We start from the raw sequence: 115343 nt of genomic DNA, 5'->3' as shown, positions 1-115343 counted from the left end.
CAGAATTTAACTATCTTTTTCACACAATCTACCAATTTGCACAAATTGACAAAATAAATGATAACAATTATCAAATGGCTTATAACTTCCCTAATAATGCCAGAAAATTTCTTGAAATATATTTGTATTATAAGTATCCAGATGGTTCTGATGATAAAAACGCCAATGATAGAAGGCTTCGTAGTTTTTTAAATGATGATATAGTTTATGATTGTATTAACCGTATTACAAACGAATATTCTCACTTGTGCGGATGTTTAGAAAGAGGAACATTCCCTATTGAAGTGCCAGAAATGAATGCAGTTGCAAAAAAGATCATTGATAAACTAAAAGTTGACAAAGAACAGTATGAGGCGTTTTGTAATAGTGTAAATGTTACTCCATAGATTTTATTTCTTTACTAAGAGCTACCCATAAGGAGTATAAATGCCTTGGACTAAAAAGCATTTAAAGTGGCTTACCGACACTGGTACACACATAACCACCGCCGATGGCAAAACTGCTGCCGTTTGGGAGTTTAATTATCAAACGGACGAGGTTACTCTTTCAGCATGGGCTAAACATTTTCGCAATCACTACTGCCCAGATACAGACATTGATGATCTCAAACCATCAAAGCAGTCTCGTAAAGATTACTTAACGGATATGAAATTTCCCAACAAGACCAGCACGCTAGGACCAGCAATTCGTGCCGGTGATTTTGGTGAAATTCTTGTAGCAGATTACCTAGAGTATGTTCTCAAATTTTGGGTACCCAGAGTTCGCTGGAATTCAAAGGTTGTACGTGATGAATCTACCAAAGGGAGTGATGTCATTGGCTTCAAATTCCACCAGAGTTCCAGGAACCCCTCGCACAAGGATATACTCTTTATTTTTGAAGCTAAAACCAAATTTTCAAAATCCTCTGAAAACCGCTTGCAAGAAGCAATAAATCATTCTGCAAAAGACTATTTACGAATTGGAGAATCATTAAATTTTATCAAACAAAAATATGTAAATAATGGAGATAATGCCGAAGCTAAGGGTATAGGGCGATTTCAAAACCCAACAGATATCCCGTATAAACAAACATTTGGGGCAGCGGCATTAATTTCTGATGAATGCTATGATGTAAGCGAATTATCTATGGCCAATTGCTCTAAAATTCCTCAATCCAAAAAAGCTAAAAACACATTCTACGCCCCCCATCCTTACAAGGACGACTTAGTATTACTAATAATCAAAGGGCCAGATATGATGGATCTTGTTCATAAACTTTATCGGAGAGCTGCGGATGAAGCCTGAAATTGAATCCCAAAGGTTACTCGGCGTTGCACGCTCGAAAGCCAAGATGCTCGAATATCATGTACCAGAAAAAGATCATATTGTGATGCCACAAGATCCCTCAGAGTTGTTCATTCTTTCAATTGGCTTATTGGGGGAGCAGGCTGCACGAATTAGCCGTGGAGAAATTAACCCAAACGAACAAGAACTATTAAAAAACAATCTAATCTTTTCCGCACGTTTTTTCGACTCGTACCTGCAAACAAAACTGAACGAAGATCTTGACCCTTATTTGACGCTTTTAGGAGCATCTTCTTACTACTTATGCGACCTCCCAGGCAGTGCTTCTGTTTTAGCAATAAGACTAAGTGATGATTGCCCTGATTTAGGTGGTGAGGGTTTAGAGGACTTATTACTCTGGTTACTGCAGGCCAATCTTTCTACTTATTTTGAGGAGAACTGTTCTGAAAATTTTGGCGTGTTGATGAATAAGATATCACAAGCTGTACTGAATTTTTTTGAAGAGGGTTCAGACAAAGAACTCCTATTAAGTCTTGCTATAGAACTAAGAAACAGAACATACGAAATAGGCTCTCCTCGACAGCTTCTATTGGCAGACATCATTACCGCAATATTAAATAAAAAAATTAAAAACTCGTGTTGGAATGCCCTTCCAGAATATTCAGGGCTATCTCTTGACAAGTGGTCTTCGGCTATTAAAAAGGATTCTTTTATAAAAGAATTATGGCCAGCCCAACACCTTTTGGGACAAAAAGAAGTATTAAAAGGTAAATCTGCCGTTGTCCAAATGCCAACAAGCGCAGGCAAGACCAAGGCTATTGAACTCATTCTCAGAAGTGCATTTCTTGCGGATAGAGCACATTTGGCCGTTATTGTTGCTCCTTTCAGAGCCCTTTGCCACGAAATTAAGAACAACCTCACCGAGGCTTTTCGTAACGAATCCGTGAAAGTAGATGAGTTTTCAGATGTCATGCAAATGGATGTCACCTCAAGTAATCAAAAAAATATTCCTGATATTCCAACCAATATGCTTGAAGCGCTATTTGCTAATATTGACATTTCTCAAGTTGAGTACCCTAAACAGGTTATTGTTGTTACCCCTGAAAAGTTGTTGTATGTCCTTCGCCACGTGCCCACTCTAGCATCCGACATTGGGCTTCTAGTTTTTGATGAGGGGCATCAGTTTGATAGTGGAACGCGTGGAATTACTTATGAATTACTTTTGACGTCGCTACGCTCCATGATCCAACCAGAAGCACAAAAAGTTTTAATCTCAGCAGTAATCAATAATGCTGAAGCAGTTGGTGAGTGGCTAAATGGTGATCCTAATGTTGTCGAGGGTAGTAATCTTAATCCAACATTTAGGTCAGTCGGGTTTACTAGTTGGCTGGATCGGTTAGGCCGCATAGAGTATGTTGACAGCCAACATATTGAACAGAATGATTTTTTTGTGCCAAGAATTATCGAAAGTCTGCCTATATGTAGAAAGTTAAAAGAGCGGAAAAATAAATTTTTTCCAATTAAAACAGACAGTAAAGAGATCGCTCTTTATCTAAGTCTCAAATTAGTTGCAAATGGAAGCGTTGCAATATTTTGCGGTACAAAAGCGACAGCTACTAGTATATGTAATAAAGCCGTAGATATCTTTGAGCGACAAGTCTCGCTCTCTCCACCACATCTATTCTCCAGTCAGGAAGAAATAGAGTGCCTAACTCGCTTACATGCAGAAAATTTGGGGCATGATTCCCCGTCCTCAAAAAGTGCAGCTCTTGGAATTTTTGGACACCATGGGAATACTCCACATGGTATTAGGTTAGCCGTAGAGTATGCTATGCACGAGAATCTTATTCATTTTGTTGTCTGCACTTCAACTCTGGCACAAGGAGTTAACCTCCCTCTGCGTTATCTTATAATAACAAATTTTTACCAAGGGATGGAAAGGATAAAGGTTCGAGACTTCCATAATTTGATTGGGCGTGCTGGCCGGGCTGGAATGCACACGGAAGGAAGCATATTATTTTCTGACCACGAGATTTATGACAATCGAAAAGTTCGGAGAGAAAATTTTCTATGGAAACAAGCAAAAACACTTCTTGATCCTAGCAATTCAGAACCTTGTATCAGCAACTTACTATCACTTTTTGAGCCTATCAAAAATGATCAAGAAAGCCACCATCTTAAAATGGAGGCACTATCTTTTGTTAAGTTATATATAAAGGAACCTGATGCTATACTTCGCCATGCAAAAAAGTTGGCTGACAAGCATGCTAACGTCGGTTTTTCACAATTGGGGATTGAGAAGCAAATGCTGTGGAAGATTGGCTTAATCTGTGCTGTTGAAAGTTTCCTGCTTGCCCACTGGGATGAAAACGATGATAGATTTTACGACAAAACAATTGTTAACCTTGCAGAGAGTACACTTGGATATTTTTTGGCAGATGAGCAGCAAAAAGAAAACATTAAAGCCCTTTTTAAATTACTTGCTGAAAACATTGTCGCCACTGTTACAGAATCTGAAAAAAGACATACTTATGGACGTACTCTATATGGTTTACATAAGTCGATGGAGATTGAATCTTGGCTTTCGCAAAATTTTGAAAAACTCGCCAACCTTAAAGACCCTCTAGAATTCATTGAATGTATTTGGACAATATTTTCTAAAAATATTAACAACTCTATGTTCAAGAAATATGATTCGTCTGATACGCTGAAAAAAATAGTCAAAATGTGGATATCTGGTGAACCGTTTGTTGCTTTACTAGATGAAACTCATAGAAATAAAGCAAGAATGATTTATGGTAACGGTAACAGACGTAGAGAATTCAGCATCGAACACATGGTAGAGATTTGCGAAGGTGGTCTAGCATTTGATGGAAGTCTCTTCATTGGAGCTATGTGTGAGCTAATTGACATGCTTGAATTTGAAAATGCCACAGACTTAATTAAGCGGTTGCAAACCCTCCAGAAACGGATGCAGTATGGTCTTCCATCAGAAGAGGCTATTGGGGTTTATGAACTTGGCTTCGCAGATCGGGTGATTGCACAGAAAATGGCAGACGAGTTGGGAATCGAGGGCGATAATAAGAAAAAGGTTATTAAATGGATAAAAAAATATGAGAAAAAGGCTAGGGAAATTATTAGCCAATATCCAAAGTATTTTCAACAAAGGTTAGATGATATCATAAAAAATAGTTAGTAATCACATAAAATAGCTGAAAAATATTGAACTAGCGTTGAAAACTTTGATTACATCATAAAAATCATGTATTTTCGTCATAGCAAAAGGAATTTTAAATGAACTAGTACAGGTATGGAATATGTTATTAATGATACCACTCACTTTGGTTTAGAGCCATTTATTCTAAGTTTCAAAAGTGGTACAAAAAAGTGGTACAAATTTTTATAATAAATGGTACAAATTTTCATTAAAACGCTTTTGCATTACTTCCAATTTGTACCAAATTTGTACCACTAATGCCCATTTAATATCTTTAAATACAAGAAAAGGGTTTACGATTTCTCGTAAACCCTTGATTTTCTTGGTTGCGGGAGCAGGATTTGAACCTACGACCTTCGGGTTATGAGCCCGACGAGCTACCAAACTGCTCCATCCCGCGATATTATAATGACGATGTAAAAGATATAAAACTATACTAAATTACAAGAAATTTAAGATGATTTTGAAAATCGTTTTAATTCCTCTCCGTCAAGAAAACATATCTATATATTATTGAGAAGTTTGTCAACACATTTTTTAAATTTTCTTTAAAAATATATTATATATACTTTTAAATTGGATTTTATTATAAAGAAGTAAATCTTAGTTTATAATAAAAGAGCTAAGTCGTTTACAATTATACATAAAATCTCATAACAGTTTAAAATTTTGGGATAATAACAATCAACTTTTAAGGAGTGAGTATGGGGTTATTTGACTTTTTTAAAAGCAAGAAAAAAGAAAAAAATGAAATTGATCTGATTTATAAAGCGATAATAGCTGCAAATCTTAACCCGTCGTTAGAGGACGATTGTTATAACTTGGTATTAGAATCAGAAGTTCTTGTTCGTACAGGTAGAGGTAAAGAATATATGACTTTTAGCGATGGAACTCTTCCTGTCTTTTCTTCTTTGGAACATCTTTTAAAAGATAAATCTATTGACGGCTTTCCGTCATATGATCAAGTAAAGCTCAAAGAGTTTATTACAAAAACTGATTATAACAGCTCAAAGATAATAGTTAATCCTTTCTCAGAATATCATATAACATTTGAAATAGACAAGATAGAAGATGATCCTCTCTATAAACTTATGAAAAATGTTTATCTGGCTGTTAAAGCAAACGCAACGGACTCGGAAATTGATTTGTTATCAAAAGATTTTTATATTGGTCTAATCAACTCTGAAGTGTTTTTCTGTGTAACGGAAGAGGGCGAGTTTATGGCTTTGAATGATGATACTATACCGATTTTTTCTAGCCTTGAACATATACCTGCTGATAAACGTGGTTCTGCTAAAAAGATGAAAGCACAGGGGCGTGAACTTTTTATAGATCACCCGAACTGTACATTTATGCTTAATCCATTTTCTAAGTATAATAAGTTAATTAAGCCAGGCCTAATAGCTTGGATTAATTCTGCGTCAGAACAGGATTCTGAGCCTGGACGCATAATGCGGGTAGCAATACCAAAGGATGCTCTTGTAACTATTCCAGAAGAAATTCCTGAAAAGATGCTCGCTTATTTATGCGAAGCTTTTCGCAAGTACCCTCAAATTATCGCAGGGTGCATAAGCCTTATCTTATTTGAAGGAGAAGGAGAAACAACTCACTACCTTATTTCATTTGTGCAGGAAACAGGAACTCCCGATATTGATATGGAGGAAATGTTATCATCAGGTGGAGGAATGACACAATTTATAGAGCCGTGTAGCTATGTAGATTTCAAACGTGTTTCTCTTGAGGAAATAGAAAGAGAAAAAGAATCTTGCCTGTTGTTTTATAGTCTCAATATGTAAATTAAAAACAAGATAATTTTAAACAAAAAATAGCGACTATTGCAAAATAGTCACTATTTTCGTAAATCTTATTGGATAGCGTTAATAATTTATCATATAATATTTAAAACGGAACGTCGTCCATATTGCTAGCTTCAGATGGGAAAGCCGGACCAAGATCTTCGTCTTGAGGGTAGGGCTTTTGAGCTGATTTTGCCGTTTGGGCTTTTGGTTTTGGCTGTTTGCCCTGAGCTGCATAAGGATCGCCCATATCGTCATTATATGGTTGTCCTTGTCCGCCACCTTTACGCTCTAAAAATTGAATTCTCGAAGCTCTAATATCGGTGGTGTAGCGAGTTTGTCCTTGTTGGTCTTGCCACTGTCTGGTTTGTAAAGAACCTTCGACATAAATGAGACTACCTTTTGTTAGATAATTTGCACAGTTTTCCGCTTGACGTTGAAAGGCAACCACACTATGCCACTCCGTACGATCGACTTTGTTTCCGTCTTTGTCGGTATATCCCTCGTTAGTGGCTATTCTTAAGGTTACAACAGGTGTTCCGTTTGCTCCGTAACGTAGTTCTGGGTCTTGTCCCAAGCGACCTATCAATGTAACTCTGTTTAACATAATATACTCCCGATATTGTTATTAAATTAATAAAGTAACTATAATATTTTATTAAGATAATCTCTTCATTAAAACTTCAAGTTGATCCAAAATACTTTCCAGTTCATCAGAGGCTCTGTTTGCCGCCTTTGCGTCCCAGTTGGCAAGATATTCATCAAGTTCTTTTGCTTTTTTTTCTGCTTCTTTTATTCCCGGCTCCAACGCTTGTTTTTTGGCTGAAACCCATTCGTTGTGTACTAAAGCTGTTTTTAAATCTTTGACTAAATTTAAAACGCCTCTGTTTTGATCAGAGTTGGCAAAAGCACTCATCGCTTGAAAGGTAAAGGCTTTTTCATCGCCCCAAACACTATTATATAATGCCGGCCATGCTTTCAGTACATCATCAAGATTATAAGTTGATGCTGATAGTCGTATTTGTAATATTTTTCCCATTTTATTCTCCCTCTTGCCACTCGGTTTGAATGCGTAAAACAACGTCTTCTATATCGGCAACCTGAGAGGGAGGGCAAACCCCAATAAGTGGTTGTCCGGCTTCTATGTTTTGGTTGTTAGTAAAGTAAACGGCGTAAATAACTCCATCTGGACCATTGTAACAAAGAGGCATTTCTCTTTTCATTCTGGAAACAATAAAAATTTCCATTCCATTTTGAATCATAACATTTTTTGAGTCGGAAACTTTAACTTTAATATCAACGCTTGGAACAAAATAATATTTGGCATTTTCAGGAGCATAAAACAAATGTAGTGCTTTTTTTAAGATAAGTGAAACGACTTCGTCTTTTGATAAAAAGTGTCTGATTCGCATCAGTTCAGTTCCGGCTTCTACGTATGTTCCTTCAAGTTCTTTGTTTATGCTTAAAATAGAACCTTTTTCTTGAGAATAGATATTTTTGTCGTTATGTTCTCTATTTATAGAGGCAAGAATAGTGCCTTTTTTTTCCTTCCATGCACCGTGAGGACCGGTTACTTTAGAGTCTATATCCAAGTCTTTTGAAAACGATACAACGCCACAGTGTGGGGCTTTAATGGTTATTTCTTTATAGGGTGAAGCTTTAACTTCTTCTAATAATTGTTTAATGTCTAACACTGTATATTTTTCTCCTTAATGGGGAATTTATTGATTTTTTTATAATGAAGTCGTAAAGTTTTTATTCAAGCCCTGTGTTTTTGTTTACTTGTACTTTACTTATATTTTCTACGTTTTCTTTACAACAGAGTTTAAAACTTGCCAAGCATACTTTTGCAGTTTACAACTCATTTGATAAAAAATATAGTCTTTTTTTCAAAATTCAAAAATAGAAAAATACAAATCTAATATTTATAGTGAGAGTGCCATGCAATTTTTTCTTCCAATAGGAACAAGCGTTAATGCGATTGCGATTATTTTAGGTTGTTTAATTGGTATGCTGATTGGAGGAAGACTTAAAGATGAAATGCGTAAAATTGTTTTTCAAGCTTTGGGTTTATCTGTTTTTATTATTGGATTAAAAATGGCATTAAAGTCTAATAATATGCTGATTATGGTTTTTAGTATGTTGCTTGGTGGAATTTTAGGGCAACTATTGAATATAGAAGGATTATTTAATAAAGGCGGAAATAAGCTTAAAAACGTATTAAAATCTAATAACTCTAAATTTACCGAGGGTTTTGTTTCTTCAACGATATTGTTTGCTGTTGGGTCTATGGCTATTTTGGGGTCTTTTAACGAGGGAATAGACAGAGATCCGAGTCTTTTATATACAAAAGCTACTTTAGACTTTTTTGCCGCTGTTGCCTTAGGTTCAACAATGGGGATAGGGGTTGCGTTTTCTGCTTTGCCTGTTTTTATTTATCAAGGTATTCTAACTCTTTGTGCCGCACAAATTAAAAGTTTGTTAACGGCTGATATGCAAAATGAAATGATTGCCACAGGCGGTATTTTAATTTTAGGTATTGGATTTAACCTTTTGAATTTACTAAAAATACCTTTATCTAATTTTTTACCGTCGATAATATTTGCAGTAGTTTTGACATATTATTTTATTTAACTTGTCTTTATAATTATTTAATGGTGCTATTTTAAAAGATATGCTATAATTTATTCAATGTGTTGTTCTTTGATAAATTAACATCAAACCAAATAATAGAAGGACATTACTATGAAAATTGTGATAATGGGTGGAAGTGGTTTTATTGGTTCTGCTCTTTGTGCCGCTTTAATAGAACGTAATGATTATGTTATTGTTCCTACCAGAAAGGTAAAGGCTCAAAGTTTAACTCAGTTGGAATTTGCACTCTGGGACGGTAAAAACGCCGAACAGCTTTCAGAGCTTTTAAAAAATACTGATGCGGTAATTAACCTTATAGGACACAATATTGCCGAAGCTCGTTGGAGCGATATAGAAAAAGAACGTATTTTAAACAGTCGCCTAAATGCAACGAATGCACTCATGGAAGCTTTAGAAAAATTAAGCTCAAGCGAACGACCAAAAATTTTAATACAAGGCTCGGCAGTAGGGTTTTACGGAGCTTTTGATGATTATGAAAAAACAGCTTTTTCAACAGAGGATACTCCGCCACCAAAAGGATTAGAGCGTGGCTTTTTGGCTCATGTGGCTTCTGAGTGGGAAAAGGCAAGTGAAAAAGCCGAAAGTTTAGGGGTAAAAAGAGTTGTCGTTAGAACATCAACCGTTTTAGATTACACAGGCGGAGCTTTACCGCGTTTATTATTGGCGTTTAAATTATTTTTAGGCGGGGCATTAGGTAGCGGGAAACAGCCATTTGCATGGATTCACAAAGCTGATGAAGTTGGTGCAATTTTATACTTGCTTGATCATAAACTTGAAGGTACTTTTAATTTGTGTGGTCAAGAGCCTGTTACAATGCACACTTTTGCCAAAACACTGGGCGAGGTAATGGGGCGACCTTCTTTTTTTAACGTTCCGGCTTTTATTTTAAAAATGGCTTTTGGTCAGATGGCGGAAGAAATATTGCTTTCTGGTCAAAAAGTAAAACCTGACAAATTAGTTGAAGCAGGATATCAACTTAAATATCCTCGCTTAAAAGATGCGTTACATGAAATTATTCAAAGGGAAAAAGAAGACTAATGGCTTGGAAAATCTTAATTATTGATGATGAAAGCGATATTCGTAGCTCTTTATCCGGTATCCTTGAAGATGAAGGCTATATAACCTTAGAAGCCGAAGATGGCGAAAAGGGCTTGGGCCTTTTAAAAGAAGAACAGGTAGATCTTGTTTTTTTGGATATTTGGATGCCGAAAATAGACGGTTTGGAAGTCTTAAGGCAAATACGTTTAAGTCAAAATTCTGTGCCTGTTGTGATGATTTCAGGGCATGGAAACATTGAAACCGCCGTTAAAGCTATTAAAGAAGGGGCGACTGATTTTATTGAAAAACCGCTTTCTTTGGATAAGGTTTTGAGTGTTAGTTCAAAGATTTTTGAGTTGAATAATTTAAAACGTGAAAATCAAATTTTACGTTCAAGATTAAATAGCCAAACCGTGCAAGAAATTACCGGGGAATCCCTTGTAATGCAAGAACTTAAGGCACAAATTGCCAGAGTTGCTCCTACTGATGCTTGGGTTTTAATTACGGGAGAAAACGGAACAGGAAAAGAAATAGTTGCTCAAAGTATTCACGCCCAAAGTAAAAGAGCGGGAAATACGCTTGTTGCTCTTAATTGTGCGGCTATTCCCGAAGAATTGATAGAGAGCGAACTTTTTGGACATGAAAAAGGTGCCTTTACCGGTGCGGACAGTGCAAAAATAGGAAAATTTGAATTGGCACATCAAGGCACTTTATTTTTAGACGAAATTGGTGATATGAGTCTTAAAACTCAAGCAAAAATTTTACGTATTTTACAAGAAAAAAGTTTTGAAAGAGTAGGGGGTAATAAAAGTTTTAAAGTTGATGTAAGAGTTATTGCCGCTACGAATAAAAATCTTGAAGAAGCCATAGAAAAAGGTAGTTTTCGCCAAGATTTATATTATCGTTTGCGAGTTTTTCCGTTGACTTTACCTCCGTTAAGAAAACGTAGTGGTGATATTCCGCTTTTGATTGATGAATTTATTTATCAATTAAGTCAGGAACATGGCTTTACTCCTTTGTCTTTTACTCCTGAAACATTAGAAATGCTTGAGGCTTATCCGTGGTTTGGTAATGTTAGAGAATTAAAAAACTTTGTTGAACGCATGTTGATTTTATATCCCGGACAATTAGTCGATATAAATAAAATTCCGTCTGAATACCTTATAGGTAATAGTAATTTAAAATCGACAGAACTAAACAACCCTATAAAAAGTGAATATGGTCTGAACAAATTCGAAGAGCTACAAATTAGTGAAGGAACAGAAGAAGATTTTAAATCGGCTCGCAATGCTTTTGAAATTCGCTTTTTGACCAGAAAACTTAAAGAATATAACGGAAACGTTGCAAAATTGGCGGAAGCAATAGGTTTAGAACGCAGTTATTTATATAGAAAGTTACGCTCTCATAATATTCAGGTAGACTAATAAAATTTCAAGAACGTTTTTTACTCTTGAGATATATTGTCGTTTATTAAGAGTTTTTTCTTGTATTTATTATAAAGATAAACGCCCAAACCCGAAGACATTAAAAACAAAACAAGACTGACGGAGGTTCTTAATATTGGGTTTACTCTCATTCCGCTTCCTAAAATAGCAAAAATTAAAGTTTGGGGTAAATATCCTAAAGCGGACGCACTAAAAAAAATACGTGGTTTTATTTTGATTACTCCACCCAATAAGTTGGTTAAAACATTCATTGTCATTGGCATACAGCGGATAATAAAAATCATTAGAAAAGGGGCTTGAGAAATTACTTTATTAAGTTTATCGAGCCTTTTACCAAAACGTATATTTAAAGCTTCCCTTGCAAAAAAACGAGCGAAAAAAAATCCTAACATTGACCCCAAAATTGAACCTGTTAACGCCCAAACGGTTCCTAAAGTTGCTCCAAACGCATAGCCAGCCAAAGAGCTTAAAATTTGTCTGGGAATTCCTATTCCCGTAGTAAAAGCACATAAAACCAAAAAAATTAAAATCCCCTGAATACCGTGTTCTCTGATATTTGTATCAACCCAACTTAGCTCAAGCCAAGAATCGGAATTACCAAAGTGGAGATAAAGCACAACAACAGCAATCGTAAAAAATAAGACTCCACCGTTGAGCCATAATTTTAATTTTAGTTTCATAAGAATATAATTAGGTTAATTATTTCGATATATTAGTATAAAAGCACAACAGGCAAAAAATATTTGGCTAAAAAATAAAGTTGGGTCGCTGTCATAAACGGCGATACCCAAGATAAAGAAAAGACCTAAACAAAATATACAAATTAAGCAAGCACTATAACGAGTAAAAAATTTCTTATTGTTTTTTGTTGTTTTATTGTAATATATCAAAAGAAATAAAGAAATAAGTTCAGCTATTGCGGAACTGATCATAATAAAAAATATTACATTTTCCATTTGTGATAAACCATGGGTCTTATTCTTTTGGCTCAGTAGTTTTGTAGAGAATTAAGATACTTTAAGCCTGTATTGTGATAACGTTTTAATTATCAAAACTGCTTTCTTTTACTTTATAATTGAAATGGCGTTTTTTCATCCAGCGTACAGCTAAGAGATCAAAAAAAGCTGTTTTGGCTCTTCCCCATGTAGAATATTTTGAGGTTCCGGAATGGCGATGGCGGTGGTTAACTTTTACTTCCGCCACTTTTGCACCTTGCATTTTCATTAAAGTAGGTAAAAAACGGTGCATACCTGTAAACATAGGTAGCTTTTTGGCCATTTCGCTACGCATTAATTTTAAGGAACAGCCGGTATCTTTAACCGTTTCTTGAGAAATGGCATTACGGATTTTATTAGCCAAGCGAGAGGCAAGGCGTTTGGCAAAAGTATCTTGCCTTTTTGCTCGCCAACCAATTACCATATCATAGCCTTTAAGATATTCTTCAATCATTTTAGGGATATCAGCCGGATCATTTTGTAGGTCAGAATCCATGGTAATAATTATTTCGCCTGAGGCATAATCAAAACCTGCCGTGAAAGCTGCCGATTGTCCGCAATTATTTAGAAAAGAAATAAAGTGAATGTTAGAACAGGCGTTACCCAGTTTTTTTATACATTCAAGGCTGTTATCCGTGCTACCATCATCAACGAAAATTAGTTCCCATTCATAAGGCAAATTTTGCATCACAGCCATAATCTGTTCAAATAAAAGAGGCAAGTTGTTTTCTTCGTTAAAAACGGGCAAGACAAAAGAAAGTTTTTTTACTTCTTTGAGCGGACAATTTGAAGGTGATGAAGGTGTCATTTGGTAGCCTTGTCGGTAACCTTGAGAGTAAGCTTTGGTGGTAAAGACTTAGTTGAAAAAATAACGGAACTTTTTGTTTATACTCTAACTCTAGATTATATCAAGTAAAAATTCGGCATTGAGGTTTATTATCGTTTAATACTATTTTTTTTAACAAACAGTTTTTTTGTTTGAAAGGTTAATTAAAATAAATATGCTATATAAATAGTTACTTAATAAGTTTTGTTGAATAAGTATAAATAAAGACGTTAAAATTCTATCCCTTAAAATTCTATCCCTTGTTGTGCCTTGATTCCTTTTTGATATGGGTGTTTAAGCTCTTCAATAGAACTCACTAGGTCGGCTTTTTCGATTAACCAATCGGGAGTATTTCGTCCCGATAAAACCAAATGTACTTGCTTTGCTGTGCAAAGTTCAATTATTTCTTCCAGTTCGGCTTTTGAGATTAAGTTTGCCCCAAGTGCGTAAATAGCTTCATCTAAAATTAGCATATTTATCGTTTCGAGGTGTTGCTTTGCCCAGTTTAAAACGTCTTTTGCCGCATCATGATGTTTATTTTTTGTGTCTTGAGAGATCTTTTTGTTTGTATAAAAAAAACCCATTCCACCGGCGATAAAGTTATCTTTAAGTAGTTCTTTTAAAAACATTTGTTCACCGGCGTCGACCGAACGCTTCATAAATTGGGCAAAAGCTACTTTAAAGCCGTGTCCGTAAGCCCTGATTGCTTGCCCGACACAAGCAGAAGTTTTTCCTTTTCCGTTTCCGGTATAAATAATAAGCATAATAAATATGATAAAATATCTTAGATTTTTTTAATGGTTAATCTTATTCTTCTGTTAACATGGCAATAACTTCTTCTTTGATGACTTTTGCGGCCGCGGCGGCGGCACTACGCTCTAAGTCTTCAGCCAAGGCGTCTTTTACTGAGTTTGTAATTTGAATAACATTAAGGTTTTGTTCTTCTTTGAGGGCAAGTATTTTTTCTTCTATCAAGTTAGTTATTTTATTTTCTAAGTCTTGAGAAATTTCATTTTTTAATTCAATATTGATTTTGTTTTCAATTTTTTCTAGTAATTCATTGAAAGTATTAGAATTTTCAGCTGATAATTTTTCACTGAACTCTGAAAACTTCTTGTCAAGTTCTTGAGATTTAAGAGTTTCTTCCAATTTACTTATTCTTGCTTCCAATTTTTCCGATAAGTGTTGAAAGTTTTCTATTTCAAGTTTAGTGAGCATATTTTCTTTGTTGATTGAAGTAGGCAGAATTGAAGGAGCAGACGCTATTACGTCTTCTAACAGAGCGTCGAGTTCGTCTGTGTTTGTATCTTGCGCTTCTGTATCTTCATTATCTTCCGGCGAATCATTTTGTTCTATTGACTCGGCAATATTTGGTGTTATTAGTTCCTCTGAAGTTGCGTGAATTGATTCAACTTCTTCATTTTTGTCAGTATCTAATAGATTAGAGAATAGCTCGCTATCATCAAAGCTTTTTTCTGTTTCTTGATGTGGTGTTGCCGGTAACTCTTCAACTTTATCCAAGGTAAGAATTTCATCAACCTCGGCATTAAGTTCCGCTTGTGTGGCTTCTATATTTTCTTCTAAAAGAATAATTTCCTCTGTAAGATTTTCTAATTGTGTGGGGTTTTCTATTATATTTTCCGAAAGGTCTGTTGACAAGTTATCAAGGTCTAAATCATTTATTTCTTCAAGGTTAAGAATATCATTCTCTGTATCTTGTTTTTTTACTTCAGGAATATCAAGCAGGTCATCAAGTTCAAGAGCCGCTGATTTAACTTTTTTAGGCTGTTTTTTATCATCTTCAAGCAAAGAGTTTAAAAGATCATCATCTGAGAGCATATTTTGTTTATTTTGGGTTGCCTTAATGTTTATTTCTTCCAATAGATCAGGGGCAACATTTTTAGGACTTGCGTGTTTTTGTTCCGCTTTTTGTTCCACCGGAAAATCATTTAATAAATCATCAAGGTCAATAGGTTGATTGGCTGTAGCTTTTTTAGGTGGTGTAGGTTCGTCAAGTAATTCAAGATCTGCAAACAAATCGTCTTCAATATTTGTTTTTGAGGTTTTGCTTTGATTATTTTTAGGCAACTGCATAATATCTTCTTCGATAATTTCAGTTAATTCAATAATATCGTTTTTGTTTGGATCTTTATTTGGGTTTGACATAGTTTACCTTAACCTTAAAATATAAATTTTATAAAAAATACAAGTCGTTATAAGAATAATCATAATAATTGAGCAAAGATTATAAATAGAAGCTATCTTAATATCACAAGATTATATTTATATAAACATGATTTACATCATAAAGCAAGAGGTTACCTTTAAAAAAGGCAACCTCTAAAACTCTAAAAATTAAACGTATGATAAAATATCATTTATCTGCGTTATTCAACGTGACAGTTAGAACCCTTACAGGCTAACATCTTTTTCTTAAGATCTTTATCGTCGCCAACTTTTTCTTTATGACAAGAAATACAGCTGTTGTGTTTAGGATCTTTAGCTTTGTGAATAGCTTGGTAGTATGAATTAACAGACTTGTCTTTTTGGTCTAAGTTGTCATGACAACCGGAAGCTGAACACTTTTTGAAGCTTTCTTTACCATCAACAGGGTGGTGGCAATCGGCACATTTAAGGTCTTTATGGCTACTATGGTTAAAAGTAACAACTTTTTTGGTAGCTGCCATTTTTAAACCATCAGCTGGGGTAGCAGGCTGCTCGGCAAAAGCAGTAACTGCGAATGCAGCGATAGCTAATAAAGCCAAAATAAAAATAGATTTCCTCATGATTTCCTCCTTCATAAGGCTTGTTTATAAAAACTTCTATGATATTAATATTTTTTTAGTATAGTTGTCAATATAATTTAAAATAAGCAACTAACTGTTTTATTTGAAATTGCTTTTTGCGAGGTTGACAAAATGTTCCGCCCATTGAATATTTGCAAAACTATGTATTTGGGTTGAGTTAAGCTGAGTATTATTAATAAAAAGCCCATCTATAACTAAACTGTTGTCGTTTTTATATAGTCCACTTCCTTTAGAAAGTTCAAATGCATGATTAACCAAAGTTTGTTTGTTTAAAGTCCAGTTCGTGTAATTAAATTCATGTCCTAAAACTTTAGTATTGTTATCAAAAAAAGGGCTTTGTTTTGTTGTTGCCACTACATATCCAAGCCCTCGTTTTTTGTGGTTATGATGTGCTGTAAGTGGAAAAACGCCTGACATGGCATATGTTTTATCTTTGATAATAAGTTTTTCGGCTAAAAGCCAACCGGCAATGCCTTCTGTGTAGATTGGAATGTTTTTATTGCTTAAATCTTTTAAAACATTCATTATTTCATTCCAAAAATTTATACCGTTTGGAGTTTGTAGTAAATTATTAAGACTGTCTATAAACGCTTCAACGCTACCGCTTGGAATATATAGTCCGTTGATATTATTCCAATTGTTTGTATTATTTAGAGTCAGCTTACTTAGCTTTGCTCCGGTTTCTTTTAAGGCTTCCAAATTTTCAGGATAAAGGTGTCCTAAAAAATTGTCCTGAATATATCCAATATTGATTGATGGAGAAAAAGGTTTAATATGGTTTTTTAGCTGATTGGTTAAAATTTTTGTAGTTATTTGTTCTGATTCATCATTTTCAACGGAGGCGAGTTCTAAAATTTGATCGAGGTTGAGATGTGCTTCAACAAAATCTGCTAATTCATCTAAAGTTTTGTCTATCTTTTCCATTTCAGCCAATTCAATTAAACCTGTGTCTCTTTCTAAAATAGGATTTGCCACAAGTCTTGGTAAAAAACCTAAGAACTCTGTTTTGCAATATTTTTTGACGCAATCGTTTAAAAGTTTGCCATGTCTTTGGCTACCTGTCTTATTGGCAATAATTCCGACAATATTGAGTTCGGGGTCAAATGTTTCGCAACCATTAACAATAGCGGCAATTGTACGAGTCATTTTGGTGACGTTTATCAGTAAAATAACGGGGGCTTGTAATGTTTTGGCAAGATAGGCGGTAGAACAACTACCTTCTGTATCTAATCCGTCAAACAAACCTCGATTACCTTCTATTATTGCTAAATCACAAGGTTTTTCAAAATCTTCTTCTCCGCTATAGTTAAAGAGCATACGTTTTATAAAAAGCTCTTTAATTTGTTGAGGAGACATAAAAAAAGGGTCAAGATTACAAGCTGTTAACCTTGTTGCAAGACTATGCCAAGCTGTATCAATATAATCAGGACCTTTTTTAAAAGCACGTACTTTAAGTCCACGACGTGTAAAAGCACGCATTAAGCCGAGTGTAACAAATGTTTTTCCGGTGCTTCCGGATAATGCAGAGATAACTATTTTTTTCATTTTTTTGATAATATTTTATAGAATTTTTTAACGAAATAAGGTTTGTAAAAAGTATTTTTTCTACAAACCTTATTCTTTAATTTATCTTACCATTTCTTTTTGCGTTGTTCAGCCAAGGCTCTTGCTTGTTCTTCAAACGATTTAAAACCGGCTTGAGAAAGGGCATCTTCAACTGTTTTCTTCCAGTCCCACGCCGCATAAATAACAGGTTTATGGAAGATTCTTCTAAACTGTTCCAACTCTTGCCTGTAAAAGCGTTCTTTTGGAGTTTCTAAGCTTTCTCGTAAAAATCCTTGCAAGCGAGAGAGTTCGCCTTCATACCATTCAACGAGTTCTTCCGGTTGGTTATATTTTTTTAGAATATGTTCATAATTATGTTTAATTAAAAGCTGTTTTGCGTTTTCAAGATGTTGAGCTTGTATCCACTCTCCTAGTTTGTCAACGCTTATATTTTCAGCTTCGATTGCGGCTAAATCTATTTTAGTTTGATGATAAGTATCAGGTACAACAGATGCAGAACAAATTCCGACAATTGCCACAATTCCCCTGATAATTTTACTGTTTGAAACACCTTGTCCGCAGAAGCCGACTTTTTTACCAAATTTTTGACCTGAGAAGATTGTAACTAAAATCGCCCAAATAACAGCCGGATCTTCTTCATCGTAAATATGTGATAATCTAGCATTATCTCTGTCTGTTGCCAGAACCATTTGAGTCATATCATTAGAACCGATAGAAAATCCGTCAAATTCTTTGAGATACTCTTTGGCTAAGATAGCGTTACTTGGAATTTCAGACATCAAGATAATTTTTAAGCCGTCTTCGCCACTTTTGAGTTTATGAACTTGTTCGAGATAGGCACGCATACTTCTTGCTTGCTCGAGAGTTCTGACGAAAGGAAGCATAATTTGCAAGTTTTTTCCACCATATACACCACGAGCCAGTTTAAAGGCTTCAAGCTCCCAATCGTGGAGGTTACGAGAAACGCCTCGCCAACCAAGCATTGGGTTGTCTTCTTGATGTTCAAACAATAAACCGCCAAGCAAGTTGCAATATTCGTTGGATTTAAAGTCTGTTGTACGATAAATTATGTCTTTTCCGTAAAATGCCATGGCGAAGAGAGCCAAACCTTGAGAAAGAGTTTGGACATAGTGTTCTTTGCCTGAACGATAACCTTTAGAGCGAATAAGCTCTTTAATTTTATCAGGAATAGTTCTAACAGAGTCTAATTGTTTTTGTAGTCCGCTACGCATAGCGACTTCGGCTCTTAGGTCTCCGATTTCGTTTAAGGCTTCTAATACAAGTTCTTTTTGTCTTGCATATTCAGCCATTTCACTGACTTGTTGTTCTATTTCGCTACGTCTGCGTATGGTTTCAGAATCTGTTCCAAATAATAGGGCAAGTTCATCATCAAAACCCATAACATAGCGGATATGTGCTTCTAAGTCCGTAGTGGTTTTTAATAAATCTAAGCGGTGGCTAGCTTTTTCAACATAATCATCAAGCTTTGATTCAAGCTCTCTTAACTTACGGTGAGCCGCCATTGATTCATTAGGCGTAGTATTTTCAACAGATAACTCATGGTGTGTTTTGGCAATATCATCAGATAAGCCGGTAATAGCACCAACATATTCGCGTAATTTAATATTGATATTGATTAAACCCGAGTTGAGCTGTTCCCTTAATGTTTTTGTTAATTGATTATTGAGAACTTTTAATTGGTCTTGAACAACGGCTTGTAATTCACCGTTATCATAAGCTTCAAGAGCTAAAGGGTGTATACCTATGTTGCCAAGCATAAATTCGGCACGCAATAAACCAACTTCAAAGTCGTCAATATTGCGTAGTCGAGAAAGGAACATTGCCTGACTAACATCTGCGAGAACGAGACCGACTTTTGTTTTAGTAGGGGGTATTGTGCTTAAATCAAGCTCGCCACCGACTTCTTTTAAAGGTAAAAGCCCTCTATATGCTCGTCCTGTTGTTCCATCAACAGTAACTTCTTGTCCGTCTAAAGCTCTTAACAATTCAACTTTTTGTATGCCGATTACCGCCGGAATTCCAAGTTCACGAGAGGTAATAGCCGCATGAGAAGTATCTCCGCCAACGTCTGCTAAAATAGCCGAAGCAACTCGCATTCCCGGAACCATATCTGGGTCTGTGCGTTCTGCGGCTAAAATATCGCCTTTGTTTATGCGGTTAAGTTCAAGGGCAGAGCGTAAAAAACGTACAGTTCCTTGACCTGCTCCTCGGGAAGCTCCGTTGCCCTCTAATAATAGTTCGGCATTGGCAACAGCTTTCGGGTCAACTTCGTGGCGACGCATGAATATTGTGTTTGGATGTTGTTCAAATTCTTCATTCCAACGAGTTTCCGGACGAGCTTGAACGAACCATAATTCTTCATTTGCATCTATGCAAAATTCAGAATCCATAATCATGCTGTCATAAGCTTTACTGATGGCTCTAACGCCTTTTGCGATACGTTCCGCAAGAGACATGGATAAAGACCAACGAAAGACTTCATTTTCAGGCACTTTTACTTTTTTTGTTCCGCCGGCTTCATCATAAACAATCTTCATTGTTTTAGAACCCATTTGGCGAATAACGACTTCGGCTCCGTCTTCTCTTTGAAATACATAATATTTATCGGGAGTAACCATTCCGCCAACGATAGATTCGCCAAGACCATAAGAGGAATCAATAGAAACAAGGTCTTTTCTATCCGTTCCGCGACAACCCGTTGCGGTATCAGCCGAGAACGCTGTTCCTGCGATTACCGGGTTAATCATACGCATCATACAAACAGAGAGAGAGGTGTTTTCTATTGCCCATTCTTGCTTTGCTTGAATGGCGATATTTTCGTCTCCCGTTTCTTCTGCAAGGGCAAGGGCGTCTAAAATTGCTTCACGTCTATAAGTCATACTGCGTAAGTTATAAGCAGAGGAACAGTCCCAGTGATAGGCTAAAACAACGTTGTCTCCTCCGACCATATTGAGATAGGTATCTTGAAGACCCGCAAAAGCTTTTTTGCGAGAATCTTCACCGGCAGCAGAAGAACGCACGGCAACGGGAACATCTTCTTCGCCTGCTTCGTTACATATATCTTGGTAAGCTTGGCGTACCGCTTGGTCTACTTCTTGGGGAAGATCAATAGACAAGATGGCTGCTTGTACTAAAATAGAGCGTTTTCTAAGCTGGTCGATTCCTTCGGGAGAGGTTGCAAAACCCTCAACAACGTTATTGATAAATGAGCGTGTTTTGGTTTGTTGTTCGGTTTGTTTGGCAAGGCGATCTTCTCTGATCATATTCCCGAGGCTACGAACAAATTTTTGTAAAAATTCAGGATCACTGCTAATTTCAGGGTCAAGCCAGTCTATTCTTTTATATTCACGATCAACAATAGCTCTTACTTGTCCGCCGTTTAATTTTGTTTCGTCTAAAACTTTTTCAAAGGCTTTAGCGGAAACAGCCCTAAACTGTGGGGCTTTAATTTCTTTAACTTGGCTGATTATAGCGGTATTATAGTTTTTTCCGCCAACTAAAAGTTCAGCCTCTTCTCCAATACTCTCAATATCTGCACCAGTTAAGACCAACTTTTGTGCTATCATCTCAACATTAGCCCCTTTAGCGTTTTTTTGTTTGTTGTCTTTTAACTCGGAATCTTGAGCTGTTGAATTAGTCTTATCCTTTTTAGACATTCGATCCTCCCTAGTGGATTGGAGAAAAAATCATTTTAAATAAAATTAACATTAACAGTAAGTATATACATATTTTATCTTGTTTCAAATAAAATATGTATATACTTTTTTTATAATACTTTGTGTTTCTAAACTCGTCAATCTTTTATCTTAAGCAAGTTTTTAATGTTTACTTTTTGGTTGATTTTTTTGTGTCTTGTGTGGTTGTGTTGTTTGGCAATTTATATCCGCAATAAGGGCAAAAATCTATTCCTTCGATAGAGATAGGTTTATGACAAGCTTTATTCGGACAAATAGCAGGCACAGGGGCAAGTTCTACTAACAACTCACCTTCTTTAACCGGAATCATCTGTTTGCTTTCCTTATAATCTGCCGTTTTTAAAACTCGTTTAACTAATCCGGAAACAGGTGATACAACCGCTTTTTCTTGTTTCATAATAGAAATATTACATATTTCTTCGCCGGCTTTTACTATATCACCGGGGCTTACATACATAACCCACATATCTCCGTTACTTGGTGCGGCGATATGATATTCATTATTGGGGTCTGCTTTTACCAAACCTTTTTCGTTGGTAGAAGTAGCCTTTGCTACCTGTACATCAACGGACATTATTTCAGAATCAAGGAAATAACGCACGACAGAAATACCGTTATTATCCGGTGGTTGAATGCTTAAAATGCTTAAATGGTGAGGCTTTCCTTTAGTATCAGTAAAGTTTAATTCTTCACCGACCGAAAGCCCTTCAAACCAAATATCAAGAGGCAATCTGTTTGGGTCGCCGTAGGTTTGTTGAAACTCTATTGTTTTAATGGCGTCAGCCGGGTGGTTAAGATACATAACCAACTCTTCTTTATTCGCTTTGCGATGTAGAATTTCGTTTAAGTGTTTGTTTTCTGCTTCTATATCAATATCATTTAGTGATTCAAGAGGAGATTTTTCAACTCTCTTTTTAATTGCTTTTTCCCACTCGTTGCCAAAGGCACTTTGATATACCCAGTCAGCAGGAAAACCTAAAGGCAGTTTTCCAAACTTACCTAACAATAAGTCTTTAAACGCATCATTACAATCACGGTAAATGATCAGTCTTTCTTCCTTCATTTGCGGGGTGAGTTGTTTTTCGGGCGTATTACAAGTTTCTTCCATTACCTTTAAAAGATAAGCAACTTCTTCTTCTCCGCCACGTTTAAAGGCACTAGTTACAGCTAAAAACGCCGTATTCCATGTTATTTGAGACCCCGGAGTAACGTCATGATAGCGTACAATCTTTCTGGTAGAAGTCAAAAAGTGAAGCATATGAGGCAATAAGCGAATATAACCTTGCTTCATTGCTCCTTCTTGAGAAGAAGAGGTTGCACCGCCCGGCATACCGTGTTCCACTACGTCATAGTCGACTCCTTGGAAATAAGGAGCTGTATATTTATCGTAGTATGGCATAATTTGTTTTAATACATAATTACAATCTCGAATTACATTTTTATCGATCATTGTTTTAAGACCCAGTTCATTTTCAAGGTAAGCCGCTGTTGATAACACATCGCCTTGACCATACCAACGAACGGAAGCACCTATACCGGTATCTACAATATTAGCTCCGGCTTTTGCCGCAGCACCGACAGCAGGTACAAAAAGACCATCTGTACAATGTCTATGATAATGTAGAACCAAATCAGGATATTTCTTTCTTAACGCCGTAATCAAATTGGTCATATAGGTAGGAGAGGCAATCCCTGCCATATCTTTTACACCCAATATCACTTCAGAGCTGATTTTATCTTTAGAAATACCGCTGACACTTGCACACATTTTTAACATTTCATCGGCAACATCAAGATAATGTTCAACGCTAAAGCCGTTTCCGGGCGAAAGAGATATAGCCGGTTCAAATATACGGTCTTTGCGGTTTAATGCGATTTCGGCGAAAGGACGCATATTGTCAACATGGTTTAAAAAATCGAAACAGCGAATTACATGATAATGTTCACAAACCATTTCCGCAGTCATTTGCATTAAGTTTTTGGGTTGTGGTTTATACCCTAAAACGTTTGTAGAGCGAATCAGAATTTGCTTTAAAGTTTTTGGTGCAAACTTATTCCATTCCTCAGCTTCTGTGAACGGATAAGTCATATTAGCGAGCATAGCCACGTGGAAATGGGCTCCGCCACCGTTTTCTAAAGAAAAGAAGTTTGAGTTGTCAAGGTATGGACCAACAAGTCTGTCTTCTGCTTCTCTAAAACGGTTTCCGCTGTTTGATTGGGTAGTATCACGACCTGTGCAATCAGTAAAATGCACGACGCCTGAATCTCTGATAAAGCTTATTAAGGCTTTACGATCATCTTTTGGATATGGAGATTGGCGTTTTTGAATTTCTGAACGAATAGGTGGCAATACCGGTTCAAAGCGTGCCATTTTAGGACAATAAAGGTTGCGATATTCACCTAATTGAACAAAGGGGTTATAACCTCTTGCAGAAATCTCGGCCGTTAACTTGGCTAAACGTTCCGATTCCGGTGCAAGGTCAAGGTAACGCATTAGTGAAGGTGTATTGGCGATAAAGTTTGTATCATAAGTACCTTCGCGGAACTTAGGATTTTTTAATAGTTGACGATAGAATGGAATTGTTGTTTTTACTCCACCAATAGTATATTCTCCGAGAGCACGTTCCATTATCCCTAAAACCTTACTCCAGCCTTGACCGTAGGTAATAAGTAGGGCAGCCGCAGAGTCATAGTTAGAAGGAAACTCATAACCGGCACAAATATTTGAATCTAAGCGAACGCCGGGGCCACCGGGAGAAACATAACGCACAACCAAGCCTGAGTTTGGTGCAAATTGTTTTTGTGGATTTTCACAGTTTATTCTAACTTGCATAGCGTTATGAACAGGGCGAGTATTAGCCTCGTTAAAACGTAATCTTCCACCAAAAGCAACGGAAATTTGTTCTTCTACAAGGTCTATTCCGTAGCGAGCTTCTGTGATACCGTGTTCTACTTGAAGACGAGTATTAACTTCGATTAAATACGGAGTTCCGTCTTCGGTAACTAAAAATTCAACAGTACAAAGAGAATAATAACCAACTTTGCGTACTAAAGTGCGTGCGTAATCTTTTAATCTTTCTCTTAAACCTTCGCTAAAATTAGCCCAAGGAGAAGGGGTTATTTCGATGAGTTTTTGGTTGTTACGTTGAATAGTACAATCACGCTCATCAAAGGCAAATACGTTTCCATATTGGTCGGCAATAATTTGTATTTCTATGTGGCGAATATTGGTTAATAATTTTTCAACATAGACTCTGGGGTTTCCGAAAGAGGCTTGTGCCATTGTAGAAGCTTTAAAAAAGGCTTCGTCCAATTCTTCTTTTGAATGAACGGCAAAAATACCACGTCCGCCACCGCCACCTTCGGCTTTTAACATAATCGGAAAGCCAATTTCAGAGGCGACTTTTTTCGCAATCGGTACGTCAACAGCACCGTCAGAACCGGGAACAACGGGAATACCCAGTTGTTTTGCAAGTTTACGCACTTCAACTTTATTTCCTAAAAGTTTCATAGATTCAGCCGCAGAACCAATAAATAAAATTCCGGCTTCCTTACACTTAATCGGAAACGCTTCGTCTTCTGATGCAAAGCCCCAACCCGGGTGGATAGCGATAACGCCACGACGTTTTGCTTTTGCTATAATATAATCAATATCAAGATAAGCACGAGGGTCTGAGCCTAAAAGCATCAATTCTTGTGCCGCTGAGGCTGCCGGAGAGGTTTTATCCGTGTCTGTGGCGGTTAAAATGGCTATGGCATCAAAACGTTCTTTGATGGAACGACAAATACGTCTACCCGGAATACCGCGGTTAGCTACTAAAATAGCTTTTCCCTTAACTTCTGCCAATACGTCATCGAAACTTTTAATAGACATAAAGAACCTCTTCTTAAATAAATTATATAATGCTGTTACCTTGATATTATTAAAATATCTAAAAAATACATTAAAATAAGTATGTTACCCTTATTACAACTTAACAACAAAGCTTTTGAAAAAATTTAATAATAAGCTTAGGTGTTAATCAGCCTTAAGTTATAGTCTAAATGCTGAAATGTAAATAAAATTTAAGAGCTTTTTTGTATAAAAGGTAAAAGACTGCCATAATTAACTTTATGCTGTTTACCGTTATTGTCTTTTAGCAATAAAGAACCATCAAGATCAAGACCATTGATAACTCCTTGTAAGGCTTCATTGTTGTTTGTATCATGCGGTAAAATAACAACGCTTTGATTTTTAAAAGCTAAAAATTTTTCAGCTATCTTAAAAATATTGTGAAGATTACCGTCTTTAATCTGTTGATTATAGAGATTGGTTACTCCTTGGATAAGGGGTAGCCAAAGTTTTAAAAGTTCTTTTTGAGAGAAACAATATTGTTTTTCTGTGGCTAATGAACTCGCTATAAGAGCATGGTCTTTTCTTAATTGTTCTTTATCGGGAAAACTGTTAATATTTATACCTATTCCGACTAAAAGGTGTCCGTTTTTTTCTTCTAATAAAATACCACCGATTTTTTTATTGTTTAAAACAAGGTCATTGATCCATTTTAGTTGAATATTATAACCCAGCGTTTGAAAGGCTGAGCAAAACAAAGACCCTATAATCACCGCAGCCCCTTGTGATTTGGTCATATTATCCAAAGGAAGATGCCATGCGGCATAAATATTTCCTTTTGGAGAAACCCAGTTTCGTCTTAATTGTCCTCTGCCTGAACTTTGGTTTAAAGTAAGAACAGAACCGAAAAATGGAAGAGCATTATTTTTTATTAAATGCCAGCCAAGATCAAGGCTTGAACTTGATTCTCCGGCAAGAATTATGTTTTGTTCCGTTGTGATTTCTTCATTTTCCAGCCCCCAGTCTTTTAAGGTTGTGGCTTGAGTTAAGTTTTCAATATCTTTTGTTAAAACAGTAATCATTTTTCTTCCTAAAACGTTAAATATAATTGTTGAAAATAGTTTTTTATTTTATGATTGTAGATATTCAGTGCTTTTTGAGGTGTATGTGTATGAAATATTATTTAGTCGGTGGTGCCGTGCGTGATTTGCTTCTTGGTAAAAAGCCGAGGGAGTATGATTATAGCCTTGATCAGGAAGCTTTTGAATATATAATGTTAAAAGAAAATTCTCGCAAGGTGGGAAAAAGCTATGAGATTTGTATAGAGAACGGAATAGAATATAGCCGCCTTCGAGGGAACGATATTTATGTTGATCTTTTAGAAAGAGATTTAACAATCAACGCTTTGGCATTAGACGGAGAAGGGCGTATTTATGCCCACCCACAGGCGTTAAATGATTTAAAAAATAAAATATTAGCCCCTTGTTCAGAGCTTTCTTTTAAACAAGACCCAGTTAGGGTTTATAGAGCAGCAAGATTTCACGCCACATTTCCTGATTTTTCTTTGTCAAAAACAGCTTGTCTTTTAATGGCACAAGAAAGATTTTGCGGTTCGTTGGAATATATTGCTGCGGAACAACTTTGCAACGAAACCATTAAGGCGTTAAACAGTAAAAAACCCGGAAATTTTTTAAGAGGTATGTTGAAAGGACAAGTTCTTACTCCTTGGTTTAAAGAGCTTGAAGGGGCAGACGATATACCGGCAGGTCCGGTGAAATATCATAATTCTTCTGTGCTGGAACATACAGCCACAGTAATGGATAGTATTTCAAAAGATATAGAAAACAATATGTTATTGTTTAAAACTATTGAAGAAAAGTTTGAAGTAAAAACTTTGGCGGTTTGGATGGGGTTATGTCATGACCTTGGAAAAACAACAACAGATAAAGAGCTTTTGCCTCGCCATTTTGGACATGAATTACGAGGTATAAACTTAGCCATCGCACTTGGAACTCGTTTAAAAATGCCGACTAAATTTATTAAGGCCGGTGAAATCGCAGTAAAACTACATACTAAAGCCGCACTTTATTCTCAATTAAGGTCGGGAACAAAAGTTAAGCTTTTAACAGAGCTTCATTATCATAACTTGCTGAGACCTTTTTTGTACTTACTTCATGCGGATTCCGGGCTTGATTTAAGCGAAGAAATACAAAGAGATTTGCATGAAATATTGGCTGTTAAATTGCCGGACCAATATCAAAATCAAGGTAAAAAATCAGGCGAAATGTTACAACAATTGCGTATCTTAGCTTTAAACAAAAGTAATTAAAGACACTAAAATATATTATTTATCTAGTAATATCAAGATTTTACCTAATTAAATTGTGTGTCTGTTATTTTTTTGTGCTGTCTCAATAAAAAAGATATTGACTTTCATTATCATAATGGTTAAAAGACAAAACATAGCGTTTGTACTTTCATCTAATAAGGCAAATGAGTTAATTATTGCCAATAACATCTTGTAATAGCAAATGATAAAGGAGGAGTCATGTCTATAGTCTTAATTGGAGGAATAGAAAACCAAAAAAGTAATTATATAAAAAATGCACAAAAAATAGGTATTAATCTTAAGGTTTTTACAGGACATGAAAGAAACGTAGGGAGTAGAATAGGTAAACCTGATGCTGTTATTATTCTTACCAAAGTTATCTCTCATGTAGCGAAACAAGAAGTTTCTCAAAAAGCAAAAACAATAGGTGTTGGTGTGGTTTATCAAAAACTTACGGGGCTAAACCACTTACAGGCATGTTTTCAATCATTAATAAAAGATTATAAAAAGAGATAAAGGATAAAATCATGTGTGCTATGCGACAATTAAGCGAATTAAATAAACAAGGAATGAGAGCTTGTGCGGAAAAAGATTGGAATAATGCAGAGTTTTTGCTGACTCAGGCTTTAAATCAAGGTATTGCAATTGGTTCTAACGTGTTAGAAGCAAAACTCAGGAATAATATTGGCATTATGTATACGCTTTCAGGACGCCACCAAGAAGCTCATGTTCATTTTAGTTCAGCTTTGGATAAATTAACAACGAAAATAGGTAAAAAAGGGAAGTTTTATCATGTGTTATGTGATAATATCCAAAAAAACACCTTAAGGATCAACACAAAATAGAGAGGTTGATCCTTGATAGTTAAAGTAACACTTTATGTTTTTATTGTTTCATTTTATATCAAAAAACACGCTTTTCCATTAAGGTTAAAGCGTGTTTTTTGATTATATTTTTTAAGTTATTTATTTCTAACTGTTTGATATTTAATGGCTAGTTTGGCTAATTCGCTTAAACGATGGTCTACTAAGCGATATAGAGAATTTAAGCTAAAAGTTCCATCTTTACGCATTTTTCCGGCAGGTAAACCGGTCAATAGTTCTATCGCCTCATCTATGTGTTTTACGGGGTAGATAAAAAACTGTTGGTTTTTAATAGCGTCTAAAACTCCGTTATCAAGCATAACTTGATCAAGGTTGTCATAAGGAATAATTACACCTTGGCTTCCTGTGAGTCCGCGTCTGCGACAGAGCTCGAAAAAACCTTCTATTTTAGGGTTTACTCCACCAACCGCCATTATTTGACCCGATTGATTAACCGCCCCCGTAAAAGCCAAAGACAAGTTTACGGGTACATCGGAAAGAGCGGAAAGCAAGGCAACAAGCTCGGCACCTGAGGCTGAGTCTCCTTCAATTCCGGCATAGCTTTGTTCAAAGCAAATACTTCCCGTAAGAATTATAGGTTTTTTCCGTGCAAAAAGAGCTAAAAGATAAGTTTTTATAATGAGCATGGCTTTTGTATGAATAGGTCCGCTAAGAGCTGCTTCTCTTTCAAGATCAATAATGCCGTCATGTCCAACGCCGATAGTACAGGCAATTTGATGTGGAAGACCAAACTCAAAATCGCCAAAAGCGGTAACCGACAATCCGTTAACCCGCCCGACCGCTTCACCGCTAGTATGGACTTTAATCACTTTTCTTTCATAATCTTCGAGGTACAATTCTTCATAAAGATTGTTGCGATATTTATGATCTTTGCCGGCTTGTTCTATATATTCATAGCTTACAATATCTTTTTTGTTTATTTTTGCTAAAGTAGACGCTTCAATCATTACTTCTCTTAACAATGGAAATTTTAACGAAAGTTTTTTGCGATCTTCTCTAAGTTTAGAGCCAAAATCAATTAAAGCCGCTAAGGCTGTTTTGTCAAAATGTAATAATTTGTTTTCATCTATAATTTTTCTGACAGAGGTTAAATACATTTTTACGCCGTCTGCGTTGCATTCGGTATCAGGGTTTAAATGGGCTTTGATTTTAAACAATTTACTAAAACGATCGTCATGTTCCAAAAGGTGTTCATATAAATCTTCGGTTCCTATAAGAATTACTTTTAAAGACAGCTTTAATGGTTCAGGTTCAAGCCCCTTGGTTTTAGTTACTTCTTGAGCATCACCCGCATCTTCTATATGGGCAAAGCCTGAACGCAAAGCTCTTAATAAACCTTCAAACGCAAGCGGATTGGGAATAAGGTCATTAAGATGTATAACTAAAAAACCGCCGTTGGCACGGTGGAGAGATCCGGCTTTAATTAAGCTAAAGTCTGTAATTAATGCCCCCATTTCACTTTCACGTTCAATACAGCCAAGCAAATTGGAAAGCGTTGGGTGATCGTCGTGGATAATAGGAGCACCTTGTAACTTTGAGTTATCTACAATTAAATTAGCCTCATAGCGATGATCTATTTGTTCAAGTTGTTCTTGATTGGGAAGGTGGCTTGGGGCTTGAGAAACTCCTTGTTGAAAGCTTGCTTGAATGGGCAACTCTTTTAACAAAAAGGCTTCTAAGTTTTCCAAAATATCTTTTTGTAACATCTCAATATAGCTTTCTAAATTCTTTTTACTTGAGTCTGATACGGCAGTAGGCTGAATTTTTTTTGTAAGCACTTCAAATTTCTTTTTCAAGATAACTTGAGCCAATTCTTTTTCCAACTTTTTTTCACTTTCAACAAAGTGTTGTTCTAATTTTGATAAATCTCTAAGTTGAGGGCTAAACGACTTGGTCAATTTTGCCCCTCTTGAGCGTATTTCTTTTCTTAAATTTACATCAAGAGTATCAAAGTCTTGAGGGTTTAATCTTTTTCCTTCAAAAAGAGGATACAAAGTAATTCCGCCTTGATCATCAAGGTCAAGGTGAAAACCATGTTTTTCTGCGGTGGTATTCATTTGATTGATAAGCTTGTCTCTTTTAGATTGAAAGCTATCATAAATTGTGTTGCGTTGTTTTTCAAAACTATCTTTTTCAAATTCGGCAACAACCTCTTTTCTGATATTGAGTAATATTTCTTTTAAAGTTGCTTGAAATTTTTTGCCAGTTCCATGAGTTAAGCTGATTAAAAGAGGTTTGTCGGTATCAACAAAATTATGCAGATATAATAAGTCAGGCGGAGTTGGATATTTTTTGGCTTTTGGTTTTAAAAACTCATTCACAAGATAAAACCTGCCATAATCGGCTTCGCCTGAAAGATAAATATTATATCCGCTATGTTCTATATTTAATGCAAGTTCCAGAGCTTGAATAGCTCTTTTGTGAGGAGAACGCCAAAGTCTGGGAACGGGAATTTTTTGGCTGTTGTCAAAAGGAATTTTTTCCTGTGGGAATTTTGCTGTAAGTTTTTCAAAAGAAAGGGGCTGAATTTTTGTCATGATGATATTACTTTATATGTTGTTTTTATTTATCTGTAAATTTTAGGTTGATTATGTTACGTAGAACCTAGTATTATATTATATAATCATAAAAAAGACTAGAACTTATTTAATTATTAAAATCAAGCTCTTATTCAGGTTTGCTTCTTGGATGATGCATTTTGTGAATTTCTGTTAAACGTTCGGTCTGTACATGGGTATAAATTTCAGTTGCACTAACATCAGAATGTCCCAACAACATTTGAACGCTTCTTAAATCAGCACCGCCATCTAAAAGATGAGTTGCAAAAGAATGGCGAAAAGTATGGGGAGAAATATCTTTTTTTATTCCGGCCTCCAAAGCTCTTTTTTGTACCATTTTCCAAACAGCTACTCGTGATAAGGAGGCTCCGTTACGATTAAGAAAAATGTTTTTACACTTTGGCAAAAACAAAGGACGCCAGTTTTGAATGTAATTGTTTAAGAAAGTGGCGGCGGTGTTGTGAATTGGTGTATAGCGTTCTTTAGAGCCTTTTCCAAAGATTTTTAACAAGCCTGTTTGTGCATCAAAATTTAACGGGCTTAAAGAACATAATTCAGAAACTCTTAAGCCGGCCGCATAAAGTAATTCTAAAATAGTTCGATCTCTGTATCCAAACTTATCGTTTAAATCTAGGCTGTTAAATAAAGAGGTCATCTCTTCTTTCGTTAAAACATCAGGAATTGTGCGTGGTAGTTTGGGGTTTTCTAAAAACTGCGAGGGGTCGTGGTTAAAGACTCCTTCTTCGAGGGCAAAAGAAAAAAGCCCTCTTAACGCCGCTAAATGGCGAGCTAGGCTACGCCCCGATAAGCCTCTTCGTCTAATATAAACGATATAAAGATATAATATTTCTTGATCAACATCTTCAAGTTGAATATCTTTTTCTTTTAAAAAAACAGAAAAATCACTTAAATCATAAGAATATGAACTTAAAGTGTTTTCAGACAAACCCTTTTCCACCAGTAATTTTTCTAAAAAACCGTCAATCAAAGGGTGGAGCTTTAAGATTTCTTTTTTTTGTATTGTCATAGATTCGGAATATTTATTGGTTGTAAAAAATGAATAGCTATTTTAATATACTAAAGTTTTACCGACACATATTTTAAAATCAGTGCAACTTTATTTAATGCGTTTATATTCTATTATTACATCTGAACAATATTAGCAAATATTTGTATTCAGCTCGGTAAGACACTAAGGAGTTTATTAATGAGCTTAAAAAACATACAACTTGAACATTTAAAAAAACATCTGGCTTATATTTCGCTTGGATCAAATATTGGCGATTCTCGGAAACATTTAAAATCAGCTCGAGAGGCTCTTTCCGCTTTACCAGGAATAAGCATAAGCTCTTTATCTCGAGTTTATAAGACAGAACCTCAAGAGATAAAAGAACAACCTTGGTTTTATAACCAAGTTCTTTGTCTTTCTTGTCATCATGCTGTTACCCCCGAGGGGCTTTTAGAGTCTTTGTTAGATATAGAAAAAAGTCTTGGCAGAAAAAGAGAAGGTGTAAAACCTAAAGGTCCAAGAACTATTGACCTTGATTTATTATTTTTTGATCAGGAACAATGCAATACAAAAGAGCTTGTTTTGCCCCACCCAAGGTTGCATGAACGAGCCTTTGTTTTAGTTCCTTTATTAGAAATTAACCCCGACCTTTGCTTGCCAAATTCTTTAAGTTTAAATACTTTATTAAAATCCTTGCCATATCGACTGGAAAATGACAAAATACTTCAGTCGTAATTATTAATTATTAGGAGAAAAAGCATGTTGTGGAAGTTTCTTATCTTTGGACTGCTTGGTTTTCTTTTATACAAGATGTTTGTTTTGGATAAAAAGAAAAAGGGTGAAAATAAAGAGAATGTTAACGAAAAAATGTATGCACAAGGGAAAATGGCAAAAGACCCGATTTGCGGAGCATATGTTTCTGTGTCTGAAAGTAGCATAAAAGTTAAAGACGGCAACACAATACACAGATTTTGCAGCTATGATTGCAGAGATGCTTTTTTAGAAAAATTAAGAGCAGAAGGGCGACAAATTCCGGAATCAAAAAACAATGACGATGATGAATAACTAACAGGTTGAAAATAATAATTAACTTGTGATCTTGTTAAAATGATTAAGAGTAAGTTTTTTCGCTTACTCTTTTTTATTTTGTAAATTATTCTCTAAATAGAATTTAGTTGAATTTCTGCTAATATTTCAAGTTCTTCCGCCAACGCTAAAGCTTCACTTAAAGTTTTTCCCCAAGTACAAAGCCCATGTTTTTGCATAAAAATCGCTTGGTAAGTTAAAGAAAGTTTAGCAACTTCAGACGCTAATTTTTGAGAACCGGCAGGAAACGCAGAACATATTCCCAATTTTTTCTTAAAAGTATCAGCTTCAAAAAGGTCAAGCTTAATAAAATTATCAGCCCCGACTTTGTTCATAAGTGCAAGCATTTTCGGCGGGTGTACATGCACAATCGCAAAAGCTTCCGCTTGGGTTTTATAAATTTCAAGGTGCATTTTAGTTTCAGATGAAGGGGTTGCCCCTGTTAGCAATTCAGCGTTTTTTATATTGACTAAAGCCAGTTTTGATTTATCAAGCTCTTTTTTTACAGAGCCAGAGGCAGTAATCAGGCAAGTTGAGTCCGTTGTTTTTATGCTCATATTACCGTTAAAACCGCTTAAAAGTTTTCTTTCCCATGCGTAGCGACAATAAAGTTTTAACTCTTCCGTTTCTTTGGTGGGTATAAGTCCATCTTGCTTGTTTTGTATAAGTTTTTTTCTTTGTTCCGCATTGGTTTTTATATCTATGATTGGTGTTTCGTCCAAGCAGTCTAAGGTCTTTCCTTCGACAGGAATCACTTTTAATTCATAATAACCGTTATCCAATGCCTTTATTTTTTTTATGATAACATCGTGTAAACCTATGGGGTTAGGGCGAATTGGACTTCTGGTATTAAAAACCCCACGTTTTTGTTGTTCTTTATTGTTGTGGGGGTATACCTGTAAAACATCTCGTTTGGCTTTATGTAGCCAAGAAAGTATAGTTATTTCCTGTTCCACTTCTAATGACATCAAACCATAAACATAATCAGGATAAATTATAACAATTGCAATATCTTTATCTTCTTTTTCGAAGATACTTTGTTCGTCCGATTTCGCAACAATAATTTCACCAATGCTTTTGAGTGAGTAGTCCATAGTTCAGCTCCCACGATGTATATATAAATATCTATATAAGACCATTGCAAAACTCCGTTTTGCGTGCTTTTGTCATCGTTTTATGCTCTGTATACACATAAAACGTTTTAAGATACAAAAACCACTCATTTTGCAGGAATATTAAAATTTCCCCTTGTTTCGGGGAATACACCCGAAACCCCCAAGTCCATGGCAGGCAAAGCCAGCCTAGTGTCCTTATTCGTGGTTTTTGGAGTGTCTTTCTGGCGAAAGCCACTTAGAGGCTATTATACAATAATCTTTATATACTATTTTTATTGAAAATGGTCAAAGCCTTTAAGGTGTAATTTTTGTTTATTCAAGATTATTTCGTTGTGTGTTGTAACTCTTCCCAGTTCTTGTATTTGAGGTAGGCAGAGCTTTAGTTTGTCCCAGTGGGGTTCGTCGCAGGTTCCGAATAAAACATAGTCTTCTCCGCCATAAACACTTTGAAGTAATTTATGGTTTTTTGTTTGTTGTTTAATTGGAATAAACCCGCCATCTTCCCATAAATCAAGCTCTTTGTCTAAAGTGGTCTCATTTATGTTAAGCTCGGCTCCAAGTTCTTTTTCTTTACTGTTTAACAACCTTGGTAAATCGGATAATATTCCGTCGGAAAGATCCATTAAACCTAAGCGACAATTTGGGTGTTGGAAGTTAAACTCGGTTAATATACAAGACTCTTTAAGTTGAGGCGTGGGGGTTAAATGAGCCTGCATGGCTTTTGGAATTTGTTCTTTTAATTGTTTACGCAAATCAAAAAAATATTGATTGAGTTCATCTTTTTTAAGTTTTTTTTGTTTTTTTAATTCATATTCCAACTTACAAAGAGCTAATCTCGCTAAACCAAAAGATCCGGTAACAAAGATAATATCACCTTCTTTCGCTTGGCTACGCCTTAAAAAATATGGTTTATTCGGGTGTTGTTCCTTTGTTTGTTTTGTTTCTCCCCAAATCGCAATACCAAAACCCAGTTTTTTGTCTAAAGACAAATCTCCGCCACAAAGCGGAAGTTTATATTGGTTAGCTAAATTGCTTATTCCTTGAAATATTTGTTCAATATCAAGAGTTTTTATTTTTTTAGGCAAGCTGAGGTTTAGGGCAAAACCGAGCGGAGTTGCACCACTTGCGGCTAAGTCGCTTAGGTTGATCGCCAAGGCTTTATGTCCAATTTCTTCCGGTGTAAAATAAATTCTTCTAAAATGAATATCTTCTAAAAATAAATCAGTTGATAAAGCCAGATATGGCGTTTTAATTTTTAACTCGGCACAATCGTCGCCACGCCCTAAAACAAGATGGTCGTTTTGATTAATAAAATATTTATCAATCAACCTTAAAACTTCTTTTTCTGATTTTATATACATTTTAACAACTTATATTCTATAAAATTAATCGTCAATTTTTAAGTAATCAGACAAAATTACCTTTACACCTATTCCGGGAAAATTGACTTTATATTTATCAGGCGGAAGCTCTTCTATTATTTTTCCACGTCCAAAAATACGGTGTGTGCAAAGCCCTAAACTGCGAGGGTCTTTGGCTTGAGTTGTGTTTGTATTTTGTTCAACTGTTGAGGGTATCGGGGGATTATTTGCCGGAGTTATTGTGATTGTCGGGTCAATATCATATTCGGAATTCCATTTCGTTTGCGAAAGTCTTTCCGGCTTATATGTTTGTGTTTGGTTGACTCCAGCACTTTTTTGAGTAAGCCCGCCAATATAATTTTCTTGCCATTCTTCATAAAGTTCTGTTTTTAATTCTTTAATAAACGGACTTGGCTGAACTTGATTGGTTCCGCCTGTTGCCCTATCATAAAGTGAAAGAGGAGAAAATAAATATAACTCGTCTTTTGCTCTGGTACAGGCAACATACATTAACCTTCTTTCTTCTTCAAAATCTTCTATTTTTAACAAAGATTTTTTAGAGGGAAAACGGTCTTCCGCCAAGTCAATAATTAAGACAGCCGACCACTCTAAACCTTTTGCCGAATGTATAGTAGAAAGAGTAATCTTTTCCGTGTCTTCTTGTTGATTTGAGTTAAACGGGTCTTCTAAACAAAGGTCAGCGATAAATAAATCAAGTTCCGTATATGTTGCGGCGATGTGTCCGAGTTCTTCAAGCCCTTGTAAACGTCTGGGGTGGTCATCTGGAAAGTTGCTTGTCAAATATGGTTTATAATGTTCCGTTAGTTCGTCTATGATATAAGACGGACTCGGATTTGAAATGCGTAATTTTTCTATGATTTTTAAATCAGCGGCGAGAGTAGGAGCTTTTTTGCAAATTTTACTTACTTCTTGGTCATCATGGTTTTGCATTGCATTGTAAAGCTTTAAACAAGTTTTAGGACCTATACCTTTACTTAAACTTGTAACTCTTTGAAAAGCGTTAAAATCAAGTGGGTTAACGAGCAGGCGAGCATAACTCATAACATCTTTTATATGTTGTGCTTCTATATAGCGAATTCCGCCATATTTGCGGAAGCGAACACCTCGTTTGTTGAGTTCAAGTTCAAGGTGATAAGAATGATAACCCGAACGAAACAAAACGGCAATTTCGTTAGGTTCATAACGCCCCATAAGTTCAACTATGCGAGATGCAACCAATTTGGCTTGGGTTAAATCGGAAAAAGGCCTGATAACTTGTGGTTTTTGTTTGTTTTCTCTTTTGGTAAAGAGATGTTTTTTATAGCTTTCGACCGCATGATCCAAAACAGAGTTGCATAGATTTAAAATAGACTGGGTAGAGCGATAGTTTTCTTCTAACTTAATAATTTTTGCTTGCGGAAAATGTTCTGTAAATGCCAATATATTTTTTACATTCGCACCTCGGAAAGCATAAATTGATTGTGCATCATCGCCAACCGCCATGATATTGCCTTTTTCTCCGGCTAAAAGGCGTACAAGTCTACACTGTACAAGATTTGTATCTTGATATTCGTCAACCATAATATATTGAAACCTATTTTGATAAGATGTCAATAAATCAGGACGTTCCGTAAACAATCTTTCAAGCTCAAAAAGTAGATCATCATAATCCATTACTGCGTGTTGGCGTTTAAAACTTTTATAGGCTTGATATAATTGCTCTAAGTCGTCGGAATAGGGGAGTAAATGATAAAGCTCTCTTTTAATAACTTCATCAAGACTTAATTCTTTATTTCTTGCTTTACTAAAAAGACTCAAAACCGTTTGACTTTTTGGAAAACTCTTTTCACCTTTGGCAATTTTCAAATTATCTTTACAATCGTGAATAATTCCGCTGCTGTCGCTACTGTCCAAAATATTGGGTGGAGTTGCATAACCCGAAGGATAATATTGGCGTAAAACAGAAAAAGCAAAAGAGTGAAAGGTTCCGCCTTGAAGATTTATCAACGATGTGTGGGGGCTATTTTCTTTATGATAGTAGTAGTTGTTGTTTTCACTTGCACTTAAATCGTTTTCAGGGTATATAATATTACTTGTTGTTTCATTTAACAGCTTTGTTGCTCTTTGTAACATTTCATGTGAGGCTTTTCGAGTAAAGGTTAAAAGCAGTATATTTGACGGTGAGACGCCACTGTTTAATAGATGAGCAAGGCGATAAACAATGGTTCTTGTTTTTCCGCTACCTGCTCCTGCTATGACCAAGGTCGCTCCGTTGATTGATTCAACGGCTTGAAGTTGAGCCTCGTTTAAGTGAGAGTTAAAATCTTTCGTTTGAGTGATTTGTTGGGGTATATTGTTATGATTCATAATTTATGTCAGATATAAATTGTTAAGAAATTAATAAAAAATATGGCTTAAAAGAAAAATATTTTTATAAAAAAATAATAAAACCATTATGTTATTTAGTCAAAATAAAACAAAAAACTAAATATGGGCTTTGTCTTGACGAAAAAGAATAAGTATAGTAATGACAATCTCTTGGTTTTTTAATTTAATAAATTAAATACTAAATTTAAACAACATTTTTTATGATAGTTTTTAAGTATAAAGGCAAGGAATATGTTTGATAGTTTATCAGATAGGTTAAACTCCATTTTCCGCAATTTAAGCGGGCAGTCTCGATTGGATGAAAATAATATCCAAGAAGGTCTGAGGGAGGTGCGTCTTGCACTGCTTGAAGCTGACGTAAACTTTAAAGTTGTAAAAGATTTTGTTGAAACAGTAAAAGAAAGGGCGTTAGGGCAAGAGGTTTTAAAAAACCTTAATCCGGCTCAACATGTAGTTAAAGTAGTACATGAAGAACTAGTTGCTCTTTTGGGCGGAGAAAGTAACGACCTTAAACTAAGAGGCGAAAAACCTTATGTTGTAATGGTTGTTGGTCTTCAAGGTTCGGGTAAAACCACCTCTCTTGCCAAGTTATCCGGTCTTTTACGTTCCAGAGGTCATAAACCTTATCTTGTGCCTGCTGACGTTTATCGTCCTGCGGCGATTGAGCAATTAACAACACTGGCGAAACAGCTTGATATGCCTGTTTTTGCATCTACTGTTGATATGAATCCTGTTGATATTGCAGGGTTAGCAGTAGAAGAGGCTAAAAAACTTGGTTGTGATTTAGTCTTACTTGATACGGCCGGGCGTTTACACGTTGATGCTGTATTGATGCAAGAACTTGTTAATATTAAAGCCAAAGTAAAACCTTGCGAAATATTGTTTGTTGCTGATGCAATGACGGGTCAAGATGCTGTTACCGTTGCTGATGCTTTTAATCAAGCTCTTGATATAAGCGGTGTCGTTTTAACCAAGATGGACGGCGATGCCAGAGGCGGAGCCGCTTTATCTATTAAATCGGTTACCGGGAAAAATGTTAAATTTGTCGGTGTTGGTGAAAAACTTACAGATATTGAACTTTTTCACCCTGATCGTATAGCCGGACGTATTTTGGGCATGGGCGATATGCTCACGCTTATTGAAAAAGCACAAGATACAATAGAAGCAGAAGAAGCTGAGGCTCTTGCAAAAAAAATGCAAAAAGCTCAGTTTACGCTTGAAGATTTTCGTGTTCAGATGCAACGCTTAAAAAGCATGGGATCTTTAGAGGGTATACTTAAGCTTATTCCGGGTATGTCGGGTTTGCGTCAAAAATTAGGTTCTCTTTCTGTTCCTGAAAAAGAAATGAAGAAAATAGATGCGATAATAAGCTCTATGACAATTAAGGAACGTAACAATTCCGATATAATCAATAATAGTCGAAAACAACGTATTGCCAAAGGTAGCGGAACATCATTACAAGATGTTAATCAGCTATTGAAACAATTTGAAACAATGCGTCAAATGATGAAAAAAATGATGGGTGGATCAGGGTCTAACGCATCAAAAAATAAAGGTAAAATGCCTCAACTTCCTTCAGGTTTTCCGAAAATGCCGGGACTAGGCGGTTTAGGAGGACTAGGTGGTTTAGGTTCATTGGGCGGCTTAGGCGGGCTTGGTGGTTTTGGTGGTGCTGGATCTGATGATTCCGCTGGTGGAATGTCAAAAAGTGCTTTAAAAAAGAAAAAACAAATGCGAAAAGAACAACGCAAAAAGAAAAAACGTTGACTTTTTTCGTGCTTATTTTTAGATTAAATAAATACACTGACTAGTGTGGAGAAAACAATGGCTGTAAAAATTAGATTAACTCGTCTGGGGAACAAAAAACGTGCTTTTTATCGTATAGTTGCAACAAATAGCGGAACTAGACGTGATGGCAAACCTTTGGAAATGCTTGGATACTACAATCCTATGACTAATCCTATTGAAGTGAAAGTTGATACTGACAAGCTGAAGAAGTGGATGGAAATTGGTGCTCAACCGTCTGAAACTGTAAAATCTTTGTTGAAAGACTATTTAAAATAGCATTTAACTGGGCATATTACAGAACCATAGCTAAGCTTTTCTCGTTCGCAAATCTATCTCTTTTGAAGTTAGTGCTGGTCTGTATTATTACTCTTTTTAAAAAAAATATTGTGTATATTTAAAAAGGGTGTGATGCTTTTGTGTACTATTCGCAACGAAATTGAGGTGTGCTATGTTGAAAGAATTAGTAGAGTATATTGCAAAGTCTCTTGTTGATAAACCTGAAGAAGTTTTTGTTCAAGAGGTTGAAGGTGAACAAATCACTGTTCTTGAACTTAGAGTTGCTAAAGAAGATATCGGCAAGGTGATCGGCAAACAGGGTAGAACGTCTAGGGCTATGCGTACAATCCTAGGAGCTGCCTCTAATAAAATCAAAAAACGTTTTGTTTTGGAAATTTTAGAGTAACTTAAAGGGTGGTTTTGAGCCACCCTTTTTTTATAATACTATGAATAAAAAAGAAAAATTAATTTGTATAGGGCGTATAACTAAAGCCCATGGTATAAAAGGTGAGCTTGTTGTTGACTTTTATGGGGAAGAGGCTTCCCTATTAAAAGGATATCTATTTTTATCAAAAAATGAAGAGATACAGGAAGTTCAAGCCTTTTCACCTGATATAAAAAAAATAGAATTAAACGCCTTACGCCAACATCATGGGAAATTACTCATCGTTCTAAAAGATATAACAACCCGCAATCAGGCAGAAGATTTAAAAAATTTTTATTTATTTATTCCTGAAAGTAAATTGCCTGAGCTGTCTGACGGAGAAGTTTATCTACATGCTATTTTAGGTGCAAATATAGAGGTGGAAGATAAAAATGGGCGACGTTTTCTCGGGGTTTTAGAAAGTGTTGACCAATCAAGCGGACAAGAACTTTGGGAAATTATAACCAATGATGAAAAAGAGGTTTTATTCCCTGCGGTTAGTGAATTTATCAAAGAGTTTGATTTGGATAATAACTTGATTATAATTAGCCCCCCCGAAGGGTTACTTGATTTATATCTCACAGAGCCTGAAAATTAATCTTTCTTCTGCTTTGTTTTTGCACATAATTAGACTTTGAAAGATTTTGTTTACTCTATTTTTTAATCGAGTTATTCTACTCTTTACTTTTTTTAGACTTGATAAAGAGAGAATAAACTCTTTTTTAATATATTGTAGAAATTTCGAGGTTTAATAATGTCTGATTTCGTGCATTTACATTGTCATAGTGAATATAGCCTGTTAGACGGGGCAATTCGTTTAAAAGACCTTTGTGCTAAGGCAAAAAGCTTTAATATGCCTGCTGTTGCTGTTACGGACCATGGCAATATGCATGCGGCACTTCCATTTTTTTTGGCGGCTAAAAATCAAGGGATTAAACCCATTATTGGTTGTGAAGTTTATGTCTGTGATGACCATACCGATAAAGATAGTGCTAAAGCTAGAAGAAGGCACCACCTCGTCCTGCTCGCTCAAAATAAAGAGGGTTACCATAACCTTGTTAAGCTTGTTAGCCATGGGGCTTTATACGGTTATCATTATCGCCCGAGAGTCGATAAAAAATTACTTGCTCAATATTCTAAAGGAATAGTCGCTTTATCTGCCTGTTTAGCCGGAGAAATTCCTCGAGCTGTTTTATCTGATAACCGTGAACATGTTTTAAAACTTGTTGAAGAATATCGCTCGATATATCCGGATCGTTTCTTTTTGGAAATACAGTCTAACGGAATAAAAGAACAAGATATTTTGAATGAAAGATTGTTGGAATTATCTAAAGAAACAAAACTGCCTTTAGTTGCCACTAATGATTGTCATTATCTTAACGCTGATGATTACGAAGCTCATGATACTTTATTATGTGTACAAACGTTGTCGTTAGTCAATGATGCTAAACGCATGCGTTTTGATACCAAGGATTTATATTATAAAAGCCCTGAAGAAATGTCTAAAGATTTTAGTTATATTCCTGAGGCTATAGACAATACCGTGCGTATCGCAACGGAAATGTGTGAAGAGATTGAGTTTGACTTTAAAACCAACTATTTTCCTGTTTATTCTTTGCCTGAGGGTATAAGCATTGAAGAAGAGTTTCGCCTTTTAGCCAAAAAAGGGTTAGAAAAACGACTCGAAACAATGCCGGACGTTGATGCCAAAACTTATTGGGACAGATTGGAATTAGAGCTGAATGTTATTTGTCAAATGGGCTTTCCTGCTTATTTTTTAATAGTACAAGACTTTATTAACTGGGCTAAAGACAATGATATTCCCGTTGGTCCGGGGCGTGGTTCTGCGGCCGGCTCTTTAGTTGCCTTTGCGTTAAGAATTACTAACTTAGACCCGCTACCTTATAATTTATTGTTTGAAAGATTTCTCAATATCGAACGTATCAGCTTGCCTGATATTGACGTTGATTTTTGTGAACGCAATCGTCATAGAGTTATTGATTATGTTTCTAAAAAATATGGTGCTGATTCCGTAGCACAAATTACAACTTTTGGAACAATGAAAGCTAAGGCGGTTGTTAGAGATGTCGGCAGGGCGATGGGGCTTAGTTTTGCGGAAACCAACCGTTTAGCCAAACTTATTCCAAACGATTTAAAAATCACTATCAAAAAAGCCTTGGAGCAATCGCCTGATTTAAAAACAATTTATGATACTGAGCCTGACAATAAAAAATTACTTGATGTTTCCATGCGTCTTGAGGGTTTATCACGACATGCCTCAACACACGCAGCAGGGGTTGTAATCTCTGATAAACCTATGAGTGAGTACCTGCCGTTATATAGAGGGAAACGAGATGAGGTTGTTACTCAATATGATATGAAAATGGTTGAAAAAGTCGGGCTTGTGAAGTTTGACTTTCTTGGTCTAAGTACAATGACCTTGATTTATGACGTTTTGGAAAATATTCGCATTCAAGGTAAAGATGTTCCTAATCTTGATACCATGCCTTTTACCGACGAAGAAACTTATAAACTTTATGCCTCCGGTGAAACTGACGGAATTTTTCAGGTTGAAAGTTCAGGAATGCGTAGCTATTTACGCATGTTAAAACCAAACTGTTTTGAAGACATTATCGCCATGCTTGCGTTATATCGCCCGGGACCTCTTGGTTCAGGTATGGTTGATGAATTTATTAAGCGTAAACACGGAGAAGTTGAAGTTTCTTACCCTCACGCAAGCTTAGAGCAGTGTTTAAAAGATACCTATGGGGTTATTGTTTACCAAGAACAGGTTATGCAAATAGCTCAAATTGTAGCTAATTACACTCTTGGTGGAGCTGATTTATTGCGTAGAGCTATGGGTAAAAAAGACCCGGCGGCAATGGCGGCAGAAAGAACTCGCTTTGTTGAAGGGGCTATAAAAAATAATGTTGAAGAAAAAAATGCCAATGAAATTTTTGATTTAATGGAAAAATTTGCGGAATATGGTTTTAATAAATCTCATAGTGCCGCATACGCCGTTATTTCTTATCATACCGCATATTTAAAAACTCACTATAAAACAGAGTTTATGGCGGCTTTATTAAGTTCTCAAATGAACAACCAAGACAAGCTTTTAAAATATATTGCCGCTTGTAAAGATTATAATATTGAGGTTGATATTCCAAATGTTAACACTAGCTTAAAAGAGTTTTCCGTTAATGAAAACAACATAATCTTTGGGCTTGGCGGAATTAAAAGTGTGGGTGATGAAGCCATAAAAGATATTGTTGAAGCCAGAAAAAGTGGCGAATTTACATCTATGTTAGATTTTTGTATGCGGGTTAACTTACGCAAAGTTACCAAAAGAGTTTTAGAAAACCTGATTAAAAGCGGGGCATTTGATTGCTTTCAGGTTAGCAGAAAGGCGTTATTTGAAAATATTGAAACTATTGTTTCCAAAGCTCAAAAAAAACAAAAAGAAAAAGATAATAATCAAGCCTCACTTTTTTCAATGCTTAAACAAGAAGAACAGCCTATTTTATCGGGTTTAGGTTTTTCTCAGTCAAAAGAGATGTTGGAAGAGTGGACAGATGAAGAAAAGCTTGGTTTTGAAAAAGAAGCTTTGGGCTTTTTTCTCTCAAGCCACCCCCTACAACCTTATACAAGAGAAATGGACCGTCTTGGTTTATCCACCCTTGAAGATAGTCGTGAATTTAGTTCTCAACAAAAATTTACTACAGCTGTTTTAATCACCGGAATAAAAGAAATTATTACCAAAAAAGGCAATAAAATGGCGTTTTGTCAGATAGAAGACTTAACGGCTTCCGGTGAATGCGTTATTTTTTCTGATTTATATATAAGCAGTAAAGATTTAATAAATTCGGACAAACCGCTTTTGATGGAAGTTAGAACTGGTGAAATGGAAGATAGTAGTCTTGATGACGAAGAAGATGTTTTAACTCCAATTAAGGTTGTGGCTTTATCAATTCGCCCCTTAGCCGAAGCGTGTGCATCTTGTGTTGAACCCATGATTTTTGAAGTAAATTTTGAAACTAATAGTGATAAACTTAACCCAGAAAGAATCGCACAACTAAAAAACGTATTAAAAAAACATAAAGGACGAGTCCCTTTTCATTTAGAAATTAAACTTGGTGATTATTGGAGCAGGTTGGCTTTTGATGCCAATTATTGGGTAGAGCCTACCCCGGAACTTGAACTTGATCTAAAAGCTTGGGCCTGGTAAAAATAGTCTGTTATGTCTAAAACACTTTACGCCTTTGATTTAGATAGCACTATTACCAAAGCTGAAATCTTGCCTTATTTAGCCAAAGAGTTAAAACAAGCAGAAGAAATGGATTTATTAACCAGGCAAACACTTGAGGGGTTTATTCCTTTTGATGTTTCTTTAACCAAACGCTTTAATATTTTACGCCATATTCCGCTTAAACGAGTGCATGAATTACTTTCAGAGTTGCCTTTAGATCAAGAGATAGTTGAATTTATCAGAACCCATCAAACAAATTCAATTGTTATCACAGGCAATATTGATGTTTGGCTTAAACCAATAATAGTCAAACTTGGGTGTCCTTGTCTTTCTTCTATTACTTGTTTAAAAAATAATATCTTGGAATTAATAGATATTATGGATAAAGGCAAAGCGATTTCAAAGTTAAAAAATGAATGGGAAAAAATAATCGCTATTGGCGACAGCACAAACGATATTCCCATGTTTCAATTGGCTGATATGAGTATTGCTTATGCCGGTGTGCATAAAATAAATATAGAAGTCGCGAAACAGGTAGATTTTATTTTTGATGATTCAAAAGAATTATGTGCTTTTTTAAACCAATTGTAATATAAGAAGCTAATTATATTAATGTAAAAATTATCAAGGTATATTGTTTGTAATGTTATTATATATTCATGTCCCATTTTGTAAAACACGCTGTAATTATTGTGCTTTTTCTTCAATTGCGGTTGGAGATTTACAAATGCTCTCAGGGTATAATACGAGTGAAACACCCAATAAACAATTACAGTTAGTAGATTTATGGCTTGAAACATTATTGCTTGAAATAAAACATTGGGGAACAACACTAAACAATAACACTTTAACAACTATTTTTTTCGGCGGTGGAACTCCGAGCCTTTTATCAGAAGATAAAATTGCACTTATTATAAATTGTATAAATAAATATTTCACACTAAATAAAGGGATAGAAATCACTATTGAAGCGAACCCTGAGTCGAGCGGAAACACTGGATATTTATATTCTTTATTAAAGTTAGGAGTAAACCGCTTAAGTTTGGGAGTTCAGAGTTTAGACGATGCAAATTTACATGAATTAGGGCGTAGCCACACGGTAAGGCATGTGTATAATACCGTTAACGTAGCCAGACAGGCCGGTTTTAATAATATTAACCTTGATTTAATCTGGGGTTTGCCGAGCCAAAGTGCTACTGCATGGATGAATACTCTAAAAGAAGTTGTTAAGCTTAAGCCGGAGCATTTATCTTGTTATGGTTTAAGTATTGAACCGAATACAAAATTTGCTCACGAGCTAGCGGCGGAAAAGTTACACTTGCCAAACGAACGAACGCAATCTCTTATGTTTGTTCAAGGGGCAGCGTTTTTAGAAGAATTAGGTTATATTCATTACGAAATTTCAAATTTTGCACGCATGGGCTTTAAATGTCTTCACAATATGGGCTATTGGGAAGCTAAAGATTATTTAGGGCTAGGACCGTCAGCAACATCTACTATCAGTCAACAACGTTGGACTAATCCGAGTGATTTATCCGAGTGGTCTAACAATGTTAAAAATGGACTATTTTCAAGTCAAATAGAGCATCTTGATCAACAAACGCAACTGGTTGAACTCATTATGCTTGGCTTAAGAACAGCCAAAGGTTTAAATATTAAAGAATATAATGCCTTAAGCGGAAAAAACTTTATGAATGAATATAAAAATATTATTGAAGCCTTACATAAAAAACGCTTGTTACGCATTAAAAATGGCTATTTAATCTTAACCAATAACGGAATGTTAGTTTCAAATAGTATTATCGAGGCTTTTACGAATAATATTGGCTAGTTTGATGTTGGTATGATTATAATAGAATAGTTGTCATGAAAATAAAAATAGGTTATTTTTTATATAGCGATATTTGTTTATGACTATTTAAAGGATAATCCATGACAACACAAAATACTTTTTCACTGTTAGGAAGGGCTGAAGGTACTCACCCCAATGATGATTATGCTGAGCCTTGTTGGAAGTTCGATTTATCTGGAGGAAATAGAAAAAACCTCGCAGAAACATTAACGAACTTTTTTAAACAAAGTTCAACGCCTTATGTTGTCGCTGTACATGGTGAGTGTGGTACTGGCAAGACGTTTTTCTTGAAAGCATGGAAAAACTGGTTGTTGGAACAGCCTTTTAACGTCAAAGCCACAGATAAAAACTCACAAAGCGAAGAAAAAGGCAATGGAATAGGCTTGCCATGCTTTTATTTTAACGCATGGGAAGTGGACTATTCAGAAGATGCTTTATTGGCATTTTCATATTCTATTATAGAACAAATAGAAGAACAAAAAAAGAATACAGATGGTTATCTATCCAGAGTCAAAGAAGCAATAGTTAGTGGTGCTACTACAGCCATGAAAAATGCTCCTGCTACTATAGGGGCATTAACAACAATTGGTATCAAAGCAGGTCTGCGTTGGCTAAAAGTTGACCCAAATGAGGTAGTTGACGCTCTTGTTCAAGACACTACTGATGCTATTGCAAATAAAATACAAGATACTTTTGAAAAAACACAAGATGCACGTCAGGCAGTAAAAGAGAACATTAAAGACTTCGCCAAGGCTTGTTATGACGAAACTGGTAGCCCCATTATCATTATGGTTGATGAACTTGACCGCTGTAAGCCAAGCTTTGCCATAGAATTATTAGAAAATATCAAGCATCTTTTTTCTGTACCACATGTAATTTTTATCTTGGCGTTAGAAGAAAATCAACTCGCTAACTGTATATCTTCTGTTTATGGCTTAGATACAGTTGGAGCAAAACGCTATTTAGGACGTTTTATTGATATGCAAGTGCGTTTACCTGAGATAGATATTGCACAGTATGTTAAGTCTTATGCTAATATCAATACTTGTAAGTTTTTAGCTAATAGTTTTCATGCTAATTATATTGTTGATACCCAAAACGTGGGGGAATGTACAGTCGCAAAGTCTCTTTCTGTGATTTTTTCTTCTCTAAATCTAAGTTTGCGAGATATTCATCAGGTTTTGTCTCGACTAGCTGTTATTAACATTACACAACCAACTAATTTATATCTAATTCTTTGTGGAAAAGCCTTAGCTCGTTTGCAACGAGGAGATACGTTAGATAATATTGCTTTGTTTGGTGAGCTACCAGCACATATACAAGTAAATAGAGATATACAAGATATACAAGAGAGATATTTAGTGGAGGCAATAAGACAAATTGAAGAGGAGATTAAGAACGCCGTAGACTATAGTTCTTTAAATAACGCAATAAAAAGTGAAATTGATAGGTGTATAGAAGTAAAACGTAAATATTTATATTACTTCAAGCTAAGTTTAGTAGAAGCTGGATATAACCGTATCATATATACTTATAAAAGCTCAAGTATATATGATCGTCAAACACTTATTAGAGATCATTATAAAAAATGTATCATACGGGATCTTTCAACCGTTTCTGGTATTGATTTTACCTTTCAACAGGATGAGTGATTTTCTTTATCAAGTTACATTTCGCTAGTTATTAGCCTAAACCAACTCCAACAAATCTTGCTTTAGACACCACAAAAGAATAAATTCTGCATTCTCTTGGTCTAAAATATTGGGTGTTTCTATTTTATTATATTCAAAAAATAATTCCCTTAACTCTTTAACCGTACAAGCTTTTCTCGCAACAAACATCAGTTTTTTTAAAAACTCTTGCGAAACAAGTGCTTCAATTTCCGCATAAATCACGGGAAAATCTTTATTATTATAAAACGCCGTTCCAAACTCAGAGCGTTTTAATAAAAGTTCATCGCCAAGCTGACTGGTTGTATAATGTCCAAACACATTAGAAAAATTATGATTAAAAGGGTGGCTAATATTTTTAAGCCTTTCTCGTTCAGCTTGGCTGATTCCTTTGGCGTTAAGCTCTTCCCAATAATTAATATATTGCTTGATAACAAGGTTCCAGTCATATTTTTCCAAAGCGTTTTTATATGCATTTCTACCAAGCTCAATGCAAAGTTCCGAATTATTCACAAGTTTTATTAAATATTCTGCAAATAATGGAATATTCAAAGCTGTTTGTTGCGAAAGTCTTAAATGATATTGGCTATCAAACAAAAAACCGCCTAAAACATCGCTCGCTTTTGTTGAACTAAATCCAATAGTTGGAATTAAAAGTCCCGTTGTGTTATGCTGAACTAAATCTTTATAACCATCATAATCAGAAGCTAAAACCGCCAAACCTGCGAGAGCGGCTTCAATAATGGTAATTCCAAAAGTTTCTTGAATATTATCACTGGGTGAAATAAAAATATCAGCAATATTAAAGAGTTGCTTTTTTTCTTCTTCGCTAGGTGATTCTTTTAAAATAGTTTGAATACCCAGTTTTTGAGCAAACTTTTGAATTTGATAAGGCGTAATATCGTCTTTATCTTTTGCACCCGCTAAAATCAAAACAAAGTTTTTTGTATCTAAACCAAGACTTATAGCACGCTGCAACGCCTTTAATAAAGGTAAAAGATCCATCTTTGAATAATGAGAAAAACGCCCCAAAACAAGAGCCACTCTGGAATTTTGGGGAATATTTAACCTTTTTCTAGCCTGTTCTTTGTCTTTTATTTTCTCTTTGCTGTCAGGCGAAGCAAACATCTTTGTATTAATACCTAGCGGAATGCGTTTTAACTCAGGTCTTTTTAGGTCTTGGCTATGAAAGTGCTGACTTAATTGTTCAAAAATATTATTTACAACCTTAACTCCATCAGTAGATGTAACAATAATAGCATCTCGGACAGTACAGCCTTGCCACAATTGAGCTAAAAAGTGTGGTAAATAACGCACATAACTTAAAGAATGTGTTACCCCTGTTACGGGAAAAATATTCTTTGCCAAAGCGTTACGCAAGGCACATAATGGGGCAGTATCAGCTATGCTGTCTGACAAATGAAAACAAAAGTAGTCATTTTTTATGATAGCATCAGGCAAATCTTTGCGTAATGCCAAAAGAATGCGTTTTTTATCTAGTTTTGGATAATTATTATAAAAAAAACGCTCTAATGTTTCAATTTGCGAATTATTGGCTAAGAAAAAATGATATTCATCAAAATAATCAGCGTCAATTAATGCGGTTAAAAAGGTACTATTGGCAACAGTACGCCCCAAAATATCGCCACTTTCAACAAAAGGGTGAAGCGTTCCAAATATACGAGCAGGGTGAGACACAAACAAGTCCTTTATTGAAGTATTTTTTTATTAAAATTTAGCCCAAAGAAAGATGGCGATGTTCTTTAGAAACAATAAAGCCTTTAGTTTGTAAAAAACTGCTTATTTTTTCAGTAACCGCAACGGAACGATGTCGCCCGCCGGTACAACCAATTCCTATAGTAATGCGAAAACGCCCTTCGGCTTGGCTTAATTTTAAAGTAAAGTTTAAAAAATCTTCGAGTTTTTTTACAAAACCTATTCCTGACTCTGAATTTAGAATATAGTCTTGAATTTCTTTTTCCAATCCTGTTTTTAACTTTAACTCGGGTTCAAAATAAGGGTTTGGTAAAAAACGTAAGTCAAAAACAAAGTCTGATTCGGTGGGCATTCCATATTTAAAACCAAAAGAAATAAGATGAACTCTTAAAACATGTTTAAGATTTAAAATAGCTCCCCATTCTTCTTGAATAATACGCCTTAGATCATGAATCGAATAACTTGAAGTATCAACAACTAAATCGGCTTTTGCTCTAACAAGTTGCAGATGTTCTCTTTCTTTGTTAATTGCTTGTTCCAATCCGAGTTTTTTCTTTTCTAGGGGGTGAGGGCGCCTGGTTGTGGAATAACGGTTGATAATAACCTTTGTTCCGGCTTCTAAAAATAAAATACGCACTTTTACGCCCATTTCGTTAAGCTGGGCAAGTGCATTTTCCAATTCTTTTGTAAAGTCGCTATGTTTTATATCAACGCCTATAGCCACACCCTGATAATTTTTTAAGTTATCTTTATTTAATAAATATAACATATTAGAAGCAAGGGCAGAGGGCAAGCCATCAACGGTAAAAAAATTCATATCTTCAAAAACATCTAAGGCTGTACTTTTGCCTGCTCCTGAAAGTCCCACAATAATAAATACGGGAAAGCTATCAGGTATTTGTTTTTTTTCACTTTTAATCGGAATCTGAGACATTACATTCTCCTTTTAGTGTGAAAATGAAGAAAATATACCGATTTCAACAGATTTTAACCAATTTGATACAAAAACTTATTCCGATAACCCATGAATAAAAGGTAAAAGCTCAGAGGGGTGAACATCTGTGCCGTTGTCTGTAATTCTTGTTGCGATCACTACAGATTCACCTTTTTGGGTATTTGATTCAACAAGTAATAGGCGTAAACAGCGAGGGTGTTCATTTTTTGTTTGCTCAATAACAAACCACCAACCTGCCGTATCTTTTTCCCATCTTAACACAAAATTATTTGGAGGCGGGCTATTATAAGCTAAAATTGCTTTAAGGTCATTTAAAGAAAAGCGTCCCTTACTTTTATCGGCAACACTGATATATTCACCTTTTAAACTACGAATAATCAAGGGAAGAGCCAACAATTCTCTTGGAGGTTGTTCGTTAATACCGGTTGTGGGTTGATCAACATTAATAAGTTGATCAACATCAGTGCTTTTGGGGAAAGACATAACCGTTGCTTTTTGTGGTTGGAGCTGATTGTTATCATCAGAACCAGACAAGTTGTTAAACTTTTTATTTAAAGCATATTCAAGACTTTGTTCTATTTTTTGCCCTAAAATAGGGGCAATCATGTCTTGCACCAAACCGCTTAATTGTGTTGAAATATTATCAAAAGAACGAGACAGGGAGTTTAATTTTTCTTCATATTTTTCAAGACGTTCTGTAATGTTACCATGATTTTCTCTTGTTGAGTCAAAATGTTGCTGAGTATTTTCCGGTGTACTACTTGTTTCTATTTGTACTTTTTCTTCCAAGCGTTGTACTTTTTTTAAGATCGTGTTTTGTTGTTGAGTTATGGTAATCATTGCCTTTGATAAGCTACCTAGGATGTTTTTGACATCTTGTGGAGTTTGTTCTTTGTCTATAGCATTCTGATTAGTTTGAGTTTTTTCAGCTTTTGCACTTATCCATGAAAACTCTTGGCTCAAACGCTCTCTAACTTCAATAATAGACATACCTTGTTCAAAAAAGTCTCTAATTTTTAAACAAACTTTAACGGCTTCCGGGGTAAAGCGAATTGGCTTCCCCATATTTGCCACAGGAATACAATCAGGAAATTTGCGACGATAACTTTTAACTGTAGTTTCTGAAACTCCTAAAAATTCGGCTAAACCTTTATGAGTAAGAGAGGGCGGGGAATCATTTTTATTGTGAGTTTTTTCGCTCATGCAAAATATCCTTATGATTATAAACTGTAATGCACTATCTAGTTATCGATAAGATAAAAAAGACTTTGGGTCAATCTTCTTTTATTTATAAAAAAATAAAAAGGTTCTTAGCAGATATTGCTTATCAAACTAAGAACCTTTTTGTGGTTTACTATTAAAAGACAATGAATGAATGATCTATCCAATTGGCTTGCCTGTAGCCAAGGAATAAAGAACAGCCAGCTGAAGAAAAACTCCAACAAGCAAAAACACACTGCCAAATATAATATAAAAAATACGAGTACCTTTACGTCCAAGTATTTTGATCATAAACTTAGCTCTTCTGTCATTCATAAAAAAATCATATTCTTTGATACTACACCATACGGTAAATAGTCCGATAGCTATCAAGACTAGAGGCATTAAATATACTACTATCGGAGGCAATGGAGTTTTCATGAATTTCCTTTAATTAAAAAACTACATAAAAGCATTAGGATCTTTAACTTTTAAAAGATTGTCTTTTAAAAGACGCTCAGCTATTTGAACAGCGTTTAAAGCAGCACCTTTACGAATATTATCGGCAACAACCCACATATTAAGACCATTGGCGATTGTTTCGTCTTCTCTGATACGCCCAACAAAAACTTCATTTTCTCCGGCGGCGGTAATAGCCATAGGATACATTTTTTCGCTTGGATTATCAAATACTTGAATGCCGGGAGCTTTGCTTAAAATTGCTCTGGCTTCTTTTGAGGTAAGTTTTTTTTCTGTTTCTATATTTAGTGATTCACTATGACCATAAAAAACAGGAACACGAACGGCTGTTGCCGTAACTTTAATGTTAGGGTCGTTCATGATTTTCACGGTTTCGTCAACCATCTTCATTTCTTCTTTTGTATAGTCGTTTGGCATGAATACATCAATTTGAGGCAGACAGTTAAAAGCAATTTGATAAGGATAAACTTTAACGTCAGGGGCTTGTAAATTAAACATTTGTCTAACTTGAGTATCAAGTTCAGTGATCGCTTTTTGTCCTGTTCCCGAAACAGCCTGATAAGTAGAGACAATAACACGCTTGATTTTAGCTGCGTCATGTAAAGGCTTTAAAGCAACAACCATTTGAATAGTAGAGCAGTTAGGGTTAGCGATAATACCTTGGTGATTTTTTAAAGCCTCAGGGTTAACCTCAGGCACAACCAAAGGACAACGCTTATCCATACGCCATGCACTTGAGTTGTCTACGACGACACAACCGGCTTTAACCGCATGTGGAGCATATTTTTCAGACGTAGAACCACCTGCGGAAAAAAGAGCGAGGTCTATACCCTTAAAAGAATCTTCTTTTAATTCTTTTACTACTATTTTTTTGCCTTTATACTCAATGCTATTACCGGCTGAGCGAGCAGAGGCAAGAGGAACAAGCTGAGAAAAAGGGAAATCTCTTTCTTCTAAAATTTTTAACATTTCACGACCAACGGCACCAGTCGCACCAACCACCGCAACAACAACTTTTTTTTCTGACATTTTGCTATCCTTTATTATAGTAATTTACTATTGGTAATAAAAAATATTTAATTAGTTTTTTTAGATTTTTCTTCTAAAACAGCAACCGCGGGTAACGTTTTGCCTTCGAGAAATTCTAAAAAAGCACCACCACCAGTTGATAAATAATCAACACCATCTTTAAGCTTATATTTTTCGATCGCTGTGAGGGTATCACCTCCACCTGCGATAGAAAATGCTTTACTATCTGCCACAGCCTGACAAACCGCTTTTGTGCCTTCGCCAAACTGGTCAATTTCAAATACGCCAACAGGTCCGTTCCAAACAATTGTTCCGGCATCAAGCAAGATTTTACGATAAATTTCGGCTGTTTTCGGACCAATATCCAAAATCATTTCATCAGTCGAAACTTCATTGACGTTTTTAATCGTTGCTTTTGCTGTTTCTGAAAACTCAGTTGCAACAACAACATCGACGGGGATTGGAATTTCTCCGCCGGCTTTTTTGGCTTCGTCTATTAAAGATTTGGCTTCGTCAATTAAATCAGGCTCGATTAAAGATTTTCCAACTTCATAACCGGCAGCTTTTATAAAATTATTAGCTATTCCCCCACCGACAATCAACTTATCTACTTTTGTCGACAAGCTTTTTAAAATAGTCAGCTTTGTTGAGACTTTAGATCCGCCAATAATGGCAACTAAAGGTTTTTTCGGGTTGTGCAACGCCTTGCCCAATGCTTCAAGTTCTGCGGCAAGCAGAGGACCGGCACAGGCAATAGGAGCAAACTCAGCTATTCCTGCCGTGCTGGCTTGGGCTCTGTGTGCGGTTCCAAAAGCGTCCATTACAAAAACATCGCAAAGAGCAGCATATTGTTTGGATAATTCTTCATTATTTTTCTTTTCGCCTTTATTAAAGCGTACATTTTCCAATAAAACAATCTGACCTGATTTAACATCAACCCCGTTGAGATAGTCTTTTATCAAGGTAACGGGTTGTTGTAATAATTCGCTTAACATTTTTGCAACGGGAGCCAGTGAAAATTCTTCATTATATTCACCTTCAACCGGGCGACCAAGGTGAGAGGTTACCATAACTTTAGCCCCTGATTGAACCGCCAGTTTAATGGTTGGAAGAGCCGCCATTATTCTTGCTGTTCCGGTAACTTTTCCGTCTTTAATTGGAACATTAAGGTCTTCACGAATAAAAACTTTTTTATCTTTAAGGTTTAAGTCAGTCATTTTAAGAACTTGCATATTTATCTTCCTTAATTCGTTTGAAGTAATATAGTTTAAACAAATAAAGCCGTTAGGTTATATTCTTTTTATTCTTCGGGGCAATCAGGTACTTCAATGGGTTTATTACGCCATGAAATTTCTAAAACTAATGAGCTTCGTTCACTACTGCGAGAGGCATTCACTTCAAAATCGATAACTCTTGGTGCTTCTAAAGTGAGTTGTTCACCACTTTTTTGGACTTTCACATGACCTTCTTTTATGCTTTCAGCCATTGCTTCAATTAAGCCCGCCACATCATCACGAGTGAGGCGAGTGGTAAAATTTAATTGTTCTGTTTTTTCTTTTGAGCAAGTATGGTTTGGCATAATTATATTCCTCAATAAGACTTATATAATAAGATGTTATAAGATTCAACCGTTAATATAACTTCATTTTATATAAATTAAGTTATTATGTGTTTAATTTATAGCTGTTTATTTTGCTTTTGTCTATTTTACTTTGTGTGATTTTTTGGATATATTGATATTGAAATGAAAAAGGAGCTACTTATGAAACTCGGAACTATTTTAAGTTTGGTTTTGGTTTTAATCTGTATTGGGTTTAGCCGTGGATACAGCAAAGAAGAAGTATGTCCTATTGACGGAAAAAAGTTTGAATTTAATTCGAAAAAGAATTTAGCACTGGGTATTAATCAAAAATACCCTGAATGTCCTCGCTGTGGTTTTGTTTTATTTGAAGTTAGAAGTTATAATCCATATAGGGAGAAGTTTAAACAGTATATAATGTCTGATGAATATCAAAAAATGCGCAAAACAGAAACGCAAACTTGGCGTATTGCAAAAATTGTTGAAGCAGATCAACGACCACTTGAAACATATGTTGGTTATCTTGAAGAAGCTACATTAAGTGCAAATTCTAAACAATACTCTAAATATGCCAAAGAGGCTATTGATAGAGAGCTTGATGTGGTAAAAAGATGGGAGAGCTACGGAGATATAGTAGCTACAATTCCTCGTCTTATTATTATCGATTTATATCGTAGTTTAGGCGAGTTTGAAAATGCGAAAAACATGATTTTAGAAACAAAAAAGATGATTGTAAAAGAAAATAACAATGATAATACAAACTATAAAGAAGCGTTGGGAATATTAGATAAGCAACTTGTTTTATTAGATAAAAAAGATATAAAGCGTAGGTATTTACGTAATAAAGAAGGCGAGTGGTCTTTTAGAAATTGATTTAAAATTAACAATAAAGAGGGCGATAGTATGCTTAAACCACACGTTTATTTAAAGGTAACTCAGTTAGGTATTATATTTTTGAGCTTGTTTTTACTTGTTGGGGGCGGTGTTAATCACTCATCAGCCAAAACAACTAAGACCGAAAGAATAACAGGTTGTTATTCAAGCTTGTTTTATCATGATGAGAGCGGTGATATTTTAGGATATGAATTTTTTATTATACCCGGACCATTGGAAAACGAGTATTATGTTATGTTTCAAGAAAGCCCGGGCTGGCCACAAAAACCATTATTAGTACCACTTAAAGTTAATGGAAATTCAATAGAATTTACTGTTCCCAGAGATGAAAAGTTTAATAAAGACGAAATGATTTTTAAAGGAAAGATAATACCGGGAAAAATAGTCGGTCAGTTTAACTCGTATAATGAAAAGATTGAGTTAAAAAAGGGAGAAAGTTATTGGCAAGATTTGGAATATAATTCAAAGCGAAACAACAAAAAATAAGACCATTACACAATGGTTTAAAAAGTAAGAGCCGTTATAAAAATACAACGGCTCTTATTGTTAAATACACAAATAAATATCTAACTATATAAAACAAATTATTTATTGCTTGCAATACTTAATAATAATCTAACGCCAAAGCCGGAAGCTCCACCGCCAAGTATAGAGTTTTTCTTTAAAACATAAGCCGGGCCTGCCATATCTATATGTACCCATTTTAATTTGGCATTTTCGCCTTCAAACTCAAGGAACTGTTTTAAAAAGAGTGCCGCATTGATTGCTCCACCTTCACGAGAACCAATATTTGCCATATCAGCAACATCGCTCTTCATGCTTTCAAAATAATTACCCCATAATGGCATAGACCAAACATAATCACCTGTTTTGTTACCATATTGATAAAGTTCGTGGCTAAAATGGACATCATTTGAAAATAAACCGGCAATATCTTCACCTAAAGCGATAGCACAAGCCCCCGTTAAAGTAGCTAAATCGACAATATATTCAGGGTTCCAACGTTTTTGAGCATAAGTTAAAGCATCACAAAGAATCAAACGCCCTTCGGCATCAGTATTGAGAATTTCTACGGTTTTTCCCGAACAAGTGGTAACAACATCACCCGGGCGAGTGGCTTTTCCGCCAATCATATTTTCAGTACAAGGCATTACACCGATCACACGTCTTTTTAAAACTTGCTCATTTGTTCCGCTAGTGCTTAATTCGCCAAGGGTTTTGAAAAAGCCTAAAATAGCGGCCGCACCGCCCATATCTGCTTTCATTTCGTGCATTTTGGCAGCAGGTTTTAAGCTAACTCCGCCAGTGTCAAAGGTAATACCCTTACCGACATAAACAATTGGAGTTTGGTCTTCCGTGCCTTTAGGGCAATGTTCAAGAATAATAAAACGAGGTTTTTCTTTCGCAGCTTTTGCTACCGCCAAAAAAGCACCCATTTTAAGGTCTTTGATTTCGTCTTTTTCAAGAATCTCTATTTTAAAATTATATTTTTTAGCTAAAGACTCCGCTTGATCCGCCAAGTATTCAGGAGTAACAATATTTGCCGGCCCATTAGCTAACATACGGCTAAACATTACACCTTCGGCACTTGATTCTCCACGGCGTAGAGCGGCTTTTATATTATCATAATTTTGTTGTGAATTAAGATAAATATTTAAGGTAGTTATTTCTTTATCTTCGTCTTTTTTACTTGTATAAATATTAATTTTATATAGTGCTAACTTAGCGGAAAAAACAAGCTCTTCAACGATATTAGATAAATCACAACCATAAAGCTTTGCAATCTCATCTAAATTGTCCTGACAAAAAGCAACGCTAGTAAGATTGAGTTTTTGTACTTTTTTTATTGCTGTTCCAATAACTTTTCTGAATTTATCAAAAGGAGATAACTCGCTTTTAAGTTTATCAATAGAACCAAGACCAATACATAAAAGACGAGGAATATTTTGCTCCGGATGACCATAAGCAAGAGCCAAATCTTCTTCTTTTCCTTGAAAATCTCTGAGAGCAGGGCTGATTTCTACCCAAGGGGCTACGTCTTTTAGTGCTTGTAGTTTTTCTAGCGGTTGAGTGCCTTCACATGATAAAACTATACAGACATCAGCCTTCCAGTCTTTGCTTGGAGTAGTATATAAGTTACAATTCATATGGTTATCCTTTCTTTTTTATTCAATTTATTCACTTGTATTTTCAAGCCATTCACGGTTTAAAGGTGCAATGGTTATATGAGGAGGTAAAACTAAATCTAACTGTGCATCTGTATACGCTAAGTTTGGTTTACCTCGTTCTTTAATCGTAAATGTAATATTTTTTTTCGCTTTAGGAAAGTCTATAATGAGTTTTTTTAACATCTTACCTTGTTTTAAATAATCAGCAAAATAAAATGTTATATTCCAATTTTCATAGTCATCGTCTCTTTTTTCATCTGATTGCCACATAATAGGAAAGCCCTCAGCATTAACGGCGATTCTTCCCTTAAAAGCCCCCTCAGGGATAAGATAAGTAACCGTCGCTTCTTCAATACCTTTTATTTTTAGGCTTTTTTCTTTGTCCATGCGTATAGGTGTAATTTGATATTTGGGTAATAAAATATCTGCCTCTTGCCCTCGTATAATATGAGCTAATTCACATAAAGAAAAAGGAATGGGAATTCCAAGTTCGGTTAAGCCTGAATTATAAGATAGAGCGGCTTTATTGTCTTCCGGCATAAAAATCAATAATTCATTGGCGTGTTCGCTGATTTTAGCAAGAGTAACACCAATATTGGCTCTTAAGTCAAGTCTAAGCCTGCAATGTTCTTCTTCAACATTTCCCCATAACAAGGTTTGGACAAAGGTTCTTTTTTCTGCATGGACTATTTTTAAACTACTGGAAATATTAAATCCACCTTGTTGTTCTGTGTTTAAAGAAGAACGTTCGGTAAATTTTTTCCAAGCCAAATCCGCTTGTTCATTTGGAATAGTCGCTGTTTGCTTTGATGAAAACAAGGTACATGCGGACATATTTAACAATAGAGCAAAAAGAAAAGCAACTTTGTACAAGCGATTGAAATAGTTATGACAATACATAAAACAGCCTTGAGAAAATTATTTTTTAAGCTAAAACTAATATCGGTATAATAATTGAATATATTATATTAAAATCAAATCATTTAACAACTAAAATATTATATTATTTTATTCTTGTTGAAACATAATTTAACGAATAACCACTCTTGGTTTACTTCCATCAGCCGGCCCTATAATGCCGTCATGTTCCATTTGTTCAACATAACGAGCCGCACGGTTAAAACCAATGCGAAAACGTCGTTGAATCAAGGAAATTGACGCTTTGCCTTGTTGGTATACAAAACTAACGGCTTCTTTATACATTGGATCAGAGCCAATATTGTCTATTAAGTTTGTTGAACCTGATTCTAAAGAGCTTGGATCAGACAAGGCGGCAAAGTCGACCTTATAATCAGGTTTCATTTGACTACGCCAAAAATCAGCCACACGAACGACTTCGTCATCGCCCACAAAGGCCCCATGCAAGCGTTGAAACTTTCCACCGCTAGGTTTAAAAAGCATATCGCCTTTACCTAAAAGATGTTCCGCACCAACGGCATCTAAAATAGTACGAGAGTCATGTTTTGACGTTACTTGAAAAGAGATACGACAAGGAAAGTTTGCTTTAATTAAACCGGTTACAACGTCAACACTTGGGCGTTGAGTCGCTAAAATAAGGTGAATCCCTGCGGCTCTGGCGAGTTGTGCTAGACGAACGATAGAGGTTTCAACCTCTTTTGCTCCCGTCAACATAAGATCGGCTAATTCATCAATAATAACTACAAGATAAGGCATTGGTTCTAGGTCGCATAGCTCTGGAGGACGATTTTTGCCTAATTCTTTTAATTTGGCATTAAAAGCCGTAATATTACGAACGCCCAATCTGGCAATATCCGTATAGCGTTTATCCATTTCGGCAACAGCCCATTCCAACGCATTTTTAGCTAAAGACATTTCAGTTACCACAGGGTGGACTAAGTGAGGCAGGTCAGCATAAACAGCTAGTTCAATACGTTTTGGGTCAACTAATAGTAATTTGAGTTCATGGGGTTTGGCTTTGTATAAAAATGAAAGTAAAATAGAGTTTAAACAAACGCTTTTTCCTGCTCCTGTTGCTCCTGCTACCAGTAAATGGGGCATTTTGGCAAGATCAGCGGCGATAGGTATGCCGGCTATGTCTTTTCCAAGTGCCATGGTTAGTATTGATTCGGAGTTTTTGTAGCTTTCTGAATCTAAAATATCTTTAAAATAAACGGTTTCACGAATTTCATTGGGAATTTCAATTCCAACAGTATCAGAACCCGGAATAGGAGCTTGCACTCTAACCGCAACAGCTTTTAAGGCGAGAGCTATATCATCATTTAAGTTTGATATTTTTGCAACTCTCACTCCCGGTGCCGGTTTGACTTCAAACATAGTAACAACAGGACCCGGAACAATACGCATTAATTCGCCTTGAATGCCAAAATCAGACAAACAAGCCATCAGGCTGCGTGCTTTTTCGTCTAAAATGTCATCAGCCGGACCTGAGTCATAATGGTTTGGCTCTTCCAATAATTCAAAAGACGGCAGGGTAGTTATAGCTATTTCTTTTTTATGTGTTGCAACTGTTGCTGTTGAACTTTGAGAAGTCTTTGGTAGTTCTTCCTGATATAAATTAACATCTTGTTCAATAAAGTCTTCTGTTGCGTAATCTTCTTCTGCATCATCTTGAATTGTAACTATATTTTGCGGCTTTGCTTGCAAAGAGTTCTTCTGTTCAAAGCTTGGTTCATTTATGGAATTTATTTGTTTTGCAATGCTTAACTTGTTTAATTCCATTATTAAATCTGGTGCTTTATTCTCAGCTCTTGCTTGATTATTCTGTGTTTCTAAAGAGGTAGTAACTTGTTTAAAAGGTTCACTCGAAACGTCTTTAGGTAAATTTTGTAAAGGCTCATTAACAAAACTTTCTATAGGTTCGTTTCCATCAATGTTAGATACAAGTTCCACCTTGTCTTGCTTTATTGCTGTTTCAATTGATACGTTTTTTTCTGGTTGCTCATCAAAAAGGTTGGAATATTGATTAGGTTCTCTCTGGGTTTGCAACGGTGAGGGTTGTGAGAGCCACGCCAAATCTTCGGGAATATCTTCGTCTATAAATGTTTGTGGCTGAGTTGCCTTTTTATTTGTTTCTTGTTGCATAAAAGTTTCTTGAGCTTGAAACGCAGCAATATTCGTTGTATTTTCTTCACTTTTGTTTTCTTTTACTTGTGGTTTGTCAGTAAAAGAAGGGCGTTCAATAAGAGATACATGAGAGCTTTCACTCGGTTTTGTTTCATTATTTATATTTAATATTGGTTGCGTGGTGTCGTTTTGAGTAGTGTTGTCTTGCGAAGTGTTGTTTTGTTGAGTGGTTTCGTTAAATTCTGACAACTCGGAAGCATCAACCCAGTGTTTTTGATGTTGTACTTTTAACTCTTCTCTTTTATTAAAAACATCGCTTGTATTTTCTATATCATGTTGAGTTGAGGCATATCGTTTAGCTTCATCTTTTCTAGTTTCATGATAAGTTTCGCCTTGTTGTCTACTTTTTCTGATAAAACGTTTTGTTAAAAAGTCGACGAAGCTATTCTTTTTTTCTGTTAATTTATTGATAAAACCTAGCAAGCCTGCATTTAAAAACACGAGCCAAGAAAACTTAAATATAAGTTGAGCAGATAAAAGAATAAAAAAGCCAAAGACAATAAACGCACCAATCGAACTAAACATAAAGACGACAAAACGCCCGATACTGATACCTATTAATCCGCCACCTTTAATATCACCGATTGACCAAGTAAAAATCGCACTTAAAGACATAAAACAAAGCCAAAAAATTATTAGCCCTATTTTTCTTCCTACTTGCGTGGGTTCTTTGTCCCAAATATTTTTATAGCCACCATAAAATAAGATTATCGGAATAAAATAAGAAGCTATCCCCATAAAGTCTACGATTAAGCCTGCTAAATATGCACCAAAAATACCGGCACCGTTTTTAATCGGTTCTTTAAGATTAACAACATGGTTTAAATGGCGATCGCTTAAGTCAAATGTAATCAAACTAAGTAAGGTGATAATTCCCAAAAACAGTAAAAAGACCCCAAATAGCTCACGGGGCAAGCGTTTAGTATCCGTAACAGTAACCTCAAAAGGGTTTTACCCTTAGTTTTTTAAAGTAATACTTTAAGTTTATTGCAACCAATATACACTGCAATAATTTTCCATTATATTATTCGATTTAGTAATAAGTAGTGCAAATTACAGCTTTAAGTAAAATATTTAGACAAAGCAATTTATACTGCAAGTTTTTAAACTAACACAAACATGATTCTTTTTCCAGTACTTTAATAACATCTAATATTTATACTCTTAACGCAGGGGGTTCATTTTGTTTTTTCTTACGCCTGCTAAACTGATTATTACAGCCAAGCCTATTCCCACATAGCAAAAATTAATATTATTTACAATAGAAGCAAGCAGCCCAAAAGAGCTTCCCGTAATCATTGCCCCCATCATAATCTTAGCATTTTTTACATAATTATCGGAAAATAACATCCCTATAAAAACAGGAGCGACAACCCCGCACACATAAAGATTATGAGACATCAACAACAATTCTAAAATACCTTTATTAAAAGAAGTAATTAAAAGTGCCACCAATGCGATAAAAACCATGGCAATACGACATATTTTTGGGTTACTGCTTTTTAAAAGGTCATTGCTTAAAACCGTTGAGGCGGTTAAAAGACAAGCGTCAGCAGAAGAAACAATAGCACTTATTAAACCTAAAAAGACGAGAGAACTAAGCCAAGTTGGAAATTGGGTAGCCAATAAAGTAGTTAAAACTTTATCCGGTGTTGTTGCATCAGGGATAAGACCTTTCGCATAAAGACCTATTCCCACAATAACAACTTCCACGAGCAATAATCCGATTATAGCAATTAAAGTACCCTGAAAAGCCGCTTTGTTGTCTTTAGCACTCAGTATTTTTCCGTAAATCATTGGACAAACCACATAACTACTGCCTACAATCAATAAAAAGTAATATAACTTACTCATAGGGAAGCCTTGGTTGACCAATTCAAACGTAATACTCGGTTGTGGGGCTGAGCCAATCAACCAAATAAAAGCCAAAACCAAACACGCAAACATTAAAAAAAACTGAAACATACTGCTTCTAACGATAGCGGCCTGACCACCCAAAGTTGAGTAAGATAATATCAATCCGGCTCCCAATAAGATTGTATAACTGGTATTTAAGCCTGTTAATGATGAAATAATCGTTTGCATTGCCGAATATTGAGCTGCTATAATTGCGAGCCATGCGACAACAATAATTCCCGAAGCTATTGGCCTGGCTGGTTTTCCTATAAAAGACGTGATCATTTCGGGCATGGTTCTTGCCCCACTGGAGCGTATTTTTTTTGATAAAAAGATCATTAAAATAGTTAAACCCACAGCCCCAGAACCAAGCCACCAAAACGCCGGTGTTCCTACTTGCCATGTTAAACCGACTGTGCCTATAGTTGCCGAACCGCCAACACAAGCCGAAACTATGTTTGTGCCTACTGCTGTTGAACTACTGGATCTATTGTTGACAAAAAAAGAATCGCTAGAGTTTAGTTTGTCTTTTGCCAAAAAACCGATAAATAATAAAATAAATGCATATATTATAAATAGAGTCATTATCTTGTGCCTTTAATAAAATAAAATGTCATACGCTTTATGCAGGTTGTAAACCGTAAAAGATCATTAATCTTTGTTTACAATATAGCACGCATGAGTAGGTTTATTATATAGATATACTTAATTAGATAAATTAATATTTTTTTACTAAGCTATCTGTCTTATTCAAGTTCAGGAGTAAGCGGACTGTTTTCTTCAAAATTTGAAGTTTCAAAACGCTTTGGGCTAAGAGAGTTCCATTCGTCTATATTAAACTCTTGTTCTTCTTCATTGCCGTCTAGTTGTGCAAAGATACTTGCTCTAAACATATTCACTCTTAAAACTTTATAGATGCCGTCATGGGTTGTATAACGTTTACCGATTTTAGGACATTGTTTATTAAAGTGTTCATAGTTTTCTTGTTCATAAGACAAACAACAAAGTAAGCGTCCGCATAAACCGGAGATCTTTGCCGGGTTAAGAAATAAGTTTTGTTCCTTTGCCATTTTAATTGTAACCGGGGCAAAGCGTCTTAAATATTTTCGACAACAACAAGAAGCCCCACAATTTCCTATTCCGCCAAGCATTTGAGTTTCGTGGCGTACTCCTATCTGGCGAAGTTCTATTCTTGTGCGATAATTTTTTACCAATTCTTTAACCAATTCTCGAAAGTCTATACGAGTAGGGGCGGTAAAATAAAAAACAATCTTACTACGGTCGTGAAATATCTCAACATCAACGAGTTTCATTTCGAGGTTTAAATTTTGAATACATTCATGACAAAAAACTTTTGCTTTTTCAACAAGTTCAGTATTCTCTATTGAAATTAAAAGGTCATTATCATCAGCAAGAGAAAGCACAGCAGGGATTTCTTGTTGTTGTATTGTGATATTCTCAGGCAAACCTTGAGATGCGGCATTTGGGTCTAAAAGTAAAACAGATAAGTCGCTAGGGGGGTTAGTGATTATTCTTACAACTTTACCTAACCCTTGTTCACAATCAATCATCACAAAATCACCTAATGCCAAGGTCATTCCGCCCGCCGTACAGTAAAACACAGGGCCGTAATCACGGAATTTTACCCCGACAAGTCCCTGTTCGGGAAGAGTAATTTGAGATTGGTTTAAAAGTGAAACTTCTTGTTTGGTGATGCAAACATGAGCTTCTACTTTATGATGTCTTGTACTTGTTTTGGGGGATAAAATATCTAATTCGATATTTTTTTCAGGCACTTCTCTGGTTGTTGGAAATTCGGGATCGTAATCTTGGGCATTATATGTATGAAAGTACTCAGGAATACTGATAAAAAACTTTGTGTCTTCCTCTGCTTTGTCTCCGCTTACTTCTTTAATCTCTGAATATTCAGGTAACTTAAAAGCCTTAAACAAGGGAGTATATTCTTCATTTTGAATAGAAACGCCGTCAACAATATCCAAAGTTTCAGGTTCTGTATTTGGGTTGTCTGTTTTATAATGATTATATGGCATGTTTTTTACTTGTTATTTAGTAAGATATTGTAGTAATAATAATTTATAGTTGTGATTTTACATTAATCAGATTTAATATTAATGTTGTATTTTGTCTACTTTGTCAATCAAGATAACTCTTTTATATTTAAAACAATATAATTTACACTTTTATCAATTTACAGGAGTTTTTATGTCATCAACAAAAGTTAAAATCGGTAATTTTGAGATTGATACTAATATTCAAACATTAGGGCAAGCAAAAATTCCATCATCATTAAACTATTGCCACTTCCAAGATGAGGCGAGAGTTTCTGTTTTTTTAGACGGTGAACATGTTGAAGAACTTGGTGATGAAGTGGTTGCGGCCTCTTTTGAAGCCGCCGGTCCTAGAATGCAACTATATTTTGATTCTTCAAAAACAAAATGTGCTATCGCTACTTGTGGTGGACTATGCCCCGGCATTAACAACGTTATTCGCTCTATCGTAATGGAGGCTTATCATAATTATAACGTGCCTGCCGTGCTTGGTTTTCAATATGGTTTAGAGGGTTTTATCCCGCATTATGGGCATAAAGTGGTTGAATTAACCCCTGATAATGTATCAGATATCCATCAATTTGGCGGAACTATCTTAGGTTCTTCCAGAGGTCCACAACCGCCCGAAGAAATTGTTGATGCTTTAGAACGTTCTAATGTGAGTATTCTTTTTATGATTGGTGGCGATGGAACAATGAAAGCCACACATAATATTGTTAAAGAAATAGAACGTCGTAACTTAAAAATTTCTGTTATTGGCATTCCTAAAACCATTGATAACGACATAAATTTTATCAGCCAATCTTTTGGTTTTGAAACTGCCGTTTATAAAGCGACTGAAGCTATACAATGCGCTCATATCGAAGCAACCGGAGCAATGAACGGTATTGGCATTGTAAAACTAATGGGGCGAGATTCCGGTTTTATTGCGGCTCACGCCACTTTATCTCTTAAAGAAGTTAATTTAGTGTTAATTCCTGAAATTAACTTTCGCCTTAATGGTGAAGGTGGAATATTACCAGCACTCGCCGAAAGATTAAATAAAAGAAAACACGCAGTAATTGTTGTAGCCGAAGGGGCAGGGCAACACATAATAGGGCGTGGTTCTGAAACTGATGCGTCAGGCAATGTAGCTTTAGGTGATTTCACTGAGTTTTTAATTAAAGAAATCAAGAAATATATGAAAGAACATAAAATAACACACTCTATTAAATATATTGACCCAAGTTATATTATTCGTTCTATTCCCGCTACCGCCAATGATAGTGTTTATTGTGGCTTTTTAGGTACAAATGCCGTCCATGCCGCTATGGCAGGAAAAACTAATATGGTTGTAGCTAAGATTATGGATAGATATGTGCATTTACCGTTAGAGTTAATTATTCGTAAACGCAGAACCTTAAACACAAAATCTGAATATTGGCGTGCCGTGCTTGAATCAACAGGTCAAGAAGGCTTATATGGTATGATTCCTGAACTTGATGGACCAGTTTGTAGTTAGGGTGAGGTATGCAAATTACTCTAGAGAATACATTTTTGCAGTAACATCTTAAATGTTTTATGGTCGTAATATTGTTATGTTAAGAAGCTATTTTTTTCGTACTTTTTTGATGTTTGGTATTATAAACTTGTGTTTTATAATGCCAAATATTGCTATTTCTGTTGAAAAATTACCAGAAAAATTAAGCGAAGAGCAAATAGTTGCCTGTAAAGAAATTATTACTGACTATACTATTAAAGTTAAAAAATGGGAGCCAGACAGCTTTATTATTAAATACTATGGTGATTGTTCTCCTAAAACAGAAGAAGCTGGTTTTACAGTCGTAAATAAAGAAGATGATGAAAAAGGGGGAAAAGATACCAATCATAGTATGCGTGGCAATCAGGGTGGACGACGCTTTGAGGTTACAGTTAATATAAAAACAATGCAAATCACTCAAGTAAGCTATATTCGATAATTGTTGTTAGGGGTAACTATTTTAAGAATTTTTTTGACATAATTTTTACCACCTAATTACCATGAATAAAATTTTGAGACTATTGCACAATAGGCTCAAAGTGGCTTTCGTCAGAAAGACACTCCAAAAACCACGAATAAGGAAAATTTAATTTTCCTGTAAAATGAGTGGGTTTTGTGACTTAAGACGTTTTATGCTATGCACATACAGGGCATAAAACGATGACAAAAGAACGCAAAACGGAGTTTTGCAATGATCTTATTTTAGTTTTAACGAGGCAAGAGCCTGAAACTAATAAGTCCGTTGTATAAATAAGTTTTTTATTCCAAAACTATATATACAACGGACCGCAATATACTTACAAAAAATCAACTTTAAACTAATCTGTGAATATGCTCCATTCTATCGCCTAAAAGATAAGCAACAGGAGGAATATCAATCAAGGTATAAGCATCAGCTTTAAGTCTTGTAGTAGCTCTCACACAAGAAACTAAAACTTGAGCTGTTAACGCCGGGTTATCTATACGCATATCAAAAGATAAACGTTGGTTAGAGGCTGCTCCTGATGCTCCAATGCGTTCGAGAACAACACCATGAGAATTGTCCGCTACCTGACTTAAAGCGAAAGAATCAGCTACCGCTTTAACTTCTAATGGGTCTTTACTAAAATAAGCATCAGCTTTAATTCTCTTTTCAACATCTTCAAGCTTAACACCTTTTTCTAAGACAACATAAACTAAGCGGGCGTGTCTACCTCCACCTAAAGGAATAGTAATAGAAGTCGCATCTTTAACGCCTTCAATAGCTCTGGCGGCAACAGAATGTCCCATAGAACGACCTCGCCCAAAGTTAGTAAAGGTTGTACCCGCCGGAGTCATAGCTTCAAATAAAGCACGCAAAACAGAGTCAGTTCCTGGATCCCAACCAGCGGCACAAATAGCAACTTTATTGTATCGTTTCGCCAATGGCGTTACTGTTGTAATTAAATTAGGTATTTCGTCGTGAATATCAAAACTGTCAACAGTATTCACTCCTAAAGCTAAATATTCCGTAACCAATTCTGGCACAGAACGAGAAGGAGCGGCTAAAATAGCCACATCAGGCATGCCTTTTTCTGCTTTTAAGCTTTCAAAATCAGGAAACTCTTTAAAGCCAAGGGTTTCTACCGGGTTGTTTTTAATGGACTCTTTACGGCGAATAATACCTAAGCATTCCATATCCGGAGCGTTTTTAATACAGAGCAGGGCGTTTTTCCCAATATTTCCAAAACCGTGTACAATAACTTTTATTTTAGACATAAAAAAACCTTTTGTTAGAATTAAACATTTGTTTAATTAAATAAAACAATATTATAGCTTTTGTAAACCCCTAACTCCAAAGCCAAGAAAGAACAGCAATTACAGCTACTAACAACAATGAAGGCACAATACAGGCTTTTAAAATAGAGCCTTCTTCGCCAGCCTTACCAATTGTTGCCGCAGCACTAAGTAACTTTGTAGGAGACAATAAACTAGCTAAACCACCACCAATAGCACCGGCAGCAGCAATGATTTTAAAGTCTAAGTTAAGAGCCTTTGCTGTTGATATATGTAAGGCTGTTAACATTGCTATCGCAGAACTTTGAGAACCACTAATAAAGCCAGCCAATAAGCCAAAATAAGGAGCAATTATAGAATAGTATTGCTGAAATGTTTGGGCGGCGGCAACAGCTAAAATATTAATCATGTTATTGCTAGGGTCATGCAATGTAAAATCCTCACCGCTATAACCTGATAAATTCATTACATAAGCAAGAGCAAAATAAACCGTAGCCGCACTAAAAGGACGCCATGCTATTTTAGCCCAACGTTTACCGGCACTTTTGACAACTGAATATTTTGCTTTCATAAAAGGAATAGAAATTAATGTTGCTATCACAATCCAAAAATATGCTTGCCAAAACAGACGAATTTTTTCAGGTCTGCCGGGGAAAATTTCTAAGGGCATAGATAATTCAGCAAAAAAGAATTTAAAAAATGGTAAACTAGGCCAGTTCATTAATAAAGAGGCAATCGTGAGAATAATCCAAGGAGATAAAGCAGATAATAATCTTAAACGTGAAACTGAGACTAAATCTTTTTCATTCATTAAAGCGCTATCAAAAAGCCTGCGATTTCTTAAACGTTCATAAATTAATAAGACAATAACTGCTGCTAAACCTGCGATAACACCAGTTAAAGGCAATAAATTATATTCGGCGACTAAAATACAAGCAAATCCAGAGGCGAGCCCTGCGAGCAGTGCTGGCACAAGACCTTTGATGACCATTTTTATTCCGCCGGTAAACCATAACATAACTAAAGCCACGGATACGGCGGCATAAGGCATAAACATGGCTAAAGTTCTAGCGGTTTCTTCTAAAGACATGCCCGATAGTTGAGCTAAAACCATAGCAGGCACACTTAATAAAGCATAAGAGCAAAAAGCCTGATAACCAATACAAGGTAATACGATAGATATAAAAGCAGAATACCCAAGGGCTATCATTATCGGTGGAAAAATAGAAATAGTTACAGCCCCTAAAGCGGTTAACATAGTTCCTAACGCAAAGTTAAGAATAAGTAGTTGAACAATTTTATCATCAGGGTTTAGTTTACTTAATTCTTCTTTGCTTGTTACTTGACCAGAATTTTGAGAATTTAATAAAGTTCCCGGAGTTAAGCATTTTAAAGAGGCAACAATTCTTGCTAATGCACCTGTTTCTGTCATTACTATAATTTGAAAAATAGAGGCACTAATACAAAGAGCAACAGGAAAAGAGGCAAAAAATCCAGAACCTGAGGCTCTTAATAATACTCCAATCGGAGTATTAAAATAGAAAAAGGCAATACCTAACGCTAAGATAAAACCACACCAACCGGCAATATCGGCGGGGGTTTTTCGCATTAATAAAACAATAATTAATAAAACAGGGGCAAGAGATAATAAAACGTTTACCATGGTTTTCCTAAATTCTCCATTTAAGGTTTTTATAAGTTTAAGCCTTAGTTTAAATGTTGTTTTTTATTTTCCCATTCTGAAAAAGGAATGGCATCTTCTTTAAGCATAATAGGTATTTCGTCTTTAATAGGAAAAACAAGCTTACACGCAGCACAGCTTAACCCGCATTCTTGGTTATCTATTACAATTAGTTCAAGATCTCCCTTACAAACCGGGCATGCCAAAATATCTAATAATTCTTTATTTAACGCCATAAAACAACCCTTTTATTCTTTTAATTTTTTGTTATTTATTTTTAACTAAAGTGCCATAAACAGTTTGTAATTGAGGGTTAACGTCTTTATGTACCTCTTCTATTACTCTTAAAATGCCTTGTCCTAAATCTGTGGTTAAACGTGGAGTCATTTTCATGCCCACACGAGGATTAAATGAATAAGGGGTAATTTCATAATGTCCGCTTTTGCCATCGCCTTGGAACATTATTTTTAGTTCATTAGCATCAGTCTTATTTGTATTTTCTTGTGTTGATGCGTCTAAAACATCAATAATTTTAATATTTTTTCCGAGCATTTCGGCAATCATCTTTAATAAATCGCCAACTCTCATTGGTTGAGTGCCTGTTAAAACAATATTAGTATTAGCATATTCAGGTTCTAAAATCTCAACACTACAGCGAGCAGCATCTTCAATATGAATATATTCACGCAAGGCGTTAGGGCGACCATAATAAGTGATACTGCCTTTTTCTAACGCTTCACGAGCAAAACGATAAACAGCGTTCCGATTATCAGCACGAGGTCCATATAAAGAGCCATAGCGTAAGTTTGTGTATTCTAAACCATAAACTTGATAAAAGTTTTCTATAAATAGTTCACTCGCTTGCTTGCTGCAACGATAAAAACCACCTGATTGACTATATACATATAAAGAAGATGCAAAAACAAAACGCTTAACATTCGCAAGACGAGCAGCCTCTAAAATAATGGCGTTTCCTAAAACGTTAAAGCGAACCGTATCAACGGGCTTTGAACCAGCCTCTCCAATATCTGCGATACCTGCGAAGTTATAAACAGCATCACAACCAGCCACAGCGTCATTTACGGTTTTTTCGTTTAAAATATCGCCAACAATCATTTTTTGATCTTCTCTTAACCAAAGAGAAGGGCGAATATCAAACAAGGTTACTTCATGCCCAGCATCAGAAAGTTTATCTGCAACATGAGAGCCTAAAAAACCAGAACCACCAAAAACTATTATTTTCATTCTTATTTTCTCATTTTTCGATTTTATTTTTAATTGTTTAATTTATCTTAACTTTATTTTAATTCTATTTTAACTCTACTTTAACAAGGGAGCTTTTGCCGAACGCATTAAAAACAAGGCATCAATACCATAGGCTAAAAACACATAACCTTCTGCTATTTTTTCTTTTAAAAACTCTGTATTGGGTTCAACAATATGAAATCCTTTAGGGACATTATATTTTTTTGCTACCAATTCAATTTCTTTTAAAGCCGCAATAAAATCAGGGTGATTAAATTGTCCTGTTAAGCCCATTGAAGCGGAAAGGTCATAAGGTCCAATTATATAAGCATCTAAGCGTTTTTGTGAAAAGATTTCATCAAGGTTTTTTACCGCTTTTATACTTTCTATCTGGGCCACTAAAACTAAACTTTCGCCTAAAGGGTTTTCACAAGCTATATGTTTAGAAAAATCTAAACCAAAACAGTTAGCACGACAAAAACCAACGCCTCTTTTTCCTAAGCCATTTGTGTTGGGGTACAAAGAATAAGCTATTGCTTTATCTAACGTTTCTCTGTCTTCAATAAAGGGAAAAATTACGCCTCTCGCCCCCGAATCAACCACAATTTTAATTTCTCTTAAGCTTGGTTCGGCAACTCTGGCGAAAGGTAAAGTTCCACCAAGCTCCAACGCTCTAAAAATATTTGGTAAATCAGTTCTGGAAAAAGAACCGTGTTCCATATCAACGGCCGCCCAATCATAGCCCATTCTTCCGATTATTTCGGCGGACTCAGGGCAGGTTAGTTGTAGCCATGTTCCAATACTTGCTTGACCGTTATGTAACTTATTGCGTATTTCACTGCTTGCAATCATGATGTTTTCTCTTTAGTAAAGTAATTGTATTTTTTTGATAAAATGTTGTAAATAAAAATATATAATCATCTTTTATCAATAGACACAAACAATAAGATACTACATTTCCAGATTATTGAGAAGTAAAAAAAACTCACAAAAAACACTCATTTTATAGGAAAATTAAATTTCCTTATTCTTGTTTTTGGAGTGTATCTTTAAAAAAAGCCACTTTGAAACTATTTTGCAATAGTCTCTATTTAAAAAACAATCAAAGAAAACGGAAGAAAGTGTTTCATTATTACAAACGATTAAAATATGGTTGCGAATAAAATGTTTAATGGGTATAAAGCATAAAAAATAACACTTAATTAATTTTTTAGTCTAACTTTTATAAATAATATAGCAGGTGCATAATGTTTGATGAAAACCGATTTCTTACTATTACTCCATTGGGTGGACTTGGAGAAATCGGTATGAACTGTATGGAAGTATCAAGCCAAGACGGATCAATATTAATAGATTGTGGTTTGATGTTTCCTGAAAACTATCATCTGGGAATTGATGTTGTTATTCCTCGCTTTGATCATATCATTTCTAAAAAAGATCAACTTAAAGCTATTATTTTAACTCACGGACACGAAGACCATATCGGGGCTTTACCTTGGTTAGTAAAATACGTTAATGTTCCTATTTATGGTTCAAAATTTACTTTAGCTTTAGTAGAACATAAATTACGAGAACGAGGTTTGTTGGATAAAGTAACTCTAATTCCGGTAAAGCCGGGAAAAACTTTAAAAGTCGCCGGATTAAAAATACACTTTTTCCCTGTTTGCCACTCTATTATTGATGGTCTTGCTTTAGGAATAGACAGCCCGGTTGGAAAAATTATTCACACGGGCGATTTTAAAATAGATAAAGACCCGTTAATTGAAAATTGGGGTACAGACTTAAAACAATTCAAACGCTTTGCAGGTAAAGAGGGTGTGCGTTTATTGATGTCTGACTCTACCAATATTGAACAAGAAGGTTGGTCAATTAATGAGCGTAAGATCGTAGAAACTTTTAGGTCAATATTTAAAGAGGCAAAAGGGCGTATTATCGTTACTCTATTTTCCAGCCATATCCAAAGGATTCAAGAAGTTTTAGATTGTGCCAAAGAGTTTGGACGCAAAGTCGGCGTAAGTGGGCGAAGTTTAGGAGTTAATATAGAAATCGCCAAAAATCTTGGATATTTGAATGTTTCTGAGGGTGATTTATTTATAGACCTTAATGAAATGCCTGTTTTGCCAGATGATAAAGTTGTTTTTATCGTTACCGGTTCTCAAGGTGAGCCTATGTCTGCTTTATCCCGTATTGTGCGTGGCGGGCATAAACAACTAAGCGTGCATCAAGGCGATACGGTTTTATTATCTTCTCGCATGATACCCGGAAATGTAGAAGCTGTAACTCGTATGGTAGATAACTTATATAGGCTTGGAGCTGAGGTCTGTTATGATAAAATGCACAGCATTCACGCATCAGGACACGCTTATAAAGAAGAGTTAAAAGCCATGTTGCTTGCAACACGCCCTAAAACTTTTATACCTGTGCATGGTGAATATAGACACTTGGTTAAGCATTCTCGTTTAGCCGTTGAATGTGGTGTAACTCCTGAACGAGCAATAATTTTGGAAGACGGACAGCCTATAACTTTATTGCCTGTAGGGATACGCTTTGAAGAACCTGTTGCCGTAGACTCTATTTTAGTAGACGGAAAAGGCGTTGGTGATGTTGGAACTTCTGTTTTAAGAGATCGTCAAATTTTGGGCGATGAAGGCATGTTAATCGCAGTTCTTGTTATCGACGAGGTTACTTGGAATATTTTATATGGTCCTGCGGTGTTTTCTCGCGGTTTTGTGTTTGAAGAACACTTTGATTATTTATTAGAAGATGCAAAGTGTTTGATTTTAGATGTTTTTGAAAATGACCCTCACGCTTCTGTTGATAAGTTACAAGATAAAATACGTTCATCATTAAGGCGTTTTTTCAAAAAGATATTAGAGAGAGATCCGATTATTGTACCTGTTATTGCAACAGTTTAATTATTGTAATTTTATTCATTAGAAATTTATCAAAATATGCAACAAACACCTGAAAGTTCTAAAAAACATCAAGAATTAACTCAAGAAAATTATAAAGATTCTAAAGATTATGGTTTTGGAATAGCTAAATCTTTGGCGTGGATTTTATTATTTTTAACTCTTGCTTCCGGCTTATTATTATCTGTATTTATCGGACAATCTGCCAGAGATGTTCTATTAAAAAAAGAACAGGGTTTTGCCTCTTTGTTAGCAGAAAATATTAACCAAGATGTATATCGCAAGTTTTCTATTCCAACGCTACTTGCCTTTGGACGTATCTCTTTACGCCAACCGGCTCAATATGAAAGACTAGATGAAACCGTTAAAACCTCGGTTGATGGTTTAAATATTCATAATCTGCGTATTTTTGATCACGCGCAAAAGGTAACTTATTCCACAAATAAAGCAGAAATTGGAAGCAATGTTTTTTCATCTCCCGCTACGCAACAAGCACAACTAAGCACAACGCCGATTTTTAATATTGATTCTTCAATTCCTTTTTGGCAGGCAATTTTTCAGCCTAATTTAAAGCAAGGCAGTTTTTATTTAAGAACAACTTACCCTATGCAAATTGAAAATAAAGTCAGCTCTTCTGATAAAGAGGGGCCGGCGATTTCTATTCTTGAATTTTCTCAAGATATTACGGAAGATATGGGGGTAATTGTTCGATTTCAGCGTTTAGTTATTGGAGTTGCTTTAATCTCTTCAACTCTTTTATTTATATTGCTTTTAGTATTTATAAAAAGAGCAGAACACGCTTTATCCGTACGCTTTCAAGAACGCCAAAAACTTTTAACCGAACTGCACCAAAATGAACGCTTTGTCAGCATGGGTAGGGTCGTTGCCAGTATTGCTCATGAAATCAGAAACCCATTAGGAATTATTCGTTCAACAATTGAACTTTTACTAAAACGCCCAATAGGTCAAGATCCGACAACAGCAAAGTTTTTAACCGCCATGCACGATGAATCATTACGTTTGTCTCAAACAATCAGCGACTTTTTAGATTATGCCAAACCCAAACAACCTAAACAACAATATATAGACGTTATTCTGGTGCTTGAACAGATTTTTGCCTTTATCAGCCCTGATTTATTAAAATATTCAGTGGATATTATGAAACAATATCCTGTCAAAGGAGCTTGGGTTAACGGCGACAAAGACCTTTTATATAGAGCCTTTTACAATATTATTGTAAACTCTATTCAAGAAATGAAAAATGGCGGCGTTATTAATGTAACGGTTTCTTCTGATGACAAAAAAGTAAATATCAGATTTATTGACTCCGGCCCGGGTTTTAGCCAAGATGTTTTAGAGCACCTGCTTGATCCATTTTATACCACAAAAGATGAAGGTACCGGGCTTGGGTTACCTATTGTTAACAGTATTGTCAGTAGCCACGGTGGGGAAATAAATTTTATGAATAATCCTGAAGGCGGCGCAATAATTACCATCATACTTCCTGTTGGCGATATAGACGAAAATAGTTTATAACTGTAAAATATGCTTGTAAATTTACAAAATACAAATTAATAAAGAAAAAATAAAACAAATACGGAGAATTATATGTCTGAATTATTGGAATTAAAAAAACGATTAGCTAAAATTTTAATAAAAAAATCATATAAAGAAGGTGATTTTACTTTAAGTTCCGGACAAAAAAGTAACTATTATTTTGATTGTCGTCAAAGCTCTTTAAACGCCGAAGGCTCTTGGCTTATTGGAAAAATATTTAATATACTTCTTAAAGATTACTCTATTAAAGGGGTGGGCGGAATGACTATGGGAGCAGACCCTTTGGTTTCTGCCACAACAGTTATATCACATGAAATGAATAAAGCCTTAGATGGTTTATTGGTCAGAAAAGAAGCTAAAGGACACGGAACCAAACAATTTGTTGAAGGTTTGGTTAATTTTAGCGAAGGAGACCAAGTCGCCATGCTCGAAGACGTTATTACAACTGGCGGTTCTGTTTTAAAAGCCTGTAAAAGAATAGAAGACGTTGGTTTAAAAATTGCCGTTATCGCCATTATTCTAGATAGAGAACAGGGCGGTAGAGAAATCCTTGAAAAAGAAGGTTATAAAGTAATTAGTATTTTTACTCGCAACGAATTAGTAGAACTTGGAAAATAAGCGAGTTGTTTAAATAGGTTTAAAACATATTATTAATAAAAAATAAAGATTGTCTAAAGATTTTGTTTCTGTTATTATTAAATACTGAGTTGAGTTTTAATAAGCATATAAAAACCGAATAATCTTTTTTGTATTTTTCGAATTCCAAAAACAGTAATCTTAATTTTATATTTTTCACAAACAGATTGCCGTGGATATTTCACAAACAACATTATAACTGTTATCTATTGTTATGCATTTAAAAAAATATATCATAGATGTTTTATTAAGAAATAAACAAATAAATTGTCTTTTCGTCGTTTTTATTTATATGTTTTTTGTAAGTATTGATTATTGCCATGCAAGTTCCGTTTTATCAAACCTAAATGTACCAACAAGAACGGGCGTTACCGGAATAGCAGAACAATCGACAAAAACAGAAGAAGCGGACAATATTAATAAAACCAATAAACGCAGCATCATGCAAACCGTTACACCGGGAACGGGTTGGAAGGTAAAAGTTCACCCCCATAACGTTAATGTTGGTAAACTGGTAACAGTTGATAAAACCAGACAAGAGATTGAACTCTATGAACACAACAGCCCGCTGAAAAAAACTTCGTCTTTTATCTGTACTACCGGTCAGGTAATTGGAGATAAAAAGATAGAAGGCGACCTTAAAACCCCTGAGGGGATTTATTTTGTTGTGCGTAAAATTAATGGGGGGCTTGATTATACCCTTTACGGAAATGAAGCATATACCTTAAATTATCCTAACCCCGTCGATAAATTAAGGCGTAAAACAGGTTATGGAATATGGATTCACGGGCGAGGTTATAATATTACTCCCCTAGAAACTCAAGGCTGTGTCGCTATGAATAACACTGACCTTGCCAACTTTGGAAAGATTTTACAACCCGGGATTGCTGTTGCTTTGGCTGATGTTGTTGAAACGCCTATTGGTTCGGAAACAAAAGAAGAACTTAAGAAAAAACAAAACACTATCAATATATTAAAGAAAAATGTAACTTCATGGGCAAAAGAGTGGGAAAATCGCTCTCATAAAATGTTTGAATTTTATGACGCAGATTCTTACAGTATCTCTCAAGAACCTTTTTCTCAGTTTAAAGCCCAAAAAGAACGCTTATTTAAACAACTCGCATGGATAAAAAACAACGTTAGCAATATTCAAGTTGCTGAAGGACCGGGATATTGGGTAACTTGGTTTTTTCAAGACTATAAAGCACCTAACTTAGAAACCAAAGGTGTTAGAAGATTATATTGGCAAGAAAATGATAATGGAAACTATCGCATTGTTGGAATGGAGTGGATACCGGGGTTAACCATCGACGGAAGTGTTATGACCGCAAGTCTTGACGACCCGGGCGGAGAAAAAACTCAAGCAGAAGTACCTTTAAAGACCGAAGGTGATTCAACGGTAATAGATGCTTCAAATAAAACGCCAATACAAACACAACCTGAAAAAACAATCTCAAAACAAACAACTAAAAACGATACTGAAAAAGTAGTAAAAAAAGAAAAAACTCAAGACGAACAAATAAAAGAATTTGTTGAAAAATGGCGTTTTGCATGGCAAAAAGCCGACCTAAACAGCTATACTAAGTTTTATGCTAAAAACGCACAACAAGGAGATCGTAAAGGTCTTGCCTCGATAAAAGCACAAAAAGCTTCTCTCTGGAAAACCAATAAACCAAAGAAAATTGTTTTTAATAATATTAAAATTAAAAAAGATAAAGACTCCATACAAGTTGAATTTACTCAAAACTATAAAGATAATTCGGGTAAAGGAGATAAAGGAACAAAAATTCTTTACTTAAAACCAACAAAAAATAGCTTTGAGATTATCAGAGAAGACTGGAGAAAATAAATGGACAAAGTAAAGATAAAAAAAAGAGTTGTTTATAACGTATTGTTTATGCGTGATGACAGCGATGTTTTACGCTTTAGAATGAGTGCTGCTTGGCTTAAGTTTTTTGTCTATACAATTATAGTTATTACCGGTGTTGCAATTGGTGGTACTTATTTATCATATTATTTTTGGAATAAAACCCAAACCTTAGAAGCAGAGATAGAACTAAAAAATACAGAGCTTAAACCTCTTCAAGCTCAAATGGGCAAAATAGACAGGTTAAATTCTTTTGCTAAAGCCATTGATGAAAAGCCTCCGGTAGAACTTCAACCTATTTTACAAGAAATTGTTACTCATAACTCAACCGTAAAAAGTTTTGCAACTATCTCAACAAACTCAACAAACGCCACAAGCTCTTTATCTTCTGTTGCAAGCCTTAGTGCAACAAATGCAACTCTTGCGGCTGATACCAACTCTACGTCTCAAGAACAAAATAATACCAACCTTGTTGATGATAATACAGCCAATATTCAAAATAATGTTATAGAAATCAATAGTTTTTCTTCTAAATTTATCAATGATAAAAAATTAAGAATAAGCTTTGGTATAGTTAACAAAACAAAAAACAATGTTGCTGGTGAAATAAAGATTAGCTTGTTGATAAATGGTAGCCAAACGCCTGTGTTGCTTAGCCCTGAAAATAAATTTAGTTCTAATTTTAAAATTAACTATAGCAAAGATATCATTTTAACCTATGTTTTACCAAATGACCTGACAAAAGAAGAAATTGGCGAATTTCTTTTACAAGTTGAAAACTCTGAAAATGAAATTATTCATACGGAAAAATTTCAAATATAAATAAAAATTATCATAAAAAAATAAACCTTTAAGAAATATCTTTTCAAAAGAATATAAAAAAGCTCACTGTATCAAAAAATGTTACGGTGAGCTTTTTCTTTTTCCTGGAATTATGATAAAACAATGTAAAACCTAGTTTTCAATGATTTTACATTTGATAACCGGGTAGGGTAACGGTATTTAGCTTGTCTTCGCCATTGGCTTTAGGACAATCTTTTTGTAACCAACAAATTTCACAGCCACCTTTAAACGGATAAAAAGTGACAGTAGAATAGCGTCTGGCTAATCCACCATTTTCATCAAGATAGTTAATTTCATATTTTTCCAAAAGATCTTGTAAAGCGTCAGTAGGCTTAGGGGCCGGTGCACAACCCGCTTCTTGAACTTCGGGAACAAGGCTGTGAATTGCCGCAGTACACATAGCTTGAGCTAAAGCGTTGATACTGAACGCTTGAGAAGGTGATTCTTCCCATGCGTTATCAACATCATCTTCAACTTCTTTGTTAAGCCAAACGACTAAATAGCTTAACTTGCCACTACTTAAGTGATGGGCGTTTAAATGGGGTAACCATTTTTCCCAATATTCCAAAAGAGAGTCCATCAACTCTCCGTCAATTCTGGTTTCTTGGGTAAGTTGCATTACCAGTTCCATATCAAAATATGGTGTTACTTCTAGTTTTTCGTCTAGTTTTTCATCTTTTTGAGTCATTTTGGCTCCTGACTAATAAAAAAATTATCTTTTTCTATAAGATAATTTGGACAATTTAATTTAGTGATGTTTCCGGACTTTACTTTATGAACTTAGTGTTTTATACTCTTAGCACAAGGAATATTATTCGCAAATTATATTTGTCAAAGGAATAAATTCCAAATAAAGTATAATCTTATTCTATTAAATCAATAAAAGCAAATACTAAAATCATCGAGCAGATTATGCAAAACACGCAATCAGCCATAGAACAACTTTTAGATGTTGAAAGATATACAACTTTTAGTCGAAGAATATCTGACCCTGTGTATAATTCTCCGCCTTATTCTTCCGCAATTGATGATGCTATCTATTTTGCCGAAAAAAATATTGAAAAAGTTAAATATCAGTTTGATAGGGGGTTTCCTGCCAGATTGCGAGCCGGAGAAGATCCGCTTTTTGGCAACAATACTTTTGGAACGCGTCTTTCTCCTCTGCGTAGCCCCGAACGAATAGTCGGCTCTTTGATGACTGTAAGTATCTAAATTTTAATAAAATGCTAAAATCTCAAACAATAAAAGAATTACAAGAAAAACACCCTTTGTTTTCTAAAATAACGGGACAAGTTGTCTGGGTTGCTTGCGAAGAACAGGGAATGAACGAAGAACATATTAATATGTTTATGGATTCGTTCATGGAGTTACGAGAAACAACCCTTGAGCTTATGTTTAAACTTAAAGATAACCCAAGCTCCTTCCTTCTTATCAAAAAAGAACCACGGTTTAACCATTTGCCTTGTTCCGGTTGTAACTCAATGGTTGACTGTATTATTCCAGCTTCCGCTCCTGATATTTACAAATACATGCCACCTTATTCAATTAATTGTGTGTGTAGAGGCGAATATCTAAAAGCCGAAGAGGCGTTGGAATATGCCTCTAAAAAACAATGTAGTATTAAAGATTTATTTCCGAAAACTTTACCTGAAATAAATATTTACTGCGACAATAACGAAAGTTTATCAGAAAACTCTGACTTTTAAATAAAAAAATAGGACGAATATGAACACAAAAAAAACTTTTCCAATAATAAAACACCTTGTTGTTTTGCTTTTGTTATTTTCTTTAAGTGCCTGTAATCTTGTGAATAGAACAGTTATTCAAACGCCAACTGATCAAAAAAAGATTACTGAATCCGATCAAAGTAATTTGAGTCTTTTAGCTCAAGCTCGTAAAGCAAAAAATTCCGGTCAATTGCTCAAAGCAGAAAGTTTATATCTAAATGCAAGTAAAGAATTGTCTAAATTTAATAGTTCTGAAAAAATTTCAATATGGCAAGAATTGGCTGAAGTTGCTCATGCAAACGGACATACGGGAACAGCCCTTAATGCCCTAAATGAGTGGCAAAAGTTAGATAACAAAGCCGGTTCGACCAAAGCATGGCAAAACCTTTGGTACTCTGTTGTAAACAAGCTAAACAGCACAGAAAGCAGAACTCAGGCTAAACAACTATATGAAAATACAAACTTCCCGAACTATACAAGAGCCTTGGGCGGAATTGTTTATGCCGGGCGTTTATTACAAGCGGGTTTACAAGCCGAAGCGGTTAATATCTTGGAAAACATCGCCAAAACCCAAGAATTTGCTACTTATCGCACATCTTTGGAACATCTTCTCCTTAATGAACTAAAAAACCTTGATATAACCAAACAAGCCTCTTTGGTTTCGTTAGTTACCCCACAAAACGAAGCCTCTTTCCCTTATACCGTGTTTTTATATAGGGCAGCATCAGACCAAATAAACAAACCATCAGAAGATAAAACTGCTGCAGAAACAATTTTAAATCGCTTAAAAGAACTTGGCGTAATGTCCGGTTCTGCTCCTGATATGAGTGTAACGCCTATTTCTACATCAACCCCTGTATTAACAGGAAGCTCGCATGGACATGGTATTGCTCTTATTTTGCCAATGAGTAAAGCTTTGGGAAATATAGGTACAAAAATTTCTCAAGGAGCCAGACTTGCGGAATCTGAAGTCGGTAAATCAGGCGTAGCCCTTAAAGTTTATATTATTGATAGCGACTCTCCAAATTGGGAAACTGAATTAAAAAATATTTCAGCCAATATTAAAATCATCGGGGGGCCTTTAATTCCCAAATTATACACTCAGGTAAAGGCTCACGCAACAGAATCTCATAAAGTTTTATTTACTTTTTTACAAAATGTAGATTCTCAAGATGAAGGGCAAAATGCTTGGCGCTTTTTCACTAGCCCCGAAGATCAAATAACAGCCTTATTAAATCATGCAAGCTCTAAAGGAATCAGTTCTTTTTTAAGTTATGCACCGGATAGTAAGTATGGAACAAAAATGTCAAGTGTTTTTGAAAAAGTGCTTGCTCAAAAAAGTTTACATCTCGCAAATTCAGGAACATATCCTGAAAAAGCTCCTCAAGAGTGGAATAAAAACGTTGCGTCTTTTTTACGCTCAAGCGGAGGTGGTAATAATCAAGCGATCTTCTTACCTGATAACTGGAAAAATATAGAAATTATCGTGCCGAATATTTTTTATCATGGAACAACAAAAGCATTGTTTATGGGAACAAATATTTGGGAACAAGGCTTATTGTCTTCCGCAAGTTTAGGAAAAATAGATGCACGTTATTATAGTTCCGCCGTTTTCCCTAGTGCTTGGGGCGGAGAAAATACAATAAAAAATAGTGCTGCTTCTCGCCTTTTTTCAGCAGTTGAATCAAGTGGTTCAAAACCAGATTTGTGGTATGGTCTTGGTTATGATTTCATCAGGCTTAGTTCAAAACTAAATATAGACAATAACTGGACAGCTCCACAAATCAATGCAGAATTAAATAAAACTCAAGGATTTGAGTGGACAATCGCACCTATGAAGTGGGCTCAAGACGGGAAAGCAACTCAAGAGCTGTTCTTGTTTACTCCAACGGAAACAGGTTTTGAACCTATTAAATAAAGTTTGAGACTATACAGTCTCTCGTGCATTCCGATTACATAGTCCAACCATACGAATAAATAAGCACTTATTTTCCTTGTAGAATAAGTGCTTTTACACTTTAAAACATTTTATATTTGCATCAGCAGAGTAAAGTACGCAAAACTGAGTTTTATAATGGTCTTAAACAGCTTGTTGCGATGGTCGTGGTTTGTTTTATAACCAATCACGAGAGTAAATACATAAAAAAAGAGCAGGCTGAAAAAATAAACAGGCTGCTCTTTACTATTATATTCAAAGAAAAGATTATAAACTTTTTCCAACCATGCGTAATAAGCGTAAAAGTTGATAAGTAAAGCTAGTTTCGTTATCGTACCAAACAATTACTTTTGCCATTGTACCGTTAATAACGCTGGTGCATTCAGCATCTACAATACCCGCATAAGACGCACCGATATAATCACAAGAGACTAAAGGTTCATAAGAAATTGCATAATTTTCTTGTAAGCCGTTGGCAATCGCTTGTTTAATAGTATTGTTCAGCTCTTCTGCCGTTGTTGGTTTTTCTAATTCACAAGTAAAGTCTACCAATGAAACGTCAGGAGTCGGAACTCTAATTGCCATTCCATCTATTTTCCCTTTTAAATCAGGAATAACAGAAGATACAGCCTTAGCAGCTCCGGTAGTTGTAGGAATCATGGAAACGGCCGCCGCTCTTGCTCTTCGCCAATCTTTGTGAGAACCGTCCAAAATACGTTGGCTCATGGTATAAGAATGTATAGTGGTCATTAAACCATGCTTTATCACAAAATTATCGTGTAAAATTTTAGCGATAGGTGCAAGACAGTTGGTGGTGCAAGATGCGGCTGAAATAACATTATGTTCTTTTGCGTTATATTCTTTATCGTTTACACCCATAACTATAGTAACATCAGCATCTTTTGCCGGTGCACTGATTACGGTTTTTTTTACACCGCAGTTAATGTGTTTCATTAAGCCGTTTTTGTCTTTTATTGTTCCGGTCGTTTCAACAGCAATATCAACGCCATAATCAGACCATTTCCATTCACCCGGAGAAAAACGGGTTACTGCGATATGATGTCCGTTGACAATAATTCCTTTATTGTCAAAAGAAACCTCACCGTTAAAAGTACGGTGAACAGAATCATATTTGAATAAGTGGGCTAACGCCGCATTATCAGCACGAGCATTTAAAGCAACAATTTCCAAATCATTGTCTGTTGCTAATAAACGCAACAAATAACGTCCGATTCTTCCAAAACCATTAAGTCCTAATTTAATGGTAGCCATTTTTTTCTCCTTTCTCTTAAATAAAAATTATTTTTATCGAGTTAGATAACATTTTGAATATATTTACTAAAAAAGAGCCTGTTTTGAAATCAACAAACTCTTTCGAAATACTAAATTTTATTGGAACAACCCAAAACATTTTTAAGCTTATGTTTAACCATAGCCTTTACTGCATCTCGAGCTGGTTTTAAATAGCTTCGAGGGTCAAATTGTTCCGGATTTTCAAAAAGGAACTGGCGAATGCTTGCTGTAAACGCCAAGCGAATATCAGTATCTATATTTATTTTGCATACTCCGAAAGTAGCCGCCTTTCTTAAAAAGTCTTCAGGTACGCCTTTGGCTCCGCCGACTTTTCCACCGTATTTATTGGCTTTTTCAACAAATTCTTGAGGAACGCTGGAAGCACCGTGTAATACTAAAGGAAACCCGGGTAACAACTTAGTTATTTTTTCAAGACGCGGAAAATCAAGAGAGGCATCTCCGACAAATTTATAAGCACCATGACTTGTTCCTATAGCAATCGCTAAAGAATCACAACCTGTGCGTTTTACAAAGTCAACAGCTTGTTCGGGGTTTGTATAAACAGAGTGTTCAGCAGAGACATCGTCTTCAACCCCTGCCAATTGTCCTAACTCGGCTTCTACCCAAACACCTTTTGAGTGTGCATATTCAACAACTTGTTTAACAAGTTTTATATTTTCTTCGTAAGGTAGGTGAGAGCCATCGATCATAACAGAGGTAAAACCACCATCTATACAATCTTTACAAATTTGAAAATCAGCACCATGATCAAGGTGTAAAACAACAGGAAGGTCAGAGTCTTTTAAGGCGGCTTCGATAAGCTTTACAATATAGTTTTGTCCTGCATATTTTCTGGCACCGGCGGAAACTTGAAGAATCAACGGGGCTTTTTCTTCTGCTCCTGCCTGCATTATTCCTTGAATAATTTCCATGTTATTTACATTAAAAGCACCAACAGCGTAGCCTTCTTTATAGGCTCTTTCAAACATTTCTTTTGGTCCGATTAAGGGCATTTTTCTACTCCTTTAAAAAAAGGTTTTATTACAAATAAAAACTAAAAAACTCAAAATATACTCAAGGTTAGCAATAAACTTAAATCATGTAAACACAAAAAGAATCATTATTGTTTGATTTTTTCTTTTAACTCTTCACAAAGGCTCATAGCTTCACGGTTGGTGAAATCAAACTTTAATGGGGTAAGAGTTGCATAACCTGCCCAAAGCATAGCCCTGTCTGAATGTTCTTCAACTTGATCTTTAGGCATATGCCCTTCCATCCACCAATAAGAATTACCTCTTGGGTCGTGGCGTTCTTTATAGACATCTGCCCATAAAGCAGTAGTTTGAGGACAAACCGCCAACCCTTTGATTTCATTAGCGGGAATATTGGGAAGGTTAAGGTTTAAGACCAAACGATCGGGAAAGTTTTCCGTATCTATGTTGTTAATAACATTAACAGCATAGTTGGCGTGTTGTTTTACGTCAAAAAAATTATAAGAATCAAAAGATACTGCAACAGCCGGAAAACCTAAGTGTGCGGCTTCTGTTGCTGCGGCGACTGTTCCCGAATATAAAATATCAGGGCCGACGTTTGCACCCGAATTAATTCCTGAAACAACAATATCAGGTTTATCATTTTTTAAAAGCTCTATTAATCCAAGCTTCATACAATCAGAAGGAGTTCCATAGATTCCAAACCCCTTAAAAGATTGTTCATCAAAATATTTTAAACGCAAAGGATTATAAACCGTTAAAGCGTGTCCTACAGCTGATTGTTCTGTTACCGGAGCAATAACCGTTACTCTATATCCGGAACTAATCAAAGCATGATAGAAAGATCTTAAACCAAAAGCTTGGATTCCATCATCATTAGTTAGCACAACATGCAATTGTTTATTCATAAAAGACCTTAACAACCTAAAAAAACTATTGTTTAAGAAAAAAATCATTTACGTTTTAACAATATTACAAGTTTTTTAAAATAATACAAGTGTTATAAACATATTATTTTCAATATAAAACAATATATTTCTAAATAAATCTAAGATATAAATTATTTTGTATTTTTTAAATAAAAAGTTACACCTTGTGGGATCAGTCTTGCCGCCTTAGAGTGTGAAAATTCAAATTCTTTGCCCGTTTGCTTGGTTATTATTGCATTATCAAGCTTAAACAAAGTTTGAAACAAAACATCTCCCGCATTTAAGCTTTCTAACGCATTTTTATATAACCTTAACCGTAAGGCTTTGTTTTGTTTTAATAAAAATTCATATGATAAAGTAACAGCGTTATCATTTAAAGTGATTTTATTGATCACTTGAGTATTCCAATATTCCTCATCAATGCGTGCAAGCTGCCAAAGTTGTGCTACTTTTTCTCTGAAATTTGGGTTTTCTTCTAAAATCAAAGGCATTATTAAGTTACGCACACGATTTCTTTTATAGACAGAAGAAAGGTTTGATGCATCTTCATGCCAAGGACAATTTAGGCTTTGCATAAAGTCAATTAATTCAGATTTTGGCGTTAACAAAAGAGGGCGTAAGAGATACTTTTTTTGTTGGAGGTCATTTGTTTGGTTGCTTGGCTCTGAAAAACTATTGAGATAATAGTCATGGTTAAATTGTTTCAAAGCGGACATGCCTGCCAAAGCCGTCCAACCTGTTCCCCTAATGAGTCTTAATAAAACTTCTTCCGATAAGTCGTCTAAATGGTGTGCTGTTGTTATAAAAACTGTTTTATCTGAATATTGACGGGCTATTTCTATAAAAAAAGCATAACGAGCCTTGCGTCCGGCTTCTTCTGTTCCAATTTTGAGTTTTTTTGCCTCTGCATTAATATCTGTATATTTTATAAAGCAAGGAATATTAAAATGTTCAGCTAATTGTTTTATCCAAAGGCTTTCTGTTTCTGCCTCTTTTCTAAGCCCATGGTTTAAGTGTGCTAAACTTAAATTATAACCTAATCGTGGACGTAAAAAAAACAAAATAAAAAACAGGGCAAGCGAATCAACTCCGCCTGAAACACCTAAAATAATTTGTGTATCTTTGAGTTCATCAGAAAGTAACAGCTCTTTTTTTAAAAAGCGTTCAATTCCCAAACAAAATTTTGCTTTTTTAGGATTTAGCTCTTTTAAGGTTTGAGCCAAAGAAGAAAAATCAAAATGCGTATCCACTTAAAAATCAATATTCAAATCTTTTAGAAGGTTTTCAAGATAAACAATCATATGTTCTCTTAACTCAGGGCTTGGTTTTTCTATGCAATCACAACGCAGTTTTTGACTTGAACGTATTAATAGTTCTAATTTTAGTGAGTCTTCATCAAGTTCCAACGCCAAAACATGCGGAGAACAGTCGCTATGTGTTTTTTGTTTTTCACTCAATAATTTTGCCGGAATAGGTAGCCAGTAAATACCTTCAATATTGGCTTGTAATTCCATTTCTTTTAAGCGAGCTTTTATCTTTTTACAATCTTCATGGTTTAATTCATCAATAACAAATAGTTCCATTGTTTTATCCTTAAGCGTTAATTATAGTTCAGCTTCCCATTTTACAGCTTTCCAAATAGCCTCTTTAAAAGATTTTTCAGAAATACCGAGTTTATTTAACGAATTTTTAAGCTGTATTTCATCGCAATTATCAAAATTATCAAGCAACAGGGCGTAATCTGAAAAAAACTTATTTAAGAGTTCAAAGTTTATAATATCCAACGTTAAATCAAGTTTTTGTTCAGCATGTGTTTGTAAAGATTGAAAAAAATCTGCCTTATCAAGATCAAACAAGCCGTTTAACAATGGATAGACTGCTGCTAAAAAAATATCTTTGGGCGTTATTTTACTGTTATTTGAAGTATCAATAAGGTTTATTAATAAAGAAGCCTGTCGCAGAACCAATAAAAAACGATTTTGTTGCCCTATAAGAGAACCTGAATTTAACAAGGCATTAGCAGCAAGCCACAGTAAAAACCTTTCTTGACCCAAAAGGGTAATGGCGTGATCAACGCTTTCCGCCTGAACACTTGTTCCGGAAAAAACTTTATTCACATGTTTTAACAGGGCAACAGATAACACGCTGTCTTCTTTAAATATTTTTGTTAATTCTAAGGCTTGAAATTCTTTATTATTTAAAATGAATATAAATATAATATTAACCAATATTTTTTCTTTAATTTCATCAGTAAAATCTTGAAAAATCAATCTCTTAATTGGCGAGGTTGTATAAATATATTCTGACAATTCATCTGTTATATCTTGAGCTTTTCCTAACATATCTTTTTTATTACGCAATAAACAACAATGCCACTGTTCGCTTAGCTGAGTGTTTGATTCTGATTCAAAATAAAAATTTGGCGGAAGTTTCGCTATATTAAAAACATCACAATTTAAGCTTGTTTTTAAAAGGTTATTAAGACTTAATGTTAATTGAGTATAAATATTAATGGCGTTTTGTGGTGAAGTTTTAAAAATATTTAACTCACCCACACAATTTTCTTGTTGGACATTATCAGGGTTATCATTGTTAGATACATGCAAAAGACGACGAAAAAACAAAGGCTCTGAATTGTCATCTTCTCTTAAACTTGGATCAAGCACAGACAAAAATTCATCTTCATTTTTTACGGATTTATTGAATTCATCAGTATCAAAAAGATCAGTTTTTATCTCTAAGTTTTTTATCAGTTTATTCCACATTCTTTTAATTCTATAATTTTTATGTGTTAAAATTAAAATAAGAAAAAAGAGTAAAGGAATAGAAAATGTTGCTCTCTATCTTTCACTCTTTTTGATAATACAAAAAATAAAATTATAAATCTAGTGCTTAATCGGCTTTTTTCTTAGCACCATTTAATTGATGTCTTTTTTGTGCAGGTAAAACCGCTTTGCGTAAACGAATAGATTGTGGGGTAACTTCAACCAATTCATCAGAACGTACAAAGTGCATGGCAAGTTCAAGAGTCATTGGTTTAATCGGTGTTAAAACAACATGTTCATCTTTACCTGAGGCACGCATGTTGGTTAGTTTCTTTTCCTTACAAGGGTTTACATCAATATCATTATCACGGTTATGTTCACCTACAATCATGCCTTCATACACAGGTTCACCGGCAGTAACAAACATACGCCCACGTGGTTCTAAGTTAAAGAGGGCATAAGGCACGCCAACGCCTGCACGATCGGAAACGATAGAACCGGTAAACCTTGTTGGAAAGTCTCCGCGATAAGCTTCGTATCCCAATAAAGTAGAGTTCATCAAGCCTGTTCCTCGAGTATCGGTTAAAAACTCATCTCTATAACCAATAAGACCACGAGCAGGAATAGAAAATTCTATGCGTATTCTACCTGAATTATTGTTAACAAGGTTAGTCATACGCCCTTTACGCAAAGAAAGTTTTTCGGTAACGGCACCTAAAAACGCCTCATCACAATCAACTTGCAAGAGTTCTATTGGTTCAAGCACCTGTCCGTTTTCTTCTTTAAAAATAACTTCGGGTTTACCAACACAAAGTTCAAATCCTTCTCTACGCATTTGTTCTATTAAAATAGCAAGTTGTAATTCGCCTCGCCCTTTAACAATAAAACATTCTTTATCTTCTGTTAACGCCATTTCAATAGAAACATTACGTTGGGCTTCTTTTTCCAAACGTTCACGAATTTTATTAGACTGAACAATACTGCCTTCTTTACCTACAAGTGGAGAGCTGTTGATAAAGAAACGCATTGCCACGGTAGGTTCATCAACGTGAATACGTGGTAAAACTTTAGGGGCTTCTTTTGTACAAATAGTATCACCGATATCAACATCTTCTGTTCCGGCAATAACAACAATATCTCCGGGTTCGGCTTCTTCAGTTTCCGCAAGTTGTAAACCTTGATAAACTTGAAGTTTTGTAACACGAATAGGGTGTTCTTGTTGTTTGTCATCAATACGGATTAAATTATCTTTCCCTTTGATTTTTCCGTGGAATATACGTCCGACAGCCAAACGTCCTAAATAATCGGAATAATCAATATCAGCAACGAGTAGTTGAAACGGCTCGTTTGGATCATAAGAAGGACCGGGAATATCTGAAAGAATTAATTCAAATAAAGGAATTAAACTTTGACCTTCAAGGCTATCTTGCAATAAGTCTTCAAGGTTCGAAGAGGCAACTCCAGATCGTCCAATAGCGTAAAGTACAGGGAATTCAAGTTGTGTATCGTTTGCACCAAGATCAATAAAAAGGTCATAAACTTCGTTTAAAACTTCTTCGGGGCGTGCATCTTTACGATCAACTTTATTAACAACAACAATAACCTTTAAACCTGATTCCAAAGCCTTTTTTAGAACAAACCTTGTCTGAGGAAGCGGTCCTTCGGACGAGTCAACCAATAAGATAACACCGTTGACCATAGATAAAGCTCGTTCTACTTCTCCGCCAAAATCTGAGTGGCCCGGTGTATCAATAATATTAATCTTTTTACCACCATAGGTAACAGCACAGTTTTTAGCAGAAATAGTAATTCCGCGTTCACGTTCAAGATCCATGTTGTCCATGACTCTTTCTTCTACTTCTTGGTGGGCTTTAAAAACTCCTCCCTGGCGAAAGAGGGCATCTACCAAAGTTGTTTTACCGTGGTCAACGTGAGCAATAATAGCGATATTGCGAATATTATCATTTTGGATATACTTGGTCATATTTTTATTTTGCACAAAGGCATGTTAAAAGATATATCGTTAACTTATTAAAATATCTTACCACTTAATAAATTTTAACAATTAACGATAAAAATTCATTTCTTTTTCAAAACGGTGTAAGATACAGCATTAAAAGAGCTTTGCCAAGTATTTTTTTTATTTTTTTTATATTTGGATTAACTTGTCAGCAAGCTGAAGAGAGGTTACAACATCTAACATATTGGTAGTTTCACCAACCTGTTTATCTTTTAAAATATTGTAAAATTCAAGACAAGTTCCGCAAACCAAGATTTCAACTCCAAAATCTTCGAGTTTTTTTAAAGCACCAACCGCTTGATGATTTTTACTGCTTAATTTAACAGCAGAGTTTAACATAATAATACGCCAAAGCTCGTCTTTAAGTTCAGGCAAGGTGTTTAAAAAATTAAGCATTAATTTTGAACCAAGAATTTCGTCGCCACTTCCGAAAAATTCTGAACTTAATAGAACAACTGTTTTTTCTCTAATAAAATCAAGATGTTTTTTCTCTGCTTGATTTTCTGTTAAAATATCTGTATTGGCTTGATTAGATTTTGGCTGTTCTTGACCTTTTTTACAAGCTTGAATATACCATGTTGTGTTTTCAATAGTTATCTTAAGGTCATAATTTTGTGTTTTTAAAAAACGAGTTACATTTTCTTTAGAGGCTGCATTGTTGACCAACACAGTAAAACAAAGAATATCTTTATTATTCTGACAAAATTTTTTACACTGTATCACCGGTTCAGGACAGTTGAGATTTTGACAATCTAAAATAGCGGAAGACTCTATATTTTGTGGCATATTTTGCCCCTTTAATTAACTGTTAATGAAGCAACCTTTTTAATCCAAAGAACATATCAAATCAATATATAAAAAAAGCCAATTAATACAATAAATTATTTTAAGGCTTTGAATTTAACAAAAAAAGAGACAATAAATTATGAATATAGACGTAAAAAGTAAAGCACTAAAGCCAACAAGTACAATGGAAAGTATGATTGACCCTGATACTTTTGCCATTTTAAAAAGTCATACGCATAAACTATCGCGTCAAGAAAATATATATTTATTAAAGCGTTGTATTAGTTTTTTTAAGCCGTATAAACTACGTATTTCTATTGCTCTTTTGAGTATGTTGATTGTTTCTTTGTCTTCGGCTGCTACAGCATATTTAATTAAACCAGCTATGGATAAAATTTTCCTTGAAAAAAATGTTACCTATTTGATGCTTGTGCCTATTGCCTATGTTATTGTTGCTATTTCCCAATCTGTTTTTAGAGTTACTCAAACATATTGTATGGAATCATCAGGGTATCTTGTTTTACAAACATTAAGAGAAAAACTTTTCAGCAAGATTATTTGCTTGCCTACCAAGTTTTATGAAAATAACCCGGTGGGTAAGTTAATGGGGTTGGTTTTAAGCGATATTGACATGATAAAATCAAGTTTGCCAACTGTTGTAGATATGGTTCGACAAATATTTACAATGCTGGGTTTAATCTGTGTTGTTTTTTATCAAAACGCTTCTCTTGCAATTTGGGCAGTTATTGTTTTACCGATTTGTTTTTTTCCGTTTTTTTATTTTGGAAGACGTATTCGTAAACTCTCACGCAAAAATCGCTCTCAATCTGAAGATATTGTTATTTTGCTTCAAGAATTATTTAGCGGAATCAGAATTGTAAAAACTTTTTCCACAGAAAAGCCAGAAGTTAAAAATTTTATCGAAAAAAATAAAAAAGTCTTAGATATTGTTTTAAAACAGACTATGTTTAGTTCTATAACTTCTTCAACCATGGAACTAATTGGAGCAATCGGCATAGGTTTTGTTATTTTTTATGGTGGCGGACAAGTTATTTCAGGAGCAGCCACCCCGGGAACATTTTTTTCTTTCGTTGCTGCCTTAATTATGCTTTATGATCCGGTCAAAAAACTATCTAACGCCAATAATAATTTACAAAACGCTTTGGTTGGGGCTGAACGTGTTTTTATGATTTTAGACTCAAAGGTATTAACGCCTGAACAGGGTGGGAATGTTATTTTAAACCCAAATCATTTAACCGGTAGCGAAGGGTTTGAAACCTTAGAATTTAAAGATATTAATCTGCGTTATCAGTCAGGTCAAAATCTTGCTCTAAACAATATAAACTTTACCATTAAAAAAGGTGAAAAGGTTGCACTCGTAGGACCAAGCGGAGCAGGAAAAAGCAGTTTTATCAATTTAATTCCCCGTTTTTACGAAGCTGAATCAGGACAAATTTTATTAAACAATATAAATTTAAAAGACTACGATATTACTTCACTAAGACACAATATTTCTATTGTTTCCCAAGATAATTTTTTGTTTAACGTTTCTATCGCCGACAATATTTGTTATGGCGATAACAATAGAAATTTTGAAAAGTTGGAAATGGCGGCTAAAGCGGCTTTTGCCGACAAATTTATCAAAGAGTTACCCAACGGTTATGATACTTTAGTCGGAGAACGTGGAGTAAAGTTATCAGGCGGACAAAAACAAAGAATAACAATTGCAAGGGCGATTTTTAAAGATGCTCCTTTACTAATTCTTGATGAAGCAACTAGTGCTCTTGATTCGGAATCAGAAAAAATAGTTCAAAAGGCCTTGGAAAATCTCATGAAAAATAGAACGAGCATTGTAATTGCCCACAGGCTTTCAACTATTTTATCATCTGATCGTATTTTTGTAATGGATAGAGGCAAAATTGTTGATATTGGAACACATGAAGAATTATTACAAAAATCAAAGCTTTATATAAAACTTTATAATATGCAGTTTGAAGCTGCCTTGCAATAGATATGAAGTTTTTAAACAAGATATATAAAAAAATAATTAAGTTAATGCCCAATTTTTTAGCAAATGTTATCAGTTTATTTTATAAAATATGGTGTAAAACAATTCGCTTTCAATATCATGGAATAGAGCATGTTGAAAATTTAGTTAAAAACAATCAAACTTTTATCTTAGCCGGTTGGCATAGCGAAATTTTTTCAACCTTGTACGCCAAAGAAATGGTAGAAAATATTAAGCTTGTTGCAATCGTCAGCCCCAGTAAAGACGGTGAAATATTATCTTTGGTGCTAAATAAATTAGGCTTTAGAGTATCAAGTGGCTCAAGCTCAAGAGGCGGATTAAAGGCACTAATTCAAACTTCGAAATTTATTAAAAACGAAGGTTTTTCTGCTTGTATATCGGTTGATGGACCAAGAGGTCCGAGATATGAGGTGAAAGAAGGCGTATTTTTTTTGGCACATAAATTAAATATTCCAATTATTCCGCTAAAAGCCGTAATGACAAAAGGTAAAATCTTTAATTCATGGGATAAATTCGAATTGCCATATCCTTTTACCAAGGTAAATATCTACTTAAATACGCCTTATTATATTCAAGAAACCGAATTAACCTCGGAAATTTTAAAAAAAGAAAGCAATAAACTTAAAGTTATACTTGAAGAGTCTTGTAATAAATAATGAACAAACAAAAAAATATAAAGTTTATAGTTGATACAAGTGTGCGTATCATGAGTTCCTTAAGCCTTAGAAGCTTACATATTTTAGGTAAGATTTTAGGTTTGGCACTTTGGTATTTTCTGCCTAAACGTAAAAAATATGCAATAGATACTATCTCTAAACGCCTACATTTAGACAAAAAAAACGCAAGGCAAATAGCCAAACAAAGTTATATCAATACTGGATATTCATTTTTAGAACTTTTTTATGTCGGACGCTTTGGAATAAAAGAGCTAAATAAAACATTAACCATAGAAAACTCTGAGATATATCAAAAATTAAGAACAATTCAGCGTCCTATAGTCATCGTTACTGCTCATTTAGGTGCTTGGGAGTTATTGGCGGGACTACTCGGAGACTGCAAAGACGACAAAGAAGCTCAAGTTATCGTCAGGCATATGAAAAACCCCATAATAAGTGAAGCGGTTTTTAAATTGCGGGCTGCTAACGGAGCAGAAGTTTTAGACAGTAGACACGTTGCACCAAAGGTCTTAAAAACATTAGCAAAAAATGGCATTTCCGGTTTTTTGGTAGATCACAACACAAAACTAAGAGAAGCTATCTTTTTACCGTTTCTAGAAGAACAAGCCGCTGTTAACTCAGGTCCGGCGATTTTAGCTCTTAGAGCTAGAGCGATTGTCTTTCCGGTGTTTTTAATTCGCAGTTTTGACAAGAAAACTAAAAAGCCTCATTATACTTTACGCTTAGAAGAACCTTTAGACACAAAAACGTTAAACGGATCGCTAAGAGAACAAATTCATTACGTTGCAGAATATTATACTCAAGCAGTTGAAAAATACATAAAACAATATCCAGAACAATGGTTTTGGATGCATAGGCGTTGGAAAACACGGGAAAATCAAAATAAATAATGATAGAATAATTTAATTGTTTATGATAATAAAAAGTTAAGAACAATCTATTTAATAAAGAGGGATTTTATGAAGAGCAATATATTGAAAAAAAGTTTGTTTTACAGCCTGACAATTAGTGTTTTGTCGCTTTCATTGTCATGCTTTGTTCCACAAAATGCGTTTTCTGCTAATACCAAAGCACCGATTCAAAACGAACAAAAAGCTAATACAACAAATCCTGCTGATGTTGAAGTTTTAAAAAAAGCCTCTTTGGCATATCAAGAAAAAAAATATACCGAAGCTATCAACTTGTTAAAGCCTTTAGCAGATAAAGGAAACACCGATGCACAATTTGCACTTGGGTTAATTTATGTAAGAGGCGAGGGCGTTAAAGCCGACCCTAATCTAGTTAAAGAATATTGGACAAAATCTGCCAATGCCGGACACCCTGAAGCTCAATTTAACTTAGGCATGGCATATATAAGAGGCATTTTTGGAAAACGCAGTGCCACTGATGCTGTTAAATGGTGGGAAAAAGCTGCCAACCAAGGGCATGGAGATGCTTATTACGCCTTGGGACAAATATATAAAGTTGGCGACGGAGTAAAAAAAGATGAAAAAAAATCTGCATCTTACAACCAAAAAGGTTTAGAACTTGGACACCCCGGATGTGCTTATGAATTAGGTGTTGCTTATGCAAAAGGGGCGGGCGTTCCGAAAGATATGAATAAAGCAAAAACCTTATTAAAAGAAGCTGCCGATAAAGGGGATCAAGTCGCTCTTGATGTCTTAAAAAACATTGAAAAAAACTCTAATACAAAAAATAAGAAAAAATAAGCTTTGATTTTTATTAAATATAATATGAAAAAGATAGTTATTATATCATATTATCTAGATAAGAAGCCTTGAACGGTTATAAAAACGTAAAACAAAGTTAAAGTTATCAAAATAAGACCATCGCAAAGCTATGTTGCGATGGTCTTATTTTGATTTGAGCTAGTACAAAAGAGTAGTGTCTTGAATAGCCACAACGAATTTGCTCATGGAAAATGCCATATTAGCGGAATTGTTTATTTTGGTATTTTGCAACGCTTCAGTTTACAGTCTTATTTTGCAACAGAACCATTTAAAATGATGTGTTAAATTTAGTTTCAACGGGGTAAGATGCAAAAAACAGATAAAAAACTAACTATATATTCCAACTTTGCAATTTTGCACGAATAAAACTTATTAGCTCTTCTTGTTCTTTTTTTCCATTTCCTTCTTCAATATATAACGCTTTCCCGAAACTAAAATACACAGGTAAGTTGGGGTTAATTACTCCAAAATCTTTTATAAAACTTGATGACATTCCCCAAGCATCAGTGCGAAGGGCTAGGGGAATAACCGGAACACCTGCACGTTTTGCCAATTTAACGCCAATACTATTAAATTGTTTTTCATCAAGAGCTAAACTTCTTTTACTTTGAGGAAAAACAATAACTGAACGCCCTGATTGTAAAGATGCAGTTCCTTCTTCCAAAACTTTTACCAAATCTTCTCTGGGGTTTGTTCTGTCTAAGGCAATAGGGTTGCGTGCCTTTAAAACATTGCCCAAACAAGGTACTTTTAATAAAGATTTTTTAACAACAAAGGTTGTATCTTTAAAGGGTTGAACAATTCCCGGAAGGATAAAGGTTTCGAGGCTGCTCATATGGTTTCCCACAAAAACACAAGGACCTTTGGTTTGTAGAATATTTTCTATTCCATCAATACTAATTTTAACTCCAACTACCTCTAGGTATTTTAATATTTTTTTACTGCTCTTAACCCAATCAGCTGGTGTATATTTTCCACCTCTTGCTTTTATGCCTGCTCTGATAAATTCAAACAAAAGTTCTTTATAAAAACACAGCGAAGGAAACTGCCTTGTTAAACCAACGGCTTGATAGTTTGGGCTAATATAATTGTTTGTAAAGTCTACAATATCGTTACTAGAATTATCCATTATTTTTTCCTGTTTTTTAAATTTGAGCTAAGACGCAACTCTTGTCCTTGATTTTTAGGGGTGTAAAATGAAATATCTTTCACATCATCCGGTAAATATTGTTGATCAACGTAAGCATCTTGGTAATTGTGTGGATATAAATAGCCCTTACCATAACCCATATTTTTCATCAATTTAGTAACAGGATTGCGTAAATGTAAAGGAACAGGTTTAACCCCATTTTCTTTAATATAAGCCGCCACCTTACGATATGCCAGATAAGTAGAGTTACTTTTTGGTGCCAAAGCAAGATACACCACGGTTTCAGCCAAAGGAATAAAACCTTCGGGCATTCCGACAAATTCCACAGCTTGTTGGCAAGAAACAGCCAACGGTAGGGCGTTTGGATCAGCCAAACCCACATCTTCAGATGCCGACAAAATTAAACGACGACAAATAAAACGCGGATCTTCACCGCCTTCAAGCAAACAAGCCAAATAATAAAGAGCAGCATCAGGATCACTGCCTCTTATTGATTTAATTAAAGCAGAGGCAAGATCATAGTGGCTGTCTCCGTCTTTATCATGGCGAACTTGCAATAACTCAGGCAAAAGTTCCTTTAATTTATCGGCTTTAAGCTCATCTTTGGGTAGGGCGACTATATATTCAAGCAGGTTAAGTAGGGTACGGGCATCACCGCCAGAAAAACTCGTTAATGCTTGTAAAATTTCAACTTCAAGTTCAATATTTAATGTCTTGCAAGCGTTTAAAGCAAGTTCCATTAATTCATTGTGTTTTAAAGGAGTAAGGTTAAGAATATGTAGGCGTGATAAAAGCTGTCTGGTTACAGAAAAAGATGGATTTTCTGTTGTTGTGGCAATAAGGGTTATTTCTCCACTTTCTAAAATAGGCAGAAAAAAATCTTGTTGTGCTTTACTAAAACGGTGTAATTCGTCTAAAACCAATACATCAGCACCAGCCAATAGTTTTCGCATTTGAGGCAAACCTGCTTCCGGTGCAGATATTCTGACAAAATGTGAGTTGGAATTTTGCGTTTTATATTGAGCTAAAATTAGAGCTAAGCTAGATTTCCCACAGCCCGGAGGACCATATAACAAAAGACTGGGCAGGCGTTTTAAACGCAACAGGTTTTCCACCTTGGACAAAAGATGTTTCTGACCAACTAAATCCGTTAAGTTTTTAGGTCTCATCTGTTCCGCTAAAGGCTGTTGCGGTGTGGAATTAAAAAGATTTGATTGTTTCATTGATTAAATACGAGAAAGAGCCATTTTATATACTCTTGTTGTCATAAACTGATTTAGCCCACCAAGAAAGCCCTAAACAAAGCAAAGCGGCACTTTCATAACGTAAGATAGTTTTTCCAAGGCTACGTTTTTCAGCACCACCTTCAAGTAATACTTTAACTTCGTTAAGGCTTAAACCGCCTTCGGGACCAATAATAAAAACCGTTGTTTTTTGAGGCGTAAAAATATCCGGTTGTTCCAACATATTAGAATTATTTTCTTCTTCCCAGAGCAGACAAGCTTGGTGGATATTTAGATCAAAAGAATGAGCAAGTCCGGCAGCTCCGGGACAAACATGAGTTGTATCATTATGAATAATTTTCACTTTAGGCAACCACAAGTTTTGGCACTGTTTTGCTCCGGCTATCAACTGATTATTCCAGTGAGATAAAGCATCTTGGGGAATTTTCCCTTGACTGCGTTCTGCTTGCCACAACCAAATTTCAGCAGCATGAAATTCAACCGCTTTTTCCATAATCCAACTGCGTTTTAAGGTTTTGGTAAAAGCAAGAGCCAAAATAGGGCGGTTAGGCATCGCTTGGGAATAACTTTCACTCAACTTATTTAAAACAACTTGTTTTTTATTTAATTTGACAATCTTAAACAAACCACAGCGTCCTTGACCGTCTATCAAACGTAGCTCTTGGTTTATGCCAAGCCTTAACACATGAATAAGATGTTTTGCCTCATCATTTTCCAGGATAAAATCTTTATCCTTAAACTCATTCCACTGTTCGGGGTTTAAATAAAAAGTATGCATAAAATATAATAACGTTATAGCTTTATGCGGGCAGTTCCGCTATAAAAAGGTAGATTTGTAACTTTAGCGTTTAATATGGTTTTAGCCGCCTGAATACTAAACTCTTTATTATCCGCAAACTCTTTTTTAATATATGCCAATGCAATACTTTGACCCAAAGACGGAGCAAAAGATGCACTGGTAACACGCCCGACAACTTTGTCCGTTCCGTTAAGACAAACCACGTCGTCGTGCCTGGCACTGCGTCTTCCTTCTATACTTAAAGCAACGAGTTGTTCGTTGATTTTTATTGCGTTTTCTTTGCCAATATAATTTTCCGGTGAAGTTAGCATAGCCATATATCCGGCTTCGGCAGGGGTATGTTTTTCGTCTAAATCTTGACCATATAAAGGTAAGCCGGCCTCAAGCCTTAAAGTATCTCTTGCACCTAAGCCAATCGGTTTAACAGTAGGGTTTTTTAATAAAAGCTCCCAAAGTTTCAAGACTTTATCAGAGGGAACATAAAGCTCATAGCCTAATTCTCCGGTATAGCCCGTACGACTTATAAGCAAATCAATTCCCGCAAAGTTCAATTCAACAAAACCAAAATAGGGCAGTAACTTAAAGTTTTGGTTTAACGTCATCTCCAGAACATCTAAAGAACGTGGACCTTGCAAGTCTATTTTAGCTGTTTTATCTGAGACATTTTCAATAGTGGTTTCAGCATCAAGGTGTTGCTTTATCCAATTAAAATCATTTTCTATGCGTGCGGCATTAACCACAAGGAAAAAGTCATTTTCACTTTTACGATAAACTATTAAATCGTCTAAAACTCCACCGTTTTCATTTAACAAAAAACCATAACGACAACGCTCATTTTTTAAGGTAGTTAAGTTATGACTTAAAATTTTTGATAAACTTTTAAAGGCATTTTTCCCTTTAACCAAAAACTCTCCCATATGTGAAATATCAAAAATACCGGCTTGTTCTCTTGTGTGCTTGTGTTCGTTAATAATGCCTGTCGGATATTGAATAGGCATATTCCAGCCGGCAAATTCCGCCATTTTAGCACCGTTGGCAGCGTGCCATTCAGAAAGAGGGGTGTTTTTTAAGGTGGACATGAAATGACTCCTTGAATTTATATTATATGGTTGTTATTTTTTGTCTTTATTGCGTTCAGCCTGCATATCGAGTCTTGCTTTTTTAATAGCGACAAGTTCATCTAATAAACCGACCATTATACTGTATTGTTTTTTGATTTGTAAACCATGCTTGGAAAGAGCTTTATCATCTTTTTTGATATAATTTCTTATTAAATAGCTATCATTTAAAATATGTTCGCCTATAATCAATGCACTTGCGATATGCTGTTCAAAAAAAGTAACAAACTCAAATTTTAATTCCTGCAATAGTTTATTGCTTTCTTCAAGCATACGCAAATAGCCAATACGTTCATTTCTAAAGACGCGGTATCTTAAATCTTCAAGTATTTTCACCTTTCTTGCTTGTTGAATAAAGCTAAAACGGGCTTGAACTTCTTGCACTAAAATGCGTACGTCTTCATAATTGACAGCTTTGTTATTATGCAAATTAAACAAATAATTTTCAACTAGTTTTGCAACATTAACAAAATATTCATCACGATAACTGATAAAACGTCGTTGGTGTTTAACAAGCCAAGCATATAAAAATTTTAAACGTTTTTCTTCGCTATCTGTGTTTTCTATAACCTCTTGTCTTTTATAAATAATTCTTCCTCTAAATTCTCCCCTTACTATATCGTTAAGCCTTAAAAACATATTTGTGCTATCTTTTAAAATATTAATGTTTTTAATAACTTGCCCTGTATATGGGTGAATAAGCTCTTGTTCAACAACAGATAACGCCCTGTCTTGCCTAACGTTTTCAGGGCTATATAAGTGTTGGGTATATCTAGATCTTAATAAAACAGCTTTTCTTTTTATATCAACAAAAAATTCTTCTCCGTTTTTTAGTTCAAGCACAGCTTCAGCCTGATCTTTATCCAAGCCAACGAGTGCAACTTTTTCTACCTGAGGATAATTTGCTTCCAATGAGTTAAAGTTATATAAACTTGTGATAACTCTGTCTGTTTGTCCCAAAGCTCTTATCATAAATTTGTCTTGTAGCTTATGTAAACGTCTGGAAAATATGGCGGCAGAGGTTCTGCGTTCTGATGCAAGAGGGTAGCCATATAACTCCATTAAAAATTGCATGACAAAAGAACGATTTTGTTCATATTTTTCATTGTCGCCAATGCTGAACTTACCCATTCTTAAACCAAAACGTTTAACTTCGGTATCTAAATCAGAAGGGAATGAGGCATTTATCCCTGATAATCTAAAATATCCGTTTTGGTCATGTGCCATTACTTGAGCTCTATCCATTTCCAATAGAAACTTTAATATAACGGGATACATCTTTAACGAAGCAAGGTCGTTTCCGAGACAACATTGACGTAAATCTTCATGCAAGGCACGCTGTAGTCGTTGTTGTAAAACGTTTAAATTTTTATTGTTACAGATAGCTTGAGAAATATTTTTTCCCGGATTTTCGCTATATAAAGTATCATATTGAAAAACTTCATCAAAATATGAAAGCTTACGTTGAAACGCAACTAAAGCAAAGCCCGGCAAGGCTTTATGTTCATATGGATCAACGTCAAAAGAAGGCATAAGCTCTCTAGCGTCAACAAGCGGATAATCAGAAAACAGACAATATGGTTTTAATAAACTTTCTTTTATTTGTACTAAGTCCAAATATTTTTTCAAGTCTGAAAGTTCTGTGATCTTATTAACCTCAGGCTTGTTCGATTGTGTATTTTTTTCATTGTTTTTTTGAGGAATTTCACAAGCATTTTCTGAAGCTTGAATCTTTGTGGGGATAGCGATTTTATCAATTATATCTTCATTGTCGCTGTTAACAACATTTTCTTGTGGTTGTTCGCCAAGTTGCAAACAATCCCCAAAGCATCTGTAATCTTGACATTTATCAAAAAAAGATTGCCAACGCTTAACAAAATTAGAACGTTGAGTTGCTGAACCAGACATTAAAACTCCTCAGTATTATTCAGTATTATATAGTTAAGTTATATATTTTATCTAAAACTTTTTTAATATAACTTAAATCTAAAAAAAATAGAAGTGAAATAGAGAGAAAATAATAAAATTTTAGGGGTATTTTACCTTTATAGATGTCCCATAATGTAAATTATGTTAACCAAAATGTAAAGGTAACTAATTATATCCTTTAAGCTTGCCTAATTTACTTGATATAGCTATATTTTTATAACCCACTTTTTAGAAGGTATTTTTTATGGACATCATTAACGTTGATTTAAGTAATATAGAACATGAACACATTTGTTGTTCCATCTCTGAGAAAAAAGGAGAAAACTGTGTTGCCCTAAAAAAAGCATGGCTAAAAGAACGTTTTAAAGATGGTTTAGTTTTTAAAAAATTAAATGCAAGAGGCAAAGTATTTATTGAATACATACCAGCAGAAAACGCATGGTATCCTATTCTTGCTGATAACTTTTTACATATAAATTGTTTTTGGGTATCAGGACAATTTAAAGGACAAGGATATGCAAATAAACTTTTGGAAGCTTGTATATTAAATGCAAAACATCAAAACAAACATGGTTTGACGGTTATTTCTTCTAAAAAGAAAATGCCTTTTTTATCAGACCCGGATTATCTCAAATATAAAGGTTTTAAATTGGCTGATACAGCACAGCCTTATTATGAATTATTATATCTTCCTTTAACTGATAATGAGCATATCCTCAATTTACCAAAATTTAAAGATTGTGCAAAAAACGGAACAATTAAAGAAAGAGAAATGGTTTTATATTATTCAAACCAATGCCCTTTTGCTGAAAAATATGCTTTTATAATTCGAGATATTGCAAACGCAAAAGGCTATCCCCTGCTTTTAAATAAAATAGAAACGAAAAAACAAGCTCAAAATTCACCAATGCCGTTTACAACATATAGTTTTTTTTATGAGGGGAAATTTATTACCAACGAAATTTTTTCAGAAAAAAAGTTTGAAAAGTTTTTGCTTAGTATGCCTGTAAAAAATGATCTCTAAATTCTATGCCCAAATTTATCAAAAATCATGCTCATGCCGGCACGCCCCTGAGAAGCAGATCTTAACTCCGTTGAAAAGCCAAATAAATCTTTCATAAAAGCGTAAGCTGTAATATTTTTACGCATATTACATTCTTCATCGTCAATAACGTCTAGTTTTATATTATGTATCGCTAACAAGGTAACAACATTACCAACAAAACTTGTTGGAACGCTAATATTAAGCTTCATAATCGGCTCAATCAGTTCTGTCTTGATATGGGAAAACAATTCTCTAACAGCCAAATGACTCGCCATCAAAACAGCCTCGCTACTTATATTATCTTCATTAAAAATCAAATAATTAACGTCGATTTCTACACCCTCCATGGGGTAACCTAAAGGGCCACATTTTAAAGCTGTAATTATCCCTTCTTTAATAATTCCGATAAGTTTTAACTGTTCATTGGCTGTCTGTGATGTCGCTTTTGTTAAACTTGGAACACTTAAATTATTTAAGTCGTCTAACCGATTGTTTATATTAAGTTCAACTAAAGTTGCATCATTAATTTTGTAAAATTCTGTTTTATCAAAGTTAATTTTATTTTCCACTCTTGTCTGACAAGGTTTAATTGTTAAACTGAGAGTTGCAAAGTGTCTTTTTTCATCAAAAAGATGATTAAAACACCCTATTTTTTCAATTGATTCTGAATTTTTTACAAGAGTTTCTTTATAAATAACTTGTGGTTTATTGATTCTTAGTTTTATGTGTTTTTCTCTTTGAATTTTTTCCAATACAACTTCCAGATGCAATTCTCCCATTCCTGAAATTATTCTTTGTCCTCCATGTGTAAAGCTTTCTTGATCTAATTTTAAGGTGGGGTCTTCATCAGCAACTTGCAACAAGGCTTCATCAAGTTTAGCCAGATCTTCTTCGTTTTCTGTTTCTACGGCTAAACTTAAAACCGGTTGATAACTTAATATAGGTTCGAGTAAAACAATATTTTCTTTTAAACATAAACTATCTCCGGTGTGGGTATTATTTAACCCACTAACTGCAATAATATCACCGGAAAATGCTTGTTCTATTTCTTCAAATTCATCAGCTAAAATACGATATATTTTATTGATTCTTTCTTCTTGTTGAGTATTGGCATTATAACAAATTTGTTGGTTTGTTAACACTCCTGTATAAATTCTTAAAAAAACTAATTTTTCTTTTTTATATCTAAAACTTTTAAAAGCCAACGCTGTGAAATATTCTGTTTTGTTTGCCAAAAGATAAACAGCATTTCCGTTCTCATCTATGGCTTGCATAATTTGCTCTTTCGGAGAAGGTAAAAATAAGACAATAGCATCAAGTAAAGATTGTATCCCTTTATTATATAAGGCCGAAGTTGCAAAAACCGGGACTATTTTCCCTTCTAAAGTAAGTTTTCTAATAACTTCCAATAAATAACTTTGATCAATTTCTTCACCTAAAAGGTAATTGCCAAGAATTTTATCATCATATTCAGATAAAACTTCTATAAAACGTTCACGCCAAAAAGCTATTCTATTAAATTCATCAGAGGTTAAAGTTCTTGTTTTGACTATTTTTCCATAAGAATCTTCATCGTAATCAAAGACTTGAAGTTTTATAAGATCAATAATTGTTTCAAAATCTTCGCCTTCTCCCAAGGGAACGGTTACAGGCAAGGGGTTGATATTAAGCTTATGCTTCATGCTTTCAAGTACGCCTAAAAAATCAGAACCTATTCTATCAATTTTATTTATTGTTGCCAATTTCGGTAAATTAAACTTTTCAGATTGTCGCCAGACTGTTTCTGTTTGCGGTTCTACTCCGGCAACAGCACAAAACACGCCGACAACACCGTCTAAAACCCTTAATGAACGCTCTACTTCTATCGTAAAATCAACATGCCCGGGTGTATCAATCAAGTTAATTTGATGTTCACACCAATAACAAGTATTGGCGGCGGCGTTTATTGTAATTCCGTGTTCTTGTTCTTCGGGAATAAAGTCCATAGTTGCCGCACCTTCATGCACCTCACCTATTCGAGAAATTGACTCTGTATAATACAAGATTCTCTCGGAAGTCGTGGTTTTTCCTGCGTCTATATGTGCAATAATACCAATATTGCGTATTTTTTTTATTTTATCCTGCATATAAAACACGACCCTCTAGTTTGTTGAATTCAACTTCATAATACGAGTTTGGAAATATTCCGGTTGCAAGTTTGTCCAAAACCAAATACCCTCTTGTCCTGTTTTTAAGACAAGTTGATCTATTTGTATTGATTCAATATGGTTAACTTTGCCTTTTAGTTCTATATCAGGTTGCATTAATTTAAAAGCTTCCAGATTAAAACCTGTTTCTGATGTCGCATAATGAACTATAGCATTTAGTTTTTTCATACCATAAGTCCAAACGGGAATACCTTGTTTACTTGACTCTATAATTAAATCATCAAGTTTTAACCTGTCTCCGACAAATAATATACTTCCATGTTTTCCGTGTTCATTTATACAAGCTCTAAAAAAATTCATTACTTGCATACTAGGCATAACAAAAAAAGGAGCTTGAGTTTCATCAGAAGAACTTGTCAGTCCAACCAGTTCGGTCGCCAATAATAGATGGTTAACAGTTTCGGAAAACGACTTTGATTCCGGATTGTTTTTCTCAGAATTATATAGAATATAAATATTTTTAACTCCGGCTAAAATCGCAGGCAGAAGCGTCGCCAAAAAACGCACGCTTGAGGGAAATTCGTCTTGTACACAAAAAATAGCCCAATCTATTGCTTCCAACTCGGTTTCAACAACAAACCCCTGGCGAAAATGTTTTGTTTCTGTTTGAAACGGTATTTTTTCACCCCAAAAAGTATATTGGCGAGCGATACAAGTTTTTAACCAAGCTCTGATTTTAGGGTCTGTATTATTATAAGCCGAGGCAAAAGCATCGTCAGATAACTGAAATTGAGAAAAGTTTGATAATAGGCTATTTTTTTTATGCATAATTATATTTTATAAAAAAATTAAAAAGGAAAGGATAAATTAATATTCTTTCAAAGTATCGCAAAACAAAAAGACTTGCAACCTAAGCTACAAGTCTTTTTAAAATATGTTGAAATTAAAACTAGTCGTTTAAAGCCATAACAGCTTTATTTAAACGAGAAACTTTGCGTGCAACATTTTTCCAATGTAAAATCTTTTTGCTACCGGCTTTATCTAAAACAGATCTTGCAGTATTGAGTGCAACAAGAGCTTCTTCTTTATTCATGCCTTGAATAGCTTGACGAACGTCTTTAACAACGTTTTTTACTCTGGTTTTAACTGCACGATTTTTACTTGCCTTTTTAAGACTTTGCTTATGACGCTTAATGGCGGACTTATGGTTAGCCAAGGTATTATCCTCCAACGAGATTGTAAAAGCAGAACTAAAGCTCTCGCTTCTTTAAATTAAAATTTGTATAACGATAAATGTATTGATTAAATTAAAATACAATTTATGCTTCTAACGCTCATATTAATTATTGTCAAGATAAAAAGAAAGTTTTTTATTTCTTTTTATTAAGAGCCACTTGAAAAGCCAAGCCTAAACTTCCGCCAAAGCTGTCTTTAGTTTGGGCATGTTCTTTCCAACTGTTATCTTTTTTGTCCTCACGTTTGAAATCTCTTCCACCACGAGGTTTTGTGTTTCTATCATTATTGTGTTTTGTTTTTTGCGGTTTATCGCTATCAGCGTTATCAAAAGCCACAGGTACGCCTGTTAAGTTTTCTTCAGGAACGCTAAGACTAATTCTACGTCCTGCCTGATCAACATTTTTTATCACAACTTCGATAGAATCACCGCTTGATAATTTGTCGTAAACACCTTTTTTTGCAAGGCTGAGTACAGAGTTTGGCAATAAGCCGACAACACCGGGCATAAGCTTAATAAAAAGACCAAACTTTTCTCTTTTTTCAACAGTCGCCTGAACAAGAGAATCAACGCTAAAATTGGTTTCTACGTCTGCCCAAGGGTCTCCGCCGGCTTCTTTTATGCTAAGACTTACACGTTTTTTATCTAAGTCAAATTCTTTAATCTTTACAGATACAATATCGCCAACGTTAAGCATATCTTCTGCTTTTACGATTCTGCGTTCATAAGAAAATTCAGATAAATGTACCAAACCTTCTATTCCCGGCAAAATTTCAACAAAAGCTCCAAAAGAAGTTAAACGACGAACTTTGCCGCTTAAAATTTGTCCAAGCTCCAAACGCCCTTCTACTGTTTTCCAAGGATCTTCGGTTATTTGTCTTATAGATAAAGAAATCTTTACAGACTTTTCTTCAGTTTTTACAGACAAAAGTTTGACTCTTATTTTATCGTTTAGGCTTAATACTTCGTCTGCCTGAGTTACTTTTGACCAAGAAAGTTCTGAAATATGAACAAGACCTTCAACGCCCGGGCTAAGTTCTATAAATGCACCAAAAGGCATAAGGCGTACAACTTCACCTTCAAGCACATCTCCAACATTAACTTTAGAAAGAAATAGTTCACGATTAGCCGCATTTTCTCTTTCTAAAAGAATACGTCTTGATACGGTAATGTTTCTTCCGCCTTGTTCTACTTTAGTAACAATAAAGTTAAATACTTGCCCTATCATGCTGTCAGGGTTTTCAATAACTTTAACGTCCATCTGGCTAAAAGGACAAAAAGTACGTCTCTTCATTAATTCAACGGAATACCCACCTTTAACGGCGGCCATAACCTTTCCTTCAACAGGGAGTCCGGCTTCTTGTGCATCTTTTAATACACTAACGCCACCACTACCGGCTAAAGCTTTTGAGAGTCTTACCTCATGAGCATTTGCTACTGTTACATAAAGTTCCAGCTCATCGCCAACAGAACAAGAAGGATTGCCTCCGGCATCTTCAAACTCTTTACGCTCTACAATTCCATCAACCTTATCGCCTGTGCTAACAAAGATTGTGTCTACAGTAATCGCCACAACGGTACACTTAACACGCATACCTTGACGAAGATTTTCAGTGGCTTTACTATGTGCGTCCAATAAATCAGCAAAGCTTTCAGTTTCTACAATTCCGGTTTCTTCCCCGCTCATGGGTAACTCCTTAAAAAGCAATATAACAAATTCGTTCTATGAGATAACAAGCAAATATAAATTTTGCAAGCACTTTATGAACTATTGACACTTAAAATGATATTATATCGTTAGCTAATTGTATTAAACTTCATCCCATTTTTTTTTAAAAAGGCAATCATTTCTTTTTGTTTTAATTTCTGTAAGGCAATCATTTCTTTTTGTTTTGGTGTCTTTAAGGCAATTACCTCTTTTTGTTTTGGTGTCCATTCTCCTATATCGTAAGTTGTAGTCGAATTTAACTTTGCCCCTCGTTTTATTAAAATTTTTGTAGCCTCTACACTGCCAACATAAATAGCTGCTTTTAAAGCATTTTGTCCTGCTTCTCCTGTTGCTTCCACTTTAGAAGCAAGCATTAAAAATAATTCATGGTCAGGTTCTTGTTGATATTTAGGTACAGCCTTGTTGAGGAGTGTTTCATTTTTATTAGTAAGATAAGTTGTATTCACACCATATTTTATCATTTCTTTGGCTATATTATAGTTTCCTCGTTCTAAAGCGAAACCAATTGCTCGTTCACCGTTTTTAAGTGTTATCTCCGAGTCTGCACCAAGTTGTAACAACAAAAATACTAATTGTTCATTGCTGTTACCATGATTGTTACCACGACCACAAACGTTCATTAAAGGGGTTTTTGAATCGTATTCCTCTTGATAGTTTAGCTCTTTTGTGCCTAAATTTTTTGTCTGTGTTAATAAAACACGCATAAATTCTAGATCATCAGGCTCATCATAGCTATACCCCCTTGCTCTCTGTTGTAATACTTTTCCTATTTCGGGAATATTGGGAGAATAACTTAATAAATAAGATAAAATTTCTGGATTGTACCCGCGATTGTGTCCGCGTTCAGCATAATCTTTTGATCGACCAATGGGGTTACAGCCAGCTTGTACTAATTTTTTAATAACTTCAACATGAGGCGAATGTTTTAAGGCTATAGTTAGTGGGTCTTGAGCATCACTTTCTAGTTGATATATTGGTAGCAATATCCCTACAAGTGCACTACCACCCCATTCACTTTTACTCCCCACACTAAAACTTCTTTTATTTTTATTTTTTAAAGAAGCTCCATATATATTTATTATTTTTTCAACATCATTTGGAGTGGCTACTTCATAAAACTTACTACTTACTAAGGCTTCTAAAGGATATTTTTCGGCAATGCTTAAAACCTTTTCACGAGAAGCATCATCAGGAAAATGATAATTACTTTCAAAAGCTGATAATGCCCCAGCTTGTGCAAGCCCACAACCAGAAAGTAAACATACAGCTAAAAATAGCAAAAACAAATTAATATTTTTCATATTAAGGTATATTTCTTTTTCAAATAAGCCACCAACAAACCACCATATAAGCAAATAAAAGGCAATAATAACGCCGTAAAAAATCCATGACGCATACTTACGCCAAAAGTACTGAAAATAAAAAGTTGAGTGATAAAAATATCATACGAATTTTTACCAAATTTAGAAATAATATGGTGTAATGAATCAGAGACCTTATTTTTATTTTTTACAAGCCAAGCTACTAATAAATAAGTATAAAAATAAGAAGGATAATGTTGTGGGTTCCACTCGTTTGGAATAAATGAAAGCGAAATTCCAAAATATAGCGTCAAAATAATATAAACAATACTGATTCCTGATAAAACTCGTAATTTAAACGCCGAAAACAAACTTTGATTATTGTAAAAAGTCGCACCCAAAGCCGCAACAAACAAATAACGCCCATAAAAAAAGCGATAAAACATGTTGTCTGCATTAGGGTCAGCCGCACAAGCCGATACGAATAACCATTCCAATAAAAATGAAATAAACAGACAGGCTAAAAGAAATTTATTGTCATTGCCAAGTTTATCACGCAACATTAAAATAAAGGGAAAAATTAACATATGTTGAACGATTAAACTTACGAAATAACCACCCGGACCGACTGATCCGGATAAAATACTAGTAACAAAATGAAAAGGATTCATAAAATCAAAAACATATAATTGATATAATAATACAGCAATAATATAAGGTAAATAAAGACCCCATATCTTTGACGGTAAGTCTTTATAATAAGCTGAGATATTCTTTTTTCTTCTTTCCCAAGTAATACAACCTGTTATTCCGGCAACAAAAATAAAAACCGGAACTGCTTGCCAGATATGAAACACGGCAAAAATAGGTTTTAACCACCCAGACGGTAAAGTATGAAGCAACACAACGCTAATAATTGCCAAACCTTTTACAAAATCAAGATAGTCAATTCTATTCTTAACCGCAGTATTGTTAACAGCCCCAACAGACATACATACTCCTCAAAAAATTATAAAGTTCCTAGGTTGAAAAAACTAAAACAATAATTCGACTATAACTTTAGCATCTCCAATATTACAGGAAATACGGCTTTTTTCGTTTGGAACATGCGGATTAGGAATAAGTTTAGACCAGACCAAGGCCGAAAAACCTTTGGCTCTTAATAAACCGGCAACAGTTCCGCCGCCTATTCCAACAGCTCTGGAATCAACGTTATAAAAGTTTTTAATGGCTTTTTTGAGTTTAAGAAAAAATTCAGAGTTATTTGATTCTGATGGAGTTTGAGGTGAAAGTTGAACTATTTCAATGTTCACTGATGCACCATATTTACCGGCAGTTTTTTCCAATAAATCCTTCATTTCTGATAACACATCTTCAACTGCGGTTTCAGGAATAATTCTACAATCAATATAAAAAACGTCTTTACCCGGAATAGTATTAATATTCTCTACGTTCAGTTCTTTTTTGGTGGGTGAAAAAGTGCTTATTGTAGGATTAAACAAGGAATTTTCCTTCGAAAAACGCTTGTGCATATTATCAACGCTTAAGATACAAGCAGCCGCAGCTTTTAATGAGTTTATCCCGCAATCTGGTGTAGAGGCGTGGCATTGTCGCCCTAAAACAGTTACTTTGAGCCAAAGTTGTGTTTTTTCGGCGATTTCAATATCTGAACCTTCATTATTCCCATAATCGGGAATTAAAAATATATCTTCTTTGTCAAAAAGTTCAGCATGTTGTTCAAGTAAAAACTGTATTCCATGTTTATTACCTGTTTCTTCATCAGCAACAAAAAGTAACCCTAAATTATATTTAGGAGTTTGTGTTACATTATTATTTTGTTGAGAATACAACAAGGCTTCTGTTGCCAATAAAGCACTAGTTATCGCTTGCTGGTTGTCTTCAACCCCTCTTCCAATAATATAATCGCCATCAACCTTAAGTTTAAAAGGATCAGAACTCCAAAGACTTAATTCTCCGGCCGGAACAACGTCCATGTGTCCTGCGACCCAAAGAGTTTTTACTTTTTCAGTAGTATCTCGAACAAGATTCACCTTGGCGACAATATTGGGACGCTTACCACTCGGCACTCGAGGATCAAGAGAATCATAAACAGTAATATCATTCACACCGAGTTTTTTTAAGGTATCTACTAAAAACTTAGCTTTTTCCTGTTCTCCGACTCCGTTGTTTTCCGGACCTATCGCAATTTTTTCAGTTAAAGCACTCTGAATTTCAATAACTCGCTCTCTGGTTGTATCCAAATATTTCAGAATATTGTTTAGCATTGTGTTATATTTACTGTTTTAAAAATGGTTATATTATAAAGAGAAAAGAAGATACACTATATTTTTTCAATTCGCAAGCAGAATTCAACAATTGCGAAAACACAAAAAACCTGCTTTATCAACAGGTTCTTTGTGTCTATAAACTTTAAAAAAGTATAAAGATTACTTACGTTTTGACGCAGTACTACGCTTAGAAGCTTTAAGCGGGTTAACTTTAGCACCGGCAGCTTGAGCTTCTTTAACGTGAGTCGCAAAGTTACAACGCCCTAAAGACCATTTACGCTCAGGCTGAGGATAAGAAGCACAAAAACTTTGCCCTTCAAATTCACGCACACGATCACAACCTTCACATTTTTCAACTACAGTGTGGCAAAGAAAACCGTTAACTTCTACGCCTTTATCGGTTTTCTTGGCACCGGCAAGTGTTTTAGATTCTGCACTCATTACTTATTAACTCCTCTGCACCAAGAGATGCATGTTTTTTACAAAAAATATTTTAACCATCATTAATTTGAAACAATCATTGATTACTTAAGACAGATAAAAAGTCAAGAGAATTTTTTTATTATGTTAAGACTCTTGCAAAATTCAGTTTTGCGTTCTTTTGTCATCATTTTACGCTTTGTTTACACATCGATAAAATATATTAAAACACAAAACCACTTATTTTACACAAAAAATAAATTTTCTCTATCCTTAATTTTTGGTGTGTTTTCCAGTCGGAAGCCACTATGAACCTATTATATAATAATCTCTCATATTGTTATTTTAATACAAGGAAATAAAATATGCAACAAACAAAAAAACAATATCAATAAAACTATATGATTTTTATAACTTTTTTAGTTTAATCTTAATTTATAAAAAAACTTGATTAAATAATAATAAATTTGTTATACACACCAACTATACATTTAACGGCTGAGTCGATTCTTGAATATAAGAATATTAACATTTTGGTATCATTCTAAACATCTTTAAAACTGCTAATATTTTAAAGATACTGGAGCTTAAAATGGATCATAAAGACCTTGAATATTTTCGCAATCTGTTAACCGGAATGATTGAAGAAGCTCAAAATAAAGGCGACAGCACTATAGAAGAGATGACTGACAACGCTGAAGTATTTGCCGACCCGGCGGATAGAGCAACCATGGAATCTGATCGTGCTTTTACTCTTAGAATTCGTGATCGTGAACGCAGATTAATAAAAAAAATTAAAGAAGCCATACAGCGTCTTGATGATGGTTCTTTTGGAGTCTGTGAAGACTGCGGAGAAGAGGTTGGAATTCCAAGACTTAAAGCCCGCCCCGTAACAAAGCTTTGTATAAACTGTAAAAGCAAGCAAGAAGAAAGCGAAAACCAACAAAACGACCTTTAACATTATCTTAAAAATGGACGCTCACTTTTTTAGAAAACTGGCAGACGAATTAAAAGAACTGCTTAACGGTGCCAGAATTGAAAAAATATATGCCCCCGCTCTTAATACTTTAAGCTTTCAACTTTTTTTACCATACGAATTTAAAGACCAAAGAAAATGGAAGCTTTATTTTCGATTTGAACGCAAAGAACCACTACTTTTTCTCTCCTCAATTGCCCTACCCAATCCTCCTGTTCCTCCTGCTTTTGTCATGCGTTTAAGAAAATATGTCCAAGATCGCAAGCTTGGCGAAGCAAAAATAAACTGGGTAAAACGCCAAATGGCTTTTCCGTTTACAGCTTCACAAGATATATTAAGCCAAGAAAAAAATCCACCTTGTTGGCTTTTGTTTGATCTAAAAAACGGCGTTAAACTTTTAAAAGAACTTGACGAAGAATTTTTTACACCGCCTCTTTTCCCCGATACTGCGATATTAGAACAGCTATTAAAAAATTCTATAGACAAAACAGCAAGTTCTCAACAAAATGAATTAGTTTCCAATATTGCAAGTTGGGAGCGTTATCCTGTTTTGACGCCTGCTTTGCGTAATACAATGTCTTATATGGATATTTTAGATGCAAAAGCCTTATTGATAGACCTAGAAGACACAAATGGTGATATTTTTGTTTATAGAAATAAAAATATCACCCTTGCCAATAATCCCGAAAATCTAGCACAACCCAAAAACATCGCTGTTTTATCTGCATGGGCTTTAGAAAAGGAAGAAAGCAAAAATTTTGAACAAATTTCATTTGAAACGTGTAAATATCCTTGTTTAAATGCCGTACAAGATTTTTCCGAACAAAGACTCTTGGAAAATATTGGGGCTAAACTGGGAAATGAACAAGCAAAACCGATTAAAACCGCACAAAAAAAGTTTAAAAAGCTGATGCAAAAATTAGACTTTGAGGAAGAGCGACTTTTAAATATGTTTGCTGAAAAAGAAAAAGCTCTTTTAATAAAAGCCGAACTTTATCGTTTCAATAAAGAAGAAAAATTGCCCCAAATAACTGTACAATCTTTGGATAATCAAAAAAATATTATTGTTGAACTCAATCCTAAACTTACTCTTTTAGAAAATATGGAAGCCTTTTTCAAACAAGCTGATCGAGGTGAAAGAGGTTTACGTTATCTTATTCAAAGAAAAGAATTGGTCAAAAAAGAGTTTGAACAGTCTTTAAAAGAACTCGAAAACGTCAGCAGTCAAACAAAATATGTACAAGAAACACCTGAAGAATCAAATGATTCACTGCAAAATTCACAACCCAAAACCACAGAAAATAAACTATATTCTACGTTCATCAGCTCAGACGGCTATGTCCTGCTTTTAGGGAAAAGTGCAAAAGGCAATCACGAATTAATGCGTATCGCTTTAGCCCACGATTATTGGCTTCATAGTGAAATAGGACAAAGTGCTCACCTTATCTTAAGACGTAAACATGGGGGCGATATTGTGCCTCAGAAAAGTTTGGAAGAAGCCGGGGTTTTAGTTGGTCTAAAAAGTTGGCAAAACACAGATTCTAAAGCAAATATAATTTGTGCATTGGCAAAAGATATTAAACCAATGAAAAAAGCTACTCCAGGAACAGCCAGAATAAACAAAGTTTTTAAAAGTTTTAGCGTAACCTTAGATAACAGCCTACCGCAACGCTTAAAACAATTATAACTTTCTTTACGCAAAAAAACACGCCTTAAAATAAGGTATCGTCTTTGTCTATTCTCTCAAAAGAACCTAATATATTTGTATTAAAAGGAATAGTTTGAGTTGATTGAGGCGTAAATATTTCTA

The 115343-nt window shown here is 35.1% G+C and carries 95 protein-coding genes and 1 tRNA gene (1 of these 96 running past the window's edge); 39 read left to right on the top strand and 57 right to left on the bottom strand.

Going from position 1 to position 115343, the window contains the following annotated elements; translation table 11 throughout:
- The 3 genes in view from BT999_RS07170 to BT999_RS07160 are tightly spaced (at most 40 nt apart) and all read left to right on the top strand, a layout consistent with a single transcriptional unit that may run on beyond the window.
- Nucleotides 1–386, top strand: the 3' end of a protein-coding gene (locus tag BT999_RS07170; RefSeq protein WP_072697097.1) for an AAA family ATPase. It extends 2014 nt beyond the left edge of the window; the window shows 386 of its 2400 coding nt (coding positions 2015–2400); its start codon lies beyond the left edge, outside the window; the stop codon is at nt 384–386.
- A gap of 40 nt (nt 387–426) precedes the next feature.
- Entirely contained in the window at nt 427–1284 is an 858-nt protein-coding gene (locus tag BT999_RS07165) for a Hachiman antiphage defense system protein HamA (RefSeq protein WP_072697096.1), read from the top strand.
- The gene (locus tag BT999_RS07160; RefSeq protein WP_072697095.1) at nt 1274–4480 is read left to right on the top strand and encodes a DEAD/DEAH box helicase; all 3207 of its coding nucleotides are present in this window, start codon (nt 1274–1276) and stop codon (nt 4478–4480) included. The genes BT999_RS07165 and BT999_RS07160 overlap by 11 nt, the downstream gene beginning before the upstream one ends.
- A gap of 344 nt (nt 4481–4824) precedes the next feature.
- Here BT999_RS07160 and BT999_RS07155 read toward each other — a convergent pair.
- Nucleotides 4825–4901 (bottom strand) — tRNA-Met (locus tag BT999_RS07155).
- Nucleotides 4902–5205: 304 nt separating this feature from the next.
- Between BT999_RS07155 and BT999_RS07150 the strand changes: the two genes are divergently transcribed.
- Nucleotides 5206–6297 carry an SseB family protein gene (locus BT999_RS07150; protein ID WP_072697094.1) on the top strand — a complete coding sequence of 364 codons (1092 nt, stop codon included), beginning with the start codon at nt 5206–5208 and terminating at the stop codon, nt 6295–6297.
- A 103-nt stretch (nt 6298–6400) separates the two neighbouring features.
- Here BT999_RS07150 and BT999_RS07145 read toward each other — a convergent pair whose 3' ends face one another.
- Genes BT999_RS07145 through BT999_RS07135 form a run of 3 tightly spaced genes read right to left on the bottom strand, consistent with a single transcriptional unit; the run spans nt 6401 to nt 7991 of the window.
- Nucleotides 6401–6904 carry a single-stranded DNA-binding protein gene (locus tag BT999_RS07145; RefSeq protein WP_072697093.1) on the bottom strand — a complete coding sequence of 168 codons (504 nt, stop codon included), beginning with the start codon at nt 6902–6904 and terminating at the stop codon, nt 6401–6403.
- A gap of 51 nt (nt 6905–6955) precedes the next feature.
- Complete coding sequence (locus BT999_RS07140) at nt 6956–7336, bottom strand: type II toxin-antitoxin system RelE/ParE family toxin (RefSeq protein WP_072697092.1); 381 nt, start codon at nt 7334–7336, stop codon at nt 6956–6958.
- Between the two features lies 1 nt (nt 7337).
- Nucleotides 7338–7991, bottom strand: coding sequence for a biotin/lipoyl attachment domain-containing protein (locus BT999_RS07135; protein ID WP_072697091.1), 654 nt, complete (start codon nt 7989–7991; stop codon nt 7338–7340).
- 247 nt (nt 7992–8238) lie between these two features.
- Here BT999_RS07135 and BT999_RS07130 point away from each other — a divergent pair, with 247 nt between their 5' ends.
- The 3 genes from BT999_RS07130 (at nt 8239) to BT999_RS07120 (ending at nt 11414) form a co-directional block, all read left to right on the top strand.
- Nucleotides 8239–8931 carry a DUF554 domain-containing protein gene (locus BT999_RS07130; protein ID WP_072697090.1) on the top strand — a complete coding sequence of 231 codons (693 nt, stop codon included), beginning with the start codon at nt 8239–8241 and terminating at the stop codon, nt 8929–8931.
- 111 nt (nt 8932–9042) lie between these two features.
- On the top strand, nt 9043–9990 hold the full coding sequence (locus BT999_RS07125; protein ID WP_072697089.1) for a TIGR01777 family oxidoreductase: 948 nt from the start codon (nt 9043–9045) through the stop codon (nt 9988–9990).
- A complete protein-coding gene (locus tag BT999_RS07120) occupies nt 9990–11414 on the top strand; it encodes a sigma-54-dependent transcriptional regulator (RefSeq protein WP_072697088.1) in 1425 nt (474 codons plus the stop codon). The genes BT999_RS07125 and BT999_RS07120 overlap by 1 nt, the downstream gene beginning before the upstream one ends.
- A gap of 20 nt (nt 11415–11434) precedes the next feature.
- Here the strand turns inward: BT999_RS07120 and BT999_RS07115 are convergent, their stop codons facing one another.
- From BT999_RS07115 to BT999_RS07070, 9 genes are all read right to left on the bottom strand, one after another.
- The gene (locus BT999_RS07115; RefSeq protein WP_072697087.1) at nt 11435–12115 is read right to left on the bottom strand and encodes a TVP38/TMEM64 family protein; all 681 of its coding nucleotides are present in this window, start codon (nt 12113–12115) and stop codon (nt 11435–11437) included.
- A gap of 361 nt (nt 12116–12476) precedes the next feature.
- Complete coding sequence (locus BT999_RS07105) at nt 12477–13238, bottom strand: glycosyltransferase family 2 protein (protein WP_072697085.1); 762 nt, start codon at nt 13236–13238, stop codon at nt 12477–12479.
- Between the two features lie 263 nt (nt 13239–13501).
- Entirely contained in the window at nt 13502–14020 is a 519-nt protein-coding gene (locus BT999_RS07100) for a cob(I)yrinic acid a,c-diamide adenosyltransferase (RefSeq protein WP_072697084.1), read from the bottom strand.
- Between the two features lie 43 nt (nt 14021–14063).
- On the bottom strand, nt 14064–15422 hold the full coding sequence (locus tag BT999_RS07095; protein ID WP_072697083.1) for a hypothetical protein: 1359 nt from the start codon (nt 15420–15422) through the stop codon (nt 14064–14066).
- A gap of 221 nt (nt 15423–15643) precedes the next feature.
- A complete protein-coding gene (locus tag BT999_RS07090; protein WP_072697082.1) occupies nt 15644–16042 on the bottom strand; it encodes a cytochrome c3 family protein in 399 nt (132 codons plus the stop codon).
- Nucleotides 16043–16141: 99 nt separating this feature from the next.
- Nucleotides 16142–17608 carry a cobyrinic acid a,c-diamide synthase CobB gene (locus tag BT999_RS07085; RefSeq protein ID WP_072697081.1) on the bottom strand — a complete coding sequence of 489 codons (1467 nt, stop codon included), beginning with the start codon at nt 17606–17608 and terminating at the stop codon, nt 16142–16144.
- Between the two features lie 86 nt (nt 17609–17694).
- Entirely contained in the window at nt 17695–21306 is a 3612-nt protein-coding gene (locus BT999_RS07080; protein WP_084650632.1) for a PEP/pyruvate-binding domain-containing protein, read from the bottom strand.
- A gap of 169 nt (nt 21307–21475) precedes the next feature.
- Nucleotides 21476–25219 (bottom strand): pyruvate carboxylase, encoded by a 3744-nt coding sequence (locus BT999_RS07075; protein WP_072697080.1) that lies wholly within the window; start codon nt 25217–25219, stop codon nt 21476–21478.
- 191 nt (nt 25220–25410) lie between these two features.
- The gene (locus tag BT999_RS07070) at nt 25411–26259 is read right to left on the bottom strand and encodes a biotin--[acetyl-CoA-carboxylase] ligase (protein WP_072697079.1); all 849 of its coding nucleotides are present in this window, start codon (nt 26257–26259) and stop codon (nt 25411–25413) included.
- Nucleotides 26260–26348: 89 nt separating this feature from the next.
- On the opposite strand from BT999_RS07070, the gene BT999_RS07065 reads away from it, so the two are divergent.
- The 3 genes from BT999_RS07065 to BT999_RS07055 all read left to right on the top strand — a co-directional run bounded on the left by BT999_RS07065 (nt 26349) and on the right by BT999_RS07055 (nt 28351).
- Nucleotides 26349–27506, top strand: coding sequence for a hypothetical protein (locus BT999_RS07065; RefSeq protein ID WP_072697078.1), 1158 nt, complete (start codon nt 26349–26351; stop codon nt 27504–27506).
- 219 nt (nt 27507–27725) lie between these two features.
- Entirely contained in the window at nt 27726–28022 is a 297-nt protein-coding gene (locus tag BT999_RS07060; RefSeq protein ID WP_072697077.1) for a DUF2325 domain-containing protein, read from the top strand.
- An 11-nt stretch (nt 28023–28033) separates the two neighbouring features.
- The gene (locus tag BT999_RS07055) at nt 28034–28351 is read left to right on the top strand and encodes a tetratricopeptide repeat protein (RefSeq protein ID WP_072697076.1); all 318 of its coding nucleotides are present in this window, start codon (nt 28034–28036) and stop codon (nt 28349–28351) included.
- 116 nt (nt 28352–28467) lie between these two features.
- On the opposite strand, the gene BT999_RS07050 is transcribed toward BT999_RS07055, so the two are convergent.
- Nucleotides 28468–30927: a Lon protease family protein gene (locus BT999_RS07050; RefSeq protein ID WP_072697075.1), complete on the bottom strand. Its 2460-nt coding sequence runs from the start codon at nt 30925–30927 to the stop codon at nt 28468–28470.
- A 130-nt stretch (nt 30928–31057) separates the two neighbouring features.
- Entirely contained in the window at nt 31058–31975 is a 918-nt protein-coding gene (gene xerD, locus BT999_RS07045) for a site-specific tyrosine recombinase XerD (RefSeq protein ID WP_072697074.1), read from the bottom strand.
- 180 nt (nt 31976–32155) lie between these two features.
- On the opposite strand from xerD, the gene folK reads away from it, so the two are divergent.
- Together folK and BT999_RS07035 are read left to right on the top strand one after the other, a co-directional pair.
- Nucleotides 32156–32692 carry a 2-amino-4-hydroxy-6-hydroxymethyldihydropteridine diphosphokinase gene (gene folK, locus BT999_RS07040; RefSeq protein ID WP_072697073.1) on the top strand — a complete coding sequence of 179 codons (537 nt, stop codon included), beginning with the start codon at nt 32156–32158 and terminating at the stop codon, nt 32690–32692.
- Between the two features lie 24 nt (nt 32693–32716).
- Nucleotides 32717–33022 (top strand): transcriptional regulator, encoded by a 306-nt coding sequence (locus BT999_RS07035; protein WP_342741868.1) that lies wholly within the window; start codon nt 32717–32719, stop codon nt 33020–33022.
- 95 nt (nt 33023–33117) lie between these two features.
- Here BT999_RS07035 and BT999_RS07030 read toward each other — a convergent pair whose 3' ends face one another.
- From BT999_RS07030 to BT999_RS07020, 3 genes are all read right to left on the bottom strand, one after another.
- Nucleotides 33118–34137, bottom strand: a complete 1020-nt coding sequence (locus tag BT999_RS07030) for a TrmO family methyltransferase domain-containing protein (protein ID WP_072697072.1) — start codon at nt 34135–34137, stop codon at nt 33118–33120.
- Between the two features lie 293 nt (nt 34138–34430).
- On the bottom strand, nt 34431–35519 hold the full coding sequence (gene thiL / locus BT999_RS07025; RefSeq protein WP_072697071.1) for a thiamine-phosphate kinase: 1089 nt from the start codon (nt 35517–35519) through the stop codon (nt 34431–34433).
- 24 nt (nt 35520–35543) lie between these two features.
- Nucleotides 35544–37886 carry an ATP-dependent helicase gene (locus tag BT999_RS07020; protein ID WP_072697070.1) on the bottom strand — a complete coding sequence of 781 codons (2343 nt, stop codon included), beginning with the start codon at nt 37884–37886 and terminating at the stop codon, nt 35544–35546.
- Nucleotides 37887–38138: 252 nt separating this feature from the next.
- Between BT999_RS07020 and ffh the strand changes: the two genes are divergently transcribed.
- From ffh to BT999_RS06980, 8 genes are all read left to right on the top strand, one after another.
- The gene (gene ffh / locus BT999_RS07015; RefSeq protein ID WP_072697069.1) at nt 38139–39674 is read left to right on the top strand and encodes a signal recognition particle protein; all 1536 of its coding nucleotides are present in this window, start codon (nt 38139–38141) and stop codon (nt 39672–39674) included.
- Nucleotides 39675–39731: 57 nt separating this feature from the next.
- A complete protein-coding gene (gene rpsP / locus BT999_RS07010) occupies nt 39732–39971 on the top strand; it encodes a 30S ribosomal protein S16 (RefSeq protein ID WP_072697068.1) in 240 nt (79 codons plus the stop codon).
- Nucleotides 39972–40143: 172 nt separating this feature from the next.
- On the top strand, nt 40144–40377 hold the full coding sequence (locus tag BT999_RS07005) for a KH domain-containing protein (protein WP_072697067.1): 234 nt from the start codon (nt 40144–40146) through the stop codon (nt 40375–40377).
- A gap of 40 nt (nt 40378–40417) precedes the next feature.
- Nucleotides 40418–40993 carry a ribosome maturation factor RimM gene (gene rimM / locus BT999_RS07000; protein ID WP_072697066.1) on the top strand — a complete coding sequence of 192 codons (576 nt, stop codon included), beginning with the start codon at nt 40418–40420 and terminating at the stop codon, nt 40991–40993.
- A 156-nt stretch (nt 40994–41149) separates the two neighbouring features.
- Nucleotides 41150–44620, top strand: a complete 3471-nt coding sequence (gene dnaE / locus BT999_RS06995) for a DNA polymerase III subunit alpha (protein ID WP_072697065.1) — start codon at nt 41150–41152, stop codon at nt 44618–44620.
- 12 nt (nt 44621–44632) lie between these two features.
- Nucleotides 44633–45232, top strand: a complete 600-nt coding sequence (locus BT999_RS06990; RefSeq protein WP_072697064.1) for an HAD-IB family phosphatase — start codon at nt 44633–44635, stop codon at nt 45230–45232.
- A 52-nt stretch (nt 45233–45284) separates the two neighbouring features.
- Nucleotides 45285–46472, top strand: coding sequence for a radical SAM family heme chaperone HemW (gene hemW / locus BT999_RS06985; protein ID WP_072697063.1), 1188 nt, complete (start codon nt 45285–45287; stop codon nt 46470–46472).
- 101 nt (nt 46473–46573) lie between these two features.
- A complete protein-coding gene (locus BT999_RS06980) occupies nt 46574–48145 on the top strand; it encodes a KAP family P-loop NTPase fold protein (protein ID WP_072697062.1) in 1572 nt (523 codons plus the stop codon).
- 36 nt (nt 48146–48181) lie between these two features.
- On the opposite strand, the gene BT999_RS06975 is transcribed toward BT999_RS06980, so the two are convergent.
- The 7 genes from BT999_RS06975 to BT999_RS06945 form a co-directional block, all read right to left on the bottom strand.
- A complete protein-coding gene (locus BT999_RS06975) occupies nt 48182–49861 on the bottom strand; it encodes a glycosyltransferase family 4 protein (RefSeq protein ID WP_072697061.1) in 1680 nt (559 codons plus the stop codon).
- Between the two features lie 37 nt (nt 49862–49898).
- Nucleotides 49899–50813 (bottom strand): RNase adapter RapZ, encoded by a 915-nt coding sequence (gene rapZ / locus BT999_RS06970; protein WP_072697060.1) that lies wholly within the window; start codon nt 50811–50813, stop codon nt 49899–49901.
- 75 nt (nt 50814–50888) lie between these two features.
- On the bottom strand, nt 50889–52037 hold the full coding sequence (locus BT999_RS06965) for a MerR family transcriptional regulator (RefSeq protein ID WP_072697059.1): 1149 nt from the start codon (nt 52035–52037) through the stop codon (nt 50889–50891).
- Nucleotides 52038–52214: 177 nt separating this feature from the next.
- Nucleotides 52215–52439 (bottom strand): Imm17 family immunity protein, encoded by a 225-nt coding sequence (locus tag BT999_RS06960; RefSeq protein WP_072697110.1) that lies wholly within the window; start codon nt 52437–52439, stop codon nt 52215–52217.
- Between the two features lie 57 nt (nt 52440–52496).
- Nucleotides 52497–53543, bottom strand: coding sequence for an aspartate-semialdehyde dehydrogenase (locus BT999_RS06955; RefSeq protein WP_072697058.1), 1047 nt, complete (start codon nt 53541–53543; stop codon nt 52497–52499).
- A gap of 47 nt (nt 53544–53590) precedes the next feature.
- Nucleotides 53591–54775: a phosphoglycerate kinase gene (locus tag BT999_RS06950; RefSeq protein ID WP_072697057.1), complete on the bottom strand. Its 1185-nt coding sequence runs from the start codon at nt 54773–54775 to the stop codon at nt 53591–53593.
- A 68-nt stretch (nt 54776–54843) separates the two neighbouring features.
- Nucleotides 54844–55122: an amphi-Trp domain-containing protein gene (locus tag BT999_RS06945; RefSeq protein ID WP_072697056.1), complete on the bottom strand. Its 279-nt coding sequence runs from the start codon at nt 55120–55122 to the stop codon at nt 54844–54846.
- A 183-nt stretch (nt 55123–55305) separates the two neighbouring features.
- On the opposite strand from BT999_RS06945, the gene BT999_RS06940 reads away from it, so the two are divergent.
- Complete coding sequence (locus BT999_RS06940) at nt 55306–55995, top strand: hypothetical protein (RefSeq protein ID WP_072697055.1); 690 nt, start codon at nt 55306–55308, stop codon at nt 55993–55995.
- A 30-nt stretch (nt 55996–56025) separates the two neighbouring features.
- Nucleotides 56026–56502 (top strand): hypothetical protein, encoded by a 477-nt coding sequence (locus tag BT999_RS06935; RefSeq protein ID WP_072697054.1) that lies wholly within the window; start codon nt 56026–56028, stop codon nt 56500–56502.
- Nucleotides 56503–56600: 98 nt separating this feature from the next.
- Here BT999_RS06935 and BT999_RS06930 read toward each other — a convergent pair whose 3' ends face one another.
- From BT999_RS06930 to BT999_RS06905, 5 genes are all read right to left on the bottom strand, one after another.
- Nucleotides 56601–58163, bottom strand: coding sequence for a leucyl aminopeptidase (locus BT999_RS06930; RefSeq protein ID WP_072697053.1), 1563 nt, complete (start codon nt 58161–58163; stop codon nt 56601–56603).
- Between the two features lie 27 nt (nt 58164–58190).
- The gene (locus BT999_RS06925) at nt 58191–59084 is read right to left on the bottom strand and encodes a hypothetical protein (protein WP_072697052.1); all 894 of its coding nucleotides are present in this window, start codon (nt 59082–59084) and stop codon (nt 58191–58193) included.
- A gap of 129 nt (nt 59085–59213) precedes the next feature.
- On the bottom strand, nt 59214–62204 hold the full coding sequence (locus BT999_RS12295; RefSeq protein ID WP_084650630.1) for a DNA translocase FtsK: 2991 nt from the start codon (nt 62202–62204) through the stop codon (nt 59214–59216).
- 249 nt (nt 62205–62453) lie between these two features.
- Nucleotides 62454–63770: a sodium:solute symporter family protein gene (locus BT999_RS06910; RefSeq protein WP_072697051.1), complete on the bottom strand. Its 1317-nt coding sequence runs from the start codon at nt 63768–63770 to the stop codon at nt 62454–62456.
- 161 nt (nt 63771–63931) lie between these two features.
- On the bottom strand, nt 63932–65236 hold the full coding sequence (locus BT999_RS06905; protein WP_072697050.1) for a PSP1 domain-containing protein: 1305 nt from the start codon (nt 65234–65236) through the stop codon (nt 63932–63934).
- Nucleotides 65237–65408: 172 nt separating this feature from the next.
- Here BT999_RS06905 and BT999_RS06900 point away from each other — a divergent pair, with 172 nt between their 5' ends.
- Complete coding sequence (locus tag BT999_RS06900; protein WP_072697049.1) at nt 65409–66755, top strand: ATP-dependent 6-phosphofructokinase; 1347 nt, start codon at nt 65409–65411, stop codon at nt 66753–66755.
- Nucleotides 66756–66894: 139 nt separating this feature from the next.
- On the top strand, nt 66895–67212 hold the full coding sequence (locus BT999_RS06895; protein ID WP_143145509.1) for a hypothetical protein: 318 nt from the start codon (nt 66895–66897) through the stop codon (nt 67210–67212).
- Nucleotides 67213–67586: 374 nt separating this feature from the next.
- Here the strand turns inward: BT999_RS06895 and BT999_RS06890 are convergent, their stop codons facing one another.
- The 5 genes from BT999_RS06890 to BT999_RS06870 form a co-directional block, all read right to left on the bottom strand.
- Nucleotides 67587–68510 carry a diaminopimelate dehydrogenase gene (locus BT999_RS06890; protein WP_072697047.1) on the bottom strand — a complete coding sequence of 308 codons (924 nt, stop codon included), beginning with the start codon at nt 68508–68510 and terminating at the stop codon, nt 67587–67589.
- 70 nt (nt 68511–68580) lie between these two features.
- Entirely contained in the window at nt 68581–70191 is a 1611-nt protein-coding gene (locus tag BT999_RS06885; protein ID WP_072697046.1) for an L-lactate permease, read from the bottom strand.
- A gap of 44 nt (nt 70192–70235) precedes the next feature.
- The gene (locus BT999_RS06880; protein ID WP_072697045.1) at nt 70236–70445 is read right to left on the bottom strand and encodes a Trm112 family protein; all 210 of its coding nucleotides are present in this window, start codon (nt 70443–70445) and stop codon (nt 70236–70238) included.
- Between the two features lie 31 nt (nt 70446–70476).
- Nucleotides 70477–71454 (bottom strand): NAD-dependent epimerase/dehydratase family protein, encoded by a 978-nt coding sequence (locus BT999_RS06875; protein ID WP_072697044.1) that lies wholly within the window; start codon nt 71452–71454, stop codon nt 70477–70479.
- 75 nt (nt 71455–71529) lie between these two features.
- Nucleotides 71530–72306, bottom strand: coding sequence for an HpcH/HpaI aldolase family protein (locus BT999_RS06870; protein WP_072697043.1), 777 nt, complete (start codon nt 72304–72306; stop codon nt 71530–71532).
- Between the two features lie 395 nt (nt 72307–72701).
- Here BT999_RS06870 and BT999_RS06865 point away from each other — a divergent pair, with 395 nt between their 5' ends.
- The 5 genes from BT999_RS06865 (at nt 72702) to BT999_RS06845 (ending at nt 79248) form a co-directional block, all read left to right on the top strand.
- Nucleotides 72702–74369 (top strand): ribonuclease J, encoded by a 1668-nt coding sequence (locus BT999_RS06865; protein WP_072697042.1) that lies wholly within the window; start codon nt 72702–72704, stop codon nt 74367–74369.
- 36 nt (nt 74370–74405) lie between these two features.
- A complete protein-coding gene (locus BT999_RS06860) occupies nt 74406–75902 on the top strand; it encodes a sensor histidine kinase (RefSeq protein ID WP_072697041.1) in 1497 nt (498 codons plus the stop codon).
- 72 nt (nt 75903–75974) lie between these two features.
- Nucleotides 75975–76541 carry an orotate phosphoribosyltransferase gene (gene pyrE, locus BT999_RS06855; RefSeq protein WP_072697040.1) on the top strand — a complete coding sequence of 189 codons (567 nt, stop codon included), beginning with the start codon at nt 75975–75977 and terminating at the stop codon, nt 76539–76541.
- Nucleotides 76542–76851: 310 nt separating this feature from the next.
- Complete coding sequence (locus tag BT999_RS06850; RefSeq protein WP_178139328.1) at nt 76852–78408, top strand: L,D-transpeptidase family protein; 1557 nt, start codon at nt 76852–76854, stop codon at nt 78406–78408.
- Nucleotides 78409–79248 (top strand): hypothetical protein, encoded by an 840-nt coding sequence (locus tag BT999_RS06845; RefSeq protein WP_072697038.1) that lies wholly within the window; start codon nt 78409–78411, stop codon nt 79246–79248.
- Nucleotides 79249–79396: 148 nt separating this feature from the next.
- Here the strand turns inward: BT999_RS06845 and BT999_RS06840 are convergent, their stop codons facing one another.
- Complete coding sequence (locus tag BT999_RS06840; protein ID WP_072697037.1) at nt 79397–79957, bottom strand: hypothetical protein; 561 nt, start codon at nt 79955–79957, stop codon at nt 79397–79399.
- Nucleotides 79958–80181: 224 nt separating this feature from the next.
- Between BT999_RS06840 and BT999_RS06835 the strand changes: the two genes are divergently transcribed.
- From BT999_RS06835 to BT999_RS06825, 3 genes are read left to right on the top strand one after another with little or no spacing between them, the layout of a single operon-like run.
- Complete coding sequence (locus BT999_RS06835; protein WP_072697036.1) at nt 80182–80481, top strand: hypothetical protein; 300 nt, start codon at nt 80182–80184, stop codon at nt 80479–80481.
- A gap of 11 nt (nt 80482–80492) precedes the next feature.
- Nucleotides 80493–80975 (top strand): hypothetical protein, encoded by a 483-nt coding sequence (locus BT999_RS06830; protein ID WP_072697035.1) that lies wholly within the window; start codon nt 80493–80495, stop codon nt 80973–80975.
- A 19-nt stretch (nt 80976–80994) separates the two neighbouring features.
- Nucleotides 80995–82914: a penicillin-binding protein activator gene (locus BT999_RS06825; protein ID WP_072697034.1), complete on the top strand. Its 1920-nt coding sequence runs from the start codon at nt 80995–80997 to the stop codon at nt 82912–82914.
- A gap of 285 nt (nt 82915–83199) precedes the next feature.
- Here the strand turns inward: BT999_RS06825 and gap are convergent, their stop codons facing one another.
- The 8 genes from gap to yedF all read right to left on the bottom strand — a co-directional run bounded on the left by gap (nt 83200) and on the right by yedF (nt 91717).
- Nucleotides 83200–84204: a type I glyceraldehyde-3-phosphate dehydrogenase gene (gene gap, locus BT999_RS06820; RefSeq protein ID WP_072697033.1), complete on the bottom strand. Its 1005-nt coding sequence runs from the start codon at nt 84202–84204 to the stop codon at nt 83200–83202.
- Between the two features lie 110 nt (nt 84205–84314).
- Nucleotides 84315–85238 (bottom strand): class II fructose-1,6-bisphosphate aldolase, encoded by a 924-nt coding sequence (fba, locus tag BT999_RS06815; RefSeq protein WP_072697032.1) that lies wholly within the window; start codon nt 85236–85238, stop codon nt 84315–84317.
- A 107-nt stretch (nt 85239–85345) separates the two neighbouring features.
- Complete coding sequence (gene surE / locus BT999_RS06810) at nt 85346–86113, bottom strand: 5'/3'-nucleotidase SurE (protein ID WP_072697109.1); 768 nt, start codon at nt 86111–86113, stop codon at nt 85346–85348.
- Nucleotides 86114–86277: 164 nt separating this feature from the next.
- A complete protein-coding gene (tilS, locus tag BT999_RS06805) occupies nt 86278–87396 on the bottom strand; it encodes a tRNA lysidine(34) synthetase TilS (protein WP_072697031.1) in 1119 nt (372 codons plus the stop codon).
- On the bottom strand, nt 87397–87729 hold the full coding sequence (locus tag BT999_RS06800; protein WP_072697030.1) for a hypothetical protein: 333 nt from the start codon (nt 87727–87729) through the stop codon (nt 87397–87399). It lies immediately after the preceding gene.
- A gap of 21 nt (nt 87730–87750) precedes the next feature.
- Nucleotides 87751–88911 carry an HDOD domain-containing protein gene (locus tag BT999_RS06795; protein ID WP_072697029.1) on the bottom strand — a complete coding sequence of 387 codons (1161 nt, stop codon included), beginning with the start codon at nt 88909–88911 and terminating at the stop codon, nt 87751–87753.
- 127 nt (nt 88912–89038) lie between these two features.
- The gene (gene typA / locus BT999_RS06790) at nt 89039–90895 is read right to left on the bottom strand and encodes a translational GTPase TypA (protein WP_072697108.1); all 1857 of its coding nucleotides are present in this window, start codon (nt 90893–90895) and stop codon (nt 89039–89041) included.
- A gap of 165 nt (nt 90896–91060) precedes the next feature.
- Nucleotides 91061–91717: a sulfurtransferase-like selenium metabolism protein YedF gene (yedF, locus tag BT999_RS06785; protein WP_072697028.1), complete on the bottom strand. Its 657-nt coding sequence runs from the start codon at nt 91715–91717 to the stop codon at nt 91061–91063.
- 139 nt (nt 91718–91856) lie between these two features.
- Between yedF and BT999_RS06780 the strand changes: the two genes are divergently transcribed.
- From BT999_RS06780 to BT999_RS06765, 4 genes are all read left to right on the top strand, one after another.
- Complete coding sequence (locus BT999_RS06780; protein WP_245790995.1) at nt 91857–93728, top strand: ABC transporter ATP-binding protein; 1872 nt, start codon at nt 91857–91859, stop codon at nt 93726–93728.
- Between the two features lie 44 nt (nt 93729–93772).
- Nucleotides 93773–94402, top strand: coding sequence for a lysophospholipid acyltransferase family protein (locus BT999_RS06775; RefSeq protein ID WP_178139327.1), 630 nt, complete (start codon nt 93773–93775; stop codon nt 94400–94402).
- Nucleotides 94402–95313, top strand: coding sequence for a lysophospholipid acyltransferase family protein (locus BT999_RS06770; RefSeq protein ID WP_072697026.1), 912 nt, complete (start codon nt 94402–94404; stop codon nt 95311–95313). Before BT999_RS06775 ends, BT999_RS06770 begins: the two co-directional genes overlap by 1 nt.
- A gap of 69 nt (nt 95314–95382) precedes the next feature.
- Nucleotides 95383–96132, top strand: coding sequence for a tetratricopeptide repeat protein (locus BT999_RS06765; RefSeq protein ID WP_084650629.1), 750 nt, complete (start codon nt 95383–95385; stop codon nt 96130–96132).
- Between the two features lie 352 nt (nt 96133–96484).
- On the opposite strand, the gene BT999_RS06760 is transcribed toward BT999_RS06765, so the two are convergent.
- The 5 genes from BT999_RS06760 to BT999_RS06740 are packed head-to-tail and all read right to left on the bottom strand — an operon-like array spanning nt 96485 to nt 102372.
- On the bottom strand, nt 96485–97282 hold the full coding sequence (locus tag BT999_RS06760) for a lysophospholipid acyltransferase family protein (RefSeq protein ID WP_072697025.1): 798 nt from the start codon (nt 97280–97282) through the stop codon (nt 96485–96487).
- The gene (locus BT999_RS06755) at nt 97282–98526 is read right to left on the bottom strand and encodes a replication-associated recombination protein A (protein ID WP_072697024.1); all 1245 of its coding nucleotides are present in this window, start codon (nt 98524–98526) and stop codon (nt 97282–97284) included. Before BT999_RS06755 ends, BT999_RS06760 begins: the two co-directional genes overlap by 1 nt.
- 25 nt (nt 98527–98551) lie before the next feature.
- A complete protein-coding gene (locus BT999_RS06750; RefSeq protein ID WP_072697023.1) occupies nt 98552–99325 on the bottom strand; it encodes an RsmE family RNA methyltransferase in 774 nt (257 codons plus the stop codon).
- A 14-nt stretch (nt 99326–99339) separates the two neighbouring features.
- A complete protein-coding gene (gene gcvT, locus BT999_RS06745) occupies nt 99340–100425 on the bottom strand; it encodes a glycine cleavage system aminomethyltransferase GcvT (protein ID WP_072697022.1) in 1086 nt (361 codons plus the stop codon).
- A gap of 33 nt (nt 100426–100458) precedes the next feature.
- A complete protein-coding gene (locus BT999_RS06740; RefSeq protein WP_072697021.1) occupies nt 100459–102372 on the bottom strand; it encodes a hypothetical protein in 1914 nt (637 codons plus the stop codon).
- A gap of 265 nt (nt 102373–102637) precedes the next feature.
- On the opposite strand from BT999_RS06740, the gene BT999_RS06735 reads away from it, so the two are divergent.
- A complete protein-coding gene (locus BT999_RS06735; protein ID WP_072697020.1) occupies nt 102638–103417 on the top strand; it encodes an N-acetyltransferase in 780 nt (259 codons plus the stop codon).
- Here BT999_RS06735 and BT999_RS06730 read toward each other — a convergent pair.
- The 8 genes from BT999_RS06730 to BT999_RS06695 all read right to left on the bottom strand — a co-directional run bounded on the left by BT999_RS06730 (nt 103414) and on the right by BT999_RS06695 (nt 112578).
- Nucleotides 103414–105564: an elongation factor G gene (locus BT999_RS06730; RefSeq protein ID WP_072697019.1), complete on the bottom strand. Its 2151-nt coding sequence runs from the start codon at nt 105562–105564 to the stop codon at nt 103414–103416. The genes BT999_RS06735 and BT999_RS06730 overlap by 4 nt on opposite strands.
- A gap of 15 nt (nt 105565–105579) precedes the next feature.
- On the bottom strand, nt 105580–106413 hold the full coding sequence (locus tag BT999_RS06725) for a histidinol dehydrogenase (protein WP_072697018.1): 834 nt from the start codon (nt 106411–106413) through the stop codon (nt 105580–105582).
- A 121-nt stretch (nt 106414–106534) separates the two neighbouring features.
- Entirely contained in the window at nt 106535–106801 is a 267-nt protein-coding gene (gene rpsT, locus BT999_RS06720) for a 30S ribosomal protein S20 (RefSeq protein ID WP_072697017.1), read from the bottom strand.
- A gap of 154 nt (nt 106802–106955) precedes the next feature.
- Complete coding sequence (locus BT999_RS06715; RefSeq protein WP_072697016.1) at nt 106956–108506, bottom strand: S1 RNA-binding domain-containing protein; 1551 nt, start codon at nt 108504–108506, stop codon at nt 106956–106958.
- 110 nt (nt 108507–108616) lie between these two features.
- Entirely contained in the window at nt 108617–109849 is a 1233-nt protein-coding gene (locus BT999_RS06710) for an ankyrin repeat domain-containing protein (protein ID WP_072697015.1), read from the bottom strand.
- Nucleotides 109846–110841 (bottom strand): acyltransferase family protein, encoded by a 996-nt coding sequence (locus BT999_RS06705; protein ID WP_072697014.1) that lies wholly within the window; start codon nt 110839–110841, stop codon nt 109846–109848. The genes BT999_RS06710 and BT999_RS06705 overlap by 4 nt, the downstream gene beginning before the upstream one ends.
- A 42-nt stretch (nt 110842–110883) precedes the next feature.
- The gene (locus tag BT999_RS06700) at nt 110884–112134 is read right to left on the bottom strand and encodes a M20 family metallo-hydrolase (protein ID WP_072697013.1); all 1251 of its coding nucleotides are present in this window, start codon (nt 112132–112134) and stop codon (nt 110884–110886) included.
- A gap of 162 nt (nt 112135–112296) precedes the next feature.
- Nucleotides 112297–112578 carry a PxxKW family cysteine-rich protein gene (locus tag BT999_RS06695; RefSeq protein WP_072697012.1) on the bottom strand — a complete coding sequence of 94 codons (282 nt, stop codon included), beginning with the start codon at nt 112576–112578 and terminating at the stop codon, nt 112297–112299.
- A gap of 571 nt (nt 112579–113149) precedes the next feature.
- Between BT999_RS06695 and dksA the strand changes: the two genes are divergently transcribed.
- Nucleotides 113150–113515, top strand: coding sequence for an RNA polymerase-binding protein DksA (dksA, locus tag BT999_RS06690; protein ID WP_072697011.1), 366 nt, complete (start codon nt 113150–113152; stop codon nt 113513–113515).
- A gap of 13 nt (nt 113516–113528) precedes the next feature.
- The gene (locus tag BT999_RS06685; protein ID WP_072697010.1) at nt 113529–115220 is read left to right on the top strand and encodes an NFACT RNA binding domain-containing protein; all 1692 of its coding nucleotides are present in this window, start codon (nt 113529–113531) and stop codon (nt 115218–115220) included.
- Nucleotides 115221–115343: the final 123 nt, after the last annotated feature.

Source organism: Desulfovibrio litoralis DSM 11393 (assembly GCF_900143255.1).
GTDB classification, from domain to species: Bacteria; Desulfobacterota; Desulfovibrionia; order Desulfovibrionales; family Desulfovibrionaceae; genus Frigididesulfovibrio_A; species Frigididesulfovibrio_A litoralis.
Note: the sequence above shows the minus strand (reverse complement) of the source record. Positions and strands in the feature narration are given on the sequence as shown.

Excerpts from the sequence above, each read along its gene's own strand:
- BT999_RS06830 (WP_072697035.1), top strand. The coding sequence starts at position 80,493 with ATGCTAAAATCTCAAACAATAAAAGAATTACAAGAAAAACACCCTTTG.
- xerD (WP_072697074.1), bottom strand. The coding sequence starts at position 31,975 with ATGACAATACAAAAAAAAGAAATCTTAAAGCTCCACCCTTTGATTGAC.
- BT999_RS06965 (WP_072697059.1), bottom strand. The coding sequence starts at position 52,037 with ATGAGCGAAAAAACTCACAATAAAAATGATTCCCCGCCCTCTCTTACT.
- BT999_RS07125 (WP_072697089.1), top strand. The coding sequence starts at position 9,043 with ATGAAAATTGTGATAATGGGTGGAAGTGGTTTTATTGGTTCTGCTCTT.
- BT999_RS06930 (WP_072697053.1), bottom strand. The coding sequence starts at position 58,163 with ATGAATTGTAACTTATATACTACTCCAAGCAAAGACTGGAAGGCTGAT.
- BT999_RS06835 (WP_072697036.1), top strand. The coding sequence starts at position 80,182 with ATGCAAAACACGCAATCAGCCATAGAACAACTTTTAGATGTTGAAAGA.
- BT999_RS06725 (WP_072697018.1), bottom strand. The coding sequence starts at position 106,413 with ATGCATAAAAAAAATAGCCTATTATCAAACTTTTCTCAATTTCAGTTA.
- BT999_RS07105 (WP_072697085.1), bottom strand. The coding sequence starts at position 13,238 with ATGACACCTTCATCACCTTCAAATTGTCCGCTCAAAGAAGTAAAAAAA.
- hemW (WP_072697063.1), top strand. The coding sequence starts at position 45,285 with ATGTTATTATATATTCATGTCCCATTTTGTAAAACACGCTGTAATTAT.
- BT999_RS06955 (WP_072697058.1), bottom strand. The coding sequence starts at position 53,543 with ATGTCAGAAAAAAAAGTTGTTGTTGCGGTGGTTGGTGCGACTGGTGCC.
- BT999_RS06840 (WP_072697037.1), bottom strand. The coding sequence starts at position 79,957 with ATGACTCAAAAAGATGAAAAACTAGACGAAAAACTAGAAGTAACACCA.
- fba (WP_072697032.1), bottom strand. The coding sequence starts at position 85,238 with ATGCCCTTAATCGGACCAAAAGAAATGTTTGAAAGAGCCTATAAAGAA.
- BT999_RS06765 (WP_084650629.1), top strand. The coding sequence starts at position 95,383 with ATGAAGAGCAATATATTGAAAAAAAGTTTGTTTTACAGCCTGACAATT.
- yedF (WP_072697028.1), bottom strand. The coding sequence starts at position 91,717 with ATGCCACAAAATATAGAGTCTTCCGCTATTTTAGATTGTCAAAATCTC.
- BT999_RS07160 (WP_072697095.1), top strand. The coding sequence starts at position 1,274 with ATGAAGCCTGAAATTGAATCCCAAAGGTTACTCGGCGTTGCACGCTCG.
- BT999_RS07060 (WP_072697077.1), top strand. The coding sequence starts at position 27,726 with ATGTCTATAGTCTTAATTGGAGGAATAGAAAACCAAAAAAGTAATTAT.
- BT999_RS06910 (WP_072697051.1), bottom strand. The coding sequence starts at position 63,770 with ATGACTCTATTTATAATATATGCATTTATTTTATTATTTATCGGTTTT.
- BT999_RS07005 (WP_072697067.1), top strand. The coding sequence starts at position 40,144 with ATGTTGAAAGAATTAGTAGAGTATATTGCAAAGTCTCTTGTTGATAAA.
- BT999_RS06800 (WP_072697030.1), bottom strand. The coding sequence starts at position 87,729 with ATGGAACTATTTGTTATTGATGAATTAAACCATGAAGATTGTAAAAAG.
- BT999_RS07090 (WP_072697082.1), bottom strand. The coding sequence starts at position 16,042 with ATGAGGAAATCTATTTTTATTTTGGCTTTATTAGCTATCGCTGCATTC.
- BT999_RS07080 (WP_084650632.1), bottom strand. The coding sequence starts at position 21,306 with ATGTCTAAAAAGGATAAGACTAATTCAACAGCTCAAGATTCCGAGTTA.
- BT999_RS06710 (WP_072697015.1), bottom strand. The coding sequence starts at position 109,849 with ATGAAAAATATTAATTTGTTTTTGCTATTTTTAGCTGTATGTTTACTT.
- BT999_RS06990 (WP_072697064.1), top strand. The coding sequence starts at position 44,633 with ATGTCTAAAACACTTTACGCCTTTGATTTAGATAGCACTATTACCAAA.
- BT999_RS06880 (WP_072697045.1), bottom strand. The coding sequence starts at position 70,445 with ATGGCGTTAAATAAAGAATTATTAGATATTTTGGCATGCCCGGTTTGT.
- BT999_RS06865 (WP_072697042.1), top strand. The coding sequence starts at position 72,702 with ATGTTTGATGAAAACCGATTTCTTACTATTACTCCATTGGGTGGACTT.
- BT999_RS06750 (WP_072697023.1), bottom strand. The coding sequence starts at position 99,325 with ATGCATACTTTTTATTTAAACCCCGAACAGTGGAATGAGTTTAAGGAT.
- BT999_RS06825 (WP_072697034.1), top strand. The coding sequence starts at position 80,995 with ATGAACACAAAAAAAACTTTTCCAATAATAAAACACCTTGTTGTTTTG.
- ffh (WP_072697069.1), top strand. The coding sequence starts at position 38,139 with ATGTTTGATAGTTTATCAGATAGGTTAAACTCCATTTTCCGCAATTTA.
- BT999_RS06945 (WP_072697056.1), bottom strand. The coding sequence starts at position 55,122 with ATGCCAAACCATACTTGCTCAAAAGAAAAAACAGAACAATTAAATTTT.
- BT999_RS06900 (WP_072697049.1), top strand. The coding sequence starts at position 65,409 with ATGTCATCAACAAAAGTTAAAATCGGTAATTTTGAGATTGATACTAAT.
- BT999_RS07050 (WP_072697075.1), bottom strand. The coding sequence starts at position 30,927 with ATGACAAAAATTCAGCCCCTTTCTTTTGAAAAACTTACAGCAAAATTC.
- BT999_RS06705 (WP_072697014.1), bottom strand. The coding sequence starts at position 110,841 with ATGTCTGTTGGGGCTGTTAACAATACTGCGGTTAAGAATAGAATTGAC.
- BT999_RS07095 (WP_072697083.1), bottom strand. The coding sequence starts at position 15,422 with ATGTCAAACCCAAATAAAGATCCAAACAAAAACGATATTATTGAATTA.
- BT999_RS06755 (WP_072697024.1), bottom strand. The coding sequence starts at position 98,526 with ATGAAACAATCAAATCTTTTTAATTCCACACCGCAACAGCCTTTAGCG.
- BT999_RS06925 (WP_072697052.1), bottom strand. The coding sequence starts at position 59,084 with ATGTATTGTCATAACTATTTCAATCGCTTGTACAAAGTTGCTTTTCTT.
- BT999_RS06715 (WP_072697016.1), bottom strand. The coding sequence starts at position 108,506 with ATGAGCGGGGAAGAAACCGGAATTGTAGAAACTGAAAGCTTTGCTGAT.
- gap (WP_072697033.1), bottom strand. The coding sequence starts at position 84,204 with ATGGCTACCATTAAATTAGGACTTAATGGTTTTGGAAGAATCGGACGT.
- BT999_RS06875 (WP_072697044.1), bottom strand. The coding sequence starts at position 71,454 with ATGAAAATAATAGTTTTTGGTGGTTCTGGTTTTTTAGGCTCTCATGTT.
- BT999_RS06860 (WP_072697041.1), top strand. The coding sequence starts at position 74,406 with ATGCAACAAACACCTGAAAGTTCTAAAAAACATCAAGAATTAACTCAA.
- BT999_RS06770 (WP_072697026.1), top strand. The coding sequence starts at position 94,402 with ATGAACAAACAAAAAAATATAAAGTTTATAGTTGATACAAGTGTGCGT.
- BT999_RS06730 (WP_072697019.1), bottom strand. The coding sequence starts at position 105,564 with ATGCAGGATAAAATAAAAAAAATACGCAATATTGGTATTATTGCACAT.
- BT999_RS06760 (WP_072697025.1), bottom strand. The coding sequence starts at position 97,282 with ATGGATAATTCTAGTAACGATATTGTAGACTTTACAAACAATTATATT.
- BT999_RS07120 (WP_072697088.1), top strand. The coding sequence starts at position 9,990 with ATGGCTTGGAAAATCTTAATTATTGATGATGAAAGCGATATTCGTAGC.
- BT999_RS06795 (WP_072697029.1), bottom strand. The coding sequence starts at position 88,911 with ATGTGGAATAAACTGATAAAAAACTTAGAGATAAAAACTGATCTTTTT.
- BT999_RS07055 (WP_072697076.1), top strand. The coding sequence starts at position 28,034 with ATGTGTGCTATGCGACAATTAAGCGAATTAAATAAACAAGGAATGAGA.
- BT999_RS06775 (WP_178139327.1), top strand. The coding sequence starts at position 93,773 with ATGCCCAATTTTTTAGCAAATGTTATCAGTTTATTTTATAAAATATGG.
- dksA (WP_072697011.1), top strand. The coding sequence starts at position 113,150 with ATGGATCATAAAGACCTTGAATATTTTCGCAATCTGTTAACCGGAATG.
- BT999_RS06695 (WP_072697012.1), bottom strand. The coding sequence starts at position 112,578 with ATGAGTGCAGAATCTAAAACACTTGCCGGTGCCAAGAAAACCGATAAA.
- BT999_RS06780 (WP_245790995.1), top strand. The coding sequence starts at position 91,857 with ATGAATATAGACGTAAAAAGTAAAGCACTAAAGCCAACAAGTACAATG.
- BT999_RS07085 (WP_072697081.1), bottom strand. The coding sequence starts at position 17,608 with ATGAAAAAAATAGTTATCTCTGCATTATCCGGAAGCACCGGAAAAACA.
- BT999_RS06890 (WP_072697047.1), bottom strand. The coding sequence starts at position 68,510 with ATGTCTAAAATAAAAGTTATTGTACACGGTTTTGGAAATATTGGGAAA.
- BT999_RS07030 (WP_072697072.1), bottom strand. The coding sequence starts at position 34,137 with ATGGACTACTCACTCAAAAGCATTGGTGAAATTATTGTTGCGAAATCG.
- BT999_RS06905 (WP_072697050.1), bottom strand. The coding sequence starts at position 65,236 with ATGCCATATAATCATTATAAAACAGACAACCCAAATACAGAACCTGAA.
- BT999_RS06935 (WP_072697054.1), top strand. The coding sequence starts at position 56,026 with ATGCTTAAACCACACGTTTATTTAAAGGTAACTCAGTTAGGTATTATA.
- BT999_RS07115 (WP_072697087.1), bottom strand. The coding sequence starts at position 12,115 with ATGAAACTAAAATTAAAATTATGGCTCAACGGTGGAGTCTTATTTTTT.
- BT999_RS07070 (WP_072697079.1), bottom strand. The coding sequence starts at position 26,259 with ATGATTACTGTTTTAACAAAAGATATTGAAAACTTAACTCAAGCCACA.
- BT999_RS06870 (WP_072697043.1), bottom strand. The coding sequence starts at position 72,306 with ATGATTGCAAGCAGTGAAATACGCAATAAGTTACATAACGGTCAAGCA.
- typA (WP_072697108.1), bottom strand. The coding sequence starts at position 90,895 with ATGACCAAGTATATCCAAAATGATAATATTCGCAATATCGCTATTATT.
- BT999_RS06700 (WP_072697013.1), bottom strand. The coding sequence starts at position 112,134 with ATGCTAAACAATATTCTGAAATATTTGGATACAACCAGAGAGCGAGTT.
- thiL (WP_072697071.1), bottom strand. The coding sequence starts at position 35,519 with ATGTATATAAAATCAGAAAAAGAAGTTTTAAGGTTGATTGATAAATAT.
- BT999_RS06850 (WP_178139328.1), top strand. The coding sequence starts at position 76,852 with ATGTTTTTTGTAAGTATTGATTATTGCCATGCAAGTTCCGTTTTATCA.
- BT999_RS06845 (WP_072697038.1), top strand. The coding sequence starts at position 78,409 with ATGGACAAAGTAAAGATAAAAAAAAGAGTTGTTTATAACGTATTGTTT.
- BT999_RS07065 (WP_072697078.1), top strand. The coding sequence starts at position 26,349 with ATGAAATATTATTTAGTCGGTGGTGCCGTGCGTGATTTGCTTCTTGGT.
- BT999_RS06885 (WP_072697046.1), bottom strand. The coding sequence starts at position 70,191 with ATGGTAAACGTTTTATTATCTCTTGCCCCTGTTTTATTAATTATTGTT.
- BT999_RS07035 (WP_342741868.1), top strand. The coding sequence starts at position 32,717 with ATGTTGTGGAAGTTTCTTATCTTTGGACTGCTTGGTTTTCTTTTATAC.
- BT999_RS06940 (WP_072697055.1), top strand. The coding sequence starts at position 55,306 with ATGAAACTCGGAACTATTTTAAGTTTGGTTTTGGTTTTAATCTGTATT.
- rpsP (WP_072697068.1), top strand. The coding sequence starts at position 39,732 with ATGGCTGTAAAAATTAGATTAACTCGTCTGGGGAACAAAAAACGTGCT.
- BT999_RS06980 (WP_072697062.1), top strand. The coding sequence starts at position 46,574 with ATGACAACACAAAATACTTTTTCACTGTTAGGAAGGGCTGAAGGTACT.
- BT999_RS06895 (WP_143145509.1), top strand. The coding sequence starts at position 66,895 with ATGCCAAATATTGCTATTTCTGTTGAAAAATTACCAGAAAAATTAAGC.
- BT999_RS07145 (WP_072697093.1), bottom strand. The coding sequence starts at position 6,904 with ATGTTAAACAGAGTTACATTGATAGGTCGCTTGGGACAAGACCCAGAA.
- BT999_RS06960 (WP_072697110.1), bottom strand. The coding sequence starts at position 52,439 with ATGCCTCTAGTCTTGATAGCTATCGGACTATTTACCGTATGGTGTAGT.
- BT999_RS07075 (WP_072697080.1), bottom strand. The coding sequence starts at position 25,219 with ATGTCTATTAAAAGTTTCGATGACGTATTGGCAGAAGTTAAGGGAAAA.
- rimM (WP_072697066.1), top strand. The coding sequence starts at position 40,418 with ATGAATAAAAAAGAAAAATTAATTTGTATAGGGCGTATAACTAAAGCC.
- dnaE (WP_072697065.1), top strand. The coding sequence starts at position 41,150 with ATGTCTGATTTCGTGCATTTACATTGTCATAGTGAATATAGCCTGTTA.
- BT999_RS06685 (WP_072697010.1), top strand. The coding sequence starts at position 113,529 with ATGGACGCTCACTTTTTTAGAAAACTGGCAGACGAATTAAAAGAACTG.
- BT999_RS06740 (WP_072697021.1), bottom strand. The coding sequence starts at position 102,372 with ATGTCTGGTTCAGCAACTCAACGTTCTAATTTTGTTAAGCGTTGGCAA.
- rapZ (WP_072697060.1), bottom strand. The coding sequence starts at position 50,813 with ATGTCTCAGATTCCGATTAAAAGTGAAAAAAAACAAATACCTGATAGC.
- BT999_RS06735 (WP_072697020.1), top strand. The coding sequence starts at position 102,638 with ATGGACATCATTAACGTTGATTTAAGTAATATAGAACATGAACACATT.
- gcvT (WP_072697022.1), bottom strand. The coding sequence starts at position 100,425 with ATGTCCACCTTAAAAAACACCCCTCTTTCTGAATGGCACGCTGCCAAC.
- BT999_RS07140 (WP_072697092.1), bottom strand. The coding sequence starts at position 7,336 with ATGGGAAAAATATTACAAATACGACTATCAGCATCAACTTATAATCTT.
- BT999_RS07150 (WP_072697094.1), top strand. The coding sequence starts at position 5,206 with ATGGGGTTATTTGACTTTTTTAAAAGCAAGAAAAAAGAAAAAAATGAA.
- pyrE (WP_072697040.1), top strand. The coding sequence starts at position 75,975 with ATGTCTGAATTATTGGAATTAAAAAAACGATTAGCTAAAATTTTAATA.
- BT999_RS07020 (WP_072697070.1), bottom strand. The coding sequence starts at position 37,886 with ATGAATCATAACAATATACCCCAACAAATCACTCAAACGAAAGATTTT.
- BT999_RS06950 (WP_072697057.1), bottom strand. The coding sequence starts at position 54,775 with ATGCAAGTTCTTAAAATGACTGACTTAAACCTTAAAGATAAAAAAGTT.
- BT999_RS07130 (WP_072697090.1), top strand. The coding sequence starts at position 8,239 with ATGCAATTTTTTCTTCCAATAGGAACAAGCGTTAATGCGATTGCGATT.
- BT999_RS07165 (WP_072697096.1), top strand. The coding sequence starts at position 427 with ATGCCTTGGACTAAAAAGCATTTAAAGTGGCTTACCGACACTGGTACA.
- BT999_RS07100 (WP_072697084.1), bottom strand. The coding sequence starts at position 14,020 with ATGCTTATTATTTATACCGGAAACGGAAAAGGAAAAACTTCTGCTTGT.
- folK (WP_072697073.1), top strand. The coding sequence starts at position 32,156 with ATGAGCTTAAAAAACATACAACTTGAACATTTAAAAAAACATCTGGCT.